Source organism: Pseudomonas sp. JUb52, from assembly GCF_004341115.1.
Lineage (GTDB): Bacteria > Pseudomonadota > Gammaproteobacteria > Pseudomonadales > Pseudomonadaceae > Chryseomonas > Chryseomonas oryzihabitans.
Genome location: NZ_SLYS01000003.1, coordinates 225,253 through 339,206 on the forward strand (window position 1 = coordinate 225,253; position 113,954 = coordinate 339,206).

102 protein-coding genes and 1 tRNA gene (2 of these 103 only partly in view) are annotated in these 113,954 nt (G+C 66.2%); 41 read left to right on the plus strand and 62 right to left on the minus strand.

Annotation, left to right across the window (positions count from 1 at the left end):
- The 3 genes from EC839_RS06710 to yedF all read left to right on the plus strand — a co-directional run.
- Positions 1–917 carry the 3' portion of a hypothetical protein gene (locus EC839_RS06710; protein WP_007159469.1) on the plus strand. Its footprint begins 250 nt before the window's first position, so the window shows 917 of its 1,167 coding nt (coding positions 251–1,167); the start codon falls outside the window, past its left edge; the stop codon is at positions 915–917.
- A 71-nt stretch (positions 918–988) separates the two neighbouring features.
- Positions 989–2,215: a selenium metabolism membrane protein YedE/FdhT gene (yedE, locus tag EC839_RS06715; RefSeq protein WP_132832482.1), complete on the plus strand. Its 1,227-nt coding sequence runs from the start codon at positions 989–991 to the stop codon at positions 2,213–2,215.
- Positions 2,181–2,429, plus strand: coding sequence for a sulfurtransferase-like selenium metabolism protein YedF (gene yedF, locus EC839_RS06720; protein WP_007159471.1), 249 nt, complete (start codon positions 2,181–2,183; stop codon positions 2,427–2,429). Before yedE ends, yedF begins: the two co-directional genes overlap by 35 nt.
- A 3-nt stretch (positions 2,430–2,432) precedes the next feature.
- Here the strand turns inward: yedF and ispD are convergent, their stop codons facing one another.
- From ispD to rpsB, 23 genes are all read right to left on the minus strand, one after another.
- Positions 2,433–3,134 carry a 2-C-methyl-D-erythritol 4-phosphate cytidylyltransferase gene (ispD, locus tag EC839_RS06725; RefSeq protein WP_007159472.1) on the minus strand — a complete coding sequence of 234 codons (702 nt, stop codon included), beginning with the start codon at positions 3,132–3,134 and terminating at the stop codon, positions 2,433–2,435.
- Positions 3,134–3,412 carry a septum formation initiator family protein gene (locus tag EC839_RS06730; RefSeq protein WP_007159473.1) on the minus strand — a complete coding sequence of 93 codons (279 nt, stop codon included), beginning with the start codon at positions 3,410–3,412 and terminating at the stop codon, positions 3,134–3,136. Before EC839_RS06730 ends, ispD begins: the two co-directional genes overlap by 1 nt.
- A 166-nt stretch (positions 3,413–3,578) precedes the next feature.
- Positions 3,579–4,868, minus strand: a complete 1,290-nt coding sequence (gene eno / locus EC839_RS06735) for a phosphopyruvate hydratase (RefSeq protein ID WP_007159474.1) — start codon at positions 4,866–4,868, stop codon at positions 3,579–3,581.
- Between the two features lie 79 nt (positions 4,869–4,947).
- Entirely contained in the window at positions 4,948–5,796 is an 849-nt protein-coding gene (kdsA, locus tag EC839_RS06740; protein ID WP_007159475.1) for a 3-deoxy-8-phosphooctulonate synthase, read from the minus strand.
- 2 nt (positions 5,797–5,798) lie between these two features.
- Positions 5,799–7,427: a CTP synthase gene (locus tag EC839_RS06745; protein ID WP_007159476.1), complete on the minus strand. Its 1,629-nt coding sequence runs from the start codon at positions 7,425–7,427 to the stop codon at positions 5,799–5,801.
- A 142-nt stretch (positions 7,428–7,569) separates the two neighbouring features.
- A complete protein-coding gene (gene tilS, locus EC839_RS06750) occupies positions 7,570–8,886 on the minus strand; it encodes a tRNA lysidine(34) synthetase TilS (protein WP_007159477.1) in 1,317 nt (438 codons plus the stop codon).
- Positions 8,887–8,896: 10 nt separating this feature from the next.
- Positions 8,897–9,847, minus strand: coding sequence for an acetyl-CoA carboxylase carboxyltransferase subunit alpha (locus tag EC839_RS06755; protein WP_007159478.1), 951 nt, complete (start codon positions 9,845–9,847; stop codon positions 8,897–8,899).
- Positions 9,848–9,987: 140 nt separating this feature from the next.
- Positions 9,988–13,509, minus strand: a complete 3,522-nt coding sequence (dnaE, locus tag EC839_RS06760) for a DNA polymerase III subunit alpha (protein WP_007159479.1) — start codon at positions 13,507–13,509, stop codon at positions 9,988–9,990.
- Between the two features lie 76 nt (positions 13,510–13,585).
- Positions 13,586–14,221: a ribonuclease HII gene (rnhB, locus tag EC839_RS06765; protein ID WP_007159480.1), complete on the minus strand. Its 636-nt coding sequence runs from the start codon at positions 14,219–14,221 to the stop codon at positions 13,586–13,588.
- Positions 14,221–15,381, minus strand: coding sequence for a lipid-A-disaccharide synthase (lpxB, locus tag EC839_RS06770; RefSeq protein WP_039975393.1), 1,161 nt, complete (start codon positions 15,379–15,381; stop codon positions 14,221–14,223). The genes rnhB and lpxB overlap by 1 nt, the downstream gene beginning before the upstream one ends.
- Entirely contained in the window at positions 15,365–16,141 is a 777-nt protein-coding gene (gene lpxA, locus EC839_RS06775) for an acyl-ACP--UDP-N-acetylglucosamine O-acyltransferase (protein WP_007159482.1), read from the minus strand. The genes lpxB and lpxA overlap by 17 nt, the downstream gene beginning before the upstream one ends.
- Positions 16,138–16,578: a 3-hydroxyacyl-ACP dehydratase FabZ gene (gene fabZ, locus EC839_RS06780; protein WP_007159483.1), complete on the minus strand. Its 441-nt coding sequence runs from the start codon at positions 16,576–16,578 to the stop codon at positions 16,138–16,140. The genes lpxA and fabZ overlap by 4 nt, the downstream gene beginning before the upstream one ends.
- A gap of 45 nt (positions 16,579–16,623) precedes the next feature.
- Positions 16,624–17,697, minus strand: coding sequence for a UDP-3-O-(3-hydroxymyristoyl)glucosamine N-acyltransferase (gene lpxD / locus EC839_RS06785; RefSeq protein ID WP_007159484.1), 1,074 nt, complete (start codon positions 17,695–17,697; stop codon positions 16,624–16,626).
- Positions 17,697–18,200 carry an OmpH family outer membrane protein gene (locus EC839_RS06790; RefSeq protein ID WP_007159485.1) on the minus strand — a complete coding sequence of 168 codons (504 nt, stop codon included), beginning with the start codon at positions 18,198–18,200 and terminating at the stop codon, positions 17,697–17,699. The genes lpxD and EC839_RS06790 overlap by 1 nt, the downstream gene beginning before the upstream one ends.
- A gap of 38 nt (positions 18,201–18,238) precedes the next feature.
- Entirely contained in the window at positions 18,239–20,632 is a 2,394-nt protein-coding gene (bamA, locus tag EC839_RS06795) for an outer membrane protein assembly factor BamA (protein ID WP_132832483.1), read from the minus strand.
- Between the two features lie 73 nt (positions 20,633–20,705).
- Positions 20,706–22,058: a sigma E protease regulator RseP gene (rseP, locus tag EC839_RS06800; protein WP_007159487.1), complete on the minus strand. Its 1,353-nt coding sequence runs from the start codon at positions 22,056–22,058 to the stop codon at positions 20,706–20,708.
- 66 nt (positions 22,059–22,124) lie between these two features.
- Positions 22,125–23,306, minus strand: coding sequence for a 1-deoxy-D-xylulose-5-phosphate reductoisomerase (gene ispC, locus EC839_RS06805; RefSeq protein ID WP_007159488.1), 1,182 nt, complete (start codon positions 23,304–23,306; stop codon positions 22,125–22,127).
- The gene (locus tag EC839_RS06810; protein ID WP_007159489.1) at positions 23,303–24,118 is read right to left on the minus strand and encodes a phosphatidate cytidylyltransferase; all 816 of its coding nucleotides are present in this window, start codon (positions 24,116–24,118) and stop codon (positions 23,303–23,305) included. The genes ispC and EC839_RS06810 overlap by 4 nt, the downstream gene beginning before the upstream one ends.
- A complete protein-coding gene (gene uppS / locus EC839_RS06815; RefSeq protein WP_027602572.1) occupies positions 24,118–24,867 on the minus strand; it encodes a polyprenyl diphosphate synthase in 750 nt (249 codons plus the stop codon). The genes EC839_RS06810 and uppS overlap by 1 nt, the downstream gene beginning before the upstream one ends.
- A gap of 18 nt (positions 24,868–24,885) precedes the next feature.
- Positions 24,886–25,443 (minus strand): ribosome recycling factor, encoded by a 558-nt coding sequence (gene frr, locus EC839_RS06820; RefSeq protein WP_007159491.1) that lies wholly within the window; start codon positions 25,441–25,443, stop codon positions 24,886–24,888.
- On the minus strand, positions 25,440–26,183 hold the full coding sequence (pyrH, locus tag EC839_RS06825; protein ID WP_007159492.1) for a UMP kinase: 744 nt from the start codon (positions 26,181–26,183) through the stop codon (positions 25,440–25,442). The genes frr and pyrH overlap by 4 nt, the downstream gene beginning before the upstream one ends.
- Positions 26,184–26,375: 192 nt before the next feature.
- Positions 26,376–27,245: a translation elongation factor Ts gene (tsf, locus tag EC839_RS06830; RefSeq protein ID WP_007159493.1), complete on the minus strand. Its 870-nt coding sequence runs from the start codon at positions 27,243–27,245 to the stop codon at positions 26,376–26,378.
- 131 nt (positions 27,246–27,376) lie between these two features.
- Positions 27,377–28,114 carry a 30S ribosomal protein S2 gene (rpsB, locus tag EC839_RS06835; RefSeq protein ID WP_007159494.1) on the minus strand — a complete coding sequence of 246 codons (738 nt, stop codon included), beginning with the start codon at positions 28,112–28,114 and terminating at the stop codon, positions 27,377–27,379.
- A gap of 286 nt (positions 28,115–28,400) precedes the next feature.
- Between rpsB and map the strand changes: the two genes are divergently transcribed.
- The 3 genes from map to dapC are packed head-to-tail and all read left to right on the plus strand — an operon-like array spanning position 28,401 to position 33,189.
- Positions 28,401–29,183, plus strand: a complete 783-nt coding sequence (gene map, locus EC839_RS06840) for a type I methionyl aminopeptidase (protein ID WP_007159495.1) — start codon at positions 28,401–28,403, stop codon at positions 29,181–29,183.
- 10 nt (positions 29,184–29,193) lie between these two features.
- Entirely contained in the window at positions 29,194–31,893 is a 2,700-nt protein-coding gene (locus tag EC839_RS06845; protein ID WP_007159496.1) for a [protein-PII] uridylyltransferase, read from the plus strand.
- 39 nt (positions 31,894–31,932) lie between these two features.
- Positions 31,933–33,189, plus strand: a complete 1,257-nt coding sequence (dapC, locus tag EC839_RS06850) for a succinyldiaminopimelate transaminase (RefSeq protein WP_007159497.1) — start codon at positions 31,933–31,935, stop codon at positions 33,187–33,189.
- On the opposite strand, the gene EC839_RS06855 is transcribed toward dapC, so the two are convergent.
- Positions 33,122–34,756 carry a Na+/H+ antiporter gene (locus EC839_RS06855; RefSeq protein WP_007159498.1) on the minus strand — a complete coding sequence of 545 codons (1,635 nt, stop codon included), beginning with the start codon at positions 34,754–34,756 and terminating at the stop codon, positions 33,122–33,124. The genes dapC and EC839_RS06855 overlap by 68 nt on opposite strands.
- 211 nt (positions 34,757–34,967) lie before the next feature.
- On the opposite strand from EC839_RS06855, the gene EC839_RS06860 reads away from it, so the two are divergent.
- Entirely contained in the window at positions 34,968–35,282 is a 315-nt protein-coding gene (locus tag EC839_RS06860; protein ID WP_007159499.1) for a hypothetical protein, read from the plus strand.
- Positions 35,283–35,333: 51 nt separating this feature from the next.
- Here EC839_RS06860 and cysN read toward each other — a convergent pair whose 3' ends face one another.
- From cysN to EC839_RS06875, 3 genes are all read right to left on the minus strand, one after another.
- Positions 35,334–37,232, minus strand: a complete 1,899-nt coding sequence (gene cysN / locus EC839_RS06865) for a sulfate adenylyltransferase subunit CysN (protein ID WP_132832484.1) — start codon at positions 37,230–37,232, stop codon at positions 35,334–35,336.
- A 1-nt stretch (position 37,233) separates the two neighbouring features.
- Complete coding sequence (gene cysD / locus EC839_RS06870; protein WP_007159501.1) at positions 37,234–38,151, minus strand: sulfate adenylyltransferase subunit CysD; 918 nt, start codon at positions 38,149–38,151, stop codon at positions 37,234–37,236.
- A gap of 165 nt (positions 38,152–38,316) precedes the next feature.
- Positions 38,317–39,072, minus strand: a complete 756-nt coding sequence (locus EC839_RS06875; RefSeq protein WP_007159502.1) for a Nif3-like dinuclear metal center hexameric protein — start codon at positions 39,070–39,072, stop codon at positions 38,317–38,319.
- A gap of 115 nt (positions 39,073–39,187) precedes the next feature.
- Between EC839_RS06875 and EC839_RS06880 the strand changes: the two genes are divergently transcribed.
- The gene (locus tag EC839_RS06880) at positions 39,188–40,309 is read left to right on the plus strand and encodes a S1C family serine protease (RefSeq protein ID WP_007159503.1); all 1,122 of its coding nucleotides are present in this window, start codon (positions 39,188–39,190) and stop codon (positions 40,307–40,309) included.
- A gap of 13 nt (positions 40,310–40,322) precedes the next feature.
- On the opposite strand, the gene hisC is transcribed toward EC839_RS06880, so the two are convergent.
- The 10 genes from hisC to EC839_RS06930 form a co-directional block, all read right to left on the minus strand.
- Complete coding sequence (gene hisC, locus EC839_RS06885; RefSeq protein WP_007159504.1) at positions 40,323–41,378, minus strand: histidinol-phosphate transaminase; 1,056 nt, start codon at positions 41,376–41,378, stop codon at positions 40,323–40,325.
- Positions 41,375–42,694 (minus strand): histidinol dehydrogenase, encoded by a 1,320-nt coding sequence (gene hisD / locus EC839_RS06890; RefSeq protein ID WP_007159505.1) that lies wholly within the window; start codon positions 42,692–42,694, stop codon positions 41,375–41,377. The genes hisC and hisD overlap by 4 nt, the downstream gene beginning before the upstream one ends.
- 147 nt (positions 42,695–42,841) lie before the next feature.
- Entirely contained in the window at positions 42,842–43,474 is a 633-nt protein-coding gene (gene hisG / locus EC839_RS06895; protein WP_007159506.1) for an ATP phosphoribosyltransferase, read from the minus strand.
- Positions 43,475–43,483: 9 nt separating this feature from the next.
- On the minus strand, positions 43,484–44,749 hold the full coding sequence (gene murA / locus EC839_RS06900; protein WP_007159507.1) for a UDP-N-acetylglucosamine 1-carboxyvinyltransferase: 1,266 nt from the start codon (positions 44,747–44,749) through the stop codon (positions 43,484–43,486).
- A 22-nt stretch (positions 44,750–44,771) separates the two neighbouring features.
- Complete coding sequence (locus EC839_RS06905; RefSeq protein ID WP_007159508.1) at positions 44,772–45,011, minus strand: BolA family protein; 240 nt, start codon at positions 45,009–45,011, stop codon at positions 44,772–44,774.
- A 73-nt stretch (positions 45,012–45,084) separates the two neighbouring features.
- A complete protein-coding gene (locus EC839_RS06910) occupies positions 45,085–45,399 on the minus strand; it encodes a lipid asymmetry maintenance protein MlaB (RefSeq protein WP_007159509.1) in 315 nt (104 codons plus the stop codon).
- A complete protein-coding gene (locus tag EC839_RS06915) occupies positions 45,396–46,046 on the minus strand; it encodes a phospholipid-binding protein MlaC (protein ID WP_007159510.1) in 651 nt (216 codons plus the stop codon). The genes EC839_RS06910 and EC839_RS06915 overlap by 4 nt, the downstream gene beginning before the upstream one ends.
- 14 nt (positions 46,047–46,060) lie before the next feature.
- Positions 46,061–46,537, minus strand: a complete 477-nt coding sequence (gene mlaD, locus EC839_RS06920; RefSeq protein WP_007159511.1) for an outer membrane lipid asymmetry maintenance protein MlaD — start codon at positions 46,535–46,537, stop codon at positions 46,061–46,063.
- Complete coding sequence (gene mlaE, locus EC839_RS06925) at positions 46,537–47,331, minus strand: lipid asymmetry maintenance ABC transporter permease subunit MlaE (protein ID WP_007159512.1); 795 nt, start codon at positions 47,329–47,331, stop codon at positions 46,537–46,539. Before mlaE ends, mlaD begins: the two co-directional genes overlap by 1 nt.
- A complete protein-coding gene (locus EC839_RS06930) occupies positions 47,331–48,140 on the minus strand; it encodes an ATP-binding cassette domain-containing protein (protein ID WP_007159513.1) in 810 nt (269 codons plus the stop codon). The genes mlaE and EC839_RS06930 overlap by 1 nt, the downstream gene beginning before the upstream one ends.
- Positions 48,141–48,344: 204 nt before the next feature.
- Here EC839_RS06930 and EC839_RS06935 point away from each other — a divergent pair, with 204 nt between their 5' ends.
- The 9 genes from EC839_RS06935 (at position 48,345) to EC839_RS06975 (ending at position 54,873) form a co-directional block, all read left to right on the plus strand.
- Positions 48,345–49,319 carry a KpsF/GutQ family sugar-phosphate isomerase gene (locus EC839_RS06935; RefSeq protein ID WP_007159514.1) on the plus strand — a complete coding sequence of 325 codons (975 nt, stop codon included), beginning with the start codon at positions 48,345–48,347 and terminating at the stop codon, positions 49,317–49,319.
- An 84-nt stretch (positions 49,320–49,403) separates the two neighbouring features.
- Entirely contained in the window at positions 49,404–49,976 is a 573-nt protein-coding gene (gene lptC, locus EC839_RS06940) for an LPS export ABC transporter periplasmic protein LptC (RefSeq protein WP_007159515.1), read from the plus strand.
- Positions 49,963–50,505, plus strand: a complete 543-nt coding sequence (lptA, locus tag EC839_RS06945) for a lipopolysaccharide transport periplasmic protein LptA (RefSeq protein WP_007159516.1) — start codon at positions 49,963–49,965, stop codon at positions 50,503–50,505. The genes lptC and lptA overlap by 14 nt, the downstream gene beginning before the upstream one ends.
- Complete coding sequence (gene lptB / locus EC839_RS06950) at positions 50,502–51,230, plus strand: LPS export ABC transporter ATP-binding protein (RefSeq protein ID WP_007159517.1); 729 nt, start codon at positions 50,502–50,504, stop codon at positions 51,228–51,230. Before lptA ends, lptB begins: the two co-directional genes overlap by 4 nt.
- Positions 51,231–51,332: 102 nt before the next feature.
- Positions 51,333–52,832 carry an RNA polymerase factor sigma-54 gene (locus tag EC839_RS06955; protein WP_007159518.1) on the plus strand — a complete coding sequence of 500 codons (1,500 nt, stop codon included), beginning with the start codon at positions 51,333–51,335 and terminating at the stop codon, positions 52,830–52,832.
- 89 nt (positions 52,833–52,921) lie between these two features.
- Entirely contained in the window at positions 52,922–53,230 is a 309-nt protein-coding gene (gene hpf / locus EC839_RS06960) for a ribosome hibernation-promoting factor, HPF/YfiA family (protein WP_007159519.1), read from the plus strand.
- A gap of 18 nt (positions 53,231–53,248) precedes the next feature.
- Complete coding sequence (ptsN, locus tag EC839_RS06965) at positions 53,249–53,713, plus strand: PTS IIA-like nitrogen regulatory protein PtsN (RefSeq protein ID WP_007159520.1); 465 nt, start codon at positions 53,249–53,251, stop codon at positions 53,711–53,713.
- Position 53,714: 1 nt separating this feature from the next.
- On the plus strand, positions 53,715–54,569 hold the full coding sequence (gene rapZ, locus EC839_RS06970; protein WP_007159521.1) for an RNase adapter RapZ: 855 nt from the start codon (positions 53,715–53,717) through the stop codon (positions 54,567–54,569).
- Positions 54,570–54,600: 31 nt separating this feature from the next.
- Complete coding sequence (locus EC839_RS06975; protein WP_007159522.1) at positions 54,601–54,873, plus strand: HPr family phosphocarrier protein; 273 nt, start codon at positions 54,601–54,603, stop codon at positions 54,871–54,873.
- Between the two features lie 72 nt (positions 54,874–54,945).
- Here EC839_RS06975 and EC839_RS06980 read toward each other — a convergent pair whose 3' ends face one another.
- Positions 54,946–55,560: a superoxide dismutase gene (locus EC839_RS06980; protein WP_007159523.1), complete on the minus strand. Its 615-nt coding sequence runs from the start codon at positions 55,558–55,560 to the stop codon at positions 54,946–54,948.
- A gap of 223 nt (positions 55,561–55,783) precedes the next feature.
- Positions 55,784–57,133, minus strand: a complete 1,350-nt coding sequence (gene pmbA / locus EC839_RS06985) for a metalloprotease PmbA (protein WP_007159524.1) — start codon at positions 57,131–57,133, stop codon at positions 55,784–55,786.
- Between the two features lie 92 nt (positions 57,134–57,225).
- Here pmbA and yjgA point away from each other — a divergent pair, with 92 nt between their 5' ends.
- On the plus strand, positions 57,226–57,750 hold the full coding sequence (gene yjgA, locus EC839_RS06990) for a ribosome biogenesis factor YjgA (protein ID WP_007159525.1): 525 nt from the start codon (positions 57,226–57,228) through the stop codon (positions 57,748–57,750).
- A gap of 35 nt (positions 57,751–57,785) precedes the next feature.
- Here the strand turns inward: yjgA and tldD are convergent, their stop codons facing one another.
- The 8 genes from tldD to mreB form a co-directional block, all read right to left on the minus strand.
- Positions 57,786–59,231, minus strand: a complete 1,446-nt coding sequence (gene tldD / locus EC839_RS06995) for a metalloprotease TldD (RefSeq protein WP_007159526.1) — start codon at positions 59,229–59,231, stop codon at positions 57,786–57,788.
- Positions 59,232–59,342: 111 nt separating this feature from the next.
- Positions 59,343–60,182 (minus strand): carbon-nitrogen hydrolase family protein, encoded by an 840-nt coding sequence (locus EC839_RS07000; protein ID WP_007159527.1) that lies wholly within the window; start codon positions 60,180–60,182, stop codon positions 59,343–59,345.
- Positions 60,183–60,240: 58 nt separating this feature from the next.
- A complete protein-coding gene (locus EC839_RS07005) occupies positions 60,241–64,077 on the minus strand; it encodes a YhdP family protein (RefSeq protein WP_007159528.1) in 3,837 nt (1,278 codons plus the stop codon).
- A gap of 12 nt (positions 64,078–64,089) precedes the next feature.
- Positions 64,090–65,544 (minus strand): ribonuclease G, encoded by a 1,455-nt coding sequence (gene rng / locus EC839_RS07010; protein ID WP_007159529.1) that lies wholly within the window; start codon positions 65,542–65,544, stop codon positions 64,090–64,092.
- Between the two features lie 55 nt (positions 65,545–65,599).
- A complete protein-coding gene (locus tag EC839_RS07015; RefSeq protein WP_007159530.1) occupies positions 65,600–66,208 on the minus strand; it encodes a nucleoside triphosphate pyrophosphatase in 609 nt (202 codons plus the stop codon).
- Between the two features lie 62 nt (positions 66,209–66,270).
- A complete protein-coding gene (gene mreD, locus EC839_RS07020) occupies positions 66,271–66,759 on the minus strand; it encodes a rod shape-determining protein MreD (RefSeq protein WP_007159531.1) in 489 nt (162 codons plus the stop codon).
- Positions 66,759–67,967: a rod shape-determining protein MreC gene (gene mreC / locus EC839_RS07025; protein ID WP_256681031.1), complete on the minus strand. Its 1,209-nt coding sequence runs from the start codon at positions 67,965–67,967 to the stop codon at positions 66,759–66,761. The genes mreD and mreC overlap by 1 nt, the downstream gene beginning before the upstream one ends.
- Before the next feature lie 87 nt (positions 67,968–68,054).
- Positions 68,055–69,092 carry a rod shape-determining protein MreB gene (gene mreB, locus EC839_RS07030; RefSeq protein WP_007159533.1) on the minus strand — a complete coding sequence of 346 codons (1,038 nt, stop codon included), beginning with the start codon at positions 69,090–69,092 and terminating at the stop codon, positions 68,055–68,057.
- Between the two features lie 232 nt (positions 69,093–69,324).
- Here mreB and gatC point away from each other — a divergent pair, with 232 nt between their 5' ends.
- The 4 genes from gatC (at position 69,325) to EC839_RS07050 (ending at position 73,023) form a co-directional block, all read left to right on the plus strand.
- The gene (gene gatC / locus EC839_RS07035) at positions 69,325–69,612 is read left to right on the plus strand and encodes an Asp-tRNA(Asn)/Glu-tRNA(Gln) amidotransferase subunit GatC (protein WP_007159534.1); all 288 of its coding nucleotides are present in this window, start codon (positions 69,325–69,327) and stop codon (positions 69,610–69,612) included.
- A gap of 8 nt (positions 69,613–69,620) precedes the next feature.
- On the plus strand, positions 69,621–71,072 hold the full coding sequence (gene gatA / locus EC839_RS07040; RefSeq protein WP_007159535.1) for an Asp-tRNA(Asn)/Glu-tRNA(Gln) amidotransferase subunit GatA: 1,452 nt from the start codon (positions 69,621–69,623) through the stop codon (positions 71,070–71,072).
- A 14-nt stretch (positions 71,073–71,086) separates the two neighbouring features.
- Entirely contained in the window at positions 71,087–72,535 is a 1,449-nt protein-coding gene (gatB, locus tag EC839_RS07045; protein ID WP_007159536.1) for an Asp-tRNA(Asn)/Glu-tRNA(Gln) amidotransferase subunit GatB, read from the plus strand.
- Between the two features lie 89 nt (positions 72,536–72,624).
- Positions 72,625–73,023, plus strand: coding sequence for a septal ring lytic transglycosylase RlpA family protein (locus tag EC839_RS07050; protein ID WP_007159537.1), 399 nt, complete (start codon positions 72,625–72,627; stop codon positions 73,021–73,023).
- A gap of 8 nt (positions 73,024–73,031) precedes the next feature.
- Here the strand turns inward: EC839_RS07050 and EC839_RS07055 are convergent, their stop codons facing one another.
- The 6 genes from EC839_RS07055 to EC839_RS07080 all read right to left on the minus strand — a co-directional run bounded on the left by EC839_RS07055 (position 73,032) and on the right by EC839_RS07080 (position 79,707).
- A complete protein-coding gene (locus EC839_RS07055) occupies positions 73,032–73,907 on the minus strand; it encodes an alginate lyase family protein (protein WP_007159538.1) in 876 nt (291 codons plus the stop codon).
- A gap of 224 nt (positions 73,908–74,131) precedes the next feature.
- Complete coding sequence (gene kdgD / locus EC839_RS07060; RefSeq protein ID WP_007159539.1) at positions 74,132–75,043, minus strand: 5-dehydro-4-deoxyglucarate dehydratase; 912 nt, start codon at positions 75,041–75,043, stop codon at positions 74,132–74,134.
- A 133-nt stretch (positions 75,044–75,176) separates the two neighbouring features.
- Positions 75,177–75,929, minus strand: a complete 753-nt coding sequence (locus EC839_RS07065) for a FadR/GntR family transcriptional regulator (RefSeq protein WP_177416694.1) — start codon at positions 75,927–75,929, stop codon at positions 75,177–75,179.
- An 83-nt stretch (positions 75,930–76,012) separates the two neighbouring features.
- Positions 76,013–77,746, minus strand: coding sequence for an ABC transporter ATP-binding protein/permease (locus EC839_RS07070; RefSeq protein ID WP_007159541.1), 1,734 nt, complete (start codon positions 77,744–77,746; stop codon positions 76,013–76,015).
- A gap of 124 nt (positions 77,747–77,870) precedes the next feature.
- Positions 77,871–78,431, minus strand: coding sequence for a response regulator transcription factor (locus tag EC839_RS07075; protein WP_007159542.1), 561 nt, complete (start codon positions 78,429–78,431; stop codon positions 77,871–77,873).
- Between the two features lie 16 nt (positions 78,432–78,447).
- Positions 78,448–79,707, minus strand: coding sequence for an ATP-binding protein (locus EC839_RS07080; protein ID WP_007159543.1), 1,260 nt, complete (start codon positions 79,705–79,707; stop codon positions 78,448–78,450).
- Between the two features lie 176 nt (positions 79,708–79,883).
- Between EC839_RS07080 and EC839_RS07085 the strand changes: the two genes are divergently transcribed.
- The 10 genes from EC839_RS07085 to EC839_RS07130 all read left to right on the plus strand — a co-directional run bounded on the left by EC839_RS07085 (position 79,884) and on the right by EC839_RS07130 (position 92,265).
- Complete coding sequence (locus EC839_RS07085) at positions 79,884–80,591, plus strand: SIMPL domain-containing protein (RefSeq protein WP_007159544.1); 708 nt, start codon at positions 79,884–79,886, stop codon at positions 80,589–80,591.
- A gap of 246 nt (positions 80,592–80,837) precedes the next feature.
- Positions 80,838–82,436 carry an ABC transporter substrate-binding protein gene (locus EC839_RS07090; RefSeq protein WP_007159545.1) on the plus strand — a complete coding sequence of 533 codons (1,599 nt, stop codon included), beginning with the start codon at positions 80,838–80,840 and terminating at the stop codon, positions 82,434–82,436.
- Between the two features lie 70 nt (positions 82,437–82,506).
- Entirely contained in the window at positions 82,507–84,105 is a 1,599-nt protein-coding gene (locus tag EC839_RS07095) for an ABC transporter substrate-binding protein (protein ID WP_007159546.1), read from the plus strand.
- Positions 84,106–84,147: 42 nt separating this feature from the next.
- Positions 84,148–85,740 (plus strand): ABC transporter substrate-binding protein, encoded by a 1,593-nt coding sequence (locus tag EC839_RS07100; RefSeq protein ID WP_007159547.1) that lies wholly within the window; start codon positions 84,148–84,150, stop codon positions 85,738–85,740.
- Between the two features lie 144 nt (positions 85,741–85,884).
- Entirely contained in the window at positions 85,885–87,303 is a 1,419-nt protein-coding gene (locus EC839_RS07105; RefSeq protein ID WP_007159548.1) for an OprD family outer membrane porin, read from the plus strand.
- Positions 87,304–87,663: 360 nt separating this feature from the next.
- Positions 87,664–88,674 carry an ABC transporter permease subunit gene (locus EC839_RS07110; RefSeq protein WP_007159549.1) on the plus strand — a complete coding sequence of 337 codons (1,011 nt, stop codon included), beginning with the start codon at positions 87,664–87,666 and terminating at the stop codon, positions 88,672–88,674.
- Between the two features lie 22 nt (positions 88,675–88,696).
- Positions 88,697–89,608 carry an ABC transporter permease subunit gene (locus EC839_RS07115; protein WP_007159550.1) on the plus strand — a complete coding sequence of 304 codons (912 nt, stop codon included), beginning with the start codon at positions 88,697–88,699 and terminating at the stop codon, positions 89,606–89,608.
- Complete coding sequence (locus tag EC839_RS07120; RefSeq protein WP_007159551.1) at positions 89,605–90,636, plus strand: ABC transporter ATP-binding protein; 1,032 nt, start codon at positions 89,605–89,607, stop codon at positions 90,634–90,636. Before EC839_RS07115 ends, EC839_RS07120 begins: the two co-directional genes overlap by 4 nt.
- On the plus strand, positions 90,623–91,648 hold the full coding sequence (locus EC839_RS07125; protein WP_007159552.1) for a peptide ABC transporter ATP-binding protein: 1,026 nt from the start codon (positions 90,623–90,625) through the stop codon (positions 91,646–91,648). The genes EC839_RS07120 and EC839_RS07125 overlap by 14 nt, the downstream gene beginning before the upstream one ends.
- A 197-nt stretch (positions 91,649–91,845) precedes the next feature.
- Positions 91,846–92,265 carry a GNAT family acetyltransferase gene (locus EC839_RS07130; RefSeq protein ID WP_007159553.1) on the plus strand — a complete coding sequence of 140 codons (420 nt, stop codon included), beginning with the start codon at positions 91,846–91,848 and terminating at the stop codon, positions 92,263–92,265.
- A gap of 244 nt (positions 92,266–92,509) precedes the next feature.
- On the opposite strand, the gene EC839_RS07135 is transcribed toward EC839_RS07130, so the two are convergent.
- Positions 92,510–93,628, minus strand: a complete 1,119-nt coding sequence (locus EC839_RS07135; protein ID WP_039975401.1) for a hypothetical protein — start codon at positions 93,626–93,628, stop codon at positions 92,510–92,512.
- A gap of 142 nt (positions 93,629–93,770) precedes the next feature.
- Between EC839_RS07135 and EC839_RS07140 the strand changes: the two genes are divergently transcribed.
- The 5 genes from EC839_RS07140 to EC839_RS07160 all read left to right on the plus strand — a co-directional run bounded on the left by EC839_RS07140 (position 93,771) and on the right by EC839_RS07160 (position 98,834).
- Positions 93,771–94,076, plus strand: a complete 306-nt coding sequence (locus EC839_RS07140) for a nucleotide pyrophosphohydrolase (RefSeq protein ID WP_007159555.1) — start codon at positions 93,771–93,773, stop codon at positions 94,074–94,076.
- Entirely contained in the window at positions 94,073–94,828 is a 756-nt protein-coding gene (locus EC839_RS07145) for a methyltransferase domain-containing protein (protein ID WP_007159556.1), read from the plus strand. Before EC839_RS07140 ends, EC839_RS07145 begins: the two co-directional genes overlap by 4 nt.
- Before the next feature lie 47 nt (positions 94,829–94,875).
- On the plus strand, positions 94,876–95,487 hold the full coding sequence (locus EC839_RS07150) for a DUF4136 domain-containing protein (protein WP_007159557.1): 612 nt from the start codon (positions 94,876–94,878) through the stop codon (positions 95,485–95,487).
- 61 nt (positions 95,488–95,548) lie between these two features.
- Positions 95,549–96,133, plus strand: coding sequence for a DUF4136 domain-containing protein (locus tag EC839_RS07155; RefSeq protein WP_007159558.1), 585 nt, complete (start codon positions 95,549–95,551; stop codon positions 96,131–96,133).
- Positions 96,134–96,293: 160 nt separating this feature from the next.
- Positions 96,294–98,834 carry an EAL domain-containing protein gene (locus EC839_RS07160; RefSeq protein WP_007159559.1) on the plus strand — a complete coding sequence of 847 codons (2,541 nt, stop codon included), beginning with the start codon at positions 96,294–96,296 and terminating at the stop codon, positions 98,832–98,834.
- Between the two features lie 4 nt (positions 98,835–98,838).
- On the opposite strand, the gene EC839_RS07165 is transcribed toward EC839_RS07160, so the two are convergent.
- The 3 genes from EC839_RS07165 to nirB form a co-directional block, all read right to left on the minus strand.
- The gene (locus EC839_RS07165; protein WP_007159560.1) at positions 98,839–99,048 is read right to left on the minus strand and encodes a hypothetical protein; all 210 of its coding nucleotides are present in this window, start codon (positions 99,046–99,048) and stop codon (positions 98,839–98,841) included.
- Between the two features lie 500 nt (positions 99,049–99,548).
- Positions 99,549–99,905, minus strand: coding sequence for a nitrite reductase small subunit NirD (gene nirD / locus EC839_RS07170; protein WP_007159561.1), 357 nt, complete (start codon positions 99,903–99,905; stop codon positions 99,549–99,551).
- Between the two features lie 2 nt (positions 99,906–99,907).
- Positions 99,908–102,457, minus strand: a complete 2,550-nt coding sequence (gene nirB / locus EC839_RS07175) for a nitrite reductase large subunit NirB (RefSeq protein WP_132832485.1) — start codon at positions 102,455–102,457, stop codon at positions 99,908–99,910.
- A 581-nt stretch (positions 102,458–103,038) separates the two neighbouring features.
- Here nirB and EC839_RS07180 point away from each other — a divergent pair.
- Positions 103,039–107,070 (plus strand): bifunctional nitrate reductase/sulfite reductase flavoprotein subunit alpha, encoded by a 4,032-nt coding sequence (locus EC839_RS07180; RefSeq protein ID WP_007159563.1) that lies wholly within the window; start codon positions 103,039–103,041, stop codon positions 107,068–107,070.
- Positions 107,071–107,079: 9 nt separating this feature from the next.
- Here the strand turns inward: EC839_RS07180 and EC839_RS07185 are convergent, their stop codons facing one another.
- Entirely contained in the window at positions 107,080–107,688 is a 609-nt protein-coding gene (locus EC839_RS07185; protein WP_237709530.1) for a TetR/AcrR family transcriptional regulator, read from the minus strand.
- 145 nt (positions 107,689–107,833) lie between these two features.
- Here EC839_RS07185 and EC839_RS07190 point away from each other — a divergent pair, with 145 nt between their 5' ends.
- Positions 107,834–108,844, plus strand: a complete 1,011-nt coding sequence (locus EC839_RS07190; protein WP_007159565.1) for a hypothetical protein — start codon at positions 107,834–107,836, stop codon at positions 108,842–108,844.
- A 10-nt stretch (positions 108,845–108,854) separates the two neighbouring features.
- Here the strand turns inward: EC839_RS07190 and EC839_RS07195 are convergent.
- From EC839_RS07195 to EC839_RS07205, 3 genes are all read right to left on the minus strand, one after another.
- Positions 108,855–108,950 (minus strand) — tRNA-Sec (locus EC839_RS07195).
- A gap of 9 nt (positions 108,951–108,959) precedes the next feature.
- Complete coding sequence (selB, locus tag EC839_RS07200; protein WP_007159566.1) at positions 108,960–110,873, minus strand: selenocysteine-specific translation elongation factor; 1,914 nt, start codon at positions 110,871–110,873, stop codon at positions 108,960–108,962.
- Between the two features lie 89 nt (positions 110,874–110,962).
- Positions 110,963–111,850 carry a LysR family transcriptional regulator gene (locus EC839_RS07205; protein ID WP_007159567.1) on the minus strand — a complete coding sequence of 296 codons (888 nt, stop codon included), beginning with the start codon at positions 111,848–111,850 and terminating at the stop codon, positions 110,963–110,965.
- Positions 111,851–111,960: 110 nt separating this feature from the next.
- Here EC839_RS07205 and EC839_RS07210 point away from each other — a divergent pair, with 110 nt between their 5' ends.
- Entirely contained in the window at positions 111,961–112,947 is a 987-nt protein-coding gene (locus EC839_RS07210; RefSeq protein WP_007159568.1) for an aldo/keto reductase, read from the plus strand.
- Positions 112,948–112,992: 45 nt separating this feature from the next.
- Here EC839_RS07210 and EC839_RS07215 read toward each other — a convergent pair whose 3' ends face one another.
- Positions 112,993–113,301: a DUF2288 family protein gene (locus tag EC839_RS07215; protein ID WP_007159569.1), complete on the minus strand. Its 309-nt coding sequence runs from the start codon at positions 113,299–113,301 to the stop codon at positions 112,993–112,995.
- 214 nt (positions 113,302–113,515) lie between these two features.
- On the opposite strand from EC839_RS07215, the gene EC839_RS07220 reads away from it, so the two are divergent.
- Positions 113,516–113,954: the 5' end (the start) of a branched-chain amino acid ABC transporter substrate-binding protein gene (locus EC839_RS07220; RefSeq protein WP_007159570.1), read on the plus strand. Its footprint extends 683 nt past the window's final position; only the first 439 of its 1,122 coding nucleotides appear in the window; the start codon lies at positions 113,516–113,518; the stop codon falls past the right edge of the window.

Here is a 113,954-nt window from a genome sequence, read left to right on the forward strand (position 1 = left end):
GCGGCCTGGCCATCCTGCGCGACCGCGATCAGCTCCGGGTGCTCAAGGTACTGGACCCCCTGGAAGAGACCGCCCGGGTCAATCACCACTTCCAGCTGCAGCCGCTGCTGCGCCTGGCCCAGGCGCGGGATCGCTATCAGGTGCTGTGCCTGACCCGCAATCAGGCGCACCTGTTCGAAGGCAACCGCGACAACCTGGTGGAGGTGGAGCTGGGCGAAGGGGTGCCGCGCACCCTGGAAGACGCCCTCGGCACCGAGCTGACCGAAGGCAACCAGCGCGGCCTGCCCCAGGGCTTCAGCCGGGCCGGCGAGCGTGGCGACTCCATGCAGCACAACGCCGGCGGCATCAGCAAGCATGACGAGCAGGACGCCGACCGCGAGCGCTACTTCCTGGCCCTGGACCGCGCCCTGACCCGGGTGCACAGCAACACCGCTCGCCTGCCCCTGGTGCTGGCCGCGCTGCCGGAGCACCAGGCCGCCTTTCGCCGTCTGAGCCAGAATCCCCATCTCTTACCCGAAGGCATCGCCGGTGATCCCGGTCCCCTGGACAACGACGCCCTGCGTGCCAGGGCCTGGGCGGTGATGGCGCCCCGCATGGAACAGCGACTCGACGACCTGCTGGATACCTACGCCCAGCGTCGTGGCCAGGGGCTGGCCTCGGATCGCCTGGAAGACATCGGGGGCGCCCTGCTGGACGCCCGGGTCGACACCCTGCTGGTGGAAGCCGATCGCCATATCCCGGGCTATCTGGACCTGGAACGGCGCCTGCTGGTCCCCGCCAAGCCGGAGGGCGCCAATGCCGACGACCTGCTGGACGAACTCAGCTTCCAGGCCCTGCAGCAAGGTGGCGAGGTGCTGGTCCTGCCGCGCGAGCGGATGCCTGGCGGCACCGGCGTGGCGGCCATCTATCGCTACTAGCCGCTGCGCTGGACCGGATTGGCGCTTGAACTAGACTTCAGCGCCAATCCGCCCCTGCCAAGGTTGTCACCATGTCTGCCCTAGCCGCCTTTCGCGAGCGCTATCTGCTGCGCTTCTGGGCGCCCCTGCCCACGCTGATCGCCCTCGGCGTCGCCTCGGCCTACTACTTCGCCCTGACCGGAACCTTCTGGGCCGTGACTGGCGAATTCACCCGCTGGGGCGGCCATGTGCTGGCCTGGTTCGGCGTCCCGGTAAGGGACTGGAGCTATTTCCGGCTGATCGGCCTGCAGGGCACGCCCCTGGATCGCATCGATGGCGTCATGATCATCGGCATGCTGCTGGGCGCCCTGGCCTGCGCCCTCTGGGCCGGCAACGTCGGCCTGCGCTGGCCCACCAGTCGCCGCCGGCTGCTCCAGGGCCTGGTCGGCGGCATCATCGCCGGCTTCGGTGCCCGCCTGGCCATGGGTTGCAACCTGGCGGCCTTCTTTACCGGCATCCCCATGTTCTCGCTGCATGCCTGGGCCTTCATGCTGGCCACGGTGGCCGGCGCCTGGCTTGGCGTGAAGCTGACCCTGCTGCCCTGGCTGCGCATTCCGCTGAAGGTCACTGCCCACGCCGCCGTCCTGCCCGATGCCGGGCAACTGGCCCGGCGCGCGCGTCGCCAGGCGCGGCTGGGTCTCGCCGTGCTGGTGGTGGCGCTGCTCTTCGCCGCCTGGCGCTTCGAGATCTCCCTGGTCCTGGGTCTGGCCGCCCTCTTCGGCCTGGTCTTCGGCGGCCTGATCGAGCGGGCGCAGATCTGCTTTACCAGCGCCGCCCGCGACCTCTGGACCACCGGCCGTACCCAGGCGGCGACCGGCATCCTGCTGGGCATGGCGGTGGCCTGCCTCGGCACCTTTGGCGCCATCCAGCTCGGCATGGCGCCCAAGATCTTCTGGATGGGCCCCAACGCCGTGATCGGTGGCCTGCTGTTTGGTGTCGGCATCGTCCTCGCCGGTGGCTGCGAGACCGGCTGGATGTACCGCGCGGTGGAAGACCAGCTGCATTTCTGGGTGGTGGGCCTGGGCAACGTCATCGGCGGGACCCTGGTGGCGGTCTACTGGGACCGCCTGGGCAGCGCCCTCGCCCTGCCCTATCCCAGGATCAATCTGCTGCAGCAGGCAGGTCCTGGCAGCGGCCTGCTGCTGACCTTTGCCGGCCTGGCCCTCTGCCTGCTGCTGGTGCAACTCAACGCCCGCCGTTTCACTCGCCCCCGGAAGCCTGTCCATGACACTCGCCAAGACGCCGACGCTGTCGCTTGATCTGCGCGGCGAACACTGCCCCTACAACGCCATCGCCACCCTGGAGACCTTGCAGACCCTGCAGCCCGGCGATCTCCTGGAGGTGATCACCGATTGCGCCCAGTCGATCCACGGCATTCCGGAAGATACCCGGCGCCAGGGCTACGATTGTCAGGCGGTGGAACAGCATGGCGCGCTGTTCCGCTTTCTCATTGAGGTGCCGCTGCGGGCCTGAGGGCTAGGCCTCGGCGAAGACACTTTGCAGTCGCTGCAGGTCTTCGGGGGTGGTGACCTTGATGTTGTCCGCACGGCCTTCGACCAGGCGCGGCGCATGCCCCGCCCACTCCATGGCCGAGGCCTCGTCTGTGATGGCGGCGCCCGCGGCCAGACCGGCGCTCAGGGCGTCTCGCAGGGCGCCGAGGCGGAACATCTGCGGCGTGTAGGCCAGCCAGACCTGGCTGCGATCCACGGTTTCGCTCACCCGGCCATCGCGGCCAACGCGCTTGAGGGTATCCCGCGCCGGTACGCCCAGAAGACCACCCACCGGGTCCTGGGCCAGTTCGGCCAGTAGCCGATCCAGATCGGCGCGGCAGAGATTGGGCCGGGCAGCATCGTGCACCAGCACCCAGTCACCATCGCTGGCGCCCTGCTCGCTCAGCAGCAGCAGGCCACCCAGCACCGAGTCGGCGCGCTCACGCCCACCCGGGGCGCGCAGGATGCGGGCGTCGCGGGCACAGGCCAGCGTCGGCCACCAGGGATCTTCCGCCGCCAGGCTCACCGCCAGCCCGCGCAGGCGCGGATGGTCAAGAAAACAGTCGAGGGTGCGCTCCAGCAGGCTGCGGCCGCACAGATCGAGGTATTGCTTGGGTCGGTCGGCACGCATCCGCGCACCCACGCCCGCGGCGGGAATGACCGCCCAGAAGGAAGGCAGAAGGGACATTATTTGGATTGCAGGAAGAGGGTTTCGCCTTGTTTGACCATGCCGAGTTCGTGGCGGGCACGCTCCTCGACGGTCTCCATGCCTTTCTTGAGCTCGACGACCTCGGCTTCGAGGATCTCGTTGCGCTCCAGCAGGCGCTTGTTCTCACCATTCTGGTCGGCGATCTGCTGCTTGAGTTCGCGCACCTGGGCGAAGCTGCCATCACCGACCCACAGGCGATACTGAAGACCGCCAAGCAGCAGGAGCAGGAAGGGGAACAGCCAGTAGGGACTTCGCATGGGAGATAACGGATTCGCGGACGGCGGATGCCGCAAAGGCGGCGGCAGAGACGAAAACAGGATAGAAGCCCGGCTCTACGCTTGTAAACTGGGCATCTATCCTGTGGTCCGTCGGACGTGGCGGAAGGCGACGACCTCTGTCATCGCCTCCCCGGTCGCGCAACCTTTAGCTGCGGAACTCGGCACGACCGCGGTAAGGCGCCTTGGCACCCAGCTGCTCTTCGATGCGCAGCAGCTGGTTGTACTTGGAGACGCGATCGGAACGGCACAGCGAACCGGTCTTGATCTGACCGGCGGCGGTGCCCACGGCCAGGTCGGCGATGGTGGAGTCTTCGGTCTCGCCGCTGCGGTGGGAGATCACCGCGGTGTAGCCGGCGGCCTTGGCCATCTGGATGGCTTCCAGGGTCTCGGTCAGGGAGCCGATCTGGTTGAACTTGATCAGGATCGAGTTACCGATGCCCTTCTCGATGCCTTCCTTGAGGATCTTGGTGTTGGTGACGAACAGGTCGTCGCCCACCAGCTGCACCTTGCTGCCGATCTTGTCGGTCAGGGCCTTCCAGCCGGCCCAGTCGGACTCGTCCATGCCGTCTTCGATGGAGATGATCGGGAACTGCTCGGTCAGCCCGGCCAGGTAGTCGGCGAAACCGTTGGCGTCGAAGGCCTTGCCCTCGCCGGACAGGTCGTACTGGCCGTCCTTGTAGAACTCGCTGGAGGCGCAGTCCAGAGCCAGGGTCACGTCGGTGCCCAGCTCGTAACCGGCATTCTTAACCGCTTCGGCGATGGCGGCCAGGGCGTCGGCGTTGGAGGCCAGGTTCGGCGCGAAGCCGCCTTCGTCACCCACGGAGGTGCTCAGGCCACGGGCCTTGAGCACGGCTTTGAGGTGATGGAAGATCTCAGCACCCACGCGCAGGGCGTCGGCAAAGCTCTTGGCGCCGACCGGCTGGACCATGAATTCCTGAATGTCGACGTTGTTGTCGGCATGCTCGCCGCCGTTGATGATGTTCATCATCGGCACCGGCATGGAGTACTGACCGGGGGTGCCGTTCAGGTTGGCGATGTGGGCGTAGAGCGGCAGGTCCTGGTCTTCGGCAGCGGCCTTGGCGGCCGCCAGGGACACGGCCAGGATGGCGTTGGCGCCCAGCTTGGCCTTGTTGTCGGTACCGTCCAGCTCGATCATCGCGCGGTCCAGGGCCTTCTGGTCGCTCGGATCCTTGCCCAGCAGCAGGTCACGGATCGGGCCGTTGATGTTGCCCACGGCCTTCAGGACGCCCTTGCCCAGGTAACGGCTCTTGTCGCCGTCGCGCAGCTCCAGTGCCTCGCGCGAACCGGTGGACGCGCCGGACGGCGCGGTGGCGCGACCGACGATACCATTGTCCAGGATCACGTCCGCTTCAACGGTGGGGTTGCCGCGGGAATCCAGGACCTCACGTCCCTTGATGTCGACGATGTTAGCCATTTTTGTATCGATCTCCATGTTACCGGTCATTGACGGATCAGCCTTCGGCTGCGCCTGGGCCTTTTGATTCAGCCGCCGCTTAGGCAGTTTCGATCGGCGTGAACGACTTCACCAGCTCGTCCAGCGCCTTGAGCTGGGCCAGGAAGGGCTCCAGCTTGTCCAGGCGCAGGGCACAGGGGCCGTCGCACTTGGCATGTTCGGGATCCGGATGGGCTTCGAGGAACAGACCGGCCAGGCCCTGGCTCATGCCGGCCTTGGCCAGGTCGGTGACCTGGGCGCGGCGGCCGCCGGCGGAATCGGCACGCCCGCCCGGCATCTGCAGGGCATGGGTGACGTCGAAGAACACCGGGTAGCCGAAGCTCTTCATGATGCCAAAGCCGAGCATGTCGACCACCAGGTTGTTGTAGCCGAAGGAGGAGCCCCGCTCGCAGAGGATCAGCTGGTCGTTGCCGGCTTCTTCGCACTTGGCGAGGATGTGCTTCATCTCCTGGGGCGCGAGGAATTGCGCCTTCTTGATGTTGATCACGGCGTCGGTCTTGGCCATGGCCACCACCAGATCGGTCTGCCGCGAGAGGAAGGCCGGCAGCTGGATGATGTCGCACACCGCCGCCACCGGCGCTGCCTGGTAGGGCTCGTGGACGTCGGTGATCACCGGCATGCCGAAGGTGGCCTTGAGCTCTTCGAAGATGCGCAGGCCGGCTTCCATGCCCGGACCGCGATAGCTGGTCACGGAGGAGCGGTTGGCCTTGTCGAAGCTGGCCTTGAAGACGTAGGGGATGCCCAGCTTCTCGGTCACCTTGACGTATTGCTCGCACACCTGCATGGCCAGGTCGCGGGATTCCAGCACGTTCATGCCGCCGAACAGCACGAAGGGCTTGTCGTTGGCGATCTCGATGCTGCCGACGCGGACGATCTTCTGAGCGGTCATGATCAATCCTTCTTGGCGTAACGCAGGGCGGCGTTGACGAAGCCGCTGAACAGCGGATGGCCGTCACGCGGGGTGGAGGTGAACTCCGGGTGGAACTGGCAGGCGACGAACCAGGGATGATCCGGGGCTTCCACCACTTCGACCAGGGCACCGTCGCCCGAGCGACCGGAGATCTTCAGGCCGGCGGCTTCGATCTGCGGCAGGAGGTTGTTGTTGACCTCGTAGCGGTGACGGTGGCGCTCGACGATGACGTCCTGGCCATAGCAGTCGTGCACCTGGGTACCGCCGATCAGCTGGCACTCCTGGGCGCCCAGGCGCATGGTGCCGCCCAGGTCGGAGCCTTCGGTACGGATCTCGGTGGCGCCGGTGGAATCCTGCCATTCGGTGATCAGGCCGACCACCGGGTGGCCACTGGCCTTGTCGAACTCGGTGGAGTTGGCGTCTTTCCAGCCCAGCACGTTACGGGCGAATTCGATGACCGCCACCTGCATGCCCAGGCAGATGCCCAGGTAGGGGATCTTGTTCTCGCGGGCGTACTGCACGGTGGCGATCTTGCCTTCCACGCCGCGCAGGCCGAAGCCGCCCGGCACCAGGATGGCGTCCACGCCCTTGAGCAGATGGGTGCCCTGCTGCTCGATGTGCTCGGAGTCGATATAGCGCAGGTTGACCTTGGTGCGGCTCTGGATACCAGCGTGGGTCATGGCCTCGATCAGCGACTTGTAGGCGTCGAGCAGCTCCATGTACTTGCCGACCATGGCGATGGTGACTTCCTGCTCGGGGTTGAGCTTGGCGTCCACCACGCGATCCCACTCGGACAGATCGGCCGGCTTGCACTCCAGGCCGAAGCGCTCGACGACGAATTCGTCCAGGCCCTGGGCGTGCAGCACGGAGGGAATGCGGTAGATGGTGTCGACGTCTTCCAGGGAGATGACCGCGCGCTCTTCGACGTTGGTGAAGAGGGCGATCTTGCGGCGGGAAGAGCTGTCGACGGTGTGGTCGGAACGGCAGATCAGCACATCGGGCTGCAGGCCGATGGAGCGCAGTTCCTTGACCGAATGCTGGGTCGGCTTGGTCTTGGTCTCGCCGGCGGTGGCGATGTAGGGGACCAGGGTCAGGTGCATCAGCATGGCACGGCGCGCGCCGATCTCCACCCGCAGCTGGCGGATGGCTTCGAGGAAGGGCTGCGACTCGATGTCACCGACGGTGCCGCCGATCTCCACCAGGGCCACGTCGGCATCGCCGGCGCCCTTGATGATGCGTCTCTTGATCTCGTCGGTGATGTGCGGGATCACCTGCACGGTGGCGCCCAGGTAGTCGCCACGACGCTCCTTGCGCAGGACGTCCATGTAGATGCGACCGGTGGTGAAGTTGTTGTTCTGGGTCACGGTGGTGCGGATGAAGCGCTCGTAGTGACCCAGGTCCAGATCGGTCTCGGCGCCGTCATGGGTGACGAACACCTCGCCGTGCTGGAAGGGGCTCATGGTGCCGGGATCCACGTTGATGTAGGGATCCAGCTTGAGCATGGTGACCTTCAGCCCTCTCGCTTCCAGAATGGCGCCCAGGGAGGCCGAGGCGATGCCTTTCCCCAAAGAAGAAACAACACCGCCCGTGACGAAAATAAAGCGCGTCATGAAAATTCCTAGAATCTGCGTTGAGGCGGAGAGCCGCCGATGAAAGCGAGAGCGGTCGGCCTGGCGCCGGACCAATGCACACCGTCCACTCGGGGCGAGCGGAAAATGCGATATAAGACGGGAGCGTAGTCTAGCCTAAAGGTCATCCCAGCTCAAACCCGCCCATGCCGTCTGCGGGCTGCCACTCAAGCCGCCCTCCCCCCGGCAGCCCATCCAGACCGGGCAGGTTGGCCACCGCCAGCAGTTCGTCGCCGCGCCAGAGCAGCGGCAATCGGCCGCGCAGGAACGGCGGCACCCCCTGCTCGTTGAGCAGACGCTTGAGATCGCGGCTGCCGCGACCCGGTACGACCAGCCGCTCGCCACCCTGGCGATAGCCGATTCGCCAGCCGGATGCGACGACCGGTACGCTGAATCGCAGGCGACCATTCCCCTGGAGTTCCAGGGTGGTTTCCTGCCCGTTAATGGCCCGGGGTGACGGCGCGACCTGCCAGGCCGCGGGCACCCACCAGATCCGCCCTGCCCCCCGGCGCAGACTGCCACCTTCGAGACGCCAGACCGGATCGCCGGCCTCGCCCGCCTCGCGCAATGCCTGCCAACCGGCCCAGTGGGCGCTGTCGGGCTGGCGGGTGAAGCTGTCCAGCCAGACCCGCAGGGCATTGCGCTGGCGTGCCTCGCTCAGGGACTGCAAGGGCGCCAGGGCCAGACTGGGCAAGGGGATCCAGGGGAAAGGCTGTTCGGCCCGCCGAGCCTGCTGCAGATCCTGGCTGGCCAGTTCACCGAGCAATTCGTCGGCTTCGGCCAGATGCCGGGCACTGCGCGCCATGACCTGATCGACGCCCGGCCAGCGGTCGCGTAGCCGCGGCAGCACCTGGTGCCTCAGGTAATTGCGATCCAGCCGGGTATCGGCATTGCTGGGATCCTCGATCCAGTCCAGCCCCTCGGCTTCGGCATAGGCCAGCAGCACGCGCCGCGGCTCGTCCAACAACGGCCGCCAGAGCCGACCGGCGGCCACGGAGCGGGTCTCGGGCATGCCGGCCAGGCCCTTGACCCCCGCGCCGCGCACCAGCCGCTGCAGCAGGGTCTCCAGCTGATCGTCGCGATGCTGGCCCAGCACCAGGCAGCCCTCCCTGGGCAGCACCCGGACGAAGGCGGCATAGCGCGCCTCGCGGGCAGCCCGTTCGAGACTGGCGGCGCCATCGATGTGGACGTGCAGGATATCGAGCGGGATTGCCAGCCCCTGGCAGACCCGGGCGCAGTGCGAGACCCAGGCATCCGCCGCGGCTTGCAGACCATGGTGCACATGCACCGCCTGCAGATCGGCCAGCAACCCCTGTTCGCGCAGCTGCGCGAGGAGATGCAGGAGAACGGTGGAATCGAGTCCGCCGGAAAAGCCCACCCGCCAGTGACGGGTGGGCGGCTGCCGCTCCAGGCGGGCGCGCAGCCGATCCAGCAGACTCATAGGGGCGGGATCAGGCGATGCCGTAGCTCATCAGGCGCTCGTAGCGACGCTCCAGCAGCGCCGGCATGTCGTAGCCCTTGAGTTCGTCCAGCTGTTCCAGCAGCGCGGTGCGCAGGCTGTTGGCCATGGCCTGGGGATCGCGGTGCGCGCCACCCAGGGGCTCGTCGATCACCTGGTCGACGATGTTCAGGCTCTTCAGTCGCTCGGCGGTGATGCCCATGGCCTCGGCGGCATCGGGCGCCTTCTCGGCGGTCTTCCAGAGAATGGAGGCGCAACCTTCCGGCGAGATCACCGAGTAGGTGGAGTGCTGCAGCATGTTGAGCTGGTCGCAGACGCCGATGGCCAGGGCGCCACCGGAACCACCCTCGCCGATCACGGTGGCGATGATGGGGGTCTTCAGGCGCGCCATGACGCGCAGGTTCCAGGCGATGGCCTCGCTCTGGCCACGCTCTTCGGCGTCGATGCCCGGGTAGGCGCCGGGGGTATCGATGAAGGTCAGGATCGGCATCTTGAAGCGCTCGGCCATTTCCATCAGGCGGCAGGCCTTGCGATAGCCTTCCGGACGCGGCATGCCGAAGTTGCGGCGGACCTTCTCGCGGACTTCACGACCCTTCTGGTGGCCGATGACCATCACCGGACGGCCGTCCAGGCGGGCGATGCCACCGACGATGGCCGGATCGTCGGCGAAGTGGCGGTCGCCGTGCAGCTCTTCGAAATCGCTGAACAGGTAGTTGATGTAGTCGAGGGTGTAGGGACGCAGCGGATGACGCGCCAGACGAGCCACCTGCCAGCTGGACAGGTCGCTGAAGATGCTCTTGGTGAGCGCCTGGCTCTTCTCCTGCAACCGGGCGATCTCGTCACTGATGTTCAGCGCATTGTCGTTACCGACCAGTCGAAGTTCTTCGATCTTGGCCTGGAGATCGGCGATGGGCTGTTCGAAATCGAGATAGTTCGGGTTCATGGGCATCCGTTAGTGCAATCTAGAGCCAAGGGCCGGGGCGCCTACCTTAAGGGATCGGACGGGACAGGTCGAGACTCCTGCCACGTCACCGGCACCCGCCGCTGGCGAGGGTTGGGACGAAGCGCACGAGGCGCTCGGACTTAACGATAGTTCAGAAAGACGTTCTCCCTGCCGAACTGGTCACGCAGGGTTTGAATCAGGCCATCGGCCGGGTCGATCCGGTAGTTCTCGCCGAACTGCAGCAGCGCCCGCGCGGTGGGGCCCTGGTAGTCGATGGTGACCGGACAGGCGCCGCGATGACGGCCGCACAACTCGCCCAGCCAGCGCAGCCGGTCGCCGGCCAGTGCCTCGCTACGCACCGCGATCCTGAGGCTTTCCGCCAGGGCGGTCCGGGCTTCTTCCAGCCCCAGCATGCGCTTGGCGCGCAGACGCAGGCCACCGGAGAAATCGTCCTGGCTGACCTCGCCCTCGACGATCACCAGGGCATCGGTCTGCAAGAGCGCCTGGGCGGCGTTGAAGGCTTCGGCGAACAGCGAGGCCTCGATGCGCCCGGACCTGTCGTCCAGGGTGACGAAGCCCATCTTGTCGCCGCGCTTGTTCTTCATCACCCGCAGGTTGACGATCAGCCCGGCGACGGTCTGGGTTTCGCGCGACGGCTTGAGGTCGACGATGCGCTGGCGCGCCAGCCGGCGCACCTCGCCTTCGTATTCCTCGATGGGGTGACCGGTCAGGTACAGCCCCAGGGTTTCCTTTTCCCCGCGCAGGCGCTCCTTGAGATTGAGCTCGCGGGCGCGACGGTGGTTGGCATAGACGTCGGCCTCGGGTTCGGCGAAGACGCCGCCGAAGAGATCGACATGGCCGCTGTTGTGGCTGCGGGCGGTCTGTTCGGCCGAGGCGATGGCCTCCTCCATGGCGGCCAGCAGCACGGCGCGATTCTGGTCGATGGTCGCCTGATAGGCCTTGAGCTCGTCATGGTAGTGCGGACCCAGGCGATCCAGGGCACCGGAGCGGATCAGGGCTTCCAGGGTGCGCTTGTTGATGCGCTTGAGGTCCACCCGCGCGCAGAAGTCGAAGAGGTCCTTGAAGGGGCCTTCGGCCCGCGCCTCGACGATGGCCTCCACCGGCCCCTCGCCCACGCCCTTGATGGCGCCCAGGCCGTAGACGATGCGCCCGCCGTCGTTCACGGTGAACTTGAACTCGGAGATGTTCACGTCCGGCGTATCGATGCGCAGCTTCATGTGGCGGCATTCCTCGATGAGGATCACCACCTTGTCGGTGTTGTGCATGTCCGCCGACAGCACCGCGGCCATAAAGGGCGCCGGATAGTGGGTCTTCAGCCAGGCGGTCTGGTAGGACACCAGGCCGTAGGCCGCCGAGTGCGACTTGTTGAAGCCGTAGCCGGCGAATTTTTCCACCAGGTCGAAGATGTTGCCGGCCAGCTCCGCATCGATGCCGTTGTTGGCGCAGCCTTCGATGAAGCCGCCGCGCTGCTTGGCCATCTCCTCGGGCTTCTTCTTGCCCATGGCGCGGCGCAGCATGTCCGCCTGGCCCAGGGTGTAGCCGCCCATGACCTGGGCGATCTGCATCACCTGTTCCTGGTAGAGGATGATGCCGTAGGTGGGCGCCAGCACCGGCTGCAGGCCTTCGTACTGGTAGTCCGGATGCGGATAGGCCAGCTCGGCGCGGCCGTGCTTGCGGTTGATGAAGTCGTCCACCATGCCCGACTGCAGCGGACCGGGGCGGAACAGCGCCACCAGGGCGATGAGGTCCTCCAGGCAGTCCGGTTTGAGCTTCTTGATCAGCTCCTTCATGCCGCGGGATTCCAGCTGGAAGACGGCGGTGGTCTCGGCCTTCTGCAGCAGGGCATAGGTCGGCTTGTCGTCCAGCGGGATGAAGTCGATGTTGAGCGGCTCGCGCCCCTCCTCCACTTCCGTGCGGTTAATGGTCTCCAACGCCCACTTGATGATGGTCAGGGTGCGCAGACCAAGGAAGTCGAACTTGACCAGACCGGCCTGCTCGACGTCGTCCTTGTCGAACTGGGTCACCAGGCCGTTGCCGTCTTCGTCGCAGGCGATGGGCGAGAAGTCGGTCAGCTTGGTCGGTGCGATCACCACGCCCCCGGCGTGCTTGCCGGTGCCACGGGTGATGCCTTCCAACTTCAAGGCCATGTCCCAGATTTCCTTGGCGTCCTCGTCGGTCGCCAGGAAGTCGCGCAGCGGCTCCTCCTGCTCGAAGGCTTTCTGCAGGGTCATGCCCACTTCGAAGGGGATCATCTTCGACAGGCGGTCGGCCAGGCCATAGGACTTGCCCTGCACCCGCGCCACGTCGCGCACCACCGCCTTGGCGGCCATGGTGCCGAAGGTGATGATCTGGCTCACCGCCTCGCGGCCGTACAGGTCGGCCACGTATTCGATCACCCGGTCGCGACCGTCCATGCAAAAGTCGACGTCGAAGTCGGGCATGGAGATCCGTTCGGGATTGAGGAAGCGCTCGAACAGCAGGTCATAGGCCAGCGGATCGAGGTCGGTGATCTTGAGTACGTAGGCGACCAGGGAGCCGGCACCCGAGCCCCGGCCGGGGCCGACCGGCACGCCGTTGTTCTTCGCCCACTTGATGAAGTCCATCACGATGAGGAAGTAGCCGGGGAAGCCCATCTGGATGATGATGTCGAGCTCGAAGTTGAGTCGGTCGACGTACTCCTGGCGCTTTTCCTCGTAGTTCGGCGTGGTCTCGCGCGGCCAGAGCACGGCCAGGCGCTCTTCCAGGCCCTCGAAGGACACATGGCGCAGGTAGTCGTTGATGGTCATCCCGTTGGGGATCGGGAAGTTGGGCAGGAAGTACTTGCCCAGCTGGATCTCTATGTTGCAGCGCTTGGCGATCTCGACGGTGTTTTCCAGCGCTTCCGGCAGGTCGCTGAACAGCTCGGCCATCTCGGCCGCCGACTTCAGGTACTGCTGGTCGCTGTACTTGCGCTCGCGCCGGGGATCGTCCAGCGGCCGGCCCTCGCCGATGCAGACGCGGGTCTCGTGGGCCTCGAAGTCTTCGGCCTTGAGAAAGCGCACGTCGTTGGTCGCCACCAGGGCGCCCCCGCAGCGATCGGCCAGAGCCACGGCGGCATGCAGGTGCTCTTCGTCACCGACTCGCTCGGTGCGCTGCACCTCCAGATAGAAGCGATCCTGGAAGACCTGCTGCCATTCCTCGAACAGCTGATCGGCCAGCGCCAGGTCGCCTTCGAGCAGCGCCAGGCCGATCTCGCCCTCCTTGGAACCGGACAGGGCGATCAGGCCTTCGCTGGCGTCCTTCACCCAGTCGCGCTGGATAACGATCTGACCGTCCTGCTGGCCTTCCTGGAATCCACGGGACAGCAACTCGGTGAGGTTGCGATAGCCCTTGGCGTTCATGACCAGCAGGGTCATGCGGCTCAGGGGCGCGTCGCCTTCGCGGCCGGCCAGCCAGATGTCGGCGCCGGCGATGGGCTTGATCCCGGCGCCCATGGCCGCCTTGTAGAACTTGACCAGCGAACAGAGGTTGCCCTGGTCGGTCACCGCCACGGCCGGCATTCCGGCGGCTTCGGCAGCCTTGACCAGCCCCTTCACCCGCACGATCCCGTCGACCAGGGAGTATTCCGTGTGGAGACGCAGGTGGACGAAGGATGCGGACATGGCAGAGACCCCTTGATGCATGAGGCGCGAGATTGTACTGGATTGTCGACCCGGGGTCAGAACGCCGCGACGGCCGTCAGTAGGTGGCGATGATCTGGGTGGAGGCCTGGGTCTCGAGGGCGTGCCAGGCGTCCCGCACCGGCGCGAAGGAGCGCCTGTGAATGGGCGTGGGCCCCAGGCGCCGGAGCGCGTCGAGATGTTCGGCGGTGGGATAGCCCTTGTGCCCGGCCAGGCCATAGCCCGGATAGAGGGCATCCAGCACCTGCATCTCGCGGTCGCGGGTCACCTTGGCCAGGATGGACGCCGCGGCGATCGCCGGGACCTGGCTATCGCCCTTCACCACCGGCGCACTGGGCACCGCCAGCTTGGGACAGCGATTGCCATCGATCAGGGCCAGCCGCGGCTGCACCTGGAGGCCTTCCACCGCGCGCTGCATGGCCAGCATGGTGGCGTGCAGGATGTTCAGCCGGTCGATCTCGGCGACCTCGGCGCGGGCCACGCACCAGGCCAGGGCCTTTTCCTGGATCTCGTCGAACAGGGCTTCGCGGCGCGCCAGCGACAGCTTCTTCGAATCGTTCAGGCCGAGGATGGGCTTGCCCGGATCGAGGATCACTGCGGCGGTGACCACGGCGCCGCACAGCGGACCGCGACCGACTTCGTCGACGCCGGCGACCAGCGCCTCGACCAGGTTGAAATCCAGGCCCAGCTGCATCAGCCACGTTGCCGCAGGAGATCCAGCACGGCAGCGGCCGCCTGGACCGAGGCATCGCGCCTCAGGCTGTGATGGATGGCGGCGAAGCTGTCGGTCTGCTGCTGCGGCTGCTCCAGCAGCGGCAGGAGTTCGGCCACCAGCCGCTCCGGCGTCGCCTCGTGCTGGATCAGCTCGGGCACCAGCTTGCGCCCGGCCAGCAGGTTGGGCAGCGAGATGTAGGGACTCTTCACCAGCTGCTTGAGGATCAGATAGGTCAGCGGGGCCACCCGATAGGCCACCACCATGGGTCTCTTGAACAGCAGCGTCTCCAGGGTCGCGGTGCCCGAGGCGATCAGCACGCCATCACAGGCGGCCAGCACCTCATGGGATCGCCCATCGGTCAGCAGCAGCGGCAGCGGCGGCCGGCCTTCCAGCAGCTGCTCCACCTGCGCCCGCCGCGCGGCATTGGCACAGGGCAGAACGAAGCGCACACCAGGACGTACGGCCAGCAATTGGGCGGCGGCGTCGAGGAACAGGGCACCCAGGCGCCCTACTTCACCGCCGCGACTGCCCGGCAGCAGGGCGACGACCTGCCCCTCTTCCGGCAAACCCAGGGCCTGCCGGGCCGCCAGGCGGTCGCTGTCCAGAGGGATGGTATCGGCCAGTGGATGGCCGACGAAGCGCACCGGTACCTGCTGTTCTTCGTAGAAGCGCGCCTCGAAGGGAAACAGGGTCAGCATCAGGTCGCAGCCGTCGCGGATCTTCAGCACCCGCTTCTGCCGCCAGGCCCAGACCGAGGGACTGACATAGTGCACGGCCGGAATGCCGGCGCGATGCAGCTGGGCTTCGATTTCGAGGACGAAATCCGGGGCGTCGATGCCGATGAAGACATCGGGACAGGCGTCGAGCAACTGACTGATCAGCGCCTTGCGCCGACCCAGGAGTTCCCGCAGGCGGCCGAGCACCTCGACCAGCCCCATGACCGCCAGGCGTTCCATGGGAAATTCGGACACCAGCCCTTCGGCTTCCATCCGCGGACCGCCCACGCCCATGAAGGAGATATTCGGATGCTGCGCACGCAGCGCCTGCATCAGACCGGCGCCGAGCAGATCACCCGATGCCTCCCCTGCCACCAGCGCCACGCGTAGCGGGCGCTGGGCGAACTCAGCGGGTGATGCCACGCGTCGCACTCAGGATGGAATCGCGGAACACCGCCACTTCGGGAAACTGCTGAGCCACGGGTTCCAGCTCGCGCAGGGCGTCATCGACGGTCAGGCCCTGGCGGTAGACCACCTTGTAGGCGCGGCGCAATTCCTTGATGGCTTCGGCCGAGAAGCCCCGGCGGCGCATGCCTTCGAAGTTCATGCTGCGGGCCTCGGCCGGATTGCCAAACACCGTGACATAGGCCGGTACGTCCTTGCCGATGGCCGTGCCCATGCCGGAAAAGCTGTGGGCGCCGATGCGGCAGAACTGATGCACCAGGGTATAGCCGGACAGGATCGCCCAGTCGTCGACGTGCACGTGCCCGGCGAGGGCCGTGTTGTTGACCAGGATGCAGTGATTGCCGATCACGCTGTCATGGCCGATGTGCACATAGGCCATCAGCAGGTTGTGATCGCCAAGGGTCGTCTCTTCCCGATCCTGCACGGTACCGCGATGGATGGTGACTCCTTCGCGGATGGTGTTGTGATCGCCGATCCGCAGTCGGGTCGGTTCGCCCTGATACTTGAGGTCGGGAGTATCCTCGCCGATCGACGAGAACTGGAAGATACGATTGTGACGCCCGATCACGGTCGGACCCTTGAGAATGACGTGAGGCCCGATGACGGTCCCCTCGCCAATCTCGACATCCGGTCCGATGATCGACCAGGGGCCGACCTGGACATCGGCGGCGAGCCGTGCCTTGGGGTCGACGATAGCCCTGGGGTCAATCAACGTCATAGCTTGCGTTCCGCACAGATGATTTCAGCCGAACAGACCGGCTTGTCGTCCACACTGGCGTGGCATTCGAATTTCCAGATGCCGCGCTTGGTACTGATGAAGCGAGCGTCAAGCATCAGCTGATCGCCCGGCGTCACCGGCTGGCGAAACCGCAGCTTATCCGATCCGACGAAGTAGTACAGGGTGCCATCGGCCGGCGAGGAATTCATCATCTTGAAGCCGAGCACGCCGGCAGCCTGGGCCATGGCCTCGACGATCAGCACGCCCGGCATGATCGGATGCTGGGGGAAGTGGCCAGTGAAGAAGGGCTCGTTGATGCTGACGTTCTTGTAGGCACGAATGCGCTTGGCTTCGATATCCAGCTCCAGCACGCGATCCACCAATAGAAAGGGATAGCGATGCGGGAGATATTCACGGATCTCGTTGATGTCCATCATGGTCGGGGAAGGCCTGTTCAGAAAGGGGAAACATCCGATGCAGAATCAAGCATCAGAAGCAGCGTCATCCCGCGAGGTCACGGTAGCAACGATTTTTTCCAGATGTTGCAGACGGCGGGCCATGTCGTCGAGGTGACGAATCCGCGCGGCGCTCTTCTTCCATTCGCCGGCCGGCTGCATGGCCGTACCGGAGGAATAGGCGCCAGGCTCGGTAATCGAGCGGGTCACCATGGTCATACCGGTGACGAACACGTGGTCGCACACCTCGATATGACCGACCATGCCCACGCCGCCGGCGATGGTGCAGTGTTTGCCGATCTTGGTACTGCCAGAGATGCCGACGCAGGCGGCCATGGCGGTGTGCTCACCGACCTGGACGTTGTGCGCGATCATGATCTGGTTGTCGAGCTTCACACCATTGCTGATGACCGTGTTCGCCAGGGCGCCCCGGTCGATGGTGGTGTTGGCGCCGATCTCGACGTCGTCGCCGATCAGTACGCCACCCAGCTGGGCGATCTTCTGCCACTGGCCGCGCTCGTTAGCGAAACCGAAGCCCTCGGCGCCAATCACGGCACCCGATTGCACCACGGCACGCTCGCCGATGGTCACGTCGTGATAGAGCGTGACCCGCGGCGCCAGCCAGCTGTCGGCACCGATGACGCTGCGCGCACCCACCACGCAGTGGGCGCCCAGACTGACACCGGCGCCGATGCGCGCCTGCGCCTCGATCACTACGTAGGGACCGATGGCCGCCGTCGGATCGACCTGGGCATCCGCCGCGACCAGTGCGGTGGGATGGATACCGGCTGCGCTGCGCGGCTTGCGATCGAACAGATGGGAAAGGCGCGCATAGGCCAGATAGGGATTCGCCAGGATCAGGGCGTCACCGGTGTAGCCGTCGGCGTCCTTTTCCGTCAGCAGCACGGCCCCGGCCTGGGTGTCGGCCAGGTACCGGCGGTACTGCGGATTGGCGAGAAAACTCAACTGCTCAGGACCGGCCTCGGGCAGGGTAGCCAGACCGGTCACCAGGCGCTCGGACGAACCGCGTAACTCCACGGTCAACTGGCGGCTTTCCAGCCACTGCGCCAGTTCGCCCAGCGTAAAGGTGCTATGGCTCATCAACGACCCGCGTTCATGCGCTCGATGACCTGGCGCGTGATGTCGTACTGCGGCTTCACGTCCACCACGGCGCCACGCTCGAGCACCAGATCGTAATCACCCTTCTTCAGCACCTCTTCCACGGCCTTGTCCAGGCGCGGCTTGAGCAGCTTGAGCATGTCGCGATCCGAGGCCGCCTTGGCATCGTTGAGTTCCTTGGACTGGAACTGGAAGTCACGGGCCTTCTGGCGGAAGTCGTTCTCCAGGCGGGTGCGCTCGGCCTGGGCCATCTTGTCACCGCCCTTGTTGAGTTTGTCCTGGATGTCCTTGGCGGAGCTTTCCAGACCCTTGAGCTTGTTCAGCTGGGGACCGAACTTCTTCTCGGAATCCACCGCGTATTTCTTGGCGGCGTCGGATTCCAGCAGGGCCATCTGGTAGTTCAGGACAGCGATCTTGGTATCGGCGAACACCGGAGCGGCGACGAGAACGGCAGCGAACAGAGCGTAGCGGGTGTACTTGTGCACAGTTGACTCCTGCGTAAAGCGCAAAGGTGTAGCCTGGGTCAGAACGTCTGACCCAGCGAGAACTGGAAGACCTGCGGATCGGAGTTGCTCGGCTTCTTGACCGGCACGCCCAGGCTGAAGCTCAGCGGACCGAGGGCGGTGACCCAGGTCACGCCAACGCCGACGGAACTGGCCATATTCGAGAAGCTGACGTCGCCGCAGTTTTTGGTCGAGTTCAGGTAGCACTTGGTGCTGAACACGTTACCCACGTCCCAGAAGAGCACGGTCCGCAGGGACTTCTGGTCCTTCACGAAAGGCAGAGGGAACAGGTATTCCATACCGCCGGTGATCAGGACGTTGCCACCGAAGGCCTCGTCGTTCTCCCGATCACGATAGCCCTGACCTTGGGCGCCATACTTGGTACCCAATTCAGGTCTTTCAGGATCTTTATATTGCGGAGGCGTTGTACGCGGCCCCAGGCTGCTGTCTTCGAAACCCCGTACCGAGTTGAAGCCGCCGGCATAGTAGTTCTCGTAGAACGGCAGGCCATCGGTGCTGCCATAGCCGTCGCCGTAACCCAGCTCGGTATGGAAGCGCAGCGCCGTATTGTCGGTCAGCGGGGTGAACAGCTGGCCGCGATAGTCAAGCTTGTAGAAGCTCAGGTCGCTGCCCGGGATGGTGATCTGGCCGGTCAGGCTCTGGGAGGCCCCACGGGTGGGCAGGACGCCACGGTTCAGCGTCGAGCTCGACCAGCCGATGCTGGCCTTGAAGTTGGTGAAATTGTCCCCTTCGCGCTCGACGAAATCATAGATCTCGTCGGCACTGTAGGTACCGGGATTGATCTCGTCGTTCTGCACGCTCAGACCATAGGTCAGGCGCGAGGTCTCGCTGATCGGATAGCCCAGAGTGACACCGGTACCCAGGCTGTTGATCGAGTAGTAGGAAACGTCACTGTCGTACAGTTTGCTGTAGTCGGTGCTGCGATAGAAGATGTTGTAGCCCAGGCTCACGCCATCCGGCGTGAAGTAGGGATCGGTGAAGCTGAAGTTGTAGCGACTCTGGTACTGGGAACGGGTCAGACCGATGCTGACCTGATTGCCGGTGCCCAGGAAGTTGTTCTGGCTGATGGAACCACCGAGGATCAGACCGGCGCTCTGGGCGAAGCCGATGCTGGCGGTGATGGAGCCCGACGGCTGCTCTTCGACGTTGTAGTTGACGTCGACCATGTCGTCGGTACCGGGTACCTGGGGCGTCTCGACCTTGACTTCCTTGAAGTAGCCCAGGCGCTCGAGGCGGGTCTTGGACTGGTCGATGAGGTAGGTGGAGGCCCAACCGCCCTCCATCTGGCGCATCTCGCGACGCAGCACCTCGTCCTCGGTCTTGGTGTTGCCGCGGAAGTTGATGCGATTGACGTAGGCGCGCTTGCCCGGATCGACTACATAGGTGAGGGACACACTGTGGTCGTCGTCATGGGGCTCGGGCAGGCCGTTGACGTTGGCGAAGGTATAGCCTTCATTGCCCAGACGGCGGGTGATCAGGTCCGAGGTGCTGGTCATGACCTTGCGCGAGAAGACCTGGCCCGGCTGGACCAGCATCAGTTTGCGCAGCTCTTCCTCCGGCACCTTGAGGTCGCCGGACAGCTTGACTTCACGAACGGTGTACTTCTGCCCTTCGTTAACGTTGACCGTGATGTAGACGTGCTTCTTGTCGGGCGTGATGGACACCTGGGTCGAGGTGATGTCCATGTTGATGTAGCCGCGGTCCAGGTAATAGGAACGCAGGCGCTCGAGGTCACCCGCCAACTTTTCCCGGGAGTACTTGTCATCGTTGCGGAAGAACGACAGCCAGTTGCTCGGCTTGAGCTCGAACAGGGAGGTCAGGTCATCCTCGGCGAAGGCCGTGTTGCCCACCACGTTGACGTGGGAGATGGTCGCCACCTCGCCTTCGTTGATGGTGATCTTCAGCTGCACCCGGTTACGGGGCTGCGGCACCACCTCGGCGTCGATGCTGGCGGAGTAGCGGCCCTGGGCGACGTACTGGCGCAGCAGTTCGTTGCGCACGCCTTCCAGCGTTGCGCGCTGGAAGATCTCGCCTTCGGCGAGACCGGCCTGCTTGAGACCCTTCATCAGGTCGTCGCTGGAGATCGCCTTGTTGCCTTCCAGGGTGATGCTGGAAATGGAGGGACGCTCGACCAGGTTCACGACCAGGACGTTGCCGTCACGACCCAGCTGGATGTCCTGGAAGAATCCGGTACGGAAGAGCGAGCGGGAGGCTTCGGCCAACTTATTGTCGTCGACGGATTCGCCGACGTTGAGCGGCAGGGCACCGAAGACGCTGCCGGACGATACTCGTTGCAGTCCGTTGACGCGGATATCGGAGATGGTGAAGGACTCGGCGTGTACCTCGCCGATCATCAGCGCGGCTATTACCGCAGGTAGCAGCAGGCGTTTCATGAGTCCCTTTTATTCCAACTGGCAAATAAAGAATCTGCCGCACGGGGCGGCAGATTCGGCAATCAGCAGAGTGTCAGAGGCGACCGAGGTCATTGACCAAGGCCAGCAGCATCACACCCACGACGAGGCTAATACCGATCTGCATGCCCCATGTCTGTACACGCTCGGACAAGGGCCGCCCGCGAATCCACTCGACGAAGTAGAAGACCAGATGACCGCCGTCGAGCACAGGGATAGGCAACAGATTCAGAACCCCCAGGCTTATGCTCAGGTACGCCAGAAAATTGAGGAAATCCCCCAGGCCTGACTGAGCTGAAGCGCCCGCCACTTTAGCAATGGTTATCGGCCCGCTCAAGTTTTTTACCGACAGCTCTCCCAAGAGCATCTTCTTCAGGGAAACCAGCGTCAGCACGCTCATCTGCCAGGTTCGGCTGATACCTTCGCCCACTGCCGCCACGGGTCCGTAGCTGATTTCGCGAACCATTTCCGCTGGCCACTTGACCGGCGCCACACCCGCGCCGAGGTAACCGGTCTCGGCGCTATCGACGCGCCGCGCGCCCAGGCGCAGGGACAGCTCGCGTCGCTGACCCTCGCGCTCATAGCTCACCTTGACCTGCTGATCCGGGTGCGCCCGCACCCAGTCCACGGCCTGCTGCCAGTCACCGATGGGCGTATCGTTCAGGGCGATGAGGCGATCACCCGCCTGGAGGCCAGCGGCTTTCGCCGGACCGGCCGGATCCAGCTCGGCGAAGATGGCCGGAATCTGCGGCCGCCAGGGTTTGAGACCCAGCGCCTGGATCGGGTCCGGATCTTCCGCGCCGCGCAGCCAGCCGTCGAGCTGGATGACCACGTTCTGCTCGGCAGTGGTGCCCGGGACCCGGTAGCTCAGGCGTAGCGGACCGCTTTCACCCAGGCGATCGACCAGGCGCAGATTGACCGCCGACCAGCTGTCTACCGCCGCGTCATCGACCGCGGTCAGTTCGGCGCCCGCCGGGATACCCGCGGTGGCAGCCAGGGTATCAGGCGTGACCGATCCCACCACCGGACGCGGCTGCTGGGAGCCGAGCATGGCCAGCACCCAGAAGAACAGGATGGCGAGCAGGAAGTTGGCGATCGGACCGGCGGCGACGATGGCGATGCGCTGGCGTACCGTCTTGCGATTGAAGGCGGCATGCTGTTCTTCAGGCGCCACCGGCGCTTCGCGCTCGTCCAGCATCTTCACGTAGCCGCCCAGCGGGATCGCGGCCACCACGAATTCGGTGCCCTGGCGATCGTGCCAGCGCAGCAGCGGTTTGCCGAAGCCAACGGAGAAGCGCAGGACCTTGACGCCGCAACGGCGCGCCGTCCAGAAATGGCCATACTCGTGGATGGTCACCAGCACGCCCAGGGCGATCAGGGTTCCCAGTATCGTATAAAGGATGGACATTGGCTGCCTCCGCTACCTCAGTGTGCAGATTCTGCGGACTCGCAGGCCAGGTGTCGAGGCGCGGGATCAGCGTCTCGACAGCCACTCCCGAGCCAGCTGCCGAGCGGTGCTGTCGGCCGCGAAGACCGTGTCGAGATCGCTGGCCGGACAGGGCTCGACAGCCTTGAGCACCGCTTCGATCAGCTGCGGGATCTCGGTAAAGCCTAGTCGCCCCTCGAGAAAGGCCTCGACGGCGACCTCGTTGGCCGCATTGAGCGTGGCCGGCATGCAACCGCCCGCCTGGGCCGCCTCCCGCGCCAGCCGCAGGCAGGGAAAGCGATCTTCGTCGGGCCGTTCGAAGTCGAGCCGGCCGATCTCGAACAGGTTCAGCGCCGCGACGCCGGAGTCGATGCGCTCGGGCCAGGCCAGGGCATGGGCGATAGGGGTGCGCATGTCGGGATTGCCCAGCTGGGCCAGTACCGAGCCATCCACGTAGTCCACCAGCGAATGAATCACGCTCTGGGGATGGATGACCACCTCGACCTGCTCCGGCGTCGCCTCGAACAGCCAGCAGGCTTCGATCAGCTCCAGCCCCTTGTTCATCAGGGTCGCGGAGTCCACCGAAATCTTGCGCCCCATGGACCACTTGGGATGGGCACAGGCCTGATCCGGGGTCACCCCGGTCAGTTGTTCGGCCGGCGTCTCGCGGAACGGGCCGCCCGAAGCGGTGAGCAGGATGCGTCTTACGCCCTTGCGGGCCAGGCCGGGCGTCGCCGGATCGGCCAGGCACTGGAAGATGGCATTGTGCTCACTGTCGATGGGCAGCAGGGTCGCGCCACTGGCCTGCACGGCCTCGATGAAGAGCGCGCCGCTCATGACCAAGGCTTCCTTGTTGGCCAGCAGTACGCGCTTGCCGGCCTTGACCGCCGCCAGGGTGGGCTTCAGACCCGCCGCGCCGACGATGGCCGCCATGACGGTATCCACCTGGGGATGGGCCGCGATGGCCTCCAGGCCACCCTCCCCCACCAGGATCTCGGGGCGGGCTTCAGCCCCTTGCAGCAAAGCGGCCAACTGCTCGGCGGACGCCTGATCCGGCACGGCTGCATAGACCGGCTGGAAACGCCGGCAGAGGTCTGCCAGCTCGATCAGTCGACGATGCCCGCTGAGGGCGAAGATGCGATAGCGATCGGGATACCGGGCCACGACATCCAGGGTGCTGGCGCCGATGGAGCCCGTCGCACCCAGGACACAAAGCTGCTGGAGACTCACTGGACACCCCAGCCGGCCCACCAGAGCAGCAGGGCGAACAGCGGTACGGCGGCCGTGAGGCTGTCGATGCGATCCAGCACGCCACCGTGCCCCGGCAGCAACTGGCTGCTGTCCTTGAGCCCGGCCTGACGCTTGAACATACTTTCGGTGAGATCACCCACTACCGAGATCAGCACCACGCAGGCGGCGCCGATAAGTGCCTGCAGGAGGTCGCCCAGGCCCCAGCCACGGACCAGACCGAGCACCAGAGTAGCCACCAGCGCGGCGGCCAGGCCGCCATAGAGACCTTCCCAGCTCTTGCCCGGACTCACGGCCGGCGCCAGCTTGCGCTTGCCGAAGGCCCGCCCGGAAAAATAGGCGAAGATGTCGGCCAGCCACACCAGCATCATCACCTCGAGAATCAGCAGATTGCCACCCGGTGCCGCCTTGAGCAGCATCAGCCCCTGCCAGGCCGGGACCAGCACCACCAGACCGATCAGCAGGCGCCGCCAGGAGGCCTGCCAGGCGCGAGCGCTGTCGGGATAGGTAAGCACCAGCACAGTCGCATAGAGCCACCAGGCCAGACTGATGAACAGCAGGCCATGGGCACCGGCGGGGAGCCACCAGCAGAGCAGCAGCGCCAGCGCGACCACGGCGGCATAGGCGCAACGCAGCGGCTGGGCTTCCAGACCCGCCAGCCGCGCCCATTCCCAGGCGCCCAGGACCACGACCGCACCGATGAACAGGGCGAAAGCCGCCCCTTCCAGCCAGAAAAATCCGGCCAGGGCGATGGGCAGGAGCACCATCGCCGTGATAACTCGCTGCTTCAGCATTAGGCGCGTAGCTCCGCTTCCACCTGTTCGCAGGTCCGGCCAAACCGCCGCTGGCGGGTGGCAAAGTCCGCCAGGGCGGCGTGCATGGCCTCGTGCTTGAAGTCCGGCCAGAACAGGTCGGAGAAATACAGCTCGGCATAGGCGATCTGCCAGAGCAGGAAGTTGCTGACCCGGCGCTCGCCACCGGTGCGGATGCACAGGTCGGGCAGCGGCAGGTCGGCAGTCGCCAGACAGCCTTGCAGCAACTCGGGCGTGATCTCACCCGGCTGCAGCGAACCCTGCTGGACCCGCGCCGCCAGCTGCTGGGCGGCCTGGGTGATATCCCACTGCCCCCCGTAGTTGGCGGCGATCTGCAGCACGAACCGGGTGTGATGGGCAGTGAGCGCCTCGACTTCCGCCATGGCCGCCTGCAGCTCCGGATGGAACAGCGAGCGATCGCCGATGATGCGCAGCCGGATGCCATTCTGGTGCAGCTTCTTCGCCTCCCGCCGCAGGGCGGACAGGAAGAGCTCCATCAGGGCGCCGACCTCGTCGGCCGGACGCCGCCAGTTCTCGCTGGAAAAGGCGAACAGCGTCAGCACCTCGACGCCCGCATCGCCGCACACCTCGATGACCGCGCGCACGGCGTCCACTCCGGCCTTGTGACCGGCGACGCCCGGCAGCAGCCGACGGCGCGCCCAGCGATTGTTCCCATCCATGATGATCGCCACGTGACGTGGCACCACCTTGCCTGGCTTGCTCATGCCCATGTTACGTCCCAACCGTTGTCAAACAGCCATCAAGTCGGCTTCCTTGGCCTCCAGAGCCTTGTCCACCTCGGCGACGAATTTATCAGTCAGCTTCTGGACTTCGTCCTGAGCGCGACGATCCTCGTCTTCACTGATTTCCTTTTCCTTGAGCAGATCCTTGAGCTGAGCCAGGGCATCGCGACGGATGTTGCGCACGGAAACCCGCGCCTGCTCGGCCTCGGCACGCGCCTGCTTGGTGAAGCCCTTGCGGGTCTCTTCGGTCAGCGCCGGCATCGGTACGCGAATGGTGGTCCCGGCGGTGGCCGGATTGAGGCCCAGGTCGGAGGTCATGATGGCCTTCTCGACCGCCTGGATCATGCTCTTGTCGAACACGCTCAGGGCCAGGGTCCGCGAATCCTCGACGGTGACGTTGGCCACCTGACGCAGCGGGGTGTCGCTGCCGTAGTAGGACACCATGACGCTATCCAGGATGCTCGGATGAGCGCGTCCGGTACGGATCTTGGCAAAGGCGTGGCCCAGGGCTTCCAGGGTCTTGGTCATGCGCGTCTGCGCATCCTTCTTGATCTCGTTGATCATGCTGCTCCCTCCTCGATCAGGGTGCCCTCACCACCGCCCACCACGATATTGAGCAGGGCGCCGGGCTTGTTCATGTTGAAAACCCGCAGGGGCATGCTGTGGTCACGGCAGAGACAGATGGCCGTGAGATCCATGACACCCAGCTTGCGGTCGAGCACTTCGTCGTAGGTCAGGCGCTCGAATTTTTCGGCATTGGGATCCTTGAAGGGATCGGCCGTGTATACACCATCCACCTTGGTGGCCTTGAGCACCAGATCGGCCTCGACCTCGATGGCGCGCAGGCAGGCGGCGGAATCGGTGGTGAAGAAGGGGTTGCCGGTACCGGCGGAGAAGATGACGACTTCGCCATCCTTCAGCTGACGCAGGGCCTTGCGCCGATCGTACTGATCGGTCACGCCGACCATGGAGATGGCGGACATCACCGTGGCGGGAATGTTGGAACGCTCCAGGGCGTCGCGCATGGCCAGGGCGTTCATCACCGTGGCCAGCATGCCCATGTGGTCACCGGTCACCCGATCCATACCGGCAGCGGACAAGGCCGCGCCGCGGAACAGGTTGCCACCGCCGATCACCAGACCGACCTGGACACCGATACCCACCAGCTGGCCGATCTCCAGCGACATGCGATCCAGCACCTTCGGGTCGATCCCGAAGTCTTCACTTCCCATCAGGGCTTCGCCACTGAGCTTCAGCAGAATACGCTTGTAACGGGGTTGGCGACCACTCATCTGCTGTGCCATTCACTCTCTCCTGTGGCGATGAACATGTGCGGGGGATTTTGATCCAGCGATAGGAAAGCGCAACCGCAGTTGCGTTCACTCCAATCGGCAAAAAACTCCTTGGAAGAGCAGAAATCAGACCTGCCTTCCAATTTGACAAAGAGGCCGCGCGCTCGAAGCGGGCGGCCTCCTGGTCAACGGCAGATGCCGGGCTTACTGCTTGCTGGCAGCCAGCTGGGCAGCCACTTCGGCAGCGAAGTCGACTTCGGCCTTCTCGATGCCTTCGCCCACTTCGTAACGCACGAAGGAGACGATTTCGGCGCCGGCTTTCTTGGCCAGTTCACCGACCTTGACTTCCGGATCCTTGATGAAGGGCTGCTCAACCAGGCTGGCTTCGGCCAGGAACTTGTTGATACGACCCTTGACCATGTTCTCCACGATGTTTTCCGGCTTGCCGGCGATCTTGTCGGCATTCAGCGCCAGGAAGATTTCCTTTTCCTTGGCGACAGCTTCTTCGGAAACCTGGGAGGGATTCAGGAACTGGGGATTGCTCGCCGCGACGTGCATGGCGATTTCCTTGGCCAGCTCGGCGGTGCCACCCTGCAGGGTAACGACTACACCGATGCGGTGACCGTGGAGGTAGGCGCCAACGACATCGCCTTCGACACGGGTCAGACGACGGATGTTGACGTTCTCGCCGCACTTGGCGACCAGGGCCTCACGGGCGGCTTCCTGAGCGGCGATCAGCGGAGCGGCATCGCTCATCTTCTCGGCGAAGGCCTTGTCCAGGCTGGCGGCGACGAAGCCCTTGAAGTCGTCCTGCAGAGCCAGGAAATCGGTCTGGGAGTTGACTTCGATGATGACGGCAGCCTTGTGATCGTCAGCGACCTTGACCGCGATGGAGCCTTCGGCAGCCACGTTACCGGCTTTCTTGGCGGCTTTGATGGCGCCAGCGGCACGCATGTCGTCGATGGCCTTCTCGATGTCGCCACCGGCAGCGGCCAGGGCCTTCTTGCAATCCATCATGCCTTGGCCGGTGCGCTCGCGCAGTTCTTTGACCAGGGCTGCAGTGATTTCTGCCATGTTTGAAATCCTCTTGAATCGGTTTCGAGGTCACTCCGCACGGAGACGGAGCCAATGAAACGCCAGTAGGCAAAAAGGGGGCTAGGCCCCCTTCTCGCACGTCGAACCGCTCGACCCTAGGGTCGACCTGCTCAGCCCTCGACGGCTTCGGCAGCGGTTTCTTCGACGAATTGCTCGTTGGCACCGCCGTTGTTGCCGCCACGGATCACGGCATCAGCAACGCTGCTCAGGTACAGCTGAACGGCGCGGAAGGCGTCGTCGTTGCCAGGGATGACGTAGTCAACGCCTTCCGGGCTGCTGTTGGTATCGACTACGCCGATGACCGGGATACCCAGCTTGTTGGCTTCGGTGATGGCGATGCGCTCGTGGTCGACGTCGACGACGAACAGGGCATCCGGCAGACCGCCCATGTCCTTGATACCACCCAGGCTGCGCTCGAGCTTCTCGAGGTCGCGGGTGCGCATCAGGGCTTCTTTCTTGGTCAGCTTGTCGAAAGTACCGTCCTGGGACTGGACTTCCAGATCGCGCAGACGCTTGATCGAGGCACGGATGGTCTTGTAGTTGGTGAGCATGCCGCCCAACCAGCGATGGTCGACGAAGGGCTGACCGCAACGAGCGGCTTCTTCGCGAACGATCTTGCCGGCGGAACGCTTGGTGCCGACGAACAGGATCTTGTTTTTGCCGGAAGCCAGGCGCTCAACGAAGGTCAGGGCCTCGTTGAACATCGGCAGGGTCTTTTCGAGGTTGATGATGTGGATCTTGTTGCGTGCGCCGAAGATGTACTTGCCCATCTTCGGGTTCCAGTAACGGGTTTGGTGGCCGAAATGCACGCCGGCTTTCAGCATGTCACGCATGGAGACTTGAGACATTTAGATGTTCCTCGTAGTCGGGTTGGGCCTCCACGCATCCCAATGACCAACTTCCCATCGGGAAGCACCCAGGTCATCGTGTCGATGCGTGTGTGGGGTTAGGAGCGCTAAAGGGCGGAGCCCCGAAAAAGCGCGCGACTTTATATCACGCCTTGCCGGATACCACCAGCGGCGATTGCCGGACACCGGAGATCCGGGGCCGCGCCGGTGACCACAGTGCGGGCGCCGGCTCTGATAGAATAGCGGATCGAAAGCTGACACCCGGCGTGATACCTAGAGATTTCCGATGACCGTCATCCTCAAGACCCCTGAAGACATCGCCAAGATGCGCATCGCCGGCCAACTGGCCGCCGAGGTGCTCGAAATGCTGGACGAGCACGTGCGTCCCGGCATCACCACCGAAGAACTGGATCGACTGGCCCACGACTATATCGTCAACGTGCAGCAGGCCATCCCCGCCCCGCTGAACTACAAGGGCTATCCCAAATCCATCTGCACCTCGCTGAACCACGTGGTCTGCCACGGCATTCCCAATGACAAGCCGCTCAAGAGCGGCGACATCATGAACGTGGACATCACCGTGATCAAAGACGGCTACCACGGCGACACCAGCAAGATGTACCTGGTGGGCGACGTGCCCGAGTGGGCCGAGCGCCTCTGCCAGATCACCCAGGAATGCCTCTACAAGGGCATCGACCTGGTCCGCCCCGGGGCGCGCCTGGGCGATATCGGCGAGGTCATCCAGAAGCACGCCGAAAAGAACGGCTTCTCGGTGGTTCGCGAATACTGCGGCCACGGCATCGGCAAGGGCTTCCACGAAGAGCCGCAGGTGGTGCACTACGGTCGCGCCGGCACGGGCCTAGAGCTGCAGGCCGGGATGATCTTCACCATCGAGCCGATGATCAACCAGGGCCGCTACGAGACCCGCCTGCTGGGCGATGGCTGGACCGCCATCACCAAGGACCGCAAGCTGTCCGCGCAGTGGGAGCACACGGTGCTGGTCACCGAACAGGGTTACGAGATCCTGACCCTCAGAAAGGACGAAACCTTTCCCCGCGTTTCTGCGTGAGTGAGCGCCCATGCCCCAGGTCGATTCGGAGTTGTTCGACGCCGGCCAGTTCCAGGCTGAGCTTTCGCTGAAAGCCAGCCCCATCGCGGCCTTCAAGAAATTCATCCGGGCCGCGAACGCCACCCTCGATGCCCGCTTCCTGGCCGGGCGCAGCGTGCGCCGGCTAGTCGAGGATCGCGCCTGGTTCATCGACCAGATGCTGATCGCGGCCTGGAGTCGCTTCAGTTGGCCGGACGATGGCATCGCCCTGCTCGCGGTGGGCGGCTATGGCCGTGGCGAACTGCATCCGCACTCGGACATCGACCTGCTCATCCTGCTCGCCGAAGAAGAGCAGGAGCGCTTCCGTGACTCCATCGAAGGCTTCCTGACCCTGCTGTGGGACGTGGGCCTGGCCGTGGGGCAGAGCGTCAGATCCCTGCGCGAATGCACCACCGAGGCGCTGGCCGACCTGACGGTGATCACCAACCTCATGGAAAGCCGTACCCTGGCCGGCCCCGAGCACCTGCGCCAGGCGATGCTGGCGGCCACCAGCGTCGAGCACCTCTGGCCGGGACGGGCCTTCTACCTGGCCAAGCGTGCCGAGCAGAGCGCCCGGCACGCCAAGTACAACGACACCGAGTACAACCTGGAACCCAACGTCAAGGGTTCCCCCGGCGGCCTGCGCGACATCCAGACGCTGCTGTGGATCGCCCGGCGGCAATTCGGCACCCTCAATCTGCAGGCCCTGGTGGGCCAGGGCTTTCTCACCGAGAGCGAGTGCAGCCTGCTGATCTCAGCCCAGGAATACCTGTGGAAGGTCCGCTACGCCCTGCACATGCTGGCCGGTCGCCCGGAGGATCGCCTGCTGTTCGACCATCAGCGGCGCATCGCCAACCTGCTCGGCTACGAGGACAACGACGCCAAGCTGGCGGTCGAGCGCTTCATGCAGAAGTACTACCGGGTGGTGATGGACGTCTCCCAGCTCAGCGACGTGGTGATGCAGCACTTCGAGGAAGTGAATCTGCGCGACGAGCAGCTGCCCGCCGCGGTGACGCCGCTCAACAACAGATTCCAGATCCGCAACGGCTACCTTGAGGTGGTGCATCCGCAGGTGTTCCTGCGCACCCCCTTCGCCCTGATGGAGCTGTTCGTCCTGCTGGCGCAGAATCCGGCGATCAAGGGGCCCAGCGCCGGCACCATCCGCCTGTTGCGCGACAGCCGCCACCTGATCGACGACGCCTTCCGCCAGGACATTCGCAACACCAGCCTGTTCATCGAACTGCTCAAGAGCGAATCCGGCATCCATCGCAATCTGCGGCGGATGAATCGCTACGGACTGCTGGGGCTCTACCTGCCCGAATTCGGCCAGATCGTCGGCCAGATGCAGCATGACCTCTTCCACATCTATACGGTGGACGCCCACACCCTCAATCTCATCAAGCACCTGCGCAAGATGAGCTACGACGTCCTGGCGGAAAAGTATCCGCTGGCGACGCGGGTGATCCACAAGCTGCCCAAGCCGGAGCTGATCTACATCGCCGGTCTCTACCACGACATCGCCAAGGGCCGTGGCGGCGATCACTCGGAACTGGGGGCGGAAGACGTGGAAGCCTTCGGTCGCCGTCACCAGCTGCCGGAGTGGGACACCCGCCTGGTCAGCTGGCTGGTGCGCAATCATCTGGTGATGTCCACCACCGCCCAGCGCAAGGACCTCTCCGATCCCCAGGTGATCCACGACTTCGCCCTGACGGTGGGCGACCACACCCATCTCGACTACCTGTACGTCCTCACCGTGGCCGACATCACCGCGACCAATCCGTCGCTGTGGAATTCCTGGCGCGCCACCCTGCTGCGGCAGCTGTACACCGAGACCAAGCGCGCCCTGCGTCGTGGCCTGGAGAATCCGGTCAATCGCGAAGAGCAGATCCGCAGCACCCAGCAATCGGCCCTCGATACCCTGATGCGTCGCGGCATCGATGCCGATGACGCCGAGCAGCTGTGGTCGCAGCTGGGTGACACCTACTTCCTGCGGCATACCGCGCTGGATGTCGCCTGGCACACCGAGGCCATCCTCGGCCACGGCGATACCGCCGAGCCCCTGGTGCTGATCCGCGAGACCACCCAGCGTGACTCCGAAGGCGGCACCCAGATCTTCATCTATGCCGCCGACCAGCACGACTTCTTCGCGGTGACCGTGGCGGTGATGGACCAGCTCAACCTGAACATTCAGGACGCGCGCATCATCACCTCCACCAGCCAGTTCACCCTGGACACCTACATCGTGCTGGATACCGATGGTGGCTCGATTGGCAACAATCCCGCGCGCATCGCCCAGATCCGCGGCGGCCTGATCGAGGCGCTCAAGCATCCCGAGGAATACCCGAGCATCATCAACCGGCGCGTGACCCGCCAGCTCAAGCATTTCGCCTTCTCGCCCCAGGTGAACATCTATACCGACACCATGCGCTCGGCGAGCCTGATCGAGCTGACGGCGCCGGACCGCCCCGGTCTGCTGGCACGGGTGGGCCGCATCTTCCTCGACTTCGACCTGTCCGTGCTCAACGCCAAGATCGCCACCCTCGGCGAGCGCGTGGAAGACGTCTTCTACGTCACCGACGCCGATGGCCGTCCGCTGGCGGATCCCGGTCTGTGCAGCGCCCTGCAGCACGCCCTGATCAAGCAGCTGGGCGAGCCAGACAGCCAGACGCCACTCAGTCGCATCAGCATCTAGCTCCCTGATCTAACGCCTCGAACGAAGGACCACCCGACGATGAATCCCACCCTCGACCTGCTGCAGCCCTACCCGTTCGAGAAGCTGCGCGCCCTCCTCGCCGGCGTGACCCCGCCGACGGCCGTCAAGCCGATTCCGCTGTCGATCGGCGAGCCCAAGCATCCGCCCCCCGCCTTCGTCGCCGAGGCGCTGACGGCGAATTTGGATCAGCTGGCGGTCTATCCGACCACCCTTGGCATCGCCGAGCTGCGCGAGGCCATCGCCAGCTGGGCTGGCCAGCGCTTTGGCGTACCGGCAGGCTGGCTGGATCCGGCGCGTCATGTGCTGCCGGTGACCGGCACCCGGGAGGCGCTGTTTTCCTTTACCCAGGCGGTGGTGGATCGCAGCCAGGCCGGCCTGGTGCTGAGCCCCAACCCCTTCTACCAGATCTACGAAGGCGCGGCCCTGCTGGCCGGCGCCGAGCCGCACTACCTGCCGTGCCTGGCGGACAAGGGTTTCAATCCCGATTTCGACAGCGTGCCGGACGAGGTCTGGCAGCGCTGCCAGCTGCTGTTCCTCTGTTCGCCCGGCAATCCCACCGGCGCCCTGCTGCCGGTGGCCACGCTGAAAAGGCTCATCGCCCTGGCCGATCGCCACGACTTCGTGATCGCCGCCGACGAGTGCTACAGCGAACTCTATTTCGACGAAGCCAGTCCGCCGCCCGGGCTGCTGACCGCCTGCGCCGAACTGGGGCGCAGCGACTTCGCCCGTTGCGTGGTCTTCCACAGCCTGTCCAAGCGCTCCAACCTGCCGGGCATGAGATCCGGCTTCGTCGCCGGCGATGCCGCCATCCTCAAGCGCTTCCTGCTCTATCGCACCTACCACGGTTGCGCCATGCCGGTGCAGGTGCAGAAGGCCAGCGCCGTGGCCTGGCGCGATGAAGCCCATGTCCGCGAGAACCGCGAACTCTATAGGCAGAAGTTCGCCGCCGTGCTGGACATCCTGCAGGGCAGCCTGGAGGTGTCACTGCCGGACGGTGGTTTCTATCTCTGGGCCAGGACGCCGGGCGATGACGAAGCCTTCGCTCGCGATCTGTTCGCTCGCGAACACGTGACCGTGGTGCCGGGTTCCTACCTGTCGCGGGAAGTCGCGGGCGTCAATCCGGGTGCCGGACGGATCCGCATGGCCCTGGTCGCCCCTCTGGCCGAATGCGTGGAAGCGGCGGAGCGCATCCGCCGCTTCTGCCAGGCTAGCGGTTGCCCTGATCGCGCATCAGCGCGGTCTCCTGGATGTCCAGCTCCCGGAGGAATTCGGTGACCACCAGGTCATCGATCACGCCGGCGATACGCAGCCGATAGAGTTCACGGCGCTGGGCACGGATGGCGAGCAGGCGCAGCTCGCCATCCAGGGTGTCCCGCAGACGCGCCAGCGAACGGGCATCCTCGCTGTCATCGGCGGAACTCAGCTCGTCACGGAATTCGGCGATGATGCCGGCCTTGATCTCCGCCTGCAGCGCCGCCCGCGCCGGCTCGTCGGCATCGCTGGACTCCACGTCTTCCAGTGCCGTGATGGCGGCGCGGGCGGCGTTGATCCGCACCTCGCAGCGTTCCCGCTCCAGCAGGTCGTTGGATTGCTCCGGCAGCCGCGCCAGCAGCAGCGGAATACCGATGCTCGCCACCACCAGGGACAGCAGAATCACCCCGGCGGCGATGAACACCAGGACGTCACGCAGGGGAAAGGGCGTGCCATCCGAGAGCAGCAGCGGCAGCGACAGCACACCGGCCAGGGTCACGGCGCCGCGCACCCCGCTGAGGGAGGCGATGGCGGCGATCAGGCGCGGATCGCCCGCGATGGTCATGGGTCCGCTGCCAGGCTGGGTCAGGTGCCAATAGCCGAGGATGACCCCGAAGCGGATGGCCATGATTACCAGATAGGCACCCAGCACATAGAGCGTCAGCCAGCCCGCGGCCGGCCAGAGCGCCTGGGAAGCCGGCAGGGCCGCCGCCAGGATGTCCGGCAGTTGCAGCCCCAGGATCAGGAACACCAGGCCGTTGAAGGCGAATTCCACCAGTCCCCAGACGCTGTGGTTGAGCAAACGGGTGGCGGTCTGCCGGGGCAGCATGTCGACCCGGCTCTGCATCATCCCGGCGGCCACGGCGGACAGGATGCCGGAAACGCCCAGTCGCTCCGCCAGCACATAGGCGGCGAAGGGCAGCAACAGCATGAAGACCACATGGGGCGCGGCGTCGCTCCAGCCGCGCTTCACCACCATCCAGGCGCGCGCCCGCCCGACCAGCCAGCTCAGCACGCCACCGACCAGCACGCCGCCCACCGCGACGATGACGAATTCCAGACTGGCCTGGCTCAGCGAAAAGGCGCCGGTCAGGGCCGCCGCCACGGCGAACTTGAAGGTCACCAGACCCGAGGCGTCGTTGAGCAGGGCCTCGCCCTGGATCACATGCAGCAGGGCGCTGGGCAGCCGGCCACGGACGATGCTGGACACCGCCACGGCATCGGTGGGCGACAGCACCGCCGCCAGGGCGAAGGCCACCGCCCAGGGCAGGTGCAGCATCCAGTGCAGGAACCAGCCGGCACCCAGCACCGTGAGGAACACCAGGCCGAAGGCCAAGACGAAGATCGGTCGGCGCAGCCGCCAGAATTCGCGCTTGGGCATGCGCCAGCCATCGGAGAACAGCAGCGCCGGGATGAACAGCAGCAGGAAGAGTTCCGGGTCCAGGGCCACGTGCAGCCCCAGGGTGGGCCAGGCGAGCAAGGCGCCGACCACCACCTGGATCAGCGGCAGCGGGATGGGAATCAGATGGGCGCTGAGTCGGGTGGCACCCACCATCAGCAAGAGGATCAGAGCGGTATAGAGAATCTGCACGGTGGTCTCGTGGTCAGGGCACCGGTCGCGGTGCCAGATACAGGAGATGCATCCCGCGGGAGTGGGGACACGTCGACCTCGAGTTGTTGGGACTGATGTCCCCGGATTTGGTTTTACCCAAACTTTACCCGAGGCGATCTAGGCGACTGGCCACCGTTGCGGTCTGATAGACATACCCGGTTTCATTTCCCCGGGTCGCAGGAGAAAGATCATGCTACGTCGCATCACTCAAGTCGTGGTGCTTGCCGGTTGCCTCGCCATCGCCGGTCAGGCGTCCGCCCACGGTCGTGGCCCCGGTCCGGCCTTTCTCGGTGCCGTAGTGGGCGCCGTGGTCGGCGGAGCCATCGTCTCCCATTCCTACGCCCGCGAGCCGGTCTATGTCGAAGGCCCCCCGCCGCCTCCGCCGCCGCGCGTGGTCTACTACGAGCCGGCACCGGTCTACGAATATCGCGTGGTGGAACCCCGCCCGGTGTACTACGGCCCGCCGCCCGGCGCCTACTACTACGGTCCGCCCCCGCGCTGGTAAAGGCCCATGAAAAAACCCGCCGAAAGGCGGGTTTTTTCATGGCGGGGCGCCCTAGACAACCTGGCGCCGACGCAGGACGTCGAGGATCTGCTGGACCCCCTCCTCCACCGACAGCTGCTCGGTGTCGATCACCAGATCGGCATCTTCCGGTGCATCGTAGGCGAAGGAGATACCCGGGATGTTGTCGCCACCGGCGGCATAGAGACCCTGGGGATCACGCTCGGCGCAGGCCTTGGGCGACGCCTTGACGTGCACGGTCAGCAGACGCTCGGCACCGATCAGCGCCTGGGCCTGGGCACGGCCCTCGGCATCCGGCGCGACAAAGGCCGCCAGGGCGATCAGACCCGCTTCGTTGAACTGGCGGGCTACCTGGGCAGCACGCAACCAGTTCTCGCGACGCCCGGCGCGATCCTGTGGCAGACCCTTGTTCAGGTCGTGGCGCAGATTCTGACCGTCCAGCACGAAAACCGCACGACCGGCATCGAACAGACGACGCTCCAGGGCATAGGCCAGGGTGGTCTTGCCGGCGCCGGAAAGGCCGGTGAAGAGCACGGTGCTGGGCTGCTGACCGAAGCGCGCGGCCCGCTCGCTGGTGCCGACGTGCAGCTGGTGCGCGCCCTGGCCATGACCGCCCCTGCCCACCGGGTCGGCGATGATCATGCCGGCACCGACGGTGCCATTGGTCAGGCGATCGATGACGATGAAGGCGCCGGTGGTGCGGTTGACGCCATAGCCATCCAGGGCGATGGACGCATCGAGAGCCACATTGACCCGGGCGATCTCGTTGAGCTTGAGCTCGCTGGCGGCGCCACGTTCCAGGGTATTGACGTCAACCGTGTGCACGATGCTCGGCAGCGAGCCGGGCACGTAACTGGTGGCGCGCTTGATGTCGTACTTCTTGCCGGGCCGCATGGGTTCTTCGGCCATCCACACCAGCATGGCCTCGAAGCTGTCGGTGACCTGGGGACGGTTGTCGGCATGCACCAGGACGTCGCCCCGGGAGATGTCGATCTCGTCTTCCATGGTCAGGGTCACCGCCTGGCCAGGCCCGGCCTGCTCCAGCTCGCCTTCGTAGGTGACGATGGACTTGATGCGGCTGCCCTTGCCCGACGGCAGAACCACCACGGCATCGCCCTTGGTGACCACGCCCGAAGCCAGGGTCCCGGCGAAGCCGCGGAAGTTGAGGTTGGGCCGGTTGACGTACTGCACCGGGAAGCGCAGATCGTCGAGATTGCGATCCGCGGCGATCTCCACGGTCTCGAGGATTTCCATCAGCGGCTTGCCGCTGAACCAGGGCGTCTGCTCGCTGCGATTCACCACGTTGTCGCCCTTGAGCGCCGACATGGGGACGAAGTGGATGTCCTTGGCGTTGAGGTCGATGCGCTGGGCGAAGGCCAGGTAGTCGTCCTTGATGCGCTCGAACACCGCCTCGTCGAAGCCCAGCAGGTCCATCTTGTTGATGGCGACCACGATGTGCTTGATGCCCAGCAGCGAGGCGATGTAGCTGTGCCGGCGGGTCTGGGTCTGGATGCCGTGACGGGCATCGACCAGGATGATCGCCAGGTCGCAGGTGGAGGCCCCGGTGGCCATGTTGCGGGTGTACTGCTCATGGCCGGGGGTATCGGCGATGATGAACTTGCGCTTGGCGGTGGAGAAGTAGCGGTAGGCCACGTCGATGGTGATGCCCTGCTCGCGCTCGGCCTGCAGGCCGTCCACCAGCAGCGCCAGATCGACCTCTTCGCCGGTGGTGCCGACCTTCTTGGAATCGCGGGTGATGGCTTCCAGGTGATCCTCGTAGATCATCTTGGAATCGTGCAGCAGGCGCCCGATCAGGGTGCTCTTGCCGTCGTCGACGTTGCCGCAGGTGAGGAAGCGCAGCAGCTCCTTGCGTTCGTGCTGTGCGAGGTAGGCCAGGATGTCCTGGCCGATCAGATCGGATTGGTGCGACATCTTAGAAATACCCCTGACGTTTCTTCTCTTCCATGGATCCGGCGCCATCGTGGTCGATGACCCGGCCCTGGCGTTCGGAGGTGCGGGTGAGCAGCATCTCCTGGATGATGTCCGTCAGCGTGGTCGCCTGGGACTCCACCGCGCCGGTCAGGGGGTAGCAGCCAAGGGTACGGAAGCGCACCTGGCGCTTGTGGATGCGGGCCTTCTCCTCGGGCGAGAGGTGCTCGAGGATGCGGTCGTCGTCGATCATGAGCAGGGTGCCGTTCTTCTCGATCACCTCGCGCTCGGCGGCGAAGTACAGCGGCACGATCGGGATGCCTTCGAGGTAGATGTACTGCCAGATGTCCAGCTCGGTCCAGTTGGACAGCGGGAAGACGCGGATCGACTCGCCCTTGTTGGTCTTGCCGTTGTAGATGTTCCACAGCTCGGGACGCTGGTTCTTGGGATCCCAGCGGTGCTTGCTGTCCCGGAAGGAGTAGACGCGCTCCTTGGCGCGGGACTTCTCCTCGTCGCGGCGGGCACCGCCGAAGGCGGCGTCGAAGCCGTACTTGTCCAGCGCCTGCTTGAGGCCCTGGGTCTTCATGATGTCGGTGTGCTTGGCACTGCCATGGGTGAAGGGGTTGATGCCCTGGGCGACCCCTTCCGGATTCTTGTGCACCAGCAGGTCGAGGCCCATGTCGGCGACCATGCGATCGCGGAATTCGTACATGGCCTGGAATTTCCAGCCGGTGTCCACGTGGAGTACCGGGAACGGCAGCTTGCCGGGAAAGAAGGCCTTGCGGGCCAGGTGCAGCATCACGGCCGAATCCTTGCCGATGGAATACAGCATGACCGGATTGTCGAACTCGGCGGCCACTTCACGGATGATGTGGATGCTTTCCGCCTCAAGCTGTTTGAGGTGCGTCTGTTTGTCGAGCATGGCTACTCACGATTGCAGAAAGGTGGCCTAGGAGATGTCCGTTGCGGCATCCAGTCGACTGGACACACCGGACAGAGCGGGCCGTGGACGAACCTCAACCTTACCATAGGCAACGGTTATGGCCCGCCAGGCTATTTAGAACCAGAAGTTCTATGCTTATGACGCTCAGGCGGGATTGTCGCAGTCGATGAAGAGGTGCTGGATCCCCAACTGCGCGGCCAGATGGTCGCCCAGCGCCTGCACCCCGTAGCGCTCGGTGGCATGGTGGCCGGCGGCGAAGAAACTCACGCCGTTCTCGCGAGCGCTGTGCACCGTCTGCTCGGACACCTCGCCGGTCAGGTAGGCATCCACTCCGGCGGCGATGGCCTGATCGATATAGCCCTGGGCGCCACCGGTGCACCAGGCCAGGCGCCGGATCGAGCGCCCGCCGTCGACCACCAGCGGCTCGCGCTGCAGCACGTCCGCCACCTGCCGACCGAAGTCCGCGGCGGATTGCGCCTGCGGCAACTCCCCCTGCCAGATCAGCCCCTTGGCATCGCCTGGCAGCGGCCGGATATCCTGCAGCCCCAGGCGGCGTCCCAGCTGGACGTTGTTGCCCACCTCGGGATGGACATCCAGGGGCAGGTGGTAGGCCAGCAGGCTGATGTCATGGCTCAGCAGCGTCTTGATCCGCCGGTGCTTCATGCCGATGAGGCGGGCATCCTCGTTCTTCCAGAAATAGCCATGGTGCACCAGGATGGCATCGGCACCGGCGGCGACGGCGGCGTCCAGCAGCTGCTGGGAAGCCGTGACGCCACTGACCAGCAGGCGCACCTGCTCACGGCCCTGGACCTGCAGGCCGTTGGGGCAATAATCCTGGATCCGGGCCGATTCCAGGTAGCGGTCGGCGGTCTCTACCAGTTGCTCAAGGGACAGGGTCACGTGCGGCTTACCTCCTCGTTGGCGGCGCCAGCGTGTCTTCGGCTGGCGCCGCTCCTTATAATGGCCGCCAGCTTATCCGGCGCACCCCGGGTGGACAAATTCAAGGATGTGATCGATGTACAAGGCTTTGCGTTATCTCGGCTGGCCCGTGCTGTGCGGTCTGCTCGTTGCAGCCCTGATCATGCAGCGCTATCCCCAGTGGCTCGGCCTGCCCGCCCAGCCGCCGCTGTTCGAGGCCGCCCAGGCGCCCGCCAATTCGCGCCAGGAGGGACCGGTTTCCTATGCCGACGCGGCCAGTCGCGCCGCGCCCGCGGTGGTGTCGTTGCGCTCGACCAAGGCCGCCAAGCCGGGCAAGGCCGGGGATACGGCAAGCGACCGCAAGGGCGCGACCAAGCCGGTGGAAGAACTCAGCCTGGGTTCCGCCGTGCTGATGAGCCATGACGGCTATCTGCTGACCAACAACCACGTGACCCTCGACGCCGAATCCATCGTGGTGGCCCTCGCCGACGGTCGTCAGACCCTGGCCAAGCTCATCGGCAACGATCCGGCCACGGACCTGGCCGTGCTCAAGATCGACCTGCCCAACCTGCCGGCCATCTCGGTGGGCGATTCGACCGCCATCCGCATCGGCGACGTGGTGCTGGCCATCGGCAACCCCTTCGGCGTCGGCCAGACGGTGACCATGGGCATCATCAGCGCCACCGGTCGCAACCAGCTGGGTCTCAATACCTACGAGGACTTCATCCAGACCGATGCGGCGATCAACCTGGGCAATTCCGGCGGGGCGCTGGTGGATGCCAGCGGCAATCTGATCGGCATCAACACCGCCATCCTCTCCGGCGGCTCCCAGGGCATCGGCTTCGCCATCCCGATCAAGCTGGCCATGGAGGTCATGCGCTCGATCATCCAGCACGGCCAGGTCATCCGTGGCTGGCTGGGTGTGGCGGTGGAGGTGATCACCCCGGAGCTGGTCAAGACCTATGGCCTCAAGGTCGATCAGGGCATCGTGGTGACCGACATCGATCCCGATGGACCGGCGCACAAGGGCGGTCTGCGCACGGGCGACGTGCTGGTCAAGCTGGCTGGCCAGCCGATCAGGGACGGCCGGCTGGCGATGAACCAGATCGCCCGCAAGCAGCCTGGCGACAGCATTCCCATCGAGGTGCTGCGCCAGGACAAGACCGTGCAGGTCAAGGTGACCGTCGGGATGCGCCCCCTGATGGAGAAGGCGCGCTAGCCGCGAACGAGGCTCAGAGGGTGTCGAGGGCCGTGATCAGCGCCTGATTCTGCGCAGGCGTGCCGATGGTGATGCGCAGGAAGTCGGCGATGCGTTCGGGGCGGCTGAAGTGGCGCACGATGACGCCGTGCTCACGCAGGCCCGCGGCCAGCGCCGCCCCACTCTTCTGCACATGACGGGCGAAGATGAAGTTGGCGGCGGAGGGCAGGACCTCGAAGCCGCGCTCCAGCAACTGGCCCACCAGCGCTTCGCGACTCTCGATCACCTGCCGGCAGGTCTCGTCGAAATAGGCGCGATCCTCGAAGGCCGCGGTCGCGCCGGCCAGGGCCAGGCGATCCAGCGGATAGGAGTTGAAGCTGTTCTTGATCCGCTCCAGGGCTTCCATCAGCGGCGCCTGTCCCAGGGCCAGCCCTACCCGCAGACCCGCCAGCGAACGGGACTTGGACAGCGTCTGGGTCACCACCAGGTTGGGATGGCGCTCGATCAGGGCGACCGCCGACTCCGCCCCGAAGTCGACATAGGCCTCGTCCACTACCACCACCGAGGTCGGATTGCCGGCGACGATACGCTCGATGGCGTCCAGCGCCAGGGCGCTGCCGGTCGGCGCATTGGGGTTGGGGAAGATGATCCCGCCATTGGGGCGCAGATAGTCCTCGGGGACGATCTGGAAATCCTCGTCCAGCGCCGGCGTCTCGAAGGCGATGTCGTAGAGGCCGCAATAAACCGGATAGAAGCTGTAGCTGATGTCCGGAAACAGGATCGGACGGCCATGGCCGAACAGACCCAGGAAGATGTGCGCCAGCACCTCGTCCGAGCCGTTGCCGACAAACACCTGGTCGCTCTGGAGGCCGTAGTAGCGGGCGACGGCGTCCTTCAGCGCCTGACCGTTGGGGTCGGGATAGAGGCGCAGGTCGTCGGTGGCCGCGGCGCGAATGGCGTCCAGCGCCCGCGGTGACGGACCGTAGGGATTCTCGTTGGTATTGAGCTTGACCAGGTTGGTCAGCTTGGGTTGCTCACCCGGCACATAGGGCACCAGGTTCTTGACGAAGGGACTCCAGAGCTCGCTCATGCCTGCTCCTCCTGAATACGGTATTCGGCGCTGCGGGCGTGGGCGGTCAGGGACTCGCCACGCGCCAGCACCGAGGCGACCCGGCCCAGCGCGGAAGCGCCCGTAGCCGAGCAGTGGATGATCGAGGAACGCTTCTGGAAGTCGTACACGCCCAGCGGCGAGGAGAAGCGCGCGGTGCCCGAGGTCGGCAGCACATGGTTGGGACCGGCGCAGTAGTCGCCCAGGGCCTCGGCGGTGTAGCGCCCCATGAAGATGGCGCCGGCGTGGCGGATGCTGGGCAGCCACTGCTCGGGTTCGGCGACCGACAATTCCAGGTGTTCGGGGGCGATGCGGTTGGCCACCTCGATGGCCTGGGCCATGTCGGCGACCTGGATCAGGGCGCCGCGGCCTTCCAGGGAGGCGCGGATGATCTCGGCGCGCTCCATCTCCGGCAGCAGGCGGGCGATGCTTTCCGCCACGGCGTCGAGGAAGGCGGCGTCGGGACTGACCAGGATGGCCTGGGCGTCTTCGTCGTGCTCGGCCTGGGAGAACAGGTCCATGGCGATCCAGTCGGGATCGGTCTGGCCGTCGCAGACCACCAGGATCTCCGACGGGCCGGCGATCATGTCGATGCCGACCTTGCCGAACACGTGGCGCTTGGCGGTGGCGACATAGATGTTGCCGGGGCCGACGATCTTGTCCACCGGCGGTACGCTTTCGGTGCCATAGGCCAGGGCGGCCACGGCCTGGGCGCCGCCGATGGTGAAGACGCGATCGACACCGGCCAGGGCTGCGGCAGCCAGCACCAGTTCGTTGACCTCGCCGCGGGGCGTGGGCACAACCATGACCACCTCTTTTACGCCGGCGACCTTGGCGGGGATGGCGTTCATCAGCACCGAGGAGGGATAGGAGGCCTTGCCCCCCGGCACATAGAGACCGGCACGATCCAGCGGGGTGACCTGCTGGCCGAGCACGGTGCCGTCGGCCTCCTGGTACTGCCAGGAATCCTGGCGCTGCTTTTCGTGATAACGACGGACGCGCTCGGCAGCGGCTTCCAGCGCGGTGCGCTGCTCCGGCGTGATGCGGGTCAGGGCTTCTTCCAGACGCGCCCGCGGCAGGATGAGATCGCTCATGGCGGTCGCCTCGACGGCATCGAAGCGCCGGGTGTATTCCAGCAGCGCGGCGTCGCCCTGGTGGCGCACGTCGGCGATGATCGCCAGGACCCGCTGGTTGATGTCGGCATCCGACACCCCTTCCCAGCTCAGCAGATGATCCAGATGCTCGGCGAAATCCGGAGCGGCGGCGGCGAGTCGGCGGATGGCGAGCGGAGCGGTCATGGCGGATCCTCTTCAGGAGAGCGAAAGGGGCGCCCGAGAGTAACAGCCGGTTCCGTGTGGGCGCCCGACAATTTGGCTATGGCACGGATAGGCGAAGCTGGAGGGATGGAAGCAGTCTGAGCCGGCATTCGGCATGCCGGCCAGGACTCAGGCGCCGCGCGCCTCGACGGCGTGGCGCAAAGTCTCGATGAGGGCCTGAATGCGGCCATGCTGCATCTTCATCGAGGCCTTGTTGACGATCAAGCGCGAGCTGATATGGGCGATCAGCTCCTGGGGTTCGAGTCCGTTGGCCTTGAGGGTATTGCCGGTGTCGACCACGTCGATGATCTTGTCAGCCAGGCCTACGAGCGGTGCCAGCTCCATGGAGCCGTACAGCTTGATGATGTCGACCTGCCGACCCTGCTCGGCATAGTAGCGCTTGGCGACATTGACGAACTTGGTCGCCACCCGCAGCCGGCCACGCGGCGCCGGAGCGCCCACGGCGCCCGCGGTCATCAGCTTGCAGCGGGCGATGCGCAGGTCCAGCGGCTCATAGAGACCGTCGCCGCCGTATTCCATCAGCACGTCCTTGCCGGCCACGCCCAGGTCCGCGGCGCCATGTTCCACATAGGTGGGCACATCGGTAGCGCGGACGATGAGCAGCCGTACATCGTCCTGGGTGGTCGGGATGATGAGCTTGCGGCTCTTGTCCGGATTCTCGGTCGGGGCGATCCCCGCCGCCGCCAGCAGCGGCAGGGTGTCGTCGAGGATACGGCCCTTGGACAGGGCGATGGTCAGCATCGGAGGTCCTTACTTGGGCGTGCGACGGATCTTGGCGCCGAGCAGCTGGAATTTCTCCTCGATGCATTCGTAGCCGCGGTCGATGTGGTAGATGCGATCGATCAGGGTATCGCCTTCGGCCACCAGGGCGGCGATGACCAGGCTCGCCGAGGCGCGCAGGTCGGTCGCCATGACCGGGGCGGCCTTGAGGCTGGGCACGCCGGTGACGATGGCGGCATTGCCTTCGATGGCGATGTTGGCGCCCATGCGCACCATCTCGTGAACGTGCATGAAGCGGTTCTCGAAGATGGTCTCGACCACGGTACCGGTGCCTTCGGCGACGGCGTTCATGGAGATGAACTGGGCCTGCATGTCGGTGGGGAACGCCGGGTAGGGCGCCGTGCGGATGTTGACCGCGCGGGGGCGATTGCCCTTCATGTCCAGCTCGATCCAGTTGCTGCCGGTGGCGATGTGGGCACCGGCCTCTTCCAGCTTGGCCAGCACGGCCTCGAGGATGGTCGGATCGGTGTCCTTGAGCTTCACGCGACCGCGGGTGGCGGCGGCGGCGACCAGGTAGCTGCCGGTTTCGATGCGGTCCGGCAGCACCGAATAGGTGGCGCCACCCAGGCGCTCGACGCCTTCCACGGTGATGGTGTCGGTACCGGCGCCCTGGATGTTGGCACCCATGGCGATCAGGCAGTTGGCCAGGTCGACGACCTCGGGCTCGCGGGCGGCGTTCTGGATGACGCTGCGACCCTTGGCCAGGGTGGCGGCCATCAACACGTTCTCGGTACCGGTCACGCTGACGGTGTCGAAATAGTAGTGGGCGCCGCGCAGGCCGCCGGCCGGCGCCTTGGCCTTGATGTAGCCGCCTTCGACGGTGATCTTGGCGCCCATGGCTTCCAGGCCACGCAGGTGCAGATCGACCGGCCGCGAACCGATGGCGCAACCGCCGGGCAGGGCGACTTCCGCTTCGCCGAAGCGGGCGACCATCGGGCCCAGCACCAGGATCGAGGCGCGCATGGTCTTGACCAGTTCATAGGGCGCGACCAGGGTCTTGATGCTGGAGGCATCGACCTCGACATTGAGCTTTTCACCGATCACCGGCTGGACGCCCATGCGGCCGAACAGCTCGATCATGGTGGTGATGTCGTGCAGGTGCGGCAGGTTGGCGATGGTCACCGGGGTGTCGGCGAGCAGGGTCGCGGCCAGGATCGGCAGGGCGGAGTTCTTGGCCCCGGAAATGCGAATTTCACCGTTCAGGCTGTTGCCGCCGGTAATGATCAGTTTGTCCATAGCGAGTTCTCGGCGCTGCGAATCAGGCGCGTTCGGCCCAGGCAGCACGGGTGAAGAATTTCATGGTGACAGCATGAATGCTGCCATCGGCGATCTGCGGCTGGAGATGGGAGTAGACCTGCTGCTGACGCTTGACCGGGCTGAGTGCCTGGAGCTCGTCGCTGATCAGGTAGAGCTGGAAGTTGCAGCCCTCGCCTTCCACTTCGACCTGGGTATCGGCCAGTTTTGCCTCCAGGAGGCTTTTGACTTCTTGGGCCTGCATGGCGGCACCTCGGCAATCTAGTACAGCCGGCGATCATACAAAAAAACCGGCTGTACGGCGACTGCGATGACCGCTACCCGTGCGCGTCTTCCGCCAGGGGCAGCAGGGCGAGGGCATCCGAGACGTCGGCGATCTGCCGCAACTCGGAAGGCAGGCTGGCGATGGTCAGCGGGCGCCCCGCGGCCTGGGCATCGCGCAACCAGGCCAGCAACAGCGCGAGGCCGGCGCTGTTGGAGCGTTCGACACCGGCGCAATCGAGCACCAGCGGACCACTGCCCTGGCCGATCAGCGCCCTGCCCTGCTCACGCAGGGTGGGCACATTGGCGTGATCGAGCACGCCCGACAGCTGCAGTCGGGCGCCTTCGCCGGTGATGGCAGCGCGACTCACGAACCGACCTTGGCCTTCTGGGCCTCGGGAGAATCCTTGGCCTTGGCCACGGTGCCCGCCCAGTTGTTGATGGTCTTGTCCAAGTCGTTGCCGTTTTCCTGCATCGCCTGGGCGAACTGGTCACGGAACAGCTTGCCGAGGTTCAGGCCATTGATGATGACGTTACGCACCTTCCACTCGTTGCCCTGCTTGACCATGCTGTATTGCACCGGATACACGGCGCCGTTGTTGCCCTTGACCTCCATGCCTACGCTGGTGCGGTCGGGACCGTCGGACGGCCCTTCGGGCAGCACCCGGATGCCCTGGTTGTTGTACTCCAGCAGCGCATTGCCATAGAACTGCATCAGGCTGCGCTTGAAGTTTTCCTGGAAGCGCGCCATCTGCTCGGGCGAGGCGCTGCGGCTGTAGCGCACGGTCATGATGCTGCGCGAGATGCCTTCGGCATCCACCACCGGGCCGAGGATATTGTTGAGCGACTCGTAGAAGGCTTCCGGGCTGCTGCGATACTTGTCGCGGTTGGCCTCGAGGTCGCTGAGCAGGGTGGTGGTGGTCTGCTGGATCACGTCGTGGGCCGAGGGCGCCGCCTGGGACACCAGGGGTAGCAGGGCCAGGATCGCGATCACTCCGTGACGAAGTAGCTTGAGCATGGAAAAGCCTCTCATCATTTATTGGCGGAAGAGTCTTTATTGACCGAATTGAGCAGGAATTTGCCAATCAGGTCTTCGAGAACCAGCGAGGATTGTGTATCTCGAATGGTCGAGCCTTCCTTGAGCACCTGCTCGTCACCGCCCACACTGATGCCAATGTACTTTTCGCCGAGCAGGCCGGCGGTCAGGATCGAGGCGATGGAGTCGGTCGGCAGGTTGTCCACCTGCTTGTCGATCTGCATGGTGACCCGGCCGCGGTAGCTGTTGCGGTCGAGATCGATGGCGGTGACCTTGCCGATGGTCACGCCCGACATGGTCACCCGCGATCTCACGGTGAGACCGGCGATGTTGTCGAAATAGGCGTAGACCTTGTAGGTATCGTGATGGTCGCTCATCGTCAGACCGCTTACCCGCAGCGCCAGCAGCAGCAGTGCGAGCACGCCGGCCAGCAGGAAGAGTCCGACACCGATTTCCTGGGTGCGGGTTTGCATCAGAGATCTCCAAACATCAGGGCGGTAAGAATGAAGTCGAGGCCGAGCACGGCAAGCGACGCATAGACGACGGTACGGGTGGTGGCGCGGCCGATACCTTCGGAGGTGGGCTCGCAGTCATACCCCTGGAAGACGGCGACCCAGGTCACCACGAAGGCGAACACCAGGCTCTTGATCACGCCGTTGAGCACGTCGCTGAGCATCACGCTGTTCTGCATGGTGGCCCAGAAGGAGCCGTCATAGACGCCGAGCCAGTCGATGGCGACCATGGCCGCGCCCCAGATACCCACCACGTTGAACATGGCGGCCAGCAGCGGCATGGAAATGAAGCCGGCCCAGAAACGCGGCGCGACGATGTACTTGAGCGGGTCCACACCGATCATTTCCAGACTGGACAGTTGCTCAGTGGATTTCATGTTGCCGATCTCGGCGGTCAGGGCGGAGCCTGCTCGGCCGGCGAACAGCAGGGCCGTCACCACCGGGCCGAGTTCACGCAGCAGGGTCAGGGCGACCATCTGCCCCACCGCCTGCTCGGAGCCGTACTTGACCAGGATGTTGTAGCCCTGCAGGGCGATCACCATGCCGATGAAGAAGCCCGACACCACGATGATCGGCAGCGACATCACCCCTACCGAATAGAGTTGCTTGCCCAGCAGCTGCAGACCGCTGCCTACGCCACCGCGACCGAACACCGCCAGTAGCAGGACGATGACCGAGCGGCCGATGGCCGCCACGACATCCAGCCCGGCGCGGCCCAGTCGACGAATCCGCTCCACGGCGGAGACCTTACGCATCAGTGTTTCCCCAGCAAGGCATCGCGCAGATCCGGCGCGGCGAAGTGGAAGGGTACCGGGCCATCGGGGATGCCCTGCATGAACTGGCGAACCCGCGGATCCGGCGATTCGCGCAATTCCTTCGGCGTGCCCTGCCCCAGCACCTTGGTATCGCCCACCACATAGAGGTAGTCGGCGATGCTGGCGGTCTCGGCCAGGTCGTGGGAAACCACGATGCTGGTCAGTCCCAGCGCCTGGTTGAGCAGACGGATGAGGCGCACCAGCACGCCCATGGCGATGGGGTCCTGGCCGACGAAGGGCTCGTCGTACATGAGGATCTGCGGATCCAGGGCGATGGCCCGCGCCAGGGCGACCCGGCGCTTCATGCCACCCGACAGTTCGTCCGGCATCAGTTCGATGGCGCCGCGCAGTCCCACCGCCTGCAGCTTGAGCAGGACGATGTCGCGGATCATCTCCTCGGGCAGCTTGGTGTGCACGCGCAAGGGAAAGGCCACGTTCTCGAAGACATCGAGATCGGTGAACAGCGCGCCGCTCTGGAACAGCACGCCCATCTGCCGGCGCATCTCGAACAGCTCGCCGCGGGACAGCTGCGGCAGGTTGGCACCGTTGACCCAGATCTCGCCATTGCTTGGCCGCAACTGGGCGGCGATGAGGCGCAACAGGGTAGTCTTGCCACTGCCGGACGGTCCCATGATCCCGGTGACCTTGCCCCGCGGGATGCGGATATCGACCCGGTCGTAGATCAGACGCGTGCCGCGCTTGAAGGAAACGCCCTTCAGCTCCACGGCGTACGGGCTATCGACGGTCATCAGGACTCCTAAGGTTCAACTCTGTGCAGGGAGACGCCGCTCCGCCGCTTCAGGGCACGCGACACTCGCGCTCGGCGGCCCCGGCAAAAGGGCGGCACTATAGCATTCGTTGCCGATGAGACTCCTGAGCCACGGGCGACGTTGCTGAGTGTCGCGGCTTTGCGCATATAATTTCCGATTGTCCCGTCACCTGCCTTCTGACCCATGTCCGACTCAATAGATTTCATCGCCTCCGCCAAGCGCACCATAGATGTAGAGCGAGCGGCAGTGGCCGCCCTGGGCGAACGCATCGACGACAGCTTCGCCGCCGCCTGTCGCCGGCTGCTGGCCTGCCGCGGGCGCATCGTGGTCCTGGGCATGGGCAAATCCGGGCATGTCGGCAACAAGATTGCCGCGACCCTGGCCAGCACCGGCAGCCCGGCCTTCTTCGTGCACCCGGCGGAAGCCAGCCATGGCGACATGGGCATGATCACCCGCGATGACGTCATCATCGCCATCTCCCAATCGGGCACCTCCAGCGAGATCCTGACCCTGCTGCCGCTGATCAAGCGCCTGGGCGTCCCGCTGATCAGCTTTGCCGGCAATCCCGCCTCGCCCCTAGCCAAGGCCGCGGACGTCAATCTGGACACCAGTGTCGCCACCGAGGCCTGCCCGCTCAATCTGGCGCCCACTTCCTCCACCACCGTCGCCCTGGTACTGGGCGATGCCCTGGCCATCGCGCTGCTCGAGGCGCGCGGCTTCACCGCCGAGGATTTCGCCTTTTCCCATCCGGGTGGCGCCCTCGGCCGGCGCCTGCTGCTCAAGGTGGAGAACGTCATGCATGCCGGCGCCGATCTGCCGCAGGTCGGCGAGGACACCCTGGTGTCCGACGCCCTGCTGGAGATGTCGCGCAAGGGCCTGGGCATGACCAGCGTGCTGGCCGCCGATGGCCGTCTCGCCGGCATCTTCACCGACGGCGACCTGCGTCGCGCCCTGGATCGCGGCATCGACGTGCGCACCACGGCGATCGCAACCGTGATGACCCGCGGCGGTCGAACCGCCAGGGCGCAGATGCTCGCCGCCGAGGCGCTGAAGATCATGGAGGAGCACAAGATCAACGCCCTGGTGGTTATCGATGACGAGCGCCGCCCGATCGGCGCCCTCAACATGGGTGACCTGCTACGCGCCGGGGTGCTGTAGGCCGGGTTATACTGCTCGACTAAATGCGCCGACATCTCGTGTTCAACCCGCCGCCCCCTGGTGCGGCCCACCACAGGTACCCTCATGTTTCGCAGCTTGCGCCGCCCCGTGCTGTTGGTCCTGATCGCCGCCGCGCTCATCGCGATCGGCTACTGGAACATCCTGCCGCAGCGCTTCGTCGATGCCCCGGCCTCGTCGACCCCGCAAGACAGCGCCATCGACGGCTATGCCCTCAATACCCGGACGATTCAGTATCGCCTGGACGGCAAGATCCAGTACGAACTCAAGGCCGAGCGCAGCGAACACGTCAAGGCGACCGACGTCACCCTGGTGACCCGCCCCGACATGCTGGCCTTTCGCGGTACCGACTATCCCTGGCACATTCGCAGTGCCCGCGCCGAGGTCGCCCCCGGTGGCAGTCAGGCGGAGCTGATCGATGACGTGCGCGTCGAGCGTACCGATGAGAAAGGCCGCCCGGTGGTGTTGACCACCACCCGCATGACCGTCTTTCCTGACAAACAATATGCGCAAACCGAGCAAGCCGTTAGAATCGAGGCCGCCAATGGGGTGACCACGGCCAATGGCATGAAAGCGTATCTAGAAGACGGCAGAATGCTCCTGCTGTCCAACGTAAGAGGCCAGCATGAGGTTCGTTAAAACCCTCCCCTTCCTGTTCACCCTCGGCGCCACCTTTGGCAGTGCCGCGGCTTGGGCCCTGCCGACCGATCGCACCCAGCCGATCCGCGTGCAGGCCGATAGCGCCGAGCTCGATGACAAGCAGGGCGTGGCCGTGTACCGCGGAGACGTGGTCATCACCCAGGGCAGCATGAAGATCACCGGCAACACGGTGACCCTGACCCAGGACAACCAGGGCAACATCAAGGTCGCCACCGCAGTGGGCAAACCGGCCTACTACGAGCAGAAGCCCTCGGCGGACAAGGACATCGTCAAGGCCTATGGTCTGACGATCCAGTATTTCGCCCAGGAAAATCGCATCATCCTGATCGATCAGGCCAAGGTGGTCCAACAGGGCAACACCTTCGAAGGCGAGAAGATCGTCTACGACACCCAGCGCCAGATCGTCAACGCCGGGCGTGCCAACGGCAGCAAGGTCACCACGCCGCGGCCGCGGATCGACATGGTCATCCAGCCCAAGGATCAGCAGCAGTCGGGGCAGGGACAATGACGGTTACGCTCAAAGCCCAGCATCTGGCCAAGAGCTACAAAGGTCGTCAGGTCGTTCGCGACGTCAGCGTCAGCATCGACAGCGGGCAGATCGTCGGCCTGCTCGGTCCAAACGGCGCCGGCAAGACCACCTGCTTCTACATGATCGTCGGCCTGGTCAAGGCCGATCAGGGTCGCGTGCTGATCGACGACCAGGACGTCACCACCCTGCCCATGCATGGCCGTGCCCGTGCCGGGATCGGCTACCTGCCCCAGGAAGCCTCGATCTTTCGCAAGCTGACCGTGGCCGACAACATCCTCGGCATCCTGGAAACCCGCAAGGACCTGGACAAGGCCGGCCGCCTACGCGAACTGGAGAGCCTGCTGCAGGAATTCCACATCACCCACATCCGCGACAACCGCGGCATGAGCCTGTCGGGTGGCGAGCGGCGCCGTGTCGAGATCGCTCGCGCCCTGGCCACCGCGCCCAAGTTCATCCTGCTGGACGAACCCTTCGCCGGCGTGGACCCCATCTCCGTGGGCGACATCAAGCAGATCATTCGTCACCTCAAGGCCAAGGGCATAGGTGTCCTCATCACCGACCACAATGTCCGGGAAACCCTGACCATCTGCGAGACGGCCTATATCGTCAACGATGGCCAGCTCATCGCCGAGGGTACCGCCGAGGAAGTCCTCGCCAACGAGCTGGTGAAGGAAGTCTATCTGGGCCACGAATTCCGCCTCTAGGCAAACCCGGGGAAACAAGGCATATAATTTGCTAACGCTCGCAGGGTTCGCGAGGTTCGGTGGCGCTGTTCGCGTCGGTAGACAAGGTGTATTTCCGCAGCCATGAAACCATCGCTAGTCCTCAAGATGGGCCAGCAGCTGACGATGACGCCGCAGCTGCAACAAGCCATACGTCTGCTCCAGCTCTCGACGCTCGACCTGCAGCAGGAGATCCAGGAAGCCCTGGAATCCAATCCGATGCTGGAACGCCAGGAAGAAGGTGAAGACTTCGACCAGAGCGACGCCTCGGGCGAAGGCGACGAGCTGGCGAATCCCGGCGGTACCGAAATCAACTTCAAGGAAACCTCGGTCGCCACCAACGAGATGGCCGACGAGTCCGAGTGGAGCGAACGCATCCCCAGCGACAGTGAGCTGCCGGTGGACACCGCCTGGGAAGACATCTACCAGACCAGCGCCAGCAGCCTGCCCAGCAACGACGACGACGAGTGGGACTTCACCACCCGCACCTCGGCGGGCGAAAGCCTGCAGACCCACCTGCTCTGGCAGCTCAACTTGGCGCCCATGTCGGATCTCGACCGCCTGATCGCCCTGGCGATCATCGACGGCATCGACACCGATGGCTATCTGCAGGAAAGCCTGGAAGACATCCATGCCTCTCTCGATCCCGAGTTGGAAGTCGATCTCGACGAAGTCGAGGTGGTGCTCCGACGCGTCCAGCAATTCGAGCCGGCCGGCGTCGCCGCGCGCAATCTGCGCGAGTGCCTGCTGATCCAGCTGGCCCAGCTGCCGGCTAACCTCCCCCTGCTCGGCGAGGCCAAGCGCCTGGTGGGCGACTACCTGGATCTGCTCGGCAGTCGCGACTATGCGCAGCTGATGCGCCGCATGAAGATCAAGGAAGACGAACTCAAGCCCGTCATCGAACTGATCCAGACCCTGCACCCGCGCCCCGGCTCGCAGATCGAGTCCGGCGAGGCCGAATACGTGGTGCCGGACGTCATCGTGCGCAAGCACAACGAGCGCTGGCTGGTGGAGCTCAACCAGGAAGCCGTGCCGCGCCTACGGGTCAATCCCCAGTACGCCGGCTTCGTCAAGCGCGCCGATAGCAGCGCCGACAACACCTACATGCGCAACCAGCTGCAGGAAGCGCGCTGGTTCATCAAGAGCCTGCAGAGTCGCAACGAGACCCTGATGAAGGTGGCGACCCAGATCGTCGAGCATCAGCGGGGCTTTCTCGAATACGGTGAAGAGGCCATGAAGCCGCTGGTCCTGCACGACATCGCCGAGGCGGTGGGCATGCACGAGTCGACCATCTCCCGGGTGACCACCCAGAAGTTCATGCACACCCCGCGTGGCATCTACGAACTCAAGTACTTCTTCTCCAGCCACGTCAGCACCGCCGAGGGGGGCGAATGTTCCTCCACCGCGATCCGCGCGATCATCAAGAAATTGGTGGCGGCGGAAAACGCGAAAAAGCCGTTGAGTGACAGCAAGATCGCTGGTTTACTGGAATCGCAAGGTATACAAGTCGCTCGTCGCACGGTGGCTAAGTATCGGGAATCCCTGGGTATCGCTCCGTCCAGCGAACGCAAGCGTCTCATCTGACGCGTCCTGATGTGACCGTGCCTCGATCGACCCTTGTCATGTCGGCGAGCAGCTTCGCCGATCGTAGCCCGGCAATAAGGAGAAGCGGTATGCAAGTCAACATCAGTGGCCATCAGCTTGAAGTGACAGAAGCCCTGCGTGACTACATCGGCGAGAAACTCGCCCGCCTCGAACGGCACTTCGACCGTATTACCAACGTCCAGGTGATCCTGGAAGTGGACAAGCTCAAGCAGAAAGCCGAAGCCACTCTGCACGTCGCCGGCGCCGCAGTGGTCGCCAATGCCGAGCACGACGACATGTATGCCGCCATCGATCTCCTGGCCGACAAGCTCGACCGCCAACTGATTAAACACAAGGAAAAATCGATCGAACGCCAGCAGGGCGTCGGCGTCCGCTGAGGTTTCGATCGCCGCTTTATGATCAGACTCGAAAACATCCTGACCCCCGGCCGCACCCAGACGGGTGCGCCGGGCGGCAGCAAAGCCGCTGTACTGGAACGCATCGCCGAGCTGGCCGCGCAGGAACTGCCCGGCCACGACGCCGCGCACATCCACGAATGCCTGATGGCGCGCGAGCGTTTGGGCTCCACTGGTTTCGGCAATGGCATCGCCATTCCCCACTGCCGCCTGGCGGGTCTGCAGCAACCGCTGTGCGTGCTCTTCCACCTGCAGCAACCAGTGGACTTCGATTCCCTCGACGGCGCGCCGGTAGACCTGGTGTTCGTCCTGCTGGTCCCGGAAGCCGCCACCGAACAGCACCTCACCCTGCTGCGCCAGATCGCCGGCATCCTGGATCGCGCCGACATCCGCGAGCGGCTGCGCAAGGCCAAGGATAGCCAGGCGCTCTATCAGATCGTCGTCGAGGCCCAGAGCGGACACTGACATGCACCTCATCATCGTGAGCGGACGTTCCGGGTCGGGCAAGAGTACGGCGCTCAACGTGCTTGAGGACAATGGCTTCTATTGCATCGACAACCTGCCGGCCAGTCTGCTGCCCGATCTGGCCCAGCATGCCCTGACCGACATGGAGCGGCCCCAGCCCAAGGTCGCCCTGTCCATCGATGCACGCAACCTGCCCAGCCAGTTGCAACGCTTTCCCGAATTGCTCGAACAGGTGCGCAGCCGCAACATCCGCTGCGACATCCTCTACCTGGACGCCGATGACCAGACGCTGCTCAAGCGCTTTTCCGAGACGCGTCGCCGGCATCCGCTGTCCAACCAGGAAAGATCCCTGGCCGAGGCCATTCACGACGAGCAGGTGCTGCTGTCGCCCATCGCCGACCTCTCCGACCTGAAGATCGACACCACTCACCTGAATCTCTATCAGCTGCGCGACATCCTCAAGTTGCGCCTGCTGAACGCCCCAGAGCCCGGCACCGCCTATCTGGTGGAATCCTTCGGCTTCAAGCGGGGCCTGCCGGTGGACGCGGACATGGTGTTCGACGTGCGCTTTCTGCCCAATCCCTACTGGAAACCGGACCTGCGCGACTTTTCCGGACTGGATGCCCCGGTGCGGGACTATCTCGAGCAACAGCCCGAGGTAGAGACCCTGTACAATGACATCCGCGATTACCTGGTGAAGTGGTTACCGCGTTTTGCCGCCAACAACAGGTCCTATGTGACCGTGGCCATTGGCTGTACCGGTGGTCATCACCGCTCGGTCTATCTGGCCGATCGCCTGGGTCGCGAACTCAAGAACCTGCTCAAGAACGTCCAGATCCGTCACCGCGATCTCTGACGCCCGTTTTGTTTCGACAAGGACAGACTCAATGCCTGCCCAACAGATCACCATCATCAACAAGCTGGGCCTGCACGCCCGTGCGGCGGCCAAATTCGTCGGCGTGGCCGGCCGCTATCCCGCCAGCGTCCGCGTCGGCCGCAGTGGCGAATCGCCGGTCGATGGCAAGAGCATCATGGCGGTCATGATGCTGGCCGCCGGCAAGGGCACGGTCCTGCAGCTGGAAACCGAGGGTGAGCAGAGCGACGAGGCCATGCGCGCCCTGGTCGAGCTGATCAACAACTACTTCGACGAGGGCGAGTGACAGGCCCTCTGCGCCAGTCGCAGCTCCGATAAAAAAAGCCGCCCGAGGGCGGCTTTTTCATTGGGCGTCGACTCAGGCGTTGAGCGCCGCTTCGTAGCGACGGGACACTTCCGGCCAGTTGATGACGTTGAAGAAGGCACCGATGTACTCGGGACGACGGTTCTGGTAGCGCAGGTAGTAGGCGTGCTCCCAGACGTCCAGGCCGAGGATCGGGGTGTTGCCGGTCATCAGCGGGCTGTCCTGGTTTCCGGTGCTCTCAACCACCAGCTTCTTCTCGGGGGTGACGCTCAGCCAGGCCCAGCCGCTGCCGAAGCGGGTCAGGGCAGCCTTGGTGAAGGCTTCCTTGAAGGCGTCGAAGCCGCCCAGCTGGGACTCGATGGCTTCGGCCAGGGCGCCTTCGGGCTTGCCGCCGGCATTGGGGGCCATCACGGTCCAGAACAGGCTGTGGTTGGCATGGCCGCCACCGTTGTTCTGCACGGCGCCGCGCTTGTCCTGGGGCAGCTTGTCCAGCTGGCGAACCACGTCTTCGGCGGACAGGTTGGCGAACTCGGTGCCTTCCAGCGCCGCGTTCAGGTTGTTGATGTAGGTCTGGTGGTGCTTGGTATGGTGGATTTCCATGGTCTGGGCATCGACGTGCGGTTCCAGCGCGTCGTAGGCGTAGGGCAGCTGAGGCAGAGTATGCGGCATGCGGATTGTCTCCATGGTGGCTTTGGTATGGACCCACCGCCCTTGGGCGATGGGGTGTACGGCTGGTGCGCCACGGCGCACCGTCTGAAGCCTTGGCCGTCCGGTCAGCGGATTCGACCGCACGGCTATGTCCTAGTGCATTGCTAGGATACTAACGAGTAACGGGGTGGGCTGTCTCCCGTTCGACAGGATTTTCCTCATCGCAACGGCTTCCACCGCCCTTCTAGCTGCCCGCCAGGGTCATGCCATCGATCAGGACCGAACCGGTGCGCAGACTGCCGCGGCGTTCCACGTCGCTGCCCACCGCCAGGATCTGGCGGAACATGTCGCCCAGCCGCCCGGCGATGGTGACCTCCTGGACCGGAAACTGGATCTCGCCATTCTCGATCCAGAAGCCGCCGGCGCCCCGGGAATAGTCACCGGTGACCAGATTGGTGCCCTGCCCCATCATTTCCGTGACCAAAAAGCCCGTGCCCATCTGCCGGATCAGCTCGGCCTGGTCGGCCGTGCCATGGCTGACGTGCAGGTTGTGCACGCCGCCGGCATTGGCGGTGCTTTGCAGGCCCAGCTTGCGAGCGGAATAGCTGCCGAGCACATAGGACACCAGTTGGCCGTTCTCGACGAAGGGCTTGGCGTAGGTGGCCAGGCCTTCGCCGTCGAAGGCGGCGCTGCCCAAGGCGCGTGGCAGGTGCGGCCGCTCGTCCAGGGTCAGCCAGTCGGGAAACACCTGCTGGCCCAGGGCGCCTTCGAGGAAGGACGACTTGCGATAGAGGTTGCCGCCGGAAATGGCGGCGAGAAAGGTACCGAACAGGCCGGCGGCCATTTCCGGCGAAAACAGCACCGGGACCTTGGCGGTGGGCACCGGCCTGGCCCCCAGGCGACTCACGGCGCGCTCGGCGGCGCGGCGACCGATCTGCTCGGCGCTCATCAGCTCGTGACCGATCCGATTGACGTCGTAGTAGTAGTCGCGCTGCATGGCCTCGCCGCTGCCGGCGATCATCACGCAGCTCAGGCTGTGCCGGGTGCTGGCATAGCCGCCGACGAAGCCGTGGCTGTTGCCGTACACCCGGCAGCTCTGGTGGGTATTGAGGGTGGTGCCGTCGGCATTGCCGATGCGGCTGTCGGCGGCGTAGGCCGCGGCTTCGCAGGCCAGCGCCTGCTCGATGGCCTGCTCGGGGGTGATGTCCCAGGGATGATAAAGGTCGAGATCGGGCAGTTCGCCGCGCGCCATCAGTTCGGCGTCGGCCAGACCCGCGCAGGGATCCTCGGAGGTGTGCTTGGCGATGGCCAGGGCCGCGGCCACGGTTTCGCGGATCGCCTCGGGACCGGTGGCGGAGGTGCTGGCCGAGCCCTTGCGCTGCCCGGCATAGAGGGTGATACCGAAGCCCTGGTCGCGATTGAATTCGACGGTTTCCACCTCGCCCTTGCGGACCGAGGTGGACAGGCCCTGGTCGACCGAGACGGCCACTTCACCGGCACTGGCGCCCTGGCGCCGGGCCTCGGCCAGGATGGCCTCGACCTGTTCGCGCAATTCGGGGAGCGCAGCGGGACCCACGGCGGCGTTGCGATTCATGACGTTCTCCTTACGGACGGCGCCGGCCAGGCCGGACAACCGTGCGGCAACTCGTTATGATGGCGCCCATTCTTAGCTGGACCCCATAGTTCATGGTTGATTCTTACGACGACGACGCGCCGCTGGGCGAAAAGAGCAAGACACAGGTCAAGCGCGAGCTGCATGCGCTGCAGGATCTGGGCGAACGCCTGGCCGGGCTGCCGGCCGAGCAGCTGGACCGCCTGCCGCTGACCGATCCGCTGCGCAAGGCCCTGGCCGAGGCGCCCAAGCACAAGACGCACATCGCGCGCAAAAGGCATGTCCAGTACCTGGGCAAGCTGATGCGCGACCAGGACCTGGAAGCCATTCTGGTGCTGGTCGACCAGATGGACACCTCGACGCGGCAGTACAACGAGCGCTTTCACGCCCTGGAGCGCTGGCGCGACCGGCTGATCGCCGAAGGCGACCAGGCGCTGGAGGCCTTCGTGGCGCTTTACCCGGAGACCGACCGCCAGCACCTGCGCGGCCTGGTGCGGCATGCCCAGCACGAAGCGGCGCACAACAAGCCGCCGGCGGCGGCGCGCAAGGTCTTCAAGTACATCCGCACCCTCGACGAAACCCAGCGCGGTCTGCGCTAGGTTTCCGTCCGCGATGGCCACGGCCGGTGCCCGCATCAGGCGCCAGTGCCGCCCACGGTGATGGCATCGATCTTCAGCGTCGGCTGCCCCACACCCACCGGCAGTGACTGGCCGTCCTTGCCACAGGTCCCTACCCCCGCATCCAGCGCCAGGTCGTTGCCGACCATGGACACCCGGTTCATGACCTCGGGGCCGTTGCCGATCAGGGTGGCGCCCTTCACCGGGCGTCCGAGCTTGCCGTTCTCGATGAGGTAGGCCTCGTTGGTGGTGAAGACGAACTTGCCGCTGGTGATGTCCACCTGACCGCCGCCCAGGCTGGCGCAATAGATGCCCTTCTCCACCGAGGCGATGATCTCGGCCGGATCGCTCTGGCCGGCCAGCATGTAGGTGTTGGTCATGCGTGGCATCGGCAGATGGGCATAGGATTCACGGCGGCCATTGCCGGTGGGCGCCACGCCCATCAGCCGGGCATTGAGCTTGTCCTGCATGTAGCCCTTGAGGATGCCGTTCTCGATCAGCACGTTGTAGCCGCTGGGCGTGCCCTCGTCGTCGATGGACAGGGAGCCGCGGCGATCCGGCAGGGTGCCGTCGTCGACGATGGTGCACAGCGAGGACGCCACCTGGCGACCGAGCTGGCCGCTGTAGTTGGAGCTGCCCTTGCGGTTGAAATCGCCTTCCAGGCCATGGCCGACCGCCTCGTGCAGCAGCACGCCGGACCAGCCGGCGCCCAGCACCACCGGCAGGGTGCCCGCCGGGGCTGCGGTGGCTTCGAGGTTGACCAGCGCCTGGCGCACCGCCTCGCGGGCGTAGCCCAGGGCACGGTCATCACGCTGAAAATAGCGATAGTCGCAGCGACCGCCGCCGCCGCTGTTGCCGCGCTCGCGGCGGCCGTTCTGCTCGACGATGACGCTGACGCCCAGGCGCACCAGCGGGCGCACATCGGCTGCCAGGGTGCCGTCGACCGCGGCCACCAGGGTGCGCTCCCAGACCCCGGCCAGGCTGATGGTGACCTGCTGGATGCGCGGATCCAGGGCGCGGGTCGCCTCGTCCAGCTGCTTCAGGAAGGCGACCTTGGTGGCGCGATCCAGCACGTCCAGCGGATTGTCCTGGCCATAGAGGCGCTGCGCCGGCTCCACCGCGCGAAACGCCTGGACCTGGCCCTCGGCGCCGCTGCGGGAAATGGACCGCGCGGCCTGGGCCGCCAGATCCAGGGCCTCGCCGGTGATGGCGTTGCTGTAGGCGAAGCCGGTCTTCTCGCCGGACAGCGCCCGCACGCCGACGCCCTGGTCGAGGTGGAAGCCGCCTTCCTTGACGATACCGTCTTCCAGCAGCCAGGACTCGGAGACGATGCTCTGGAAATACAGGTCGGCGGCGTCGATGCCGGGACCGGCCAGCCGCTGCAGCACGGGTTGCAGATCGTCCACCGCGAGTCCGCCGGGACCCAGCAGGGCCGAGCCGACGCTATTCAGGTAATCACTCATGGAAACTCCAGACGACGCCACAATGGACGTCGGAACGATGAAAGGGTCGCGACCTGGCCTCTAGCCTACTCGCGGAAGTCTCGGTGCCCTGATGCAAAAGACCAATGGCGATCATTGCCGTTCGGCCAGGCGCGCCGGCAGGAAGCGGCGGTGCCGGGTCACCGGCATCCGCTGACGCAACGCCGCCTGGCGCTCGGCATCGCGCTCGATGAGCAGCACCGCCTCGCCACTGGCCTGGACGGCGAGCACCTCGCCCCAGGGATCCACCGCCATGGCGTGCCCCCAGGTGCTGCGGCCATTGGCATGGACCCCGCCCTGGGCGGCGCCCAGCAGATAACTCTGTGTCTCCACCGCCCGGGCGCGCAGCAGCAGCTCCCAGTGGGCCTGGCCGGTGGGCACGGTAAAGGCCGAGGGCGCACTGATCAGCTCCGCCCCGGCGGCGCGCAGGGCGCCGTAGAGTTCGGGAAAGCGCAGGTCGTAGCAGACGCTCAGGCCCAGCCGGCCGACCGGGGTGTCCACCACCGTGAGGGTCTCGCCAGCGGCATAGTGGTCGGATTCGCGATAGCTGCCCTGGCTGTCGCTGACGTCGGCATCGAAGAGGTGCAGCTTGTCGTAGCGGGCGACGCGGCGGCCCTGGTCGTCATACAGCAGCGAACAGGCGCAGGGCTTGCCCTCGGTGGCGCCGTCGGGCAGCAGCGGCAGGGTCCCGGCCAGCAGCCAGAGCCCCAGCTCGCGCGCCCGGCTGGACAGCCAGGGCAGGATCTCGCCCTGACCGAGCGCTTCGGCCCGCGCCAGCTCGGCGGGCGCCGGATGGCCGATGGCGACGAAGTTTTCCGGCAGCACCGCCAGGCGCGCGCCCGCCCCGGCAGCGCGTTCGAGCAGGCGCTCGGCGGCGCGCAGATTGGCCGCCACCGCGGGGCCGCTGACCATCTGCAGGATGGCTATGGACATGCAGGCACTCCAGAAGGGAGCGCCCATCCTAAGCAGCGGGGCGGTCGCAGGGCAATGCTCAATCGCGCTTGCCCGTGGTCATGGTCGGATTCTGCCAGGGGCCTTCGATGTGATAGTTGATGCTGGCCATGCGGGTGATGCGATCACCGATCAGCCGATCGACGATAAACAGCGCGCCCCCGATGGCCGGGGCCCCGGCGATCAGCGCGGCCAGCGGCAGGGAGTTGCTGACCGGCAAGCCGACCTTGAGATTGGCGTCGACGCGGTTGCTGGCCATGTCCAGCAGGCCCATCAGACTCATCTCGGCCCCCGGGCCGCTGAGGCTGATGGGCTTGCGGGTGCGGAAGGCGCCCTGCTGGGCATCGAGCACGCCGGTGATGCTGTCGTAGCTCAGGCCCTTGCCGAACAGATCGGAGAAATCCAGTCGCAGGCGGCGGCGGATGGATTCGAAGTTGAGCAAGCCGAAGATGCGCAGCGCCGAGGCCGTGCCCTCCACCTGGCGCAGCTGGCCGTCGTTGAAGCGGGCATCGAGGCTGCCATTGAGGCGGGCCAGGGCGACATAGGCCGGCGAGCCGGGCCAGTCGACCCGGGCATCCAGGCGGAAATCGCGACTGGTGACGCTGGAGGCGAAATTCCAGCCCAGCAGGATATCGGCGATGTTGCCGCCCGCCAGGCGCCCCTGGTAGTAGCTGTGGGTAGCCCCCGGCGCCCCTTCCCAGCGCAGGGCGCCCTGCACCTTGAGGCCGCGCAGGTCGAGATCCAGGGCGTTGAAATTGGCGCCTGACGGCGAGGGCCTGAGCTGCAGGCGCTGGGCGCCGACTAGCCGGCCGCCCAGCTCCAGACGATCGATGGCCAGATTCAGCGCCGGCAGGGCACGTGGATCGACGTCGGCCAGGGGATCGGGACGCGGCGCAGCGCTTTCCACCGAGGGATCCGCCGGCGTCTGGGGAATGCGCAGGTGCTGCAGGTTGATGTCGATCGGCTGGCCGGTCTGGCGCGGGATGCGCACCTGGCCGGCAATGGTCTGACTGGCCAGGCCGAGTTGCCAGGCATTGCCCTGGGGTTCATAGGTGAGGCGCAGGTTGTCGATCTGCTGACCGAACGCCAGGAAGCGCCCGAAGCTGAGATCGCCCCGCCCGAGGCTGGAGATGTCCAGGGTGTTGCCACCGCCCTGCCCTGCGCCACCACTGCCACCGCCACTGGTCTTGCCATAGCGCTGATAGACGTCCTGCCAGGCCGCCAGATCGAATTCCGCCAGTTGGCCGCGCAGGTCGTAGCCGGCGGCCGTGGGCAGATTGGCGGTGCCGCCGCCCAGCACGATCTCGCCGCGGCCCTTGGTGATGGCCTTGGGGTCGAGCATCAGCACGGCATCCGCGAGGCCCTTGTAGGTCGCCTCCACCCGCCGCTCGCCGTCGTTGAGCGTCAGGCTGAAGAAGCCTTCGCGCGACTCGTCGGCCTTCTTGCCGAAGGGTGCCGGCAGGTCGACGGTCACTCCGCGCAGATCCGAGGTGACCGCCAGCTCGCTGTGCTCGGCCAGGATCAGACCGAGGCGATAGCCGAGCAGGCCGCGCGCCGGGATGGGTCGGCCTTCGCTGCCCAGCCAGCGTGCCAGCTGGTCGACGTCGACGCGGCCATCCACCACCAGCCGCGTGCGGGGATCGTCGGGTTTGCCTTCGGCCAGCGCCTGGCCGCGGATGGGCTGGTCGAAGACCCGCGCCTGGATGTCGGGGGCGCTGAGGCCGCTGCGGGTGTCGTAGCGAAAGCTGCCGCGCAGGTCCGTGAGGGTCAGCTGGGGATCGGCCAGATCCAGACGCGCCTTGTCCGGTGTCAGCTCGACCACCACCACCGGTGGCTGTCCCTTGGCCAGGGGAATATCCAGATTTAGGCTGCTGTTGGCGAGCGCACCCTCGCCCTTCCAGCCGGCGAACACCTTGGCGGTCGGCAACGGCGTTTCCTGGAGGATCTTCAAGCCATCGTGCACGCTGCTGTCGAGTCGCGCGCTGAGCCGCAGGTGCGGCGCGCTGCCATCGTGCAGCAGCGGGATGCGCGCCTCGACGTCCCGGACCCGGGTGTCGAGGATGCGTCCTTCGGGAACCTGCACCTTGACCCCGTCGCTTTCGATGAAGACATCGCCGCGGGCCTCGCGCAGGGCGGGCCAGCCGGGCTGATAGGCCAGTTGGGCGTCGTGCACCCGGAAGAATAGGCTCATGGTGCGCGAATGCGCCGGCGAGCCGTGGCGCAGCGAGCCTTGGTACTGGTAGATCCCCTCGTCGATGCGGCCGCCGACGATGGCGGTGGTCAGCCACTGGGCCAGCTCCGGGCTGAAGTCCGTGGCCGGCAGCTTGGTCGGCAGGTACTTGCGGGTGTAGCTGGCGTCGCCGTCCTTGAGGCCGACGCGCAGGTCCATGTAGCTGTCCACCTCCGGATGCAGGCCAAGCTGGATATGCATGTCGCCACTGGCGGCGCCTTCCGGCCCGGTGACCTGCATCAGCGCACTGCCCAGGGTGAAGCGCTGGTCGTCGAGACTCCAGGTCAGCCGTGCCTTGGCGGTGCGATAGCGCCAGGGTTCGGGAAAGAGATCGCTCAGGTGCAGCATGAAATCGGTGGTGTCCAGGCGCAGCTCGCCGCCGCCCAGGCTGCCGCTCAGGCTGCCGGTGACGCCCTCGGCGGCCGGCGCGCCGTGGTAGGCGGCAAAGCCCACCCGCTCCAGGTTGGCCGCATAGGAAAGGCGCTCGCGCAACGGCTTCTGCGGATAGAAGTCGGCGTTGAGATTGCGCAACTGGCCATGGGGCGCCAGGGCCTGGAGCGCCTGGGCGACCGGCGCCGGCAGGGGCGCCAGATCCCGCGCCAGCCGGGCAGCCTGCCTGAGATCCAGTTGGTCGCCGCGCACCTGCAGGTGCTGGGCGGCGCTGTCATAGCCCAGGCCATAGCGGGCCTCCAGCGGCTTGCCATCGAGCTGGGCTTTGAGCGCCAGGGACCCCTGGTACTGGCTGGCGTCGCCGGCCTGCTGGTCGGCGTCCAGGGTCAGGGCCTGCAGGCGCACCGGAGGATGATCGGCATAGGCGAGCGTCAGGTCATCCGCCTTCAGCCGCAGGTGGGAACGCTGCAGCCGCCCTTCGCCCCAGGCGAACCACAGCTCGCCTTCCGCCTGGGCACGCCGCAGTTGCCACTGCCGGGTCAGGGCCGCCGGCACCCAGCGGGACCAGTCGCTGGCGGGCAGGCTGAGATAGCCTTCGAGGGTGCTGGCGCGCCAGTCCTCGGGACGCGGCGTGGCGGTGAAGTGCGCCGCGACCGTGCCGCCATCGGGCAGCCGGAAACGGGTCGCCAGTTCCAGGGCGCCACCGAGCTGCCGGGACAGACTGGCCTCGGCGTACCTCAGGGTCACCGGCGAACCCTGCTGGGGAATCAGGCTGAGCTGGCTGTCCAGCAGACTGGCATGGCCCAGACGCGCCAGGCCATCGAGCAGCGGCCCCGGATCGAAGGGCTTGGCCTCTGACGCCCGGGGCGGCAGGCCGCGCAGCTGCCAGTGTCCCTGGGCGTCTTCCTGCAGGACCAGATGGACGCCATCGACCTGCATGGACTTGAGTCGCAGCTGGCGGTGCCAGAGGCTGCCGAAGACATCCGGCACCACCTGGAGATGATCCAGCTGCACCGTGCCTTCGCCGCGGCCCAGGGACAGGTCGCGCAGGATCAGCACCGGATTCCAGCGGGCCCAGCGCCCTTCGAGCCGGCCCAGGCGCACCGGTTCGCCGAGCGCCGCCGCGGCCCGCGCCTCGACCTCGTTGCGGTATTCGCCGACCCAGGGCATGAGCAGCCGACCCAGGCCCAGGTAGAGCGTCACCAGAACGAGCGCCAGCAGCGCCAGACCCAGCGCGCCGCGTTTGAGCAAGGCCATCAAGACGCGGACCTAGAGCAGCACGACATCGTACTGCTCCTGGGAATACATGGTCTCCACCTGGAATTTGACGGTGCGGCCGATGAAGGCTTCGAGGTCGGCGACGTTGCCCGACTCCTCGTCCAGCAGTCGATCCACCACTTTCTGGTTGGCCAGCACCAGATAGGAATTGGCCTGGTAGGCCCGCGCCTCGCGCAGGATCTCGCGGAAGATCTCGTAGCAGATGGTTTCCGCGGTGCGCAGGATGCCGCGGCCCTGACAATTGGCGCAGGGCTCGCAGAGCACCTGGGACAGGCTCTCGCGGGTGCGCTTGCGGGTCATCTGCAGCAGGCCCAGTTCGGTGATGCCGATGATGTTGGTCTTGGCATGGTCGCGTTCGAGCTGCTTTTCCAGGGTGCGGATCACCTGGCGCTGGTGCTCTTCGTCTTCCATGTCGATGAAGTCGATGATGATGATGCCGCCGAGATTGCGCAGCCGCAGCTGGCGGGCGATGGCGGTGGCCGCCTCCAGATTGGTCTTGAAGATGGTCTCTTCCAGATTGCGATGGCCGACGAAGGCGCCGGTGTTGACGTCGATGGTGGTCATCGCCTCGGTGGGATCGATCACCAGATAGCCCCCGGACTTGAGCAGCACCTTGCGCTCCAGGGCCTTCTGGATCTCGTCCTCCACACCATAGAGGTCGAAGATCGGCCGCTCCCCCGGATAGTGTTCCAGCCGCGCCGCCACCTCGGGCATCAGCTCTTCGACGAACTGGCCGATGCGCTGGAAATTCTCGCGACTGTCGACGCGGATCTTTTCGGTGCGCGGCCCGACCAGATCGCGCAAGGCGCGCAGGGCCAGGGTCAGGTCTTCGTAGATGGGCACCGGCGTCGGCCCCTGGAGATTGCCGGAGATCTGCTGCCAGAGCCGCCGTAGGTAGCGGATGTCGGCCAGGATGTCTTCTTCGCGCGCCGCCTCGGCGGCGGTACGCAGGATGAAGCCGCCCTCGTGCTCGATGCCCTCGCTCTCAACGCAGCGCGCCATGATCGCCTTGAGCCGTTCGCGCTCGGCTTCGTCCTCGATCTTCAGCGAGATGCCGACGTGGGAGGTACGCGGCATATAGACAAGGTAGCGCGAGGGGATCGACAGATGGGTGGTGAGGCGGGCGCCCTTGGTGCCTATGGGGTCCTTGGTGACCTGGACCACCAGGGTCTGGCCCTCGCGCACCAGGGCGTTGATGCTCTCCACCGCCGCGCCTTCGCGCTGGGAGATCTCGGCGGCATGGATGAAGGCCGCCCGGGCCAGGCCGATGTCGACGAAGGCCGCCTGCATGCCCGGCAGCACCCGCACCACCCGCCCGCGATAGATGTTGCCGACGATGCCGCGCCTGAGGGTGCGCTCGACGTGCACCTCCTGCAGCACACCGTTTTCCACGACGGCGACACGGGACTCCATGGGAGTGATGTTGATGAGGATCTCTTCGCTCATGGAGGACTCTTGGACGACGTGGAAGGGCGGAAGGGAGGCCGAGGCGCCGGGCGCCTCAGGACTGGGCGGTCGGCCGTCCGACAGACCGCCAACAAGGGATGGCGAAAGCGCTCAGCAGTTCCGCGGTCTCGCATAGCGGCAGCCCTACGACGGCGCTGTAGCTGCCGTGCAGACTGCGCACGAAGACCGCGCCGGCGCCCTGGATGGCGTAGCTGCCGGCCTTGTCGGCCGGCTCGCCGGTGTCCCAGTAGCGTTCGGCCTCGCCGGGCGCCAGGGGGCGGAATTCCACCTCGGCCGACACCACGCGACTCAGGCAGCGCTCGCCATCGGCGACGGCGACGCCGGTCACCACCCGATGTCGGCGTCCGCTGAGCGCCGCGAGCATGGCCAAGGCGTCGGCGCGATCCCGGGGCTTGCCGAGCAGCCGGTCATCGAGCACCACGCAGGTGTCGGCGCCCAGCACGCAGCCACTGGAGGCACCGGCCAGCACCTGCAAGCCCATGGCCGCCTTGGCTCGCGCCAGGCGCTCGACATAAGCGTCTGCGGCTTCCCCCGGATGCGGGGTTTCGTCCACGGTTGCGGCGACCTTCTGGAAGCCCACGCCGATCTGTTCGAGCAGTTCGGCGCGGCGGGGCGAAGCGGAGGCAAGGTAGAGCTGGGGCATCGACAACAACCAGACGACAGGGGATGACGGGAGAATGCCAGCCTGTCGCAGGTGAAACCAGCTTAGTTGACGCCGAATCTGAGGCGCAGCCCGCGGAGCAGCAGATAGATCCACGGCCAGAGCAGCGCGCTGACCAGCGAGGGCGTGAGAAACACCAGGGTCGGCGGCCGGCTACCGGCCAGGGCGTTGAGCCACAGCGCCAGCAGCTGGGCGATGCCATAGACCACCAGCAGCACGAAGCTCTGCTGCCAGATGGGAAAGGCCCGCAGCCGCTGCGCCAGGGAACGCACGAGAAAGACCACCAGGCTCAGCACCAAGGCGGTCTGGCCGAGCAGACTGCCGTAGAGCACGTCTTCGGCGATGCCCATCACCCAGGCGGTGAGCAGGCCGACGCGATGCGGCAGGGTCAGGGTCCAGAAGGTCAGCAGCATGGCCAGCCACAGCGGCCGACCGATCTCCATGAACTCGGGCATGGGCACCACGGACAGCAGCAACCCGACCAACAGGGTGAGCCAGATCACCCACCCGTTGTGGCCGATGCGCAGCGCCATCAACGATCACCCTCGTCGGGCAGTTCCGGCGCGGGTTGCTGGAGCCGGCGCTGCGACGGGGTAGCGCCTGGCGCCGGCTGAGCGGGCGTGGCAGTCGCGCCCTGGGACGCCGGCCTGGCCGGCGTCGCCGGATGCGCCGCACTGCCGTTGGCGGGCGGCTTGGTCGGCGTGGCGGGATGAGCCGAACCAGCGCCCTGCCCCGCCGGTGGCTTGGCCGGAGTCGCGCTGCGACTGCCACTGTTGGCCGCGGGCGCCGGGGTGGCATTGGCGGCCGCCGGCTGCGCGGCCGAGGCGCCGGCCGGCGGCGGATTCGCCGGGGCCGCCGGGCGCTGGGCCGCGTGGCGATCGGCGGCTTCCTGGGCCTCGGCGGCGTCATTGGCGCGCTGTTCGGGCGTGCGGGTGTCGCTGAACACCAGCAGCATGTAGCGACTGCGATTGAGCTTGGCGGTGGGAATGGCGCGCACCACGGCGAAGGGTTGCCCCGAGTCGTGGATCACCTTGGACACGGTCGCCACCGGGTAGCCGGCCGGGAAGCGCTGCCCCAGGCCGGAGCTCACCAGCAGGTCGCCTTCCTTGATGTCGGCGGTGTCGGCCACATAGCGCAGTTCCAGGCGCTCGGGATTGCCGGTGCCCACGGCGATGGCGCGCAGGCCGTTGCGATTGACCTGTACCGGAATGCTGTGGGTCACGTCGGTGAGCAGCAGCACCCGCGCCGAATAGGGCATAACCTCCACCACCTGCCCCATCAGGCCGCTGGCGTCGAGCACCGGCTGGCCGACGAAGACGCCGTCCTTCGCGCCCTTGTCGATGATGATGCGATGGGTATAGGGATTGGGGTCGACGCCGATCAGCTCGCCGACCAGCACCTTGTCGTCCACCAGGGCGGCGGAATTGAGCAGTTCGCGCAGGCGCACGTTCTGTTCGGTGAGGGCGGCGAGTTTCTGCAGACGGCGCTGCAGCAGCAGCTGCTCGGCCTTGAGTCGCTCGTTTTCCGCCATCAGCTCGGTGCGGCTGGAAAACTGATCGCTGACGCCTTCCCAGGCGCGCAGGGGAAAGCCCGCCACCTCATAGAGGGGCGAGAGGACCAGCGCCAGTTCGCTGCGTACCGGTTTCAGGTAGTCGAAGCGCGCGTCGGTGACCATGACACCCACCGAAAGGGCGGCCAGGATCAGCAGACGAATACCCAGCGCCGGGCTTTTGCTGAAAATCGGCTTGATGGTGAGTTCCTCGCAGAACGCGCCCGGCGCTCCGGCCGCCAGAGGCAGCCGGAGCGGGGCCTGTAGCCTGGAACTGCCTTATTCGGTGGACAGCAGGTCCATGGCGTGGCGATCCATCATGTCCAGCGCCTTGCCGCCGCCACGGGCCACGCAGGTCAGCGGGTCTTCGGCGACGATCACCGGCAGCCCGGTTTCCAGCGACAGCAGCTTGTCCAGATCGCGCAGCAGGGCGCCACCACCGGTCAGCACCAGGCCGCGCTCGGCGATGTCGGAGGCCAGCTCCGGCGGCGACTGCTCCAGGCAGCTCTTGACCGCCTGGACGATGGTCGCCAGGGATTCCTGCATGGCTTCGAGCACCTCGTTGGAATTGAGGGTGAAGCTGCGCGGTACGCCTTCGGCCAGGTTGCGGCCACGGACGTCGATCTCGCGGACCTCGCCGCCCGGGTAGGCGGTGCCGATTTCCTGCTTGATGCGCTCGGCGGTGGATTCGCCGATCAGGCTGCCGTAGTTGCGGCGCACATAGGTGACGATGGCTTCGTCGAAGCGATCGCCGCCGACGCGGACGGATTCGGCATAGACCACGCCATTCAGCGAGATCAGGGCGATCTCGGTGGTGCCGCCACCGATGTCGACGACCATGGAGCCATGGGCTTCCTCGACCGGCAGACCGGCGCCGATGGCCGCGGCCATGGGCTCCTCGATCAGGAACACCTCACGGGCACCCGCGCCCAGCGCGGATTCGCGAATGGCGCGACGCTCGACCTGGGTCGACTTGCAGGGCACGCAGATCAGCACCCGCGGACTGGGCTGCAGGAAGCTGTTCTCGTGCACCTTGTTGATGAAGTATTGCAACATCTTTTCACAGACGCTGAAGTCGGCGATGACGCCGTCCTTCATCGGGCGAATGGCGGAGATGTTGCCCGGCGTCCGGCCGAGCATGCGCTTGGCGTCGGTACCGACGGCGACGACGCTTTTCTGGTTGCCGTGGGTACGGATGGCGACGACCGACGGCTCGTTGAGCACGATGCCACGCTCGCGGACATAAATAAGGGTGTTGGCGGTTCCCAGGTCGATCGACAGATCGCTGGAGAACATGCCACGCAATTTCTTGAACATGAGGTGACCCTAGGCGGTGACAAGCAGGCACGCGACAGGACAAACGTGCGGGTAAAAAAGTGCGGCAGACTCTATCAATCGCAGGGATTTAGGGCAAGGCGCCGATATGCTAGATTGAGAGCTTTTCCGGGCCGTTAAGCCCCTGTTCAACGCGGCGCCCGACCCGCCCAGCCCGTCTCCAGCATACGCGGCCACCGACCGGGTCACGCCGCCTTCCTGCTTGGAGAAGCCGATGGCGCTCGAACGCACCGACGTCGAAAAGATCGCTCACCTGGCCCGCCTGGGTCTCGATGAAGCGGATCTCGCCGCTACCACCGCCACCCTCAACGACATCCTCGGCCTCGTCGACCAGATGCAGGCCGTGGACACCATGGGTATCGATCCCCTCGCCCACCCGCTGGAAGCCACCCAGCGTCTGCGCCCCGACCAGGCCACCGAAGGCGACCGGCGCGAGGCCTACCAGGCCATCGCCCCGGCCGTGGAAGCCGGCCTGTACCTGGTCCCCAAGGTGATCGAGTGAGACACGACATGCATCAGCTGACCCTGACCGAAATCGCCGCCGCCCTGGCCGCGAAGGATTTTTCCGCCGAGGAACTGACCCGCGGCCTGCTGCAGCGGATCGAGCAGCTCGACCCCCAGCTCAACAGCTTCATCACCCTGACCGCCGACGCGGCCCTGGCCCAGGCGCGGGCCGCCGACGCCCGACGAGCCGCTGGCGAAAATGGCGCCCTGCTCGGTGCGCCCCTCGCCCACAAGGACCTGTTCTGCACCCAGGGGGTGCTCACCAGCTGCGGTTCGAAAATCCTCACCGGCTTCAAGGCACCATATGATGCCACCGTGGTGGAGCGGCTGGCCGCGGCCGGTACCGTCTCCCTAGGCAAGCTGAACATGGACGAATTCGCCATGGGTTCGGCCAACGAGTCCAGCCACTACGGCCCGGTGAAGAATCCCTGGGACCTGACCCGGGTCCCGGGCGGTTCCTCCGGCGGTTCCGCCGCGGCCGTGGCCGCGCGCCTGCTGCCGGCCGCCACCGGCACCGACACCGGCGGCTCGATCCGCCAGCCGGCGGCCCTGACCAATCTCACCGGCATCAAGCCCACCTACGGCCGCGTCTCGCGCTGGGGCATGATCGCCTACGCCTCCAGCCTCGACCAGGGCGGCCCCCTGGCGCGCACCGCCGAGGACTGCGCCCTGCTGCTGCAGGCCATGGCCGGTTTCGACCCCAAGGACTCCACCAGCGTCGATCAGCCGGTGGACGACTACCAGGCTGCCCTGCAGCAGCCGCTGAGCGGCCTGCGCATCGGCCTGCCGCGGGAATACTTCGGTGCCGGCCTGGATGCCCGCATCGGTGACAAGGTACTGGCCGTGGTCGAGGAGCTGAAGAAGCTCGGCGCCACCGTCAAGGACATCTCGCTGCCCACCCTGCAGCACGCGATTCCGGCCTATTACGTCATCGCCCCGGCCGAAGCCAGCTCCAACCTGTCGCGCTTCGACGGCGTACGCTTCGGCTATCGCTGCGAGAATCCGATCAACCTGGAGGATCTCTACAAGAGATCCCGTGGCGAAGGCTTCGGTGCGGAAGTGAAGCGCCGCATCATGGTCGGCACCTATGCCCTGTCGGCCGGCTACTACGACGCCTACTACCTCAAGGCCCAGCGCATCCGCCGGCTGATCAAGAACGACTTCGTCGCGGCCTTCGCCGAGGTCGACGTCATTCTCGGCCCGACCACGCCGAACCTGGCCTGGAAACTCGGCGAGAAGAGCAACGACCCGGTCTCCGCCTATCTCGAAGACCTCTACACCATCGCCGCCAACCTCGCCGGCATCCCCGGCCTGTCGATGCCGGCCGGCTTCGTCGACGGCCTGCCGGTGGGCGTGCAGCTGCTCGGCAACTATTTCCAGGAAGGCCGGCTACTCAACGTCGCCCACCAGTACCAGCAGGTCAGCGACTGGCATCGCCAGGCGCCGAGCGGCTTCTGAGGAAGGATAGAGACATGCAATGGGAAACCGTGATCGGGCTTGAGATCCACGCTCAGCTCAGCACCCAATCGAAGATTTTCTCCGGCAGCGCCACCAGTTTCGGCGCCGAACCCAATGCCCACGCCAGCCTGGTCGACCTGGGCATGCCCGGCACCCTGCCGGTGCTCAACGCCGAGGCGGTGCGCATGGCCTGCAAGTTCGGCCTGGCCATCGACGCCGAGATCGCCGAACGCAACGTCTTCGCGCGCAAGAACTACTTCTATCCGGACCTGCCCAAGGGCTACCAGACCAGCCAGATGGATCATCCCATCGTCGGCAAGGGCCACCTGGACATCACCCTGGAAGACGGCACCGTCAAGCGCATCGGCATCACCCGCGCGCACCTGGAAGAAGACGCCGGCAAGAGCCTGCACGAAGACTTTCACGGCATGAGCGGCATCGACCTGAACCGCGCCGGCACGCCGCTGCTGGAGATCGTCTCCGAGCCGGACATCCGCAGCGCCAAGGAAGCCGTGGCCTATGTGAAGGCCATCCATGCCCTGGTGCGCTACCTGGGCATTTGCGACGGCAACATGGCCGAGGGTTCGCTGCGTTGCGACTGCAACGTCTCGGTGCGCCCCAAGGGCCAGGAAGCCTTCGGCACCCGCGCCGAGATCAAGAACGTCAACTCCTTCCGCTTCATCGAGAAGGCCATCAACCACGAGGTCCAGCGCCAGATCGAGTTGATCGAGGACGGCGGCACCGTGGTGCAGGAAACCCGCCTGTACGATCCCAACAAGGACGAGACCCGCTCCATGCGGAGCAAGGAAGAAGCCAACGACTACCGTTACTTCCCCTGCCCCGACCTCTTGCCGGTGGTGATCGAGCCGGCCTTCCTGGCCGAGGTGCGCAGCCAGCTGCCCGAGCTGCCGACCGAGAAGCGCGATCGCTTCCAGAGCGAGTACGGGCTGTCGGTCTACGACGCCAGCGTGCTGTCCGCCAGCCGCGAACTGGCCGACTACTTCGAGGAAGTCCAGCGGGTGAGCGGCGACGCCAAGCTGGCCGCCAACTGGGTGATGGGCGAATTGTCGAGCCTGCTCAACAAGCAAGATCTGGACATCGCCCAGGCGCCGGTGAGCGCGGCCCAGCTGGGCGGCCTGATTCTGCGCATCAAGGACGACACCATCTCCGGCAAGATCGCCAAGATGGTGTTCGAGTCGCTGGCCGCCGGCGAAGGCGCGAGCGCCGACGCCATCATCGAAGCCAAGGGCCTCAAGCAGGTCACCGACAGCGGCGCCATCGAGGCCATGCTGGACGAGGTCCTGGCGGCCAACGCCGCCCAGGTCGAGCAATACCGCGCCAGCGACGAAGCCAAGCGCGGCAAGATGTTCGGCTTCTTCGTCGGCCAGGCCATGAAGGCCTCCAAGGGCAAGGCCAACCCCGGCCAGGTCAACCAGCTGCTCAAGCAGAAACTGGAAGGCTGACGGCGGTCGCATGGGGTAACGGAGCGGGGCTGACAGTCCCGCTCCGACCCCTTAAGCTGCTGCCGGTCGTTTTGCCAGGAGGCATCGAGATGCATCGGATCCACCGTGCCGGACTGCTGTCGCTGGTCCTGCTGTTCGCCGGTTGCGCCAGTCAGGAAAGCTTCCCGCCCACGCTGTCTTCCAGTGCTGCCCATGACTATCAGGACACCGGCATGGCGTCCTTCTACTCCAAGTGGCACGCCGGGCGCCGCACCGCCAGCGGCGAGAAATACGATCCCGGGGCCCTGACCGCGGCCCATCGCACCCTGCCCTTCGGAACCCGGGTCCAGGTCACCAACCTGGCCAACGGTCGCAGCGTGGTGGTGCGCATCAACGATCGAGGACCGACGGTTCGCCGCCGGCTGATCGACCTGTCGCGCAGTGCGGCCGATCGTCTCGACATGGTGGCCGACGGGACCTCCCGGGTCAGCATCCGCAGCCTCGACTGATACGGGCGCTAGCCCTGACAGGCCGGGGCAAAGGCCCACAGCAGCCGTGGCGGCGCCGCGGCGAGCTGTCGGGCGATGGAGGCATAGCGCGGATCGAGCAGACTGGCCGACCAGTACAGGTTTCTGGCGTTCTGCGGATCCCAGCGCCCCGCATAGCCGGGCAGACCGGCCTCGGCGCGCTGCACATCGAAATGTACTGTCGTCTTGCGGAATTCCTCATGACTGCGCTGGCCTTGCGCATAGGGCAGCAGCCAGGCGAGCGCCCTGGCCAGGGTCTGATCATCGCGGCCCCGCAAGTGCAGCCAGTCCTCGCCGCGCCCCTGGGCCACCGCCGCCGCCAGCACCAGGGGTTCGAGGTCGTAGACGACATAGTGCAGGGCATCGCGCTCGCCGAAGTCCAGCACCTCGCCATCGGGCTTGAGATTGACCGATAGCTGCGCCACGAAGGCCGCCCTCGCCCGGGCGAACAGCGCCGGGTCATCCAGGGCACCCGCCGCCAGGGTCGCCAGCTTGATCCTGTGACTCTGCCAGTTGTTGCTCCAGACGCCACGGGCATCCCCACGATGCGCCTCCATCTGCTGCAGATAGCCCTCGGCCAGGGTCTCGATGAACGCGCGGGTGCGCTGGGCCGTGGCCAGGGGCAGGTCCGCCGCGGTCAGCCGATAGGCGAGTATGAGACCGCCCAGGTTGGTTTCGTCGATGGGCTGGAAGCTGGGCCGATACCCTGGCAGCCAGGCATCGAGATAGTGGGCCAGACGTGCCAGGGCCGCGGCATCGCGACTGTCCCGCCAGGCCAGCGCCGCGACCGAGGGTGGCGTCGCGGCCAGGCAGGTCGAATGCCCGGGTGCTGCGGCCAGGGCGAGATACAGCAAGGCAGCGCTCATGGCGGGAATCCCCTGGCTAGCGGTGGCACGACTGGGCTGGTATCCCCCAGCCTGGCACCCGCGCCTTAGCAACGCCTTAAGTCAGGCGCCCAGGGTAGCCCTCTGACGCTGGCGTCCTGCCAGCCGCCAGGAAAACCGGCCAAAAAAAAGCCCGCGACCAAGCGACTGGCCACGGGTTGTGCAACGGCGGGAGAGGCGCCGGAGCCCCTCTCGAAAAGCGGATCTTACTGGGGACCGAGCTTGTCCATCAGGGCGGCGAGCTTTTCGTACTCGTCCTGCTTGAGATCGGTCAGCGGGGTGCGCACGGGACCGGCGTCGTAGCCGGCGATGCGGGCGCCCGCCTTGACGATGCTGACGGCGTAGCCGGCGCAACGGTTGCGGATTTCCAGGTACGGCAGGAAGAAGTCGTCGATCAGCTTGCCGACCGCCTGGTGATCGTCACGGGCGATGGCTTCGTAGAACTGCACGGCGGTCTTGGGAATGAAGTTGAACACGGCCGAGGAATAGACCGGCACGCCCAGCGCCTTATAGGCGGCGGCATAGACTTCCGCGGTGGGCAGGCCACCCAGGTAGCTGAAGCGATCGCCCAGGCGACGGCGAATGGCGACCATGAGTTCGATGTCACCCAGGCCGTCCTTGTAGCCGATCAGGTTCGGGCAGCGCTCGGCCAGTTGCTCCAGATGATGGGGCTGCAGGCGGCAGACGTTGCGGTTGTAGACCACCACGCCGATCTTGACCGACTTGCAGACGGCTTCGACATGGGCGGCCACGCCGTCCTGGCTGGCTTCGGTCAGGTAGTGCGGCAGCAGCAGCAGACCCTTGGCGCCCAGCCGTTCGGCTTCCTGGGCATAGGCGATGGCCTGGCGGGTGGAGCCACCGACACCGGCGAGGATCGGCACGCTGCCCTGGCAGGTGTCCACCGCGGTCTTGATGATGCCGCTGTATTCGCTGGCTTCCAGCGAGAAGAATTCACCGGTGCCGCCAGCGGCGAACAGTGCGGTCGCACCGTAGGGGGCCAGCCACTCCAGGCGCTTGGCATAGGTGTCGGGGCGGAAGTCGCCGTTGGCATCGAAGTCGGTCAGCGGAAAGGACAGCAGACCGGAAGAGAGGACGTGTTTGAGTTCTTGTGGAGTCATCTTGAGTGCCTCGGCATAGGTTGGACTGGGGTGCGGCAGGTCCGCTACCCGTTGTAAGTCATCGTACAACCTCCCTTATGGAAGGGGCAAGCCCCAACCAGAAAAATGCCTATCGAGGCGTCAAAGCCCTGCTTCAGACCTCTTCCGCCTGGCGTTCCATTTCTTCATGGGCGCGTCTGAGCCGCTCGCGACTGTTGCTCAGGTGCAGGCGCATGGCCGAACGAGCCGCCTCGAGGTTGCCGTCTTCGATGGCCTGGACGATGGCTTCGTGCTCGGCATCCAGCCGTTTCTGATAGAGCTGCTGGTCGTCGTGGGCGAGATAGGCGGAATTGAGCCGGGTGCGCGGAATCAGCACCGTGCCCAGGTAGCTCATGATGTCGCTGAAATAGCGATTGCCGGTGGAACTGGCGATCAGCAGGTGCAATTCCAGATCCGCGTTCACCGCGCGATCGGGCTGCTCGACGCCGGTGCGCATGGTTTCCAGCAGCGCCCACATGGCCTGCAGTTGCTCGGCCGAGCGGCGCTGGGCGGCCAGGCCGGCGGCCTCGACTTCCAGGCTGATGCGCAATTCGAGCATCGCCAGGACGTCCTTGAGGGTGGTGATGGTGGCCGGATCGATCGGCAATGGCGACTCGGGGCGCCGCTCCAGCACGAAGGTGCCGATGCCGTGGCGCGTTTCCACGTAACCCCCGGCCTGCAGCCGGGAAATGGCCTCGCGCACCACGGTGCGACTCACGCCCTGAGCCTGCATGATGGCCGACTCGGTGGGGAGCTTGTCGCCAGGCTGGAATTGGCCGTCGCCGATCTGCTGAATAAGCACTCCGACGACCTCTTCTGCCAGGCTGCGGGGTCTTTTTCGGGGGCGGGATACGGTAGCTGCTGACATGGATTCTCGTACCGATTGAAGGGACTCTGGAATCATAGCACCCCCCTTCCCGAAAACGCCCGATTTAGACCGCCTAGTCCATCTCAGCGACCCTCACCAACCGCTCTAGGACGCAGTTCTTGGCCCTCCAGCAGCAGGTGGCGGCGATGGTAGGCGCGCAGGCTCGGACGATGGCCGACACTGACCAGGGTAAGACCCGGATTTTCCGCCAGCAGACGCTCATAGAGCGCACGCTCGTCCGCTTCGCTGAGCGCCGAGCTGGCTTCGTCGAGAAACAGCCAGTCGGGGGCATAGAGCAGCGCCCGCGCCAGGGCTACCCGCTGCTGCTCGCCGGGCGACAGGGTGCGTTCCCAGTGGCGGGCTTCATCCAGGTGCTCGCGCAGGTGATCGAGACGGCACTGCTGCAGCACCTCGGCCAGCCGCTCGTTGGAATAGGCATCCGCCGGCTGCGGATAGGCCAGGGCTTCGCGCAGGGTGCCGATGGGCAGATAGGGTTGCTGCGGCAGGAACAGCTGACGACCCGGCGGCACGCCGATCCCGCCCTGCCCTTGCCGCCAGAGTCCGGCCAGGGCCCGCAGCAGGGTGCTCTTGCCACTGCCCGAGGCGCCTTCGATCAGCAGGTGTTCGCCACGGGCGATGCGCAGATCGGTGGGATGCAGCAGCAACCGGCCGGCGGCGCCCAGGGAAAGACCTTCCAGGACCAGGTCGCTGCTACTGGCATGGGGCACCAGGATGTCGGTCTCCTGGCTGAACTCGGCCATGGTCTCGCGAAAGGTCAGCAGACGATCGGACACGGCGCGCCAGCCGGCCAGGCTGACGTAGGCGTCGACGAACCAGCTGAGACTCTCCTGGACATTGCCGAAGGCCGAGTTGATCTGCATCAGATCGCCGAGCTGGATCTTGCCGGAGAAATAGCGCGGCGCCGCCAGGACGAAGCCGGCGATGATGGCGATCTGGCTGTAGCCGGCGGTGAAGAAGGTCAGCCGCTTGGTGTAGTTCATCACCAGGTGGTAGTTGCCCCAGACATAGCCGAAGCGATCCAGCAGACGGCGGTGCTCGTTGGCCTCACCGCGGAACAGCGCCACGCTCTCGGCCTTCTCGCGGACGCGGATCAGGCCGAAGCGCAGGTCGGCTTCATAGCGTTGCTGCTGGTTGTAGAGACCGATCAGCCGACGGCCGATCAGGTGGGTCAGCCAGGTGCCGACGGTGGCGTAGATCAGGGCCGCCCAGAACATGTAGGCCGGGATGGTGATGCCGAACAGGGTGATGTCGCCGGAGATGCCGAACAGGATGACGCTGAAGGACACCAGGCTGACCACGGTGCGGATGAAGCCGAGCCCGAGGCTCAGGGTGGTTTCGGCGAAGTCGCGGATGTCTTCGGTGAGGCGCTGGTCGGGGTTGTCGGCGCCGCCTTCGCGTTCCAGCTGGTAGTAGTTGCGGTCGGACAGCCAGAGGCCGAAGTGCTTTTCGGTCAGCCAGCGCCGCCAGTTGATGGTCAGCGCCTGAGTGAGGTACAGCCGGTACACGGCCAGCAGGATGGCGGTGGCGGCCAGCCCGCAGAAGTACAGCATCAGCCGGATGAAGGCGGCCAGATCGCGATTCTGCAGGGCGTCGTAGAAGTAGCGATACCAGGTGTTCAGGGCCACCGACAGGCCGACCCCGGCCAGCGACAGGGCGATGACCACGGACAGCAGGAGCCAGGCCTTGCCTTTCTCTTCACTGCGCCAGTAGGGGGTGATCAGGGCCCAGACGCGGGCCAGGAAATGCCCACGGGAAGCCCCGTAGACGGAGGGCACGGGTACGGCGGATTCGGACATGCTCGGACTCTCAAGGACTGCTCAACGAGACGCCTGCACAGCCTATGCCGGAAAGCCTGAACGAATTCTGACTGAAACAATGTAACAGTTTGTCGCCCACGGCGATCGTGGGCGATGCCAGCCCTCAGCGGCGCACCGGGCGCTTCTGCAGCTTGCGCTGCAGGGTACGGCGGTGCATGCCCAGCGCCCGCGCGGTCGCCGAGATGTTGCCTTCGTGCTCGGACAGTACCCGCTGGATGTGCTCCCACTGCAGGCGATCCACCGACATGGGATTGTCCGGCACCAGGGTGTCGAGATCGGCGTGCTGGGCGAGCAGACCGGCCAGGACGTCGTCGGCATCCGCCGGCTTGCACAGGTAGTTGGTGGCGCCGCGCTTGATGGCCTCCACCGCGGTGGCGATGCTGGAATAGCCGGTGAGGATCACCACGCGCATCTCCGGGTGCAGCTCCAGCAGCTGGGGCAGCAGCACCAGCCCCGAGTCTCCTTCCATCTTGAGGTCGAGCACGGCGTAGTCCGGCAGGTCTTCCTTGGCCAGCTGCAGGCCTTCCTCGGCGCTGTCGGCGATGGACACGCGCAGGCCACGGCGATCCATGGCGCGGGCCATCACCCGGGTAAAGGTGGGATCATCGTCGACCAGCAGGATGTGGGGCTGGTCGTCGAAACCGCTGTTGAGGTCGTCAGTCATAGAATTCTCCAGGCATTCACGCCAGGGCGTAGTGCCGCGGCAGGCGCAATTCGGTCAGGGTGCCGCCTTCTTCGTGATTGTAGAGCTTCACCGTGCCGCCGGCGCGGGTGACGCTGGCCTGGCTGAGAAACAGGCCCAGCCCGAAGCCCTTGCCCTTGGTGGTGAAGAAGGGCTTGCCAAGCTGTTCGGCGATGGCCAGGGGTACGCCGGCACCGTGATCGCGGATCGACAGGCACAGCTCGCGCGCATCCCAGTGCAGACGGATGGCCAGGTTTTCCGGGCAGGCATCGGCGGCATTGTTGAGTAGATTCAGCAGTGCCTGGGTAAGTTCGACCGGCGGCGTCAGGCGCGGTGGCGTGCCCAGACTGACCACCTCGAAGCTGTAGGTGGCTTCCGGTCGCATCAGGTGCCAGCGATCCATGGTCGCCTCCAGCCACTCCACGGCGGTCTGCTCCTGCACCGTCTGGCGGCGGTCCGCCTCGGCCGCGCGCACCAGTTGCTGCAGGGTCTGCTTGCACTGGCCGACCTGGGCCTGCAACAGCGCCAGGTCCTCGCTCAGGGTCGGCTGACCGGCGTACTCCTGCTGCAGCTCCTTGAGCAGCACGCTCATGGTGGACAGCGGCGTGCTCAACTCGTGGGCAGCGCCGGCGGCCTGGGTGGCCACGGCCAGCAGCTGCTGATCGCGCATGGCCTGTTCGCGGCGCTGGGCCTGCAGGCTCTCCTGCTCGCGCAGGGCGGTGGCCATGCGCGCGACGAACAGGGTGATGACCGCGGCGGAGAGAGCGAAGCTCAGCCACATGCCGTAGCTGAGCACCGCGCCGTCGTTGGCCACCAGCAGGTGCAGCGGCTCGTAGGACAGCAGCATCAGCGAGAAGACCGCCAGGGTCAGGGCTGCCAGGACCAGGGTATAGAGCCAGGGCAGCGTGGCCGCGGCGATGGTCAGGGGCACCAGGTAATAGGAGGCGAAGGGGTTGGTCGGACCGCCGGCGAAATACAGCAGGGCACTGTGGATGGCCAGGTCGCAGCCCAGGTGGGCGGCGTATTCCTGCTCGGTGACCGGCCAGGGGCGGGTCAGCCGCAGGGCGGCGAACAGGCAGAGTACGGCCGAGACGCCCAGGGTGATGGCCAGGGCCGTCCAGGGCAGCTGGACGATGCCCGACAGCCGGGCGATGCCCACCGAGCCGGCCTGCGCGGCCAGCACCAGCACGCGGATGATGACCAGGCGCCCGAGATTCTGGCGATTGGCGGACAACCATTGAACAGGCAAGGAGAACATGCGAGGTTCCAGGCGCAAGAAACGATCGAGACGACAGCCCCGCGGGGCTGCCGGTCAGAGCAGACTTGGCATTATAGCGATGGGTATCCGCCCGCAGCCGCCGACGCGGCAAAGCGACGCACCATCCGCCAGGTCCGCGGTCACACCGCTTTCGGACTGCCAATCAGGAGAACACCATGACCTTTCCCCTACGCCCGCTCGTGCTGGGCGCCGCGCTGTTCAGCACCCTGCTCGCCACGGGCGTCCAGGCCGATGAGCCGCGCTACAACCAGATCAGCCTGAGGGCCGAGGTTAGCCGCGAGGTCCCGCGCGACCGCATGCAGGTCATGCTCTACACCGAAAGCCAGGGCCAGGATCCGGCGGCCCTGGCCAGCGACACCACCAAGACCCTCAACGCCGCCCTGGAGCAGGCGCGCAAGGTCAAGGGGGTGGACGTTTCCCTCGGCAATCGCAACACCTACCCGGTCTATGAAGACCAGGGCCGCGCCATCAACGCCTGGCGCGAGCGCGGTGAACTGCGCCTGGAAAGCGCCGACTTCGCCGCCCTGTCCAAGCTAACCGGCGAACTGCTGGGCAGCCTGAAGATGGGCAACCTGCAATTCACCATCGCCGATGGCACCCGCAAGCAGCAGGAGGATGCCCTGTTCAAGGACGCCGTGGCCGCCTTCAAGGCGCGCGCCCAGCTGGCCACCGAAGCCCTGGGTGGCTCGGGCTATCGCATCGTCAGCCTGGACCTGGGCACCAGCGGTGTACCCCAGCCGCTGCCGATGCTGCGCATGTCGGCGATGAAGGCCGCCAGCGATGCCGTGACCCCGGATGTCGCCCCCGGCACCACCACCGTCGAAGTGACCGCGGGCGGTACCATCGAAGTACAGATGCCCTGATCTAGTGCAGAAAAGTAACAACGCTGTTTCGGTGCGCACTTTTGGTGCGCACCGACTTCCAGCCGCGACACCTTGTCTTACATCTTTGCGACATCTGTTTTGTGTTTGGGTCGCCTGGGGTCAATAGCTCGCCTGAGCTATGGACATGGGCACAGGCTGTGCATGTGGGCTCATCTGTCCACAAGACATCGGCATTCTGTTTCGCAACGCCACATCGTGTTGCGCCGTCCCCGACATGAGGTCTCCATGCACAAGAACGTACTCGCTGCCCTCTTCGCTTCCGGTCTGCTGGCCGGCGCACCCCTGGCCCAGGCGACCAACCTGGTGTTCTGCTCCGAAGGCAGCCCGGCCGGCTTCGATCCGGCGCAATACACCACCGGCACCGACTTCGATGCGTCGGCGGAAACCATCTTCAACAAGCTGACCCAGTTCGAGCGCGGCGGTACCCAGGTCAAGCCGGGTCTGGCGGAAAGCTGGGACATCAGCGAAGACGGCAAGGTCTACACCTTCCACCTGCGCAAGGGCGTGAAATTCCACACTACGGACTATTTCAAGCCGACCCGCGAATTCAATGCCGATGACGTCCTGTTCACCTTCCAGCGCATGCTGGACAAGAACAATCCGTTCCGGAAGGCCTACCCCACCGAATTCCCCTACTTCACCGACATGGGCCTCGACCAGAACATCGCCAAGGTGGAAAAGGTCGACGACTACACGGTGCGCATGACCCTCAACGAAGTGGACGCCGCCTTCCTGCAGAATCTGGCGATGCCCTTCCCGTCGATCCAGTCGGCCGAGTACGCCGACAAGCTGCTCAAGGCCGGCAAGGCGGCCGAGATCAACCAGAAGCCGATCGGCACCGGTCCCTTCGTCTTCAGCCGCTACCAGAAGGATGCGGTGATCCGTTACAAGGCCAACCCGGACTACTGGGACAAGGTCGATGGACCCAAGGTGGACAACCTGATCTTCTCCATCAACACCGATCCCTCGGTACGGATGCAGAAGCTCAAGGCCGGCGAGTGCCAGATCACCGTCTATCCGCGTCCGGCGGACCTCGACGGGCTGAAGAAGGACCCGAATCTCAAGCTGCCGTCGCAGCCGGGCTTCAACCTGGGCTACATCTCCTACAACGTCGAGCACGGCGAGCTGGCCAAGCTCAAGGTACGCCAGGCGATGGACATGGCGGTCAACAAGGAAGCCATCATCAACGCCGTCTACCAGGGCGCCGGCCAGGTAGCCGTCAACAGCATGCCGCCGACCCAGTGGTCCTATGACAAGTCCATCAAGGACGCGCCCTACGATCCGGAAAAGGCCAAGGCCCTGCTCAAGGAAGCCGGCTTCAAGGAAGGCACCGAGCTCACCCTCTGGGCCATGCCGGTGCAGCGTCCCTACAACCCCAATGCGCGCCTGATGGCGGAGATGCTGCAGCAGGACTGGGCCAAGATCGGCGTCAAGACCAAGATCGTCAGCTACGAATGGGGCGAATACATCAAGCGCTCCAAGAGCGGCGAGCAGGACATCATGCTGATCGGCTGGAGCGGCGACAACGGCGATCCGGACAACTGGCTGGCGACCCTCTTCGGCTGCAAGGCCATCGGTGGCAACAACTTCTCCCGCTGGTGCTACCAGCCGTTCGAGGACCTGGTGGTCAAGGCCAAGCGCGTGACCGACCAGGGCGAGCGCACCAAGCTCTACGAACAGGCCCAGCAGGTGCTCAAGCAGCAGGTACCCATGACGCCCATCGCGCATTCCACGGTCTACATGCCGATGCGCAAGGAAGTCCAGGACTACAAGATCAGCCCCTTCGGGTTGAACGAGTTCTACGGCGTCAGCGTCAGCAAGTGAAGCCGCTTGGCCAGGGTCGGGAGCTAGACTCTCGACCCTGGCCGTTCATTTGACTGATGGAGTGAGACCCATGCGCCTTCCCTACGCCTACTCGTTGCTGGCGGCGAGCCTGCTCGCCTGTGCTCCGCTCGCCCAGGCGGCGAGCAACCTCGTCTATTGCTCGGAAGCCAGCCCGGCCGGTTTCGATCCGGCGCAATACACCTCAGGCACCGAATTCGATGCCTCGGCCGAAACGGTCTTCAACCGCCTGGTGCAGTTCCAGCGTGGCGGCACCACCCTCGAGCCGGGTCTGGCGACCCAATGGGACGTGAGCGCGGATGGCAAGACCTATACCTTCCACCTGCGCCAGGGCGTGAAATTCCATACCACCGACTACTTCAAGCCCACGCGCGACTTCACTGCCGACGACGTGGTCTTCACCTTCCAGCGCATGCTCGACAAGGAGCAGCCGTTCCGTAAGGCCTATCCCACGGAATTCCCCTATTTCACCGACATGGGGCTGGACCAGAACATCGCCAAGGTGGCCAAGGTCGACGACCACACCGTGGTCTTCACCCTGAACAAGGTCGACGCCGCCTTTGCCGCCGACCTGGCCATGAGCTTCGCCTCCATCCAGTCGGCGGAGTACGCCGCGCAATTGCTCAAGGCGGGCAAGCCCGAGCTGCTCAACCAGCAGCCCATCGGCACCGGCCCCTTCGTCTTCAGCCGCTACCAGAAGGATGCGGTAATCCGCTTCAAGGGCAATCCGGACTACTGGAAGCCCGAGGACGTCAAGCTCGACAACCTGATCTTCGCCATCACCCCCGATGCCGCCACCCGCCTGCAGAAGCTCAAGGCCAACGAATGCCAGGTGAGCGGCTATGCGCGTCCGGCGGACCTAGTGGAGATGAAGCAGGATCCGCAGCTCAAGGTCCTGCAGCAGCCGGGCTTCAACGTTGGCTTCCTCGCCTACAACGTCCAGCATCCACCGCTGGACAGGCCCGAGGTGCGGCGTGCCCTGGACATGGCCATCAACAAGCAGGCCATCGTCGACACCGTGTTCCAGGGCGCCGGCCAGGTCGCGCAGAACGTGATCCCGCCGAATCAGTGGTCCTACGACAAGAACATCAAGGGCGCGCCCTACGATCCGGAAAAGGCCAAGGCCCTGCTCAAGCAGGCGGGGATCAAGGACGGCACCGAGATCGCCCTCTGGGCCATGACGGTGCAGCGCGCCTCCAACCCCAACGCCCGCCAGTCGGCGCAGATGATCCAGCAGGATTGGGCCAAGGTCGGCATCAAGGCCAAGATCGTCAGCTACGAATGGGGCGAATACATCAAGAGAGCCAAGGCCGGCGAACACGATGTGCTGACCTATGGATGGACCGGCGACAACGGCGATCCCGACAACTGGCTGGGCGTGCTCTATGGCTGCAGCGCCATCGGCGGCAGCAACTATGCGCGCTGGTGCGACAAGAGCTACGACGCCCTCATCCAGAAGGCCAAGACCAGCAACGATCGCGCCGAACGCACCCGTCTCTACGAGCAGGCGCAACAGATCATTCGCCAGCAGATGCCGGTGAGCCCCATGGCCCACTCGGTGGTGTCCCAGCCCATGCGCAAAGAAGTGCAGGGCTTCAAGATCAACCCCTTCGGCGTCACCGGTTTCTATGGCGTAAGCCTCGATCGCTGACCCTGTCCGGCCCGCCTCGCGGGCCTTCACGAGGAGCCTTCCGTGTCCAAACCGCTATTCTCGCTGTCTCTCGCCGCCCTCCTCTGCCTGACGGCCAATGCCGCCCTGGCACGCCCCCTGGTGGTCTGCACCGAGGCCAATCCGGAAGGCTTCGATCCGGGTCGCTACACCTCCGGCTATACCTTCAACGCCTCGGCCACCCCGCTGTACAACCGCCTGGTGGAATTCAAGCAGGGCACCGCCGAGCTGGAGCCGGGCCTGGCCGAAAGCTGGGAGGTCTCCCCGGATGGCCTGCAGTACACCTTCACCCTGCGCCAGGGGGTGAAATTCCACACCACCGACTACTTCAAGCCCACGCGCGACTTCAACGCCGACGACGTGGTGTTCAGCTTCGAGCGCATGCTCGACAAGAACAACCCCTGGTACAACCTCTCCCCCAGCGGCTACCCCTATGCGGCGGCTATGGAGATGGGCACCCTGATCAAGTCCATCGACAAGGTGGACGACCGCCACGTGCGCTTCACCCTCAACCAGCCCGAGGCGCCCTTCCTGGCCGACCTGGCCATGGCCTTCGGCTCGATCCTGTCCAAGGAATACGCCGACAGCCTGCTGGCCAGCAAGAAGACCGACGACATCAACCAGAAGCCCATCGGCACCGGTCCCTTCGTCTTCCAGCGCTATGCCAAGGATTCCAACACCCGCTACAAGGTCAATCCGGACTACTTCGGCAAGAAGCCGCAGATGGACGGCCTGGTGCTGGCGGTGACCCTAGATCCCAATGTGCGCATTCAGCGGGTGCGCAACAACGAGTGCCAGATCGGCCTGACGGTCAAGCCGCAGGACGTGCCGATGCTCAAGCAGGACAAGAGCCTCAAGCTGGCCCAGGTGGAAAGCCAGACCACCTCCTACCTGGCGCTGACCACCAAGCACAAGGCGCTGAGCGACGCACGGGTGCGCCAGGCCATCGCCATGGCCTTCGATCAGCAGAACTACCTGAAGACGGTGTTCGGCGAAGGCGGCGCCAAGGCGGCGATCAATCCCTATCCCTCTTCGCTGCTGGGCTACGCCAAGGACATCAAGCCCTGGCCCCATGACGTGGAAAAGGCCAAGGCGCTGCTCAAGGAAGCCGGCTATCCCGATGGCTTCACCCTCAAGTACTACATCAGCACCGGCAGCGGCCCGGGCGGCAGTCCGGCGCTGGTGGCCCAGCTGATCCAGGGTGACCTCGCCAAGATCGGCATCAAGGCCGAAATCACCCAGTTCGAGTGGGGCGAATTCGTCAAGCGCACCAAGGCCGGCGAGCACGACCTGATGATGATGAGCTGGACCGGCGACAACGGGGACCCGGACAACTTCCTCACCACCAACCTGAGCTGCGCTGCGACTGAAAGCGGCGAGAACCGCGCCTTCTGGTGCGACAAGGCCTTCAACGACGCCATCGAAAAGGCCAAGCGCATCAACGACCCGGCGCAGCGTACCGCCCTCTACGAACAGGCCCAGCAGATCTTCCACCAGCAGATGCCGTGGATTCCGCTGGCGCATCCGCTGTTCACCGACGTCCTGCAACCCAAGGTGCAGGGCTATGTGCAGAGTCCGCTGGGGGTCTACGACTTCTCCACGGTGACCCTCGACTGATCGGCACCTGATGCCGTAAGCGACCGGGCCCGGGCGGCCCGCCCCTCGACCTTTCCCGCCTCGCGCCGTGTTTCGGCGCGACGGGTTCGATCGTGCCGGAAACGCCCAAAAAAACAGAGAAACGACCGCTTTGGAGCACAGCCGATGACCAACGTCCACCGTGGAGGCCTCGCCCTCTCGCTATTCACCCTGGCCCTGACCGCCCACGCCCAGTCCCCGGCGCCGGAAGATCCCAGCTACGCCAACGAGGTCCAGACCCTGCCCAACGTGCAGAAGCCGGTGAAGGGCCAGGAAGGCGCCAAGGGCTTCTTCGCCGACGACAGCCTGACCTTGGCCACGCGCAACTTCTTCGCCCGCGAGACCAGCTCCGATCCGATCTTCAGCTACACCAAGAACGGCACCCGGGTGCGCACCCACTCGCGCAATACCTGGGTCCAGGCCACGGCGCTCAAGTACAGCTCCGGCTACACCCAGGGCCCGGTGGGCTTCGGCATCGATGTGGCCGGCTATCAGGCCACCAACCTGGAGCGGGGCAAGGGTCAGATCGGTGGCGGCGGCAACCGCACCCTGGCCAACGCCGAGGGCGAGGGCCATGCCGAGTGGTCCAAGCTGGGCATCGCCGACGCGCGCTTCCGCGTCTCCAACACCGAACTCAAGATCGGTCGTTTCATGCTCGACACCCCGGTGATCAGCTACAACGACAACCGGCCCTTTCCCTCCGGTTTCGACGGCTTCGCCCTGACCAGCGACGAATGGGACAACCTCTCGCTGCAGGGTGGCAGCTTCACCCGCGTCAGCCCGCGGACCGGTGCCGGCGACGAGAAGTGGACCACCGAGTACGGCACCCGCGAGGTCACCGCCGACCGCCTGAGCTTTCTCGGTGGCAACTACAAGCTGCCCCAGGGCTGGGAAGTCAGCGTCTATGGCGCCAACTTCGAAAACGTCTGGAACCAGTACTTCCTGAGCGTGACCCAGGCCGGCGGCTCGCTCGACACCTTTGCCTGGAAGGCGGTGGCCAACGCCTATCGCACCGTCGACGCCGGCAGCGCCAAGGCCGGCGACATCGACAACACCGCCTGGAGCCTGGCGTTCACCGGCAGCCACCAGGCCCACAGCCTGACCCTGGCCTACCAGCAGATCGACGGCAACGAGTACTTCGACTACGCCCACGAAACCGCGGCCATCTACCTGGCCAACTCCCTGGTCTCGGACTACAACGGCCCCAACGAGAAGTCGCTGCAGATCCGCTACGAAACCGACTGGAGCTACTTCGGCGTGCCCGGCCTGAGCACCGGCGTCTGGTACGCCAAGGGTTGGGACATCGACGGCACCCACTACGACGCCGGCGCCGGCAAGTACGCCAACTATGCCGAGGTCCTGCAGCAGGATGGCGAGAAGCACCACGAGATCGGCCTGGTCACCACCTACAAGGTGCAGCAGGGCACGCTCAAGGACAGTCGCTTCCGCCTGTTGCTGACCGATCACCGTGCCAGCCAGAACCAGGTCGACGGCAACGTCAAGGAGCTGCGTCTGGTCTCCACCCTGCCGTTCAACCTGCTGTGATGACGAAACTCGGCGGATTTCGTGCAGCGCCCGGCATCTCGCCGGGATCGCGTCGCGAACACCGGCGAAGCCTTGGCCATGTCGAGGATATCGACGGCCGTGGCAACGTGGTAGTCTGCCGGGTTTGGAGCGCTGGCCCAGAGCGCTCTTCGAACCTATTCGTAGGACCGAACGAGCCTGCCGCTGGCAGGCCTCGTTCGTCGCGGACCAGGACGGTCCGCGCAGGGATGAATCCGGACCCACAAGGTCTGAGAGTCAGATCAAAAGCCCGCGGGCTTTTGAGCGGGCTTTCACTTAAAAACGCGGCCGGGCACGTACTCGCGCCGTCTTGATCAGCCTCAAGAGGAGATACCCCCTCCGATGCTCGCCTTCATCGCCCGTCGCTTCGGGCTGCTGATACCGACGTTCTTTGGCGTCACCCTGCTGACCTTCGCCCTGATCCGCCTCATCCCCGGCGATCCGGTGGAAGTCATGATGGGCGAACGCCGCGTCGATCCGCAGATGCACGCCGAAGCCATGCACCGCCTGGGCCTCGACAAGCCCCTGTACCAGCAGTATTTCGACTACATCGGCAATCTCGCCCAGGGCAACCTCGGCGAATCCCTGCGCAGCCGCGTCGGGGTCTGGGACGAATTCCTGACCCTGTTCCCGGCCACCCTGGAACTCTCGGTGGCGGCCATGCTGTTCGCCACGGTGTTCGGCGTGCTGGCCGGCATCATCGCCGCCCTCAGGCGCGGCTCCACGGTGGATCACGGAGTGATGGGCGTGGCCCTGACCGGCTACTCCATGCCGATCTTCTGGTGGGGCCTGCTGCTGATCATGCTGTTCTCGGTGCAGCTCGGCTGGACTCCGGTCTCCGGTCGCCTGGACCTGCTCTACGACATCCCGCCGCGCACCGGCTTCATGCTCATCGACACCCTGCTCTCCGACGAGCCCGGCGCCTTCGTCGATGCCCTCAAGCACCTGATCCTGCCGGCCATCGTGGTGGGCACCATTCCCCTGGCGGTGATCGCGCGCATGACCCGCTCGGCCATGCTCGAAGTGCTGCGCGAGGACTATGTGCGCACCGCTCGCGCCAAAGGCCTGTCGCCCAAGCGGGTAGTCTTCGTCCACGCCCTGCGCAACGCCCTGATCCCGGTGCTGACCGTGCTCGGCCTGCAGGTCGGTAGCCTACTCTCCGGCGCGGTGCTCACCGAGACCATCTTTTCCTGGCCCGGCATCGGCAAGTGGCTGATCGAGGCCATCGGCGCCCGGGACTACCCGGTGGTGCAGAACGGCATCCTGCTGATCGCCACCCTGGTCATCCTGGTCAATTTCGTCGTGGACATCCTCTACGGCCTGGTCAATCCGCGCATCCGCCACCAGCGTTGATGCGCCCATACGGACAGAGCCTATGACAACGGTAAACACCCCGGCCGCTCAAGACCCGAGCGCCCTCTACCCCTCCCCCTTCAAGGAGTTCTGGTACGCCTTCGCCCGCAACAAGGGCGCCCTCGGCGGGCTGATCTTCATGGTCATCGTGGTGTTCTGCGCGCTCTTCGCGCCCTGGGTCGCACCCCATGCGCCCAGCGAGCAATTCCGCGACTTCATGCTCACCCCGCCACTGTGGCTGGATGGCGGCAACAGCCAGTTCCCGCTGGGCACCGACGAGCTGGGGCGTGACCTGCTCAGCCGACTGATCCACGGCGCCCGGCTGTCGCTGCTGATCGGCCTGGCCTCGGTGGTCTTCTCGCTGATCCCCGGCATCCTGCTCGGCCTGATCGCCGGCTTCTCGCCCAACCGCGCCGGTCCGGTGATCATGCGCCTGATGGACATCATGCTGGCGCTGCCCTCGCTGCTGCTGGCCGTGGCCATCGTCGCCATCCTCGGCCCAGGCCTGATCAACACCGTGGTGGCCATCGCCATCGTCTCGCTGCCGTCCTATGTGCGCCTGACCCGCGCCGCGGTGATGGGCGAACTGCATCGCGACTACGTCACCGCCTCGCGGCTGGCCGGTGCCGGCACCCTGCGGCTGATGTTCGTCAGCGTGCTGCCCAACTGCATGGCGCCGCTGATCGTCCAGGCCACCCTGAGCTTTTCCTCGGCGATCCTCGATGCCGCCGCCCTGGGCTTCCTCGGCCTCGGCGTGCAGCCGCCCACTCCCGAGTGGGGCACCATGCTGGCCTCGGCCCGTGACTACATCGAGCGCGCCTGGTGGGTGGTGACCCTGCCGGGTCTCGCCATCCTCTTCACCGTGCTGGCCATCAACCTGATGGGCGACGGCCTGCGCGATGCCCTCGATCCGCGTCTGAAGGTGCAGTCATGAGCCTCCTCGAAATCCAGAACCTCTCGGTGCGCTTCGGCGGCGCCGACGCCCCGCCGGTGGTGGAAGGCCTCGATCTCACGGTGGATCAGGGTGAGATCGTCGCCATCGTCGGCGAATCCGGCTCCGGCAAGTCGGTGACCATGATGGCCGTGATGGGCCTGATCGATCACCCCGGCCGCATCACCGCCGACCGCCTGGCCTTCGACGGCCAAGACCTGCTCAGCCTCAAGGGTCGCCGCCGGCGCCACCTGATCGGCAAGGAGCTGTCGATGGTCTTCCAGGACCCTATGACGGCGCTCAACCCCAGCTACACCGTGGGCTTCCAGTTGGAAGAGGTGATCCGCCAGCATCTGGGCCTCAAGGGTCGCGCCGCTCGCCAGCGCGCTCTGGAATTGCTGGAAAAGGTCGAGATCCCGGCCGCGGCCAGTCGTCTCGGCGCCTATCCGCACCAGCTGTCCGGGGGCATGAGCCAGCGCGTCGCCATCGCCATGGCCATCGCCGCCGAGCCGCGTCTGCTGATCGCCGACGAACCCACCACCGCCCTGGACGTGACCATCCAGGCACAGATCATGGAGCTCTTGGTCAATCTGCAGCGCGACGAGGGCATGGGCCTGATCCTCATCACCCACGACCTCGCCGTGGTGGCCGAGACCGCCCAGCGCGTGGTGGTGATGTACGCCGGTCAGGCGGTGGAGAAAGGCGTGGTGCCGACGCTGTTCGACGCCCCCGCCCACCCCTATACCGAAGCCCTGCTGGCGGCCATTCCCGAGCACAGCCAGACGGATCGCCTGCACACCCTGCCCGGTATCGTCCCCGGTCGCTATGACCGGCCGGCCGGCTGCCTGCTCAGTCCGCGCTGCCCCTATGTGCAGCCGCGCTGCCAGGAGCGTCCGGCGCTGGAGCCCTATGACCGCGGTGCGGTGCGCTGCTTCTTCCCGCGCAACGTCGCCCCGGGCGAAGCCCCCGAGGTGCTGCCCGAACATCAACGTCCCAGCCAGTTGCCGGAGGATCGCCATGGCGCCGTCTGAAGCCACCGTCCTCGCCCGCTCCACCACCCCGGAGCAGGCGCCCGAGCACCTCGTGCTCGAAGCCAAGGGCCTGACCCAGCACTATCAAATCTCCCGCGGGCTGTTCAAGGACAGCGCCACGGTCAAGGCGCTCAACGGCGTCTCCTTCGACCTCCAGGTCGGGCGCACCCTGGCCGTGGTGGGGGAGTCGGGCTGTGGCAAGTCCACCCTGGCCCGCGCCCTGACCCTGATCGAGCAGCCCACCGCCGGCAGCCTGGTCATCGGCGGCCAGGACGTGGCCCAGGCCGACGCCGCCCGCCGCAAGGAGCTGCGCCGCGAGGTGCAGATGGTGTTCCAGAATCCCTACGCCTCGCTCAATCCGCGGCGCAAGATCGGCGACCAGCTGGCCGAGCCGCTGCAGATCAACACCAGCCTGTCGCGCACCGAAAGGCGCGAGAAGGTGCAGGCGATGATGCAGCAGGTGGGCTTGCGGCCCGAGCACTACCAGCGCTATCCGCACATGTTCTCCGGCGGCCAGCGCCAGCGCATCGCCGTGGCCCGCGCCATGATGCTGCAGCCCAAGGTGCTGGTGGCGGACGAGCCGACCTCGGCGCTGGACGTGTCCATCCAGGCGCAGGTGCTCAACCTGTTCATGGATCTGCAGCAGCAGTACCGGACCGCCTATGTGTTCATCTCCCACAACCTCTCGGTGGTGCGCCACATCGCCGACGAGGTGATGGTGATGTACCTGGGCTGCATCGTCGAAAAGACCAGTCGCGACCTGCTGTTCGAGCGGCCCCTGCATCCCTATACCCAGATGCTGCTGTCGGCCACCCCGAGTCTGCACCCGGACCCGAGCAAGCCGCGCATCCGCATCCAGGGCGAACTGCCCAATCCGCTGGATCCGCCACCCGGTTGCGTCTTCCACCGTCGCTGCCCCTATGCGACGGAAAAGTGCAAGACCGAGGTCCCGGCGCTGCGCAACGTGGAAGCCCGCCAGGTGGCCTGCCACTATGCGGAGAATTTTCTGTAGGGATTGGCAATGCCGGGTGCAGGCGCAGCCTCCCTCGCCTGCATCCTGGCAGCACGCCTACCAACTGGAAAACGCGCTGCGGTTTTCCACGCGCAGCACTTATCGCGGCCATGGGCCGCTCCTACAGTGACATGAGGTAAACCGTAGGAGCGGTCGCTACGGCGCACCGCCATAGCCGCGATGGAGATCCCGCCCCCATGCACATTCGCCCCTTCCAGCCCGCCAACACCGAGGCCGTGGTCAGCCTCTGGCAGGCTTGCGGTCTGACCCGTGCCTGGAACGATCCCTACCGCGACATCCAGCGCAAGCTCGCCGAGCAACCCGAGTTGTTATTGGTGGGCGACGTGGACGGCGCCCTCATGGCCAGTGCCATGATCGGCACCGATGGCCATCGCGGCTGGCTCTACTACCTGGCGGTGGCCCCCGCCCACCAGCGCCGCGGCCATGCCCGGCGACTGGTGGCGACCGCCGAACAGCTGCTCACCGAGCGCGGCTGCCCCAAGCCGCAGCTGATGGTGCGCCGGGACAATGCGGCGATCCTCGGCTTCTATGCGGCCTTGGGTTATGTGGAGGCCGAGGTCGTCACCCTGGGCAAACGGCTGATCGCCGACGCGTAGAGGTGGATGAAGGCCAGCCTTCCGCCGCCGCGGATAGCTCATTGCCCGTGGAAAACGCCTTGCGGTTTTCCACGCTACGGATTCACGGCGATCTTAGGGTGGGTAACGGCGCAGCCTTACCCACGCGGGACCTTCCTTCCCGGTGAAAACGCCATGCAATTCGCCGCGCTACGACTGGTCTTGCAGGCTGGGCTGAGACGGTTCCATCGTCCAAGTCCAACATTAATCGGCGCCAACCTAGGCCCTAGTGCGGCAGCAACCCCACCCGTGGCCCCGGATGCTTGCGGACCTCCGCGTAGGGCACCAGGGTGCCGCCGGGTTCGTCGCAGTTGCGGGCGGCGCGGAAGAAGGTCGGACCGAGGTAGAGGCCCTTGGGCGTCAGGTACCAGGGCGCGAATTGCCAGACGTCGGCGCTGCGATAATCGCAGCCGTCGCCATCGGTCGGCGCCTGCATCAGCTCTGGATACAGGCGGGTGAACAGCCCCATCACCCAGGGCGCCAGGGTCTGTTCCCGATAGTCCGCCAAGGCCTGGGAATAACGATCTTCCGGCTGCGGGCGGATCGGCTGGCCGTGACCCAGCCAGAGAACGTCTTCCAGCGCCAGCTCCTGGCCGGTCTGGAGATCCAGGGTCAGGGGCGCGCTGCCGAAATCCGGGTGGGCCGCGCCGCTGCAGCTGTACTGGCTGAACAGATTGACGCTGAGCAACCGCTCGGTGAGCAACTGCGGGGTCACCTGCAGGCTGTGCTCGCCGTCAGGACCGATGCAGCTCAGATGGGCGTCCACCTCCGCCCAGAGGCGGTCACGCAGCACGGCATTGGCCGCCTCGCTGGCGCCCTCCACGGTAAACAGCTGCATGCCCGAGACCGGCTCGCGCCACCCGCGCAGCTCACGCCCCATGAAGGTCTGGCGCTCGCCCGGTTCCAGCTGGAGCCCCTGCAGACGGCGATATTCGTAGGGATCGTCCTGGCGCAGTTGCTGCCGATAGCGATCGTCCGCGGCGGGCTGCGCCAGGTGCAGCGGGGCCAGGGCGAGGGGCAGGGTCTTGCCGGCCCCGCTCCAGCTGCCGGTCCAGCGACCGTCGGTGCCGCGCGTCAGCGACCAGCTGGCCTTGGCGCCGTCCTGCCAGGGCGCACCCTCCTCCAGCTCCAGCCGGTCGCCCGGCTGGGCCGGACCGCTCAGGCGCAGGTCGCGGCGATAGCGGTCGTAGAAATAGCGCCCATAGGCTTCGTCATTGGCGGTGGGATCGAGCTCCACCACCACCCGGGCCTGGCCCAGGGTGCCTTCCAGCAGCAGCTTTTCGGCATGGGCGACGCCGGTGGTCAGCAGCAGGGCCAACCCCAGTCCGGTCAGGCAAGCTTTCATCAGGGCTCCCGCAGCCAGCGTATCGGTGTTGCGCCCAGGGTAGAGCAGCGGCGCGAGGCTGTCTTGCGGGTCGGCGGACGAGCCACTGCCGCCCACGCGTTCAGCCATGGGAGAATGGCGTTTTTTCGACCCCCGGACGCCCATGGATCTCCCCGCCCTGCTCACCCGCCTGCACGCGATCCGCGATGCCAACGCCTGGCGGCGCTATCACAACCCCAAGAATCTGGCGATGGCCGCCAGCGTCGAGATGGCCGAACTGGTGGAGATCTTCCAGTGGAAGAGCGATGTCGAAGCTCGCGCCCTGAGCGCCGCCGAGCGCGAACACGCCGGCCAGGAAATCGCCGACGTCCTGCTCTATCTGCTGCAACTGGGCAGCGAACTGGAGCTGGACGTAGAGCAGGCGGTGCTGGCCAAGCTGGCCGATAACGAGAGGCGCTTCCTGCCGTGAGCGATACCTTCTTCGACGACCGCGCCACCCGTTTCGCCGCCAACATCTATGGCGGCACCAAGGGCGCCATCCGCCTGGCCGTATTGCAGGCGGATCTGACCGAGGTGCTGCCGCAACGCCCGCTGCGGGTGCTGGACATCGGCGCCGGGCTCGGCCACATGAGTCTCTGGCTGGCGCAACAGGGCCATGCGGTGACCCTGGCCGAACCCTCGGCGCCCATGCTGGCGGGGGCCCAGGAGGCCTTCGCCGCCGCCGGCCTCGACGCCGCCTGGCTGGCGCTGCCCTGGCAGGAGCTGCCCGCCTTCGCCGAACCCTTCGATCTCGTGCTCTGCCACGCGGTGCTGGAATGGCTGGAGACGCCCACGGCGATCCTGCCGACCCTGCAACGCTGCCTGGCGCCGGACGGCTGGCTGTCGCTGGCCTTCTACAACCGCGATGCCCTGATCTATCGCAACCTGCTCAAGGGGCACTTTCGCAAACTCAGGCAGGGTGAATACGCCGGCGCGGGCCAACGTGGCCTCACGCCGCAACAACCGCTGGACCCGCGCGAGGTCGAGGCCTGGCTGGCGCCGGACTGGCGGATCCGGGCGCGCAGTGGCGTACGGGTCTTCCATGACTACATGCCGCCGGAATTCCAGGCGCGCGCCGCGGGCGAGGAGCTGGTGGCCATGGAACTGGCCCATCGACGGCATCCGGCCTTCGCCGGTCTCGGCCGCTATCTGCATTGGCTCTGCCAAGCTAAGGCAGGATGACCCCGGGCGCGGTATGCTCTGGCCAGCATTCCTTCGAGGAACCGGTCATGCGTCGCCCCCTGCTCTGCCTGTCGCTCACGCTGCTCGCCCTGGCCGGTTGCCAGACGCCCAATCCCTATGTCGCCAGCAGCCTGCCCGAAGCCTCGGTGCCGGTGCTGCCGCAGCAGGATCCAGCGGCCTATCCGCCGGCACCGCGTGACTGGAGTCGCTATCGCACCTGGAGCTGGGCCCCCGGCGCCGCCGTGGTCAGCGGCGGCCTGGATGGCCAGACCGTGCAGCAGGCGGTGGCCGACGGTCTTGACCAGCGTGGGCTGCGACCGGCCCTTGGCGGTGCCCGCGCCGATCTGCAGGTGCGGGCCCGCCTTACCCAGCAGCAGCGCAGCGAGCAGTACACCGACTACTACGACACCGGCTATGGCTACGGCGGCTACGGGCCCTATGGCTACGGCCCGGGCTATGGCGCCACCGTCGGCCAGGCGCGGACCCGCACCCGGACCTTCCTGGTCGACGTGCTGGAGGTGGAATTGCTCGATTCCGCCACCGGCCGCGTGCTCTGGCATTCGGCCGCCGAGCAGGCCAGCGGCGGCAACAGCGGCGAACGCGCGCGCACCCTGAGGGATACCACCCGCCGCCTGCTGGCCAACTATCCGCCCAGCTGACGCGATAAGTCGCCCTTAAGCCAGTCCAAGCAGACTAGTCCCCTGACCCAGAGGATCGCCCATGAAACGTTGCCTCCTGCTGCTTGCGGTCCTCTTGCTGGCGGCCTGCGCCGAGCGTGGCCCGCGCAATCTGGACTATGACGCCAGCCGCGACTTCGCCGCCTATCGCAGCTGGGGTTGGGCGGATCCCGCCATCGAGTACCGCCCCAACGATCCGCGGGTGCGCAGCGATCTCACCGAACAGCGCCTGCGCGATTCGGTCAGCAGCGGGCTCGACCAGCGCGGGCTGCGTCCCGCACCGACCGGCGCGCGCCCGGACCTGAAGATCAAGCTCTATGTGATCCTCGATCAGCGCCAGCAGAGCTTCAGCTATGCCGATCCCTACTGGGGCCCGGGCTGGGGTGGCCCCTGGGGCTCCGCCTGGGGTCCCGGTCCCTGGGGGCCGAGCTATGTGCGCACCCAGACCGTCACCTACCCGGTGATGACGGTGCAACTCGACATGCTCGATGGCCGTGACGGCAAGCTGGTCTGGCGCGCCAGCGAAGAGCGCCTGCTGGACGACCAGAACGCCACCCCGGCCCAGCGCAGCGCCGCCTTCAGCCGGCTGATCGGCGACCTGCTCGTCAGCTATCCGCCGCGGCCTTGAGCGGTTGACCGTCCGGGCGGCTCTTGGCTGCCCCCGGTCCGACGCTGAGCAGACGGCCGCTGGGCGGTAACGGATAATGGCCTCTGGCCAGGTACCCCGCGCGTCGTCTGTGGCCCGCTTGCGGGGAACCTGACTGTCTCCAGCGCCGCCCAGGTTGATCATGACGTCCACGCCCATCGCCACCCGCCGCAGCCACAATCTGCTGCTGCGCCTCTTTCCGGTCATCTGCGCCCTGCCGATCCTGCTCGGCCTCGGCTGCTACCTGCTGATCAGGACCGCCACCAGCCAGGACGCCGACGTCCAGCAACGCGCCCGCACCTATATCGAGCGCACCCTGGTGCAGGTGGAAAACGAAATCGGCCACAACATCATCAACTACGCCAAGTGGGGCGAGGCCTACAAGCACCTGCACCTGACGGTCGATCTGTTCTGGGCCAACGACGAGCGCAACGTCGGCGACATCCCCTATGAGCTTTACGGCTACAACGGGGTCTTCGTACTGGATCCGCAGGACCGGACCGTCTACGCGGTGATCGATGGTCGGCCGACCGAGCGCGCGGCGGCGCAATGGCTCGAAGGCGATCTGGCCGGTCTGCTGGCAGAGACCCGCCAGCGCCCCGGCGAGACCGAAAGCCTGGTCCGGGTGCTGAGCGTGGGCGGCGTCCCGGCGCTGGTCGCCGCGGCCACCATAACGCCGGGCGCGAGCTACAGCGTGGCCCCTGGCCCCGGCGCGCCCTCGGTGATGCTGTTCGTCAACGTGCTCGATCCGGACACCCTGGCCCATCTCAGCGACACCTATGGCCTGCCGCGACTCGAGGCGTCGCGGGCGCCCCTCGCCGATCACCAATACCTGCAGTTTCTGGATTCGCCGCTGCTGCTCAACTGGCAACCGCCGCAACCCGGTGCCCAGCTCCTGCGCCGCACCCTGCCGATCTTTCTGGCCGGGGTGCTGCTGCTCGGGCTGGTGCTGGCCCTGCTGATCCGTCATGCGCTGAATTCGGCCCGCCAGCTCGACCGGCAATTCGATGCCCTGGTCGCCAGCCAGGCCGAACTGAGCCGCAGCGAAAGCCGCTTTCGCGAACTCGCCGAGGCCGCCTCCGACTGGCTCTGGGAAAGCGACGCCGCAGGCCGTATCACCTATCTGTCCGAACGCTTCGCCCGCATCACCGGCCATGCGCCCGGCAGCTGGCTCGGCCGGCCGCTCACGGAGCTGTTCAGCAGCGAGACCACCCGCCTGGCCAACTGGCTCCAGGACAACGTTCACCAGCGCGACGAGCGTCAGGTGCTGCGCTGCCACTACCGCGACCGCCAGGGTCACGCCCGGGTCTGCGAGATCACCGCCCGGCCGCTGCCCGAGGGCGCCGGCTTTCGCGGTACCGCCAGCGACATCACCGCCGCGGTCAATGCCCAGGCGGAAATCGAACACCTGTCGCAACACGACAGCCTGACCGGCCTGGCCAATCGGCTGCAATTGCAGCACTACCTGGCACGCAAACTGGCGCAATCCAGAACGCCGCTGACGCTGCTCAGCCTGGACCTGGATCGCTTCAAGCCGGTCAACGACAGCCTCGGCCATGCCGCCGGCGATCGGGTGCTGCAGGAAATCGCCCGGCGCCTGCAGGCCAGTCTGAGGCCCGGCGGCCTGGTGGCGCGCCTGGGTGGCGACGAATTCATCGTGGTGTTGCTCGGTCACCTGGACGTGGCGACGGTCGACCAGATCTGTGCCCGCCTGGTAAACGCCATCGGCCGGCCGATTCTGCTGGAGGAGCAGTCGGTCAGCGTCGGCACCAGCATTGGCATCGCCCAGGCCCCGGACCAGGCCACCCAGGTCGAGGACCTGCTGCGTCTGGCGGATATCGCGCTCTACCAGGCCAAGGCCGCGGGTCGCAACGGCTGGTGCTTTCATGCGCCGGCGATGGACGCCCAGCTCAGCCAGCGGCGGGATCTGGAGCAGGAGTTGCGCCAGGCGCTGGCGCTCGACCAGTTGCGCCTGGGCTACCTGCCGCGCCGAAGCATCGCCACGGGTGACCTGAGCGGCGTCGAGGTCCAGCTACACTGGGCCCATCCGCTGCGCGGTCTGCTGCCGCCCGCCGCCTTCCTGCCGCTGGCAGAGGAAACCGGACTCAGCGTTGCCCTGGGGCTGTGGCTGCTGGACGACGCCTGTCGCGCCGCCGCGGCCTGGCCCGTGCCGCTACGGCTGGTCATCAGCCTATCGGCGCGTCAGTGCGCCGATGCCGAGGCCCTGGTGGAGGCGGTCGCCAGCGCCCTGCAGACGAGTGGTCTGGCAGCGGGACGCCTGGAGCTGCAAGTGCCCGAGGCCTTGTTGCAGGCGGAAGACGTGTCTCTCACTCAGCTGCAGGCGCTCAAGGCCCTGGGCGTGCGCCTGAGCCTGGCCGACTTCGGCAGCGGCTCAGGCGGCCTCGAGGCGCTGCGCCAGTCCGTGCTGGATGGCATCAGCCTGGATAGCCGTCTCGTCGCTCGCCTGGAAACTCAGCCTGCCGATGCCGCCATCGCCCAGGCCCTGATCGGCCTCGGACGGACCCTGGGCCTGCGGGTGGCGGCGACGGGCGTGGAGACGCAGGACCAGTTGGACTGGCTGCGGGCGCACCTCTGCGACGAGGTCCAGGGCCCGCTGTTCGGCCCGGTCCTGGCGGGCAACGACCTGGCGTTGCTGCTGGCTACCGAACAGCGGCCGGGATGACGACCTAGAGGCGCTCCAGCCACCCCAGATCGCCCCCGCGGGCCGGTACCGGATAGCAGCCATAGGGCGCATAGCCATGGGTACAGACCGGATCGGCGCGCAGAGTGGGTTCGCCCACCGGTTGCGCGCGCCAGCCCTCCAGCAGGGCGATGGCGGCCAGGGCCAGAAGCAGGGCGATGAACAGCGCGGAGCGAATTGTTCTTGTCAGGCGCATGGTGACCTCCCGCGAGGCGATTGCCAGGATCGGCAGACAGCGTCCCCGCTCCTTGAGTATCGACCCTTGGAAGTCATTTCGCCGCCCCGCGCAGCTCCCGATTGCGCAAAGCTGCACTGCGGTGGGTGCAACAGTGGGCTAGGGCGAAGGGTGGAGATCCCGGACAAGGCTGCGCCGTTGTCCAGGCTACGCGCCAAGCCCCGCCCCACTCTAGACCGCCCCCTCTCCCGCCGGGAGAGGGTTGGGGTGAGGGTCACCCAGCATCGCCTTGGTCATTTCCGGACAAGGCCGCGCCTTTGTCCAGCCTACGCGCGAAGCCCCGTCCCACTCCGGACCGCCCCCTCTCCCGCCGGGAGAGGGTTGGGGTGAGGGTCACCTGGCATCGCCTTGGCCATTTCCGGACAAGGCTGCGCCTTTGTTCAGCCTACGCGCGAAGCCCCGCCCCACTCTGGACCGCCCCTCTCCCGCCGGGAGAGGGTTGGGGTGAGGGTCGAGCCACGTCAGGCGATCTCCACCTGCTCGCCGTTCAGCCGCACCGCCCAGGTGGGTAGGGCCTGCTCGGGGTACTCCAGGCAGCCGCCGTCCGCCAGGCGGAAGTGCTGCTTGTACAGCGGCGAGGCGATCACCAGATCCGGGCCCAGCTGGCCGACGATGCCGCGGCCGATGACGTTGGCGCCGGACTTGGGGTCGCGATTGCCCACGGCGAAGACCTTCTGCTCGGTGTCGGGCAGGTAGAACAGCGCCACCTGCTCGCCCTCGTGCAGGGCCACCACGCCGGACTGGGGCACCAGGTCGGCCAGGCTGCACAGGGGTTGCCAGCGGGGTTCCAGGGCATGCGCGGTAGTGGTCTGGGTCATGGTCAGGCCTCCTCGGTCAGGTTGATCAGGTGCAGTTCGCCGTGGCGCGCCGGCCGACGCTGGCCACGCTCCTTGACGAAATGGATGTCCGGGTCGCTGCCGCGCTGGTTGACGAAGGTACGGAAGCGCTTGAGCTTGTCCGGGTCGTTCAGGGCGTTGGCCCATTCGCATTCGTAGCGATCCACCACCAGCTGCATCTGGGCTTCCAGCTCGGCGCCCAGGCCCAGGCTGTCCTCGATGATCACCTGCTTGAGGTAATCCAGTCCGCCTTCCAGGGACTCACGCCACACCGAGGTACGCTGCAGGCGGTCGGCGGTGCGGATGTAGAACATCAGCAGGCGGTCGATGTAGCGGATCAGGGTCTCGTCGTCGAGGTCGGTGGCGAACAGCTCGGCATGGCGCGGGCGCATGCCGCCATTGCCGCAGACATAGAGGTTCCAGCCGTTCTCGGTGGCGATCACGCCGATGTCCTTGCTCTGGGCCTCGGCGCACTCGCGGGTGCAGCCGCTGACCGCGAACTTGAGCTTGTGCGGGGCGCGCAGGCCCTTGTAGCGATGCTCGATGTCCAGTGCCATTTTGACGCTGTCCTGCACCCCGTAGCGGCACCAGGTACTGCCGACGCAGCTCTTCACCGTGCGGGTCGACTTGCCGTAGGCATGACCGGTCTCGAAGCCGGCGGCGATCAGCTCGCCCCAGATGTCCGGCAGCTCGTGCAGCTGGGCGCCGAACAGGTCGATGCGCTGGCCGCCGGTGATCTTGGTGTAGAGGTCGTATTTCTTCGCCACCTGGCCGATGGCGATCAGGCCTTCCGGACTGATCTCGCCACCCGGGATGCGCGGCACCACCGAGTAGGTGCCGTTCTTCTGCATGTTGGCCATGAAGGTGTCATTGGTGTCCTGCAGCGGCACCAGGTGCGGATCGGTGATGGGGGCGTTCCAGCAGGAGGCCAGGACGTTGGCCACCGCCGGCTTGCAGATGTCGCAGCCATGGTGACCGCGGCCATGGCGCGCCAGGAGCTCGTCGAAACTCTGGATGCCTTCCACCCGCACCAGGTGATAGAGCTCCTGGCGGGTATGGGCGAAGTGTTCGCAGAGACTCTTGTCGACCTCGACGCCCCGGGCGATCAGCTCGTGCTCGAACACCTGCTTGACCAGCGCGGCGCAACCGCCGCAGCCAGTGCCGGCCTTGGTGCAGCTCTTGATGCCGGCCAGATCGGTGCAGCCGGCGTCGATGGCGGCGCAGACCGCGCCCTTGGTGACGTTGTGGCAGGAGCAGAGGGTGGCGGTGGCCGGCAGGGCATCGGCGCCCAGGGTCGGGGCGCCCTCGCCCACCGGCATGATCAGGCTGGCCGGATCCTGCGGCAGTGGGATGCCGTTCTGGGCGTATTGCAGCAGGGTGTCGTAGTAGCTGTTGTCGCCCACCAGCACGGCACCGAGGACGTGCTTGCCATCGGCGGATACCACCAGGCGGCGGTAGCTGGCGCTGGCTTCGTCGATGTAGCGATAGCTGCGCGCGCCGGGGGTGGCGCCGTGGGCATCACCGATGGAGCCCACATCCACACCCAGCAGCTTGAGCTTGGTGGACATATCGGCGCCGGTGAAGGGCGTGGCCTGACCGTGGCAGAGGGTGGCGGCCACCAGGCGCGCCATCTGGTAGCCCGGGGCGACCAGACCGAAAATGCTGCCATTCCAGGCGGCGCACTCGCCGATGGCATGGATGAAGGGATCGCTGGTCAGGCAGCCGTTGTCCACCGCCACCCCGCCGCGGGCGCCGAGTTCCAGGCCGCAGCTGCGGGCCAGGGCGTCCTGGGGACGGATGCCGGCGGAAAACAGGATCAGGTCGGTCTCGAGGAAATCCTCACCGGCGAAGTTCATGCGGTAGCGGTACTCGCTGCCGGCGGTGATGTTCTGGGTAGCCTTGGACAGGTGCACGCCCACGCCCAGGTCCTCGATGCGCTGCCTGAGCGCGGCGCCGCCGAGGTCGTCCAGCTGTACCGGCATCAGCCGCGGGGCGAATTCCACCACGTGGGCTTCCAGGCCCAGGGATTTCAGCGCATTGGCCGCCTCCAGGCCGAGCAGGCCACCACCCACCACCACGCCGCGGCGCGCCCGGGCGGCGGCCAGGCGGATGGTGTCCAAGTCGTCCAGGGTGCGATAGACCAGGCGCGAATCCCCTTCGGCACCCTCGATGGGCGGCACGAAGGGATAGGAACCGGTGGCCAGCACCAGGCGGTCGTAGCCAAAGGCGCCCTCGGGTGTCAGCACCCCGCGCTGTTCGCGGTCGATGGCGGTCACCGCGCAGCCCAGGTGCAGGACCAGGCCGGGCACGGCATAGAGACCGGCTTCGCTCATGGCCAGGGATTCGGCATCGCGACCGGCGAAGTACTCGGAGAGATGGACCCGGTCATAGGCGCGCTGGCGCTCTTCGCCGAAGACATGGATCTCGTAGTGGTCCAGGGCGCCGGCCGCCAGCAGCTGCTCGACGAGGTGATGGCCGACCATGCCGTTGCCGACGACGATCAGGCGTTCTTTGCGGGTCACGATGCTGTTCATGGAGGCTATCCCCCGGCCGAGGCCAATCAGGTTGATTCGCGGCAAATAAAAAGGCGCCTGAAACCTTGCGGTCTCAGGCGCCTTTGCCTGTTCTAGTAGGGAGGAGCCCTTGGCTCTGCTCCGTGCCCGTCGCCTGCAGTGGCTGTCGATCGCCGTTGATCGACCGGGCGACCCGAATGGGCGGGTCTGCCAGAGCGTTTGCATCGGTTGTGCCAGTTTCGTCGGCTCGCCCGCAGATCGGCCACTGGCGCGGGCTGCAGCCCGCCAAGCGGCTTGCCGGCGCCTGTTCGGACGGCTGCCGACTGGAACCACAACGGTGCAAGGCAGGGTCGGCCTGCCCTGTCCCGGCGCATCTCGACCGCCGTGGCTGTGACCTCGCCAGGCGCCACCTGCACCCCGCCAGGCCAACAGTCATGCGCTCCCCGAGCGCACCGGACCAAGCTGGCGCGAGCCTTGCTAAATCCCTGGCATGGAGCGGTCAACGTCGATCGCCCCCTTCACGACAAAGGCGCCGTGTTCGCCTCCCTCCGGGGAGCGCGACCGGCGCCTTTTCGCTTTCTGGTTTTCGAAGGATCCTTGCCATGACCACTACCCACCTCAAGAGCGTCTGCCCCTACTGCGGCGTCGGCTGCGGGATCGTCATGCAGGTGGAAGACGGCCGGGTCACCAAGGTCAGCGGCGATCGCGACCACCCCGCCAACCGCGGCCGCCTCTGCACCAAGGGCAGCACCAGCCACCAGGCGCTGGTGGACAGCGGGCGCATGGAGCAGGCCTATGTCCGCCACGACCGCTCCCACGAACCGGTGCAGACCGGACTGGAGCAGGCCATTGCCACCACCGCCGAGCGCCTGCGCGCCATTCTCGACCGCGACGGACCCGACGCCATCGCCTTCTATGTCTCCGGGCAGATGTCGCTGGAGGCCCAGTACCTGGCGAGCAAGCTGGCGCGGGGCTTCATCGGCACCAACCAGCTCGAATCCAATTCCCGCCTGTGCATGGCCAGTGCCGGCACCGGCTACAAGCTGTCCCTCGGCGCCGACGGTCCGCCCGGTTCCTATGACGACCTCGACCGCGCCGACCTCTTCCTGGTCAGCGGCGCCAACATGGCCGACTGTCATCCCATCCTCTTCCTGCGGCTGCTGGACCGGATCAAGCGCGGCGCCCGGCTGATCGTCGTCGATCCCCGGCGCACCGCCACCGCCGAGAAGGCCGATCTCTTCCTGCAACTGCGTCCGGGCACCGATCTGCTGCTGCTCAATGGCCTCCTGCATCTGCTGCACGCCGAGGGCTATCTGGACGACGCCTTCATCGCCGCCCATACCGAGGGCTGGGCGGCCATGCCGGCCTTTCTCGCCGACTACAGCCCGGCGCGCGTGGCCGCCGGGACCGGGCTGGCCGAGGCGGACATCCGCATCGCGGCGCGCTGGATCGGCGAGGCCGGTGAATGGACCAGTCTCTGGACCATGGGCCTGAACCAGAGCACCCATGGCACCTGGAGCACCAACGCCCTGTGCAACCTGCACCTGGCCACCGGCAAGATCTGCCGTCCCGGCAGCGGCCCCTTCTCCCTGACCGGCCAGCCCAATGCCATGGGCGGACGCGAGATGGGCTACATGGGGCCCGGCCTGCCCGGCCAGCGCAGCCTGCTGTCCGCCGCCGACCGCGCCTTCGTCGAGCGTGCCTGGAAGGTTCCGGAAGGCACCCTGCACACCCGCCTGGGCCAGGGCACCGTCGCCCTGTTCGAGGACCTGGCCGCCGGCACCGTGAAGGCCTGCTGGATCATCTGCACCAATCCGGTGGCCAGCGTGGCCAATCGCGACACGGTCATCCGCGGGCTGCAGGCCGCCGAACTGGTGATCACCCAGGACGCCTTTCTCGACACCGAGACCAACCGCTACGCTGACATCCTCCTGCCCGGCGCGCTCTGGGCCGAGGCCGACGGAGTGATGATCAATTCCGAGCGCAACCTGACCCTGGCCCCCCAGGCCGTCAACCCGCCCGGCGCGGCCCGCGCCGACTGGCAAATCATCGCCGACGTGGCCTGCGCCCTGGGCTATGGCGAACACTTCACCTACGCCTCGGCCGCCGAGGTGTTCGACGAGATCAGGCAATTCCACAACCCCCAGACCGGCTACGACATCCGCGGCGCCAGCCATGCCCGGTTGCGCGAGACGCCGCTGCAATGGCCCTGCCCCAGCGCAGAGAGCGATCCGCGCCAGCCGATCCGCTATCGCAACGACGGCCGCAGCCAGACCCTGCGCCTGGATGAGACAGGGGAACCCAGCGCGCTCAACTTCGCGACCCCCAGCGGCAAGGCGCAATTCTTCGCTCGCCCGCACCTGGACCCGGCGGAACTGCCCGATGCCGATTACCCCTTCGTGCTCAACACCGGGCGTTTGCAGCACCAGTGGCATACGCTCACCAAGACCGGCAAGATCGCCGCGCTGAATCGCCTCAATCCGGCGCCCTTCGTCGAGGTACATCCCCAGGACGCCCAGGCCCTAGCACTCAAGGACGGCGATCTCCTGGAAATCGCCTCCCGCCGTGGACGTGCGGTGTTGCCGGTGACGATCAGCGACCGGGTGCAGCCCGGTAACTGCTTCGCCCCCTTTCACTGGGCCGACGTCCAGGGCAGCGACCTGGCCATCAATGCCGTCACCAGCGACGCCGTCGATCCGCTCTCGCTGCAACCGGAACTCAAGGTCTGCGCGGTGCGCCTGACCCGGGTCGCCACCATCCCCCACCGCCAGCTGCCGGCCGACGAGCCGGTCACCGAGAGCGTCCAGCAACCCGCCCTGGCGCGGCTGGCCGATCTCACCGGGGTCGCCACCGCGGTACGGCCCCAGCTCAGCGCGGCCGAACGCACCTACCTGGCCGGCTTCATGGACGGCCTGCGCGACGGGGGCGCCCAGGGCGTGCCCTGCCTGCCGGCCCAGGCGCCGCTGGCCGCCGACACCCGCCTCTGGCTCGATGGCCTGCTCGCCGGGCTATTCAGCCGCCTGCCGCAAAGCCAGAGTGCCGGCCTGCCCCAGACCGCTACCGCGCCGGCCGATCTGGTGGTGCTCTGGGCCTCCCAGACCGGCAACGCCGAAGCCCTGGCCGAGCGCTGCGTCGCCCGCCTGTGCCAGGCCGGTCTCACCGTCGAATTGCACGACATGGCCGCCTATGCAGTGGAACGCCTGAGCGGTGCCCGCCGCGTCCTGCTGGTGAGCAGCACCTTTGGCGACGGCGAAGCCCCGGACAATGGCCAGGCCTTCTGGCAGGGCCTCGGTCGCCTCGATGCCTCCCTCGCCGAGCTGGACTACGCCGTGCTGGCCCTGGGCGATTCCACCTACGAGCAGTTCTGTGGCCACGGCCAGCGCCTCGACGCCCGCCTGTCCGAACTCGGCGCCCGCCGCCTCTGCCCGCGCCTTGACTGTGACGCCGATGGCCTCGACGCCGCCGACGCCTGGCTGAACGCCCTGCAAGGGCAGCTGGCGCCCCAGGCCGCCCAGGTGCCCGTCGCCCCTCCGACCACGACCGGTCGCCCGACGGCGGTGCCCGCGCGGCTGGTCATCAACCAAAGACTCAACGGTGCCGGATCGAACAAGGAGGTCCGGCTGTTCGGTTTCGAATCCGCGCAGCCCCTGGCCTACCAGGCCGGCGACGCCTTGAGCGTGAAGGCGCGCAACTGCCCGGAGCTGGTCGAGGAGGTCCTCGCCCTCGCCGGACTGGACGGCGAACAAGCGGTCGCGGTGGCCAAGGTCGGCGAGCTGTCGCTGCGCCAGGCGCTGAGCGAACACTTTGAGATCGCCCGTCCCAACCCCGAGACGCTGGCGCTGATCGCCGAACGCAGTGGCGCTGCCGAGTGCCGCGCCCTGCTGGGCGACCGGGATGAACTCAAGACCTGGCTCTGGGGCCGGCAACTGGCCGATGTGCTGGCGCGCTATCCCGCCCGCCACGATGCCGGCGAGTTGCTCGGCAGCCTCAAGCGCCTGCAGCCGCGCCTCTACTCCATTGCCTCCAGCCCTCTGGCCCATGCCGGCCAGGTGCACCTCACCGTCTCGGCGGTGCGCTACGGTCAGCGCAAGGGCGTGGCCTCCACCTTTCTCGCCGACCGTCTGCAGGACGCCACCACCGAGGTGCATGTCCAGCCTTCACGTCACTTCCGCCTGCCGGACCAGGGCGACGTCCCGCTGATCATGATCGGCCCCGGCACCGGCATCGCGCCCTTCCGCGGCTTTCTCCATGAGCGCCGCGCCCGGGGCGACCAGGGCCGCAACTGGCTGTTCTTCGGCGAACAGCACGCCGCCCATGACTTCTACTACCGCGACGAGCTGGAAGCCTTCCAGCGCGATGGCCTGCTGAGCGAACTGAGCCTGGCCTTTTCTCGCGACCAGGCCGAGAAGATCTATGTGCAGGATCGGCTGCGCGAACGCGGCGCCGAGGTCTGGCGCTGGCTGCAGGACGGCGCCCGCGTCTATGTCTGCGGCGATGCCAGCCGCATGGCCAGGGACGTCGACCAGGCCCTGCGCCAGGTGGTGGCGACCCATGGCCACCTCAGCGACGAGGCCGCCGCCGACTATGTGCGCGGGATGAGCGAGCAGAAGCGCTATCTGAAGGACGTCTACTAGCGTCAGTCGCTACAGCACCGCGCGCACCAGGCGGGTAAAGGCCGCGATGGCCTCGCGCTCGCCCAGCGCCCCGCGCACCACGGCCGCGGCCAGGGCCTCGCCGGCGCCGACCAGGCCGATGCAGGACACCTGCAACTCCGCGGCGGACCTCGTGCTGTGCGGCGTGAGCACCGCCGCCACCATCCGGGTGCCGTGCTCCAGCAACTCCTGATACACCGCGGTCTTTTCCTCACTCCCTGCCAGGGCCGCCGCCAGCACGCCGACCTCGCCCTGCATGTCGGTCACGCAACGGATGTAGCCCTCGGCCAGCGCCGCGGTGGCCTCTTCGGCGCTCTGCTGCCGGGCCGTCATGGCCTGGCGAAAGGCATCCATCTGCGCCAGATCGAGCCAGCGATAGAGTTCGATGAGCAGTCCCGAGCGGGTACCGAAATGCTCGTAGACGACCGGCTTGGAAACGCCTGCCTGTACGGCCAGATAGCCCAGAGTCAGGCGATCCGCGCCCTCTTCCCGGACGATGAGCCGCGCTGTTTCCAGCAATTGCTGACGCCGCGCCGCCTTCGAAAGACGCCGCGCGGCACCATCGGAGATCGGTTTTTCAGGGGTGGATCGCTCTGCCATTGGTCACGTCTTCTTGCAAACCTACTAAAGGTAGGTTAATCCTGATTTGGAACCTACTCTTGGTAGGTTAACGCGGGGAGCAGCTGCTGGCCAGCTGGCGGTGCCGTCTCCGCGATCTCAGCACTGCAACCACGAGGACAGCATCATGCCACTGCAACCCATACTCTTTGCCGGCGGTTCGGGCACGGTAGGCCGCCAGGCCGTCCACTGGTTCCGCCAGCGCCAGCCTGACTGGCCGCTGCTGGTGGGGGGCCGCAACCTCGCCACGGCCGAGGACGTCGCCCAGGCCGCCGGCCAGGCCCGGGCAGTGGGCCTGGATCTCGACCAGCCAGGGCTGGGACTGGATCCCGCCCTCACCCCGGCAGCCATCATCATGCTGGCACCGGATCAGGCCCTGCACGGCCTGAGCCTCGCCCAGCGCCTGGGCATCCCCTATCTCAATGCCAACACCGGCGTCACCGAACTGGGGCCGGAAGTCGCCCAGTTCATGCACCACCCCGGCGCCCATGCCCTGGTGCTGTCCAGTCACTGGGCTTCGGGCGCCGCCCTGGCGCTGGCGCTCGATCTCGCCCGCCGCTTCACCCGGGTCGCGGCCATCGGGGTGGAGGTCTTGCTGGATGAGGAAGACCCGGCTGGTCCCCTGGCATGGGAGGATATGGCGCGGGTGCACAGCGCGGCGCCCGCGGCCCTGGCGTTTCGGCATGGGCGCCGCCACTGGCTGAGCGGTGCCGACCTGCAGGGCAGCGTCACGGCGCTGGACGGTCGCACGCTGGCCGCCACGGCCTTTGGCTCCATCGACCTGCTCAGTCTCTGGGCCACCACCGCCGCGCCGGAACTCCGCTTCGACATCGCCATGGGCGAGTCCTCCAGCCGGCGGCGGGGCGCGGAAACGGCGGCCGAGATCGCGGTCAGGGTGACCGGCGAAAGGGACGGCCAGACCACCACCGCACGGTCCGTGCTGGAATTCAGCCAGGGGCAGGCCTCGCTGACTGCCCTCGGGCTGGTGCTGTCGCTGGAGCGGGCGCTGGGCCTGGTGGGCGGTAGACCGCTGCCGGCAGGTCTCTATATGCCCGAACAGCTCTGGGCGGCCGACTGGTTTCTGCAGGAGTTGCAGCGGGAGGGCGCGGTGCTGCATCACCCGATGGACGGGTACTGAGCTCAGGAAATGGCGGAAGGCAGTGGGAGTCGAACCCACCCGGGAACGGCTGCCGTCCCCAACCGGGTTTGAAGCCCGGCCACGCCACCGGGCGTGATTGCCTTCCTCTGTTGCGCTAGCCCTCGGCGGCGCGGGCCCAGGCGCTGTCCGGGCGAACCCGGCGCTCGTCGCCGAAGCGACGGGTGAAACCGATGCGATCCAGGCATTCGAGGATCTGGATGCTGCGCTTGCGACCGATGCCGAGGGCATCGCGAAAGGCCGCGGCGCGAATGATCCCTGCTTCGCGCTCCAGGCGCAATGCCTCGCCGGCCGCGGCTTCCAGACTCGCCTGGGGATAGAAGAGATCCTTGACCACCTGGGTCAGTTCCCCCAGCCGGGCCAGTTTGCGCAGCAACAGGCGTACCTCGGTCTCGGGCTGACCCAGGCTCTTGGCGAGATCGCGGGTCCAGGGCGGATCGAAGCGCTGGGCCTCCAGCAGCGGCCAGAGCCGGGCCTTGAGCCCCTCCTCCGCTTCAGTGAGGCGTACCCGGTGATCGGGCAGGTGCAGCCAGGGACCGCTGCTCTGCAAGCGCCCCTCGGCCAGGGCCGTCTCCAGCAGCGCCAGATAGACGGGCCGCTCCAGTTCCGGCGCGGCGATGCGGCGCAGGCGATCCCGATCCGGTCCCAGTTCGTCGGGTTGCTCCTGGTGAAAGGTAGCCAGCGCCACGCCCAGGCGCTCGAGTGCCGCCTGCCACAGAGCCGCCGCGAACAGCCGCGGACCGACCCGCGTGTCCACCCTCAGGGTGTCGGCGGGCAATTGCCAATCGCCTTCGGGGCGGTTGAATTGCCGGGCCAGTAGCCGCGGATCGAGACCGCCCGCGGCCTGGGCCAGGAGTTCGGGCAGGGCTTCCTCCAGGCCGCCCTGCCGCAGCGCCTGGAGTTGCGCCAGGCGCTGCGGGGTGCGGCGATGGCGGGCCGGGGCGAAGGGATCGAGCAGCCGCGCGCCGCCCAGGGTGCGCTGGGCGGACTGGTCGCGCAGCACCAGGCGATCACCGTGCACTCCGTGCAAAGGCGCATTGAGCACCAGTTGCGCCAGGGCCGTGGCACCCGGGGCGAGGCTGTCACCTTCCAGCAGGGCGACGCGCCCGGTGAGATCCTGGGCGCCCAGGTGCACGTGCACCGGCGTCCAGTGCGCCAGGTTGCGCGCCTCGCCGGGCAGCAGGCGCAGTTCGACGTCGATGCGGGTGGTGGGCGCGTGCAGCGCCTCGGCCACCAGCCAGTCGCCGCGGGCGAGGCTGTCGGTGCTCAGGCGCTCGCCCGCCAGATTGAGCGATACGCGCTGACCGGCCTGGGCGGCTTCTGCCGCGCGATTCTGCGCATGCAGCCCCCGCACCCGCAGTCGCTGGCCGCGCGGGGTGAGGATGAGCTCGTCGCCAACGGCCACCTGGCCGGCGAAGGCGGTGCCGGTGACCACCACGCCGGCCCCGGCGACGCTGAACACCCGGTCCACCGCCAGGCGAAAGCCACCGCGGACGTTGCGCTGGCGCACCTGGTCCAGGGCCGCGAGCAAGGCGGCGCGCAACGCGGGGATACCGGCGCCGCTGGGGCTGGCCACCGGATACAGCGGCGCCCCGGCGAAGGGCCCGGCAGCCAGCAGCGCACTGACCTCCTGACCCACCTGCGCCAGCCGCTCGGCGTCCACCCGATCGGCCTTGGTCAGGGCCACCAGCAGCCGGGGAATGCCGAGCAATTCGAGGATCGCCAGGTGCTCGCGGGTCTGCGGCATGACGCCGTCGTCGGCCGCCACCACCAGCAGGGCCAGATCCAGGCCGCTGGCACCGGCCAGCATGTTGTGCACGAAGCGTTCGTGGCCGGGCACGTCGATGAAGCCGGTGAGGCCGCCGTCGCCCAGATCGGCATAGACATAGCCCAGGTCGATGGTGATGCCACGCGCCTGCTCTTCACGGCGGCGGTCACCGGCGACTCCGGTGAGGGCCTGGATCAGCGCGGTCTTGCCATGGTCGATGTGGCCGGCGGTGCCGATGATCATGGGGACGGTACCAGGCGGGAGAACAAGGGCGTCATGGGGACTCCAGGCGGCGGACTGGCGCTCAGGGTAGCGGCGCCCCGCGCGCCCGCCTAGCCGTGATGCTCGCGCAGGAAGGCCACGAAGGCGCGCAGCGGGGCTGGCAGCTGGCGGCGATCCGCGTAGTAGAGCCGCGGACCGGGAAAGGACGGGGACCAGTCCGCCAGCACTTCCACCAGGCGGCCGTCGGCCAGGGGCGCAGCCAGGTAGTCGGCGAAGGAATAGATGAGGCCGACGCCGTCGAGGGCGGCCTGCAGTTCCAGGTCGAGTGCCGAAGCCAGCAGGCGACTGCCCGGCGCGACGTTGATGACCTCGCTGCCGCGCTCGAAGCTCCACTGCGCCACCAGGCCACTGGCGAAGCGATGCCCGATGCAGGAATGCCGGACCAGGTCGGCGGGGTGCGCCGGTACGCCATGCTGCTCCAGGTAGGCCGGGGTTCCGGCCACGGCGAATCTCTGGGTGGCCGGGCCCAGCCGCACGCTGATCATGTCGGCTTCCAGGTGCTCGTCGTAGCGCACCCCGGCATCGAAACCAGCGGCGAGCACGTCGATCAGCCGGTCCTCGGCCACCACCTCCAGGCGAATGCCCGGATACCGGGCCAGGAAGGGGCCGATCAGCGGCGGCAGCAGCACCCGGGCGACGATGGTGGGCACATTGAGTCTCAGGCTGCCCACCGGACTTTCGCCCTCGGCATTGATGGCGTCCAGCGCGCCGCGCACCTCGCGCAGGGCCGGGGTCAGGCGTTCCAGCAGGCGCTGGCCAGCCGCGGTGGGCGTCACGCTGCGGGTGGTGCGGTGTAGCAGCCGCACATCCAGTTCCCGCTCCAGCCGCCGCACCGCATCGCTCAGCGAAGAGGCGGCCACGCCACGCACATAGGCAGCGCCGCGAAAGCTGCGGGCCTCGGCCACGGCGGCGAAGGCCGCCAGGTCATCCAGATTCAAGGCGCCTCCATTGTACGGCTAGGCGAACAGGTCGTTGTGTCACGACCGGATTATCGCACGGCACCCTGGCGACTAGAGTGAAGCCTCATCCATCTGACGAGGAATCCCTTATGCAACAGCGTCGCTTGGGCCAGCAGGGCCCTCTGGTATCCACGCTCGGTCTGGGCTGCATGGGCATGTCCGATCTCTATGGCGCCGCCGACCGTGGCGAGGCCATCGCCACGGTCCAGGCCGCCCTCGAACGCGGCGTCACCCTGTTCGACACCGGTGACTTCTATGGCATGGGCCACAACGAACTGCTCCTGGGCGAGGCCTTGCGCGGCCGCCGCGATAGTGCCCTGATCAGCGTCAAGTTCGGTGCCCTGCGCGGTCCGGGCGGCGAGTGGCTGGGCTACGACGCCCGGCCGGCGGCGATCAAGAATTTCGTCGCCTACAGCCTCAAGCGCCTGGGCGTGGACCACATCGACATCTATCGCCCGGCGCGGCTGGATCGCCAGGTGCCCATCGAGGACACCATGGGCGCCCTCGCCGAGCTGGTGCAGGCGGGCTACATCCGCCACATCGGCCTCTCGGAAGTGGGCGCCCAGACCCTGCGGCGAGCGGCCGCGGTGCACCCGGTCTGCGACCTGCAGATCGAGTATTCGCTGGTCTCGCGCGGCATCGAGGCCGAGATCCTGCCGACCTGCCGCGACCTGGGCATCGGCATCACCGCCTATGGCGTGCTCTCCCGCGGCCTGCTCAGCGGTCACTGGCGCCACCCCTCGGGCAGCGGCGACTTTCGCGCCCTCAGTCCGCGCTTCCAGCCGGGCAACGTGGAGCGCAACCTGGCGCTGGTAGAAGGCCTGAAGCAATTCGCCGAACGCCGCGGCACCACCCCGGCCCGGCTGGCGGTGGCCTGGGTCGCCGCCCAGGGCGAGGACATCGTGCCTTTAATCGGAGCCCGCCGCCGCGCTCAGCTCGACGAATCCCTCGGTGCGCTGGAGGTGACGCTGAGCGATGCGGATCGCGCCGAACTGGAACGCCTGCTGCCGCCAGGCGCGGTGGCCGGCGATCGCTACGGCGAACATCAGCTGCGCGATCTCGACAGCGAACGCTGAACCACCCCCGGCAACAACGGCCCGCCTTGCGCGGGCCTTTGCGTTTCAGCGCTCGGCCGGACGCTCCTGCATCAGCACCCAGGGCGCCACCACCACCGCCCACAGCGCCACCGCGGGCGCTTCCAGCCGGCGCCGCGCGCGCTCTTCGTCGACCTTGGCCAGCTGACCCTGCTGCAGCCACAGACCCACTCGGGCGGCATCGTCCTGGGTCACGGCGATGGCCGCCTCGATCAGGTCCAGCTCGGGCGCCACTTCCAGCAGCACGCCCCGCGCAAAATGCGGTTGCAATTCTTCCCAGCCGATGGCGGCCGTCTGCCCGAGCAGGGTGGCGTAGCGCGTTGCGTGATCGGTCATGGTGCGGGCCTCGCGAAAAGGGCGGATTCTACCGTCGCCCTCCCCGCTTGCCGAGCGCCCGGACGCACGGTCGACAAGTCCGACAAGTTGTCGTCGCCAGCTTTCCAAGACGAACAGACGGTGATTAAACTGCGCGGCGCGTCATAAAGAACAAAATCGGCACATTTTCGCTTCCAACTGCCTCATTAATAAAAGCATTCCGAGTGGAGCACTCATGAAAAAGGCAACTCTGCGTTTCTCCCGCTTGGTCGCGGCCCTGGCCCTGGCCGGCATGGCCAGCCACACCCTGGCAGCCGACACCCTGAAGATCGGTCTGGCCGGCCCCAAGACCGGTCCGGTCGCCCAGTACGGTGACATGGAGTTCATTGGTGCCCAGATGGCCATCGAGCAGATCAACAAGGCCGGCGGCGTCAAGGGCAAGCAGCTCGAAGGCGTGATCTACGACGACGCCTGCGATCCCAAGCAGGCCGTGGCGGTTGCCAACAAGATCGTCAACGATGGCGTCAAGTTCGTCGTCGGCCACCTCTGCTCCAGCTCCACCCAGCCGGCTTCCGACATCTATGAGGACGAAGGCATCCTGATGGTGACCCCGGCGGCCACCAGCCCCGACATCACCAACCGTGGCTACAAGCTGATCTTCCGCACCATCGGCC

Excerpts from the sequence above, each read along its gene's own strand:
- yedE (WP_132832482.1), top strand. The coding sequence starts at position 989 with ATGTCTGCCCTAGCCGCCTTTCGCGAGCGCTATCTGCTGCGCTTCTGG.
- yedF (WP_007159471.1), top strand. The coding sequence starts at position 2,181 with ATGACACTCGCCAAGACGCCGACGCTGTCGCTTGATCTGCGCGGCGAA.
- ispD (WP_007159472.1), bottom strand. The coding sequence starts at position 3,134 with ATGTCCCTTCTGCCTTCCTTCTGGGCGGTCATTCCCGCCGCGGGCGTG.
- EC839_RS06730 (WP_007159473.1), bottom strand. The coding sequence starts at position 3,412 with ATGCGAAGTCCCTACTGGCTGTTCCCCTTCCTGCTCCTGCTGCTTGGC.
- eno (WP_007159474.1), bottom strand. The coding sequence starts at position 4,868 with ATGGCTAACATCGTCGACATCAAGGGACGTGAGGTCCTGGATTCCCGC.
- kdsA (WP_007159475.1), bottom strand. The coding sequence starts at position 5,796 with ATGACCGCTCAGAAGATCGTCCGCGTCGGCAGCATCGAGATCGCCAAC.
- EC839_RS06745 (WP_007159476.1), bottom strand. The coding sequence starts at position 7,427 with ATGACGCGCTTTATTTTCGTCACGGGCGGTGTTGTTTCTTCTTTGGGG.
- tilS (WP_007159477.1), bottom strand. The coding sequence starts at position 8,886 with ATGAGTCTGCTGGATCGGCTGCGCGCCCGCCTGGAGCGGCAGCCGCCC.
- EC839_RS06755 (WP_007159478.1), bottom strand. The coding sequence starts at position 9,847 with ATGAACCCGAACTATCTCGATTTCGAACAGCCCATCGCCGATCTCCAG.
- dnaE (WP_007159479.1), bottom strand. The coding sequence starts at position 13,509 with ATGTCCGCATCCTTCGTCCACCTGCGTCTCCACACGGAATACTCCCTG.
- rnhB (WP_007159480.1), bottom strand. The coding sequence starts at position 14,221 with ATGCAGCTGGGCCTGGATTTCAACCTGGTCGAGGCGCTGGTCGCCGGC.
- lpxA (WP_007159482.1), bottom strand. The coding sequence starts at position 16,141 with ATGACGTTGATTGACCCCAGGGCTATCGTCGACCCCAAGGCACGGCTC.
- fabZ (WP_007159483.1), bottom strand. The coding sequence starts at position 16,578 with ATGATGGACATCAACGAGATCCGTGAATATCTCCCGCATCGCTATCCC.
- lpxD (WP_007159484.1), bottom strand. The coding sequence starts at position 17,697 with ATGAGCCATAGCACCTTTACGCTGGGCGAACTGGCGCAGTGGCTGGAA.
- bamA (WP_132832483.1), bottom strand. The coding sequence starts at position 20,632 with ATGAAACGCCTGCTGCTACCTGCGGTAATAGCCGCGCTGATGATCGGC.
- rseP (WP_007159487.1), bottom strand. The coding sequence starts at position 22,058 with ATGTCCATCCTTTATACGATACTGGGAACCCTGATCGCCCTGGGCGTG.
- EC839_RS06810 (WP_007159489.1), bottom strand. The coding sequence starts at position 24,118 with ATGCTGAAGCAGCGAGTTATCACGGCGATGGTGCTCCTGCCCATCGCC.
- uppS (WP_027602572.1), bottom strand. The coding sequence starts at position 24,867 with ATGGGCATGAGCAAGCCAGGCAAGGTGGTGCCACGTCACGTGGCGATC.
- frr (WP_007159491.1), bottom strand. The coding sequence starts at position 25,443 with ATGATCAACGAGATCAAGAAGGATGCGCAGACGCGCATGACCAAGACC.
- pyrH (WP_007159492.1), bottom strand. The coding sequence starts at position 26,183 with ATGGCACAGCAGATGAGTGGTCGCCAACCCCGTTACAAGCGTATTCTG.
- tsf (WP_007159493.1), bottom strand. The coding sequence starts at position 27,245 with ATGGCAGAAATCACTGCAGCCCTGGTCAAAGAACTGCGCGAGCGCACC.
- rpsB (WP_007159494.1), bottom strand. The coding sequence starts at position 28,114 with ATGTCTCAAGTCTCCATGCGTGACATGCTGAAAGCCGGCGTGCATTTC.
- map (WP_007159495.1), top strand. The coding sequence starts at position 28,401 with ATGACCGTCATCCTCAAGACCCCTGAAGACATCGCCAAGATGCGCATC.
- EC839_RS06845 (WP_007159496.1), top strand. The coding sequence starts at position 29,194 with ATGCCCCAGGTCGATTCGGAGTTGTTCGACGCCGGCCAGTTCCAGGCT.
- dapC (WP_007159497.1), top strand. The coding sequence starts at position 31,933 with ATGAATCCCACCCTCGACCTGCTGCAGCCCTACCCGTTCGAGAAGCTG.
- EC839_RS06860 (WP_007159499.1), top strand. The coding sequence starts at position 34,968 with ATGCTACGTCGCATCACTCAAGTCGTGGTGCTTGCCGGTTGCCTCGCC.
- cysN (WP_132832484.1), bottom strand. The coding sequence starts at position 37,232 with ATGTCGCACCAATCCGATCTGATCGGCCAGGACATCCTGGCCTACCTC.
- cysD (WP_007159501.1), bottom strand. The coding sequence starts at position 38,151 with ATGCTCGACAAACAGACGCACCTCAAACAGCTTGAGGCGGAAAGCATC.
- EC839_RS06880 (WP_007159503.1), top strand. The coding sequence starts at position 39,188 with ATGTACAAGGCTTTGCGTTATCTCGGCTGGCCCGTGCTGTGCGGTCTG.
- hisC (WP_007159504.1), bottom strand. The coding sequence starts at position 41,378 with ATGAGCGAGCTCTGGAGTCCCTTCGTCAAGAACCTGGTGCCCTATGTG.
- hisD (WP_007159505.1), bottom strand. The coding sequence starts at position 42,694 with ATGACCGCTCCGCTCGCCATCCGCCGACTCGCCGCCGCCGCTCCGGAT.
- hisG (WP_007159506.1), bottom strand. The coding sequence starts at position 43,474 with ATGCTGACCATCGCCCTGTCCAAGGGCCGTATCCTCGACGACACCCTG.
- murA (WP_007159507.1), bottom strand. The coding sequence starts at position 44,749 with ATGGACAAACTGATCATTACCGGCGGCAACAGCCTGAACGGTGAAATT.
- EC839_RS06905 (WP_007159508.1), bottom strand. The coding sequence starts at position 45,011 with ATGCAGGCCCAAGAAGTCAAAAGCCTCCTGGAGGCAAAACTGGCCGAT.
- EC839_RS06915 (WP_007159510.1), bottom strand. The coding sequence starts at position 46,046 with ATGCTCAAGCTACTTCGTCACGGAGTGATCGCGATCCTGGCCCTGCTA.
- mlaD (WP_007159511.1), bottom strand. The coding sequence starts at position 46,537 with ATGCAAACCCGCACCCAGGAAATCGGTGTCGGACTCTTCCTGCTGGCC.
- mlaE (WP_007159512.1), bottom strand. The coding sequence starts at position 47,331 with ATGCGTAAGGTCTCCGCCGTGGAGCGGATTCGTCGACTGGGCCGCGCC.
- EC839_RS06930 (WP_007159513.1), bottom strand. The coding sequence starts at position 48,140 with ATGACCGTCGATAGCCCGTACGCCGTGGAGCTGAAGGGCGTTTCCTTC.
- EC839_RS06935 (WP_007159514.1), top strand. The coding sequence starts at position 48,345 with ATGTCCGACTCAATAGATTTCATCGCCTCCGCCAAGCGCACCATAGAT.
- lptC (WP_007159515.1), top strand. The coding sequence starts at position 49,404 with ATGTTTCGCAGCTTGCGCCGCCCCGTGCTGTTGGTCCTGATCGCCGCC.
- lptA (WP_007159516.1), top strand. The coding sequence starts at position 49,963 with ATGAGGTTCGTTAAAACCCTCCCCTTCCTGTTCACCCTCGGCGCCACC.
- lptB (WP_007159517.1), top strand. The coding sequence starts at position 50,502 with ATGACGGTTACGCTCAAAGCCCAGCATCTGGCCAAGAGCTACAAAGGT.
- EC839_RS06955 (WP_007159518.1), top strand. The coding sequence starts at position 51,333 with ATGAAACCATCGCTAGTCCTCAAGATGGGCCAGCAGCTGACGATGACG.
- hpf (WP_007159519.1), top strand. The coding sequence starts at position 52,922 with ATGCAAGTCAACATCAGTGGCCATCAGCTTGAAGTGACAGAAGCCCTG.
- ptsN (WP_007159520.1), top strand. The coding sequence starts at position 53,249 with ATGATCAGACTCGAAAACATCCTGACCCCCGGCCGCACCCAGACGGGT.
- rapZ (WP_007159521.1), top strand. The coding sequence starts at position 53,715 with ATGCACCTCATCATCGTGAGCGGACGTTCCGGGTCGGGCAAGAGTACG.
- EC839_RS06975 (WP_007159522.1), top strand. The coding sequence starts at position 54,601 with ATGCCTGCCCAACAGATCACCATCATCAACAAGCTGGGCCTGCACGCC.
- EC839_RS06980 (WP_007159523.1), bottom strand. The coding sequence starts at position 55,560 with ATGCCGCATACTCTGCCTCAGCTGCCCTACGCCTACGACGCGCTGGAA.
- pmbA (WP_007159524.1), bottom strand. The coding sequence starts at position 57,133 with ATGAATCGCAACGCCGCCGTGGGTCCCGCTGCGCTCCCCGAATTGCGC.
- yjgA (WP_007159525.1), top strand. The coding sequence starts at position 57,226 with ATGGTTGATTCTTACGACGACGACGCGCCGCTGGGCGAAAAGAGCAAG.
- tldD (WP_007159526.1), bottom strand. The coding sequence starts at position 59,231 with ATGAGTGATTACCTGAATAGCGTCGGCTCGGCCCTGCTGGGTCCCGGC.
- EC839_RS07000 (WP_007159527.1), bottom strand. The coding sequence starts at position 60,182 with ATGTCCATAGCCATCCTGCAGATGGTCAGCGGCCCCGCGGTGGCGGCC.
- EC839_RS07005 (WP_007159528.1), bottom strand. The coding sequence starts at position 64,077 with ATGGCCTTGCTCAAACGCGGCGCGCTGGGTCTGGCGCTGCTGGCGCTC.
- rng (WP_007159529.1), bottom strand. The coding sequence starts at position 65,544 with ATGAGCGAAGAGATCCTCATCAACATCACTCCCATGGAGTCCCGTGTC.
- EC839_RS07015 (WP_007159530.1), bottom strand. The coding sequence starts at position 66,208 with ATGCCCCAGCTCTACCTTGCCTCCGCTTCGCCCCGCCGCGCCGAACTG.
- mreD (WP_007159531.1), bottom strand. The coding sequence starts at position 66,759 with ATGGCGCTGCGCATCGGCCACAACGGGTGGGTGATCTGGCTCACCCTG.
- mreB (WP_007159533.1), bottom strand. The coding sequence starts at position 69,092 with ATGTTCAAGAAATTGCGTGGCATGTTCTCCAGCGATCTGTCGATCGAC.
- gatC (WP_007159534.1), top strand. The coding sequence starts at position 69,325 with ATGGCGCTCGAACGCACCGACGTCGAAAAGATCGCTCACCTGGCCCGC.
- gatA (WP_007159535.1), top strand. The coding sequence starts at position 69,621 with ATGCATCAGCTGACCCTGACCGAAATCGCCGCCGCCCTGGCCGCGAAG.
- gatB (WP_007159536.1), top strand. The coding sequence starts at position 71,087 with ATGCAATGGGAAACCGTGATCGGGCTTGAGATCCACGCTCAGCTCAGC.
- EC839_RS07050 (WP_007159537.1), top strand. The coding sequence starts at position 72,625 with ATGCATCGGATCCACCGTGCCGGACTGCTGTCGCTGGTCCTGCTGTTC.
- EC839_RS07055 (WP_007159538.1), bottom strand. The coding sequence starts at position 73,907 with ATGAGCGCTGCCTTGCTGTATCTCGCCCTGGCCGCAGCACCCGGGCAT.
- kdgD (WP_007159539.1), bottom strand. The coding sequence starts at position 75,043 with ATGACTCCACAAGAACTCAAACACGTCCTCTCTTCCGGTCTGCTGTCC.
- EC839_RS07065 (WP_177416694.1), bottom strand. The coding sequence starts at position 75,929 with ATGTCAGCAGCTACCGTATCCCGCCCCCGAAAAAGACCCCGCAGCCTG.
- EC839_RS07070 (WP_007159541.1), bottom strand. The coding sequence starts at position 77,746 with ATGTCCGAATCCGCCGTACCCGTGCCCTCCGTCTACGGGGCTTCCCGT.
- EC839_RS07075 (WP_007159542.1), bottom strand. The coding sequence starts at position 78,431 with ATGACTGACGACCTCAACAGCGGTTTCGACGACCAGCCCCACATCCTG.
- EC839_RS07080 (WP_007159543.1), bottom strand. The coding sequence starts at position 79,707 with ATGTTCTCCTTGCCTGTTCAATGGTTGTCCGCCAATCGCCAGAATCTC.
- EC839_RS07085 (WP_007159544.1), top strand. The coding sequence starts at position 79,884 with ATGACCTTTCCCCTACGCCCGCTCGTGCTGGGCGCCGCGCTGTTCAGC.
- EC839_RS07090 (WP_007159545.1), top strand. The coding sequence starts at position 80,838 with ATGCACAAGAACGTACTCGCTGCCCTCTTCGCTTCCGGTCTGCTGGCC.
- EC839_RS07095 (WP_007159546.1), top strand. The coding sequence starts at position 82,507 with ATGCGCCTTCCCTACGCCTACTCGTTGCTGGCGGCGAGCCTGCTCGCC.
- EC839_RS07105 (WP_007159548.1), top strand. The coding sequence starts at position 85,885 with ATGACCAACGTCCACCGTGGAGGCCTCGCCCTCTCGCTATTCACCCTG.
- EC839_RS07110 (WP_007159549.1), top strand. The coding sequence starts at position 87,664 with ATGCTCGCCTTCATCGCCCGTCGCTTCGGGCTGCTGATACCGACGTTC.
- EC839_RS07115 (WP_007159550.1), top strand. The coding sequence starts at position 88,697 with ATGACAACGGTAAACACCCCGGCCGCTCAAGACCCGAGCGCCCTCTAC.
- EC839_RS07120 (WP_007159551.1), top strand. The coding sequence starts at position 89,605 with ATGAGCCTCCTCGAAATCCAGAACCTCTCGGTGCGCTTCGGCGGCGCC.
- EC839_RS07125 (WP_007159552.1), top strand. The coding sequence starts at position 90,623 with ATGGCGCCGTCTGAAGCCACCGTCCTCGCCCGCTCCACCACCCCGGAG.
- EC839_RS07130 (WP_007159553.1), top strand. The coding sequence starts at position 91,846 with ATGCACATTCGCCCCTTCCAGCCCGCCAACACCGAGGCCGTGGTCAGC.
- EC839_RS07135 (WP_039975401.1), bottom strand. The coding sequence starts at position 93,628 with ATGAAAGCTTGCCTGACCGGACTGGGGTTGGCCCTGCTGCTGACCACC.
- EC839_RS07140 (WP_007159555.1), top strand. The coding sequence starts at position 93,771 with ATGGATCTCCCCGCCCTGCTCACCCGCCTGCACGCGATCCGCGATGCC.
- EC839_RS07150 (WP_007159557.1), top strand. The coding sequence starts at position 94,876 with ATGCGTCGCCCCCTGCTCTGCCTGTCGCTCACGCTGCTCGCCCTGGCC.
- EC839_RS07155 (WP_007159558.1), top strand. The coding sequence starts at position 95,549 with ATGAAACGTTGCCTCCTGCTGCTTGCGGTCCTCTTGCTGGCGGCCTGC.
- EC839_RS07160 (WP_007159559.1), top strand. The coding sequence starts at position 96,294 with ATGACGTCCACGCCCATCGCCACCCGCCGCAGCCACAATCTGCTGCTG.
- EC839_RS07165 (WP_007159560.1), bottom strand. The coding sequence starts at position 99,048 with ATGCGCCTGACAAGAACAATTCGCTCCGCGCTGTTCATCGCCCTGCTT.
- nirD (WP_007159561.1), bottom strand. The coding sequence starts at position 99,905 with ATGACCCAGACCACTACCGCGCATGCCCTGGAACCCCGCTGGCAACCC.
- nirB (WP_132832485.1), bottom strand. The coding sequence starts at position 102,457 with ATGAACAGCATCGTGACCCGCAAAGAACGCCTGATCGTCGTCGGCAAC.
- EC839_RS07180 (WP_007159563.1), top strand. The coding sequence starts at position 103,039 with ATGACCACTACCCACCTCAAGAGCGTCTGCCCCTACTGCGGCGTCGGC.
- EC839_RS07185 (WP_237709530.1), bottom strand. The coding sequence starts at position 107,688 with ATGGCAGAGCGATCCACCCCTGAAAAACCGATCTCCGATGGTGCCGCG.
- EC839_RS07190 (WP_007159565.1), top strand. The coding sequence starts at position 107,834 with ATGCCACTGCAACCCATACTCTTTGCCGGCGGTTCGGGCACGGTAGGC.
- selB (WP_007159566.1), bottom strand. The coding sequence starts at position 110,873 with ATGATCATCGGCACCGCCGGCCACATCGACCATGGCAAGACCGCGCTG.
- EC839_RS07210 (WP_007159568.1), top strand. The coding sequence starts at position 111,961 with ATGCAACAGCGTCGCTTGGGCCAGCAGGGCCCTCTGGTATCCACGCTC.
- EC839_RS07215 (WP_007159569.1), bottom strand. The coding sequence starts at position 113,301 with ATGACCGATCACGCAACGCGCTACGCCACCCTGCTCGGGCAGACGGCC.